The 111,859-nt window shown below is 63.0% G+C and carries 113 protein-coding genes, 1 other RNA gene and 1 riboswitch (1 of these 115 cut by a window edge); of the genes, 66 read left to right on the top strand and 48 right to left on the bottom strand.

From position 1 onward, the window contains the following. The 4 genes from IGS61_RS21730 to IGS61_RS21715 form a co-directional block, all read right to left on the bottom strand. A protein-coding gene (locus IGS61_RS21730; protein ID WP_230541533.1) for a phage holin family protein crosses the window boundary here: on the bottom strand, nt 1–251 show its 5' portion. 127 nt of this gene lie to the left of the window's left edge; only the first 251 of its 378 coding nucleotides appear in the window; the start codon lies at nt 249–251; its stop codon lies beyond the left edge, outside the window. Nucleotides 252–470: 219 nt separating this feature from the next. After that, a complete protein-coding gene (locus IGS61_RS21725) occupies nt 471–827 on the bottom strand; it encodes a glycine zipper domain-containing protein (RefSeq protein WP_230541532.1) in 357 nt (118 codons plus the stop codon). Nucleotides 828–935: 108 nt separating this feature from the next. Then, nucleotides 936–1,790: a 4-hydroxybenzoate octaprenyltransferase gene (ubiA, locus tag IGS61_RS21720; protein ID WP_230541531.1), complete on the bottom strand. Its 855-nt coding sequence runs from the start codon at nt 1,788–1,790 to the stop codon at nt 936–938. Between the two features lie 58 nt (nt 1,791–1,848). Then, a complete protein-coding gene (locus tag IGS61_RS21715) occupies nt 1,849–2,787 on the bottom strand; it encodes a hydrogen peroxide-inducible genes activator (protein WP_230541530.1) in 939 nt (312 codons plus the stop codon). A 134-nt stretch (nt 2,788–2,921) separates the two neighbouring features. Here IGS61_RS21715 and IGS61_RS21710 point away from each other — a divergent pair, with 134 nt between their 5' ends. The 8 genes from IGS61_RS21710 to IGS61_RS21675 all read left to right on the top strand — a co-directional run bounded on the left by IGS61_RS21710 (nt 2,922) and on the right by IGS61_RS21675 (nt 12,996). Then, entirely contained in the window at nt 2,922–3,161 is a 240-nt protein-coding gene (locus IGS61_RS21710; RefSeq protein WP_230541529.1) for a DUF3717 domain-containing protein, read from the top strand. Nucleotides 3,162–3,205: 44 nt separating this feature from the next. Next, nucleotides 3,206–3,688, top strand: coding sequence for a D-glycero-beta-D-manno-heptose 1-phosphate adenylyltransferase (gene rfaE2 / locus IGS61_RS21705; RefSeq protein ID WP_230541528.1), 483 nt, complete (start codon nt 3,206–3,208; stop codon nt 3,686–3,688). A gap of 137 nt (nt 3,689–3,825) precedes the next feature. Then, nucleotides 3,826–5,310, top strand: a complete 1,485-nt coding sequence (locus IGS61_RS21700) for a hypothetical protein (RefSeq protein WP_230541527.1) — start codon at nt 3,826–3,828, stop codon at nt 5,308–5,310. Then, nucleotides 5,307–6,776, top strand: a complete 1,470-nt coding sequence (locus tag IGS61_RS21695; RefSeq protein ID WP_230541526.1) for a hypothetical protein — start codon at nt 5,307–5,309, stop codon at nt 6,774–6,776. The genes IGS61_RS21700 and IGS61_RS21695 overlap by 4 nt, the downstream gene beginning before the upstream one ends. 43 nt (nt 6,777–6,819) lie before the next feature. Beyond that, nucleotides 6,820–7,257 carry a hypothetical protein gene (locus IGS61_RS21690; RefSeq protein ID WP_077399709.1) on the top strand — a complete coding sequence of 146 codons (438 nt, stop codon included), beginning with the start codon at nt 6,820–6,822 and terminating at the stop codon, nt 7,255–7,257. A 30-nt stretch (nt 7,258–7,287) separates the two neighbouring features. After that, nucleotides 7,288–10,983, top strand: a complete 3,696-nt coding sequence (locus tag IGS61_RS21685; protein WP_230541525.1) for a tubulin-like doman-containing protein — start codon at nt 7,288–7,290, stop codon at nt 10,981–10,983. A 303-nt stretch (nt 10,984–11,286) separates the two neighbouring features. After that, the gene (locus IGS61_RS21680; RefSeq protein WP_230541524.1) at nt 11,287–12,231 is read left to right on the top strand and encodes a hypothetical protein; all 945 of its coding nucleotides are present in this window, start codon (nt 11,287–11,289) and stop codon (nt 12,229–12,231) included. Nucleotides 12,232–12,246: 15 nt separating this feature from the next. Then, nucleotides 12,247–12,996: a hypothetical protein gene (locus tag IGS61_RS21675; protein ID WP_230541523.1), complete on the top strand. Its 750-nt coding sequence runs from the start codon at nt 12,247–12,249 to the stop codon at nt 12,994–12,996. Between the two features lie 142 nt (nt 12,997–13,138). Here IGS61_RS21675 and trmL read toward each other — a convergent pair whose 3' ends face one another. Then, on the bottom strand, nt 13,139–13,609 hold the full coding sequence (trmL, locus tag IGS61_RS21670) for a tRNA (uridine(34)/cytosine(34)/5-carboxymethylaminomethyluridine(34)-2'-O)-methyltransferase TrmL (RefSeq protein WP_070222564.1): 471 nt from the start codon (nt 13,607–13,609) through the stop codon (nt 13,139–13,141). Between the two features lie 39 nt (nt 13,610–13,648). Beyond that, nucleotides 13,649–14,416, bottom strand: coding sequence for a ComF family protein (locus IGS61_RS21665; RefSeq protein WP_230541522.1), 768 nt, complete (start codon nt 14,414–14,416; stop codon nt 13,649–13,651). Nucleotides 14,417–14,500: 84 nt separating this feature from the next. Here IGS61_RS21665 and IGS61_RS21660 point away from each other — a divergent pair, with 84 nt between their 5' ends. Further along, nucleotides 14,501–15,397 carry a methyltransferase domain-containing protein gene (locus IGS61_RS21660; protein ID WP_230541521.1) on the top strand — a complete coding sequence of 299 codons (897 nt, stop codon included), beginning with the start codon at nt 14,501–14,503 and terminating at the stop codon, nt 15,395–15,397. Between the two features lie 159 nt (nt 15,398–15,556). Here IGS61_RS21660 and IGS61_RS21655 read toward each other — a convergent pair whose 3' ends face one another. Continuing rightward, nucleotides 15,557–15,784: a hypothetical protein gene (locus IGS61_RS21655; RefSeq protein WP_230541520.1), complete on the bottom strand. Its 228-nt coding sequence runs from the start codon at nt 15,782–15,784 to the stop codon at nt 15,557–15,559. Between the two features lie 78 nt (nt 15,785–15,862). Here IGS61_RS21655 and coxB point away from each other — a divergent pair, with 78 nt between their 5' ends. The 6 genes from coxB to IGS61_RS21625 are packed head-to-tail and all read left to right on the top strand — an operon-like array spanning nt 15,863 to nt 20,546. Further along, nucleotides 15,863–17,071, top strand: coding sequence for a cytochrome c oxidase subunit II (coxB, locus tag IGS61_RS21650; RefSeq protein ID WP_230541519.1), 1,209 nt, complete (start codon nt 15,863–15,865; stop codon nt 17,069–17,071). Nucleotides 17,072–17,084: 13 nt separating this feature from the next. Beyond that, a complete protein-coding gene (ctaD, locus tag IGS61_RS21645; RefSeq protein WP_034749009.1) occupies nt 17,085–18,683 on the top strand; it encodes a cytochrome c oxidase subunit I in 1,599 nt (532 codons plus the stop codon). Between the two features lie 55 nt (nt 18,684–18,738). Beyond that, nucleotides 18,739–18,855 carry a cytochrome oxidase small assembly protein gene (locus IGS61_RS21640; protein ID WP_217494223.1) on the top strand — a complete coding sequence of 39 codons (117 nt, stop codon included), beginning with the start codon at nt 18,739–18,741 and terminating at the stop codon, nt 18,853–18,855. A 1-nt stretch (nt 18,856) separates the two neighbouring features. Further along, entirely contained in the window at nt 18,857–19,429 is a 573-nt protein-coding gene (locus IGS61_RS21635) for a cytochrome c oxidase assembly protein (protein WP_099409817.1), read from the top strand. A gap of 9 nt (nt 19,430–19,438) precedes the next feature. Continuing rightward, entirely contained in the window at nt 19,439–19,645 is a 207-nt protein-coding gene (locus IGS61_RS21630; protein WP_077399736.1) for a DUF2970 domain-containing protein, read from the top strand. A gap of 40 nt (nt 19,646–19,685) precedes the next feature. Then, nucleotides 19,686–20,546, top strand: a complete 861-nt coding sequence (locus IGS61_RS21625; RefSeq protein ID WP_230541518.1) for a cytochrome c oxidase subunit 3 — start codon at nt 19,686–19,688, stop codon at nt 20,544–20,546. Nucleotides 20,547–20,667: 121 nt separating this feature from the next. On the opposite strand, the gene IGS61_RS21620 is transcribed toward IGS61_RS21625, so the two are convergent. Then, entirely contained in the window at nt 20,668–20,868 is a 201-nt protein-coding gene (locus IGS61_RS21620) for a twin transmembrane helix small protein (RefSeq protein ID WP_046683386.1), read from the bottom strand. 36 nt (nt 20,869–20,904) lie between these two features. Here IGS61_RS21620 and IGS61_RS21615 point away from each other — a divergent pair, with 36 nt between their 5' ends. Genes IGS61_RS21615 through IGS61_RS21590 form a run of 6 tightly spaced genes read left to right on the top strand, consistent with a single transcriptional unit; the run spans nt 20,905 to nt 26,058 of the window. Then, complete coding sequence (locus tag IGS61_RS21615) at nt 20,905–21,651, top strand: SURF1 family protein (protein ID WP_230541517.1); 747 nt, start codon at nt 20,905–20,907, stop codon at nt 21,649–21,651. Then, nucleotides 21,632–22,261 (top strand): SCO family protein, encoded by a 630-nt coding sequence (locus tag IGS61_RS21610; protein ID WP_230541516.1) that lies wholly within the window; start codon nt 21,632–21,634, stop codon nt 22,259–22,261. The genes IGS61_RS21615 and IGS61_RS21610 overlap by 20 nt, the downstream gene beginning before the upstream one ends. 18 nt (nt 22,262–22,279) lie before the next feature. Continuing rightward, nucleotides 22,280–23,449, top strand: a complete 1,170-nt coding sequence (locus tag IGS61_RS21605; protein WP_230541644.1) for a COX15/CtaA family protein — start codon at nt 22,280–22,282, stop codon at nt 23,447–23,449. Continuing rightward, nucleotides 23,450–24,349, top strand: coding sequence for a heme o synthase (gene cyoE, locus IGS61_RS21600; RefSeq protein ID WP_230541515.1), 900 nt, complete (start codon nt 23,450–23,452; stop codon nt 24,347–24,349). It begins immediately after the preceding gene. Continuing rightward, entirely contained in the window at nt 24,346–24,939 is a 594-nt protein-coding gene (locus IGS61_RS21595; RefSeq protein ID WP_230541514.1) for an SCO family protein, read from the top strand. Before cyoE ends, IGS61_RS21595 begins: the two co-directional genes overlap by 4 nt. A gap of 42 nt (nt 24,940–24,981) precedes the next feature. Beyond that, nucleotides 24,982–26,058 (top strand): AI-2E family transporter, encoded by a 1,077-nt coding sequence (locus IGS61_RS21590; RefSeq protein ID WP_230541513.1) that lies wholly within the window; start codon nt 24,982–24,984, stop codon nt 26,056–26,058. On the opposite strand, the gene IGS61_RS21585 is transcribed toward IGS61_RS21590, so the two are convergent. From IGS61_RS21585 to nhaR, 3 genes are all read right to left on the bottom strand, one after another. Next, a complete protein-coding gene (locus IGS61_RS21585; protein WP_230541512.1) occupies nt 26,059–27,399 on the bottom strand; it encodes a hemolysin family protein in 1,341 nt (446 codons plus the stop codon). It lies immediately after the preceding gene. A gap of 120 nt (nt 27,400–27,519) precedes the next feature. Beyond that, entirely contained in the window at nt 27,520–28,854 is a 1,335-nt protein-coding gene (locus IGS61_RS21580) for an MFS transporter (protein WP_230541511.1), read from the bottom strand. A gap of 123 nt (nt 28,855–28,977) precedes the next feature. After that, on the bottom strand, nt 28,978–29,892 hold the full coding sequence (gene nhaR, locus IGS61_RS21575) for a transcriptional activator NhaR (RefSeq protein ID WP_230541510.1): 915 nt from the start codon (nt 29,890–29,892) through the stop codon (nt 28,978–28,980). Between the two features lie 115 nt (nt 29,893–30,007). Here nhaR and IGS61_RS21570 point away from each other — a divergent pair, with 115 nt between their 5' ends. The 5 genes from IGS61_RS21570 to IGS61_RS21550 all read left to right on the top strand — a co-directional run bounded on the left by IGS61_RS21570 (nt 30,008) and on the right by IGS61_RS21550 (nt 33,471). Further along, complete coding sequence (locus IGS61_RS21570) at nt 30,008–31,081, top strand: DUF475 domain-containing protein (RefSeq protein ID WP_230541509.1); 1,074 nt, start codon at nt 30,008–30,010, stop codon at nt 31,079–31,081. A gap of 131 nt (nt 31,082–31,212) precedes the next feature. Further along, nucleotides 31,213–31,788 carry a TerD family protein gene (locus IGS61_RS21565; RefSeq protein ID WP_077399765.1) on the top strand — a complete coding sequence of 192 codons (576 nt, stop codon included), beginning with the start codon at nt 31,213–31,215 and terminating at the stop codon, nt 31,786–31,788. Nucleotides 31,789–31,861: 73 nt separating this feature from the next. Continuing rightward, nucleotides 31,862–32,557, top strand: a complete 696-nt coding sequence (locus tag IGS61_RS21560; RefSeq protein WP_230541508.1) for a TIGR00266 family protein — start codon at nt 31,862–31,864, stop codon at nt 32,555–32,557. 34 nt (nt 32,558–32,591) lie between these two features. Further along, nucleotides 32,592–33,173 (top strand): TerD family protein, encoded by a 582-nt coding sequence (locus tag IGS61_RS21555; protein ID WP_099665451.1) that lies wholly within the window; start codon nt 32,592–32,594, stop codon nt 33,171–33,173. Between the two features lie 79 nt (nt 33,174–33,252). Next, nucleotides 33,253–33,471 carry a hypothetical protein gene (locus IGS61_RS21550; RefSeq protein ID WP_034784905.1) on the top strand — a complete coding sequence of 73 codons (219 nt, stop codon included), beginning with the start codon at nt 33,253–33,255 and terminating at the stop codon, nt 33,469–33,471. 85 nt (nt 33,472–33,556) lie between these two features. On the opposite strand, the gene IGS61_RS21545 is transcribed toward IGS61_RS21550, so the two are convergent. From IGS61_RS21545 to IGS61_RS21525, 5 genes are all read right to left on the bottom strand, one after another. After that, nucleotides 33,557–35,209, bottom strand: coding sequence for a patatin-like phospholipase family protein (locus IGS61_RS21545; protein WP_230541507.1), 1,653 nt, complete (start codon nt 35,207–35,209; stop codon nt 33,557–33,559). Between the two features lie 72 nt (nt 35,210–35,281). Next, a complete protein-coding gene (locus tag IGS61_RS21540) occupies nt 35,282–37,564 on the bottom strand; it encodes a CPBP family intramembrane glutamic endopeptidase (protein ID WP_230541506.1) in 2,283 nt (760 codons plus the stop codon). Beyond that, a complete protein-coding gene (locus IGS61_RS21535) occupies nt 37,561–38,289 on the bottom strand; it encodes an ABC transporter ATP-binding protein (RefSeq protein WP_230541505.1) in 729 nt (242 codons plus the stop codon). Before IGS61_RS21535 ends, IGS61_RS21540 begins: the two co-directional genes overlap by 4 nt. Nucleotides 38,290–38,362: 73 nt before the next feature. After that, nucleotides 38,363–39,217, bottom strand: a complete 855-nt coding sequence (locus IGS61_RS21530; protein ID WP_230541643.1) for a DUF3667 domain-containing protein — start codon at nt 39,215–39,217, stop codon at nt 38,363–38,365. A 139-nt stretch (nt 39,218–39,356) separates the two neighbouring features. Next, nucleotides 39,357–40,049 carry an ArsR/SmtB family transcription factor gene (locus IGS61_RS21525; RefSeq protein WP_230541504.1) on the bottom strand — a complete coding sequence of 231 codons (693 nt, stop codon included), beginning with the start codon at nt 40,047–40,049 and terminating at the stop codon, nt 39,357–39,359. Between the two features lie 76 nt (nt 40,050–40,125). Here IGS61_RS21525 and IGS61_RS21520 point away from each other — a divergent pair, with 76 nt between their 5' ends. Together IGS61_RS21520 and IGS61_RS21515 are read left to right on the top strand one after the other, a co-directional pair. Beyond that, nucleotides 40,126–41,241, top strand: coding sequence for a cytochrome P450 (locus tag IGS61_RS21520; RefSeq protein WP_230541503.1), 1,116 nt, complete (start codon nt 40,126–40,128; stop codon nt 41,239–41,241). Then, nucleotides 41,238–41,585: an antibiotic biosynthesis monooxygenase family protein gene (locus IGS61_RS21515; RefSeq protein WP_230541502.1), complete on the top strand. Its 348-nt coding sequence runs from the start codon at nt 41,238–41,240 to the stop codon at nt 41,583–41,585. Before IGS61_RS21520 ends, IGS61_RS21515 begins: the two co-directional genes overlap by 4 nt. A 3-nt stretch (nt 41,586–41,588) precedes the next feature. On the opposite strand, the gene IGS61_RS21510 is transcribed toward IGS61_RS21515, so the two are convergent. Then, nucleotides 41,589–42,041: a hypothetical protein gene (locus IGS61_RS21510; protein ID WP_230541501.1), complete on the bottom strand. Its 453-nt coding sequence runs from the start codon at nt 42,039–42,041 to the stop codon at nt 41,589–41,591. Nucleotides 42,042–42,219: 178 nt separating this feature from the next. Between IGS61_RS21510 and IGS61_RS21505 the strand changes: the two genes are divergently transcribed. Next, nucleotides 42,220–42,483 (top strand): hypothetical protein, encoded by a 264-nt coding sequence (locus IGS61_RS21505; protein ID WP_230541500.1) that lies wholly within the window; start codon nt 42,220–42,222, stop codon nt 42,481–42,483. A gap of 27 nt (nt 42,484–42,510) precedes the next feature. Here the strand turns inward: IGS61_RS21505 and IGS61_RS21500 are convergent, their stop codons facing one another. The 7 genes from IGS61_RS21500 to IGS61_RS21470 form a co-directional block, all read right to left on the bottom strand. Then, complete coding sequence (locus IGS61_RS21500) at nt 42,511–42,813, bottom strand: hypothetical protein (RefSeq protein WP_230541499.1); 303 nt, start codon at nt 42,811–42,813, stop codon at nt 42,511–42,513. Next, nucleotides 42,810–43,472, bottom strand: a complete 663-nt coding sequence (locus tag IGS61_RS21495; RefSeq protein ID WP_230541498.1) for a hypothetical protein — start codon at nt 43,470–43,472, stop codon at nt 42,810–42,812. The genes IGS61_RS21500 and IGS61_RS21495 overlap by 4 nt, the downstream gene beginning before the upstream one ends. Before the next feature lie 89 nt (nt 43,473–43,561). Then, complete coding sequence (gene rpoH / locus IGS61_RS21490; protein ID WP_070222520.1) at nt 43,562–44,455, bottom strand: RNA polymerase sigma factor RpoH; 894 nt, start codon at nt 44,453–44,455, stop codon at nt 43,562–43,564. Nucleotides 44,456–44,865: 410 nt separating this feature from the next. Next, a complete protein-coding gene (gene ftsX / locus IGS61_RS21485; RefSeq protein WP_070222518.1) occupies nt 44,866–45,786 on the bottom strand; it encodes a permease-like cell division protein FtsX in 921 nt (306 codons plus the stop codon). Continuing rightward, a complete protein-coding gene (locus tag IGS61_RS21480) occupies nt 45,783–46,526 on the bottom strand; it encodes a cell division ATP-binding protein FtsE (protein ID WP_070312921.1) in 744 nt (247 codons plus the stop codon). Before IGS61_RS21480 ends, ftsX begins: the two co-directional genes overlap by 4 nt. Before the next feature lie 8 nt (nt 46,527–46,534). After that, nucleotides 46,535–47,590: a signal recognition particle-docking protein FtsY gene (ftsY, locus tag IGS61_RS21475; protein WP_230541497.1), complete on the bottom strand. Its 1,056-nt coding sequence runs from the start codon at nt 47,588–47,590 to the stop codon at nt 46,535–46,537. A gap of 165 nt (nt 47,591–47,755) precedes the next feature. Further along, entirely contained in the window at nt 47,756–48,706 is a 951-nt protein-coding gene (locus tag IGS61_RS21470) for a MerR family transcriptional regulator (protein ID WP_230541496.1), read from the bottom strand. A gap of 193 nt (nt 48,707–48,899) precedes the next feature. Between IGS61_RS21470 and IGS61_RS21465 the strand changes: the two genes are divergently transcribed. From IGS61_RS21465 to IGS61_RS21420, 10 genes are all read left to right on the top strand, one after another. Continuing rightward, nucleotides 48,900–50,213: an NAD(P)/FAD-dependent oxidoreductase gene (locus IGS61_RS21465; protein WP_230541495.1), complete on the top strand. Its 1,314-nt coding sequence runs from the start codon at nt 48,900–48,902 to the stop codon at nt 50,211–50,213. After that, on the top strand, nt 50,203–51,000 hold the full coding sequence (locus tag IGS61_RS21460; RefSeq protein WP_230541494.1) for a DUF1365 domain-containing protein: 798 nt from the start codon (nt 50,203–50,205) through the stop codon (nt 50,998–51,000). The genes IGS61_RS21465 and IGS61_RS21460 overlap by 11 nt, the downstream gene beginning before the upstream one ends. Next, entirely contained in the window at nt 50,997–52,226 is a 1,230-nt protein-coding gene (locus IGS61_RS21455) for a class I SAM-dependent methyltransferase (RefSeq protein ID WP_442908086.1), read from the top strand. The genes IGS61_RS21460 and IGS61_RS21455 overlap by 4 nt, the downstream gene beginning before the upstream one ends. Nucleotides 52,227–52,228: 2 nt before the next feature. Further along, entirely contained in the window at nt 52,229–52,777 is a 549-nt protein-coding gene (locus tag IGS61_RS21450; protein WP_230541493.1) for a chalcone isomerase family protein, read from the top strand. Next, complete coding sequence (locus IGS61_RS21445; protein WP_230541492.1) at nt 52,774–54,063, top strand: MFS transporter; 1,290 nt, start codon at nt 52,774–52,776, stop codon at nt 54,061–54,063. Before IGS61_RS21450 ends, IGS61_RS21445 begins: the two co-directional genes overlap by 4 nt. After that, nucleotides 54,051–54,611, top strand: a complete 561-nt coding sequence (locus IGS61_RS21440; RefSeq protein ID WP_230541491.1) for a DUF3833 domain-containing protein — start codon at nt 54,051–54,053, stop codon at nt 54,609–54,611. The genes IGS61_RS21445 and IGS61_RS21440 overlap by 13 nt, the downstream gene beginning before the upstream one ends. After that, nucleotides 54,608–55,375, top strand: coding sequence for an SDR family NAD(P)-dependent oxidoreductase (locus IGS61_RS21435; protein WP_230541490.1), 768 nt, complete (start codon nt 54,608–54,610; stop codon nt 55,373–55,375). Before IGS61_RS21440 ends, IGS61_RS21435 begins: the two co-directional genes overlap by 4 nt. Then, nucleotides 55,372–55,809 (top strand): nuclear transport factor 2 family protein, encoded by a 438-nt coding sequence (locus IGS61_RS21430; RefSeq protein WP_230541489.1) that lies wholly within the window; start codon nt 55,372–55,374, stop codon nt 55,807–55,809. The genes IGS61_RS21435 and IGS61_RS21430 overlap by 4 nt, the downstream gene beginning before the upstream one ends. A gap of 975 nt (nt 55,810–56,784) precedes the next feature. Beyond that, nucleotides 56,785–57,882: a porin gene (locus IGS61_RS21425; protein ID WP_230541488.1), complete on the top strand. Its 1,098-nt coding sequence runs from the start codon at nt 56,785–56,787 to the stop codon at nt 57,880–57,882. A gap of 150 nt (nt 57,883–58,032) precedes the next feature. Continuing rightward, nucleotides 58,033–58,572, top strand: a complete 540-nt coding sequence (locus IGS61_RS21420) for a hypothetical protein (protein WP_230541487.1) — start codon at nt 58,033–58,035, stop codon at nt 58,570–58,572. 72 nt (nt 58,573–58,644) lie between these two features. Here the strand turns inward: IGS61_RS21420 and IGS61_RS21415 are convergent, their stop codons facing one another. Beyond that, nucleotides 58,645–60,348 (bottom strand): thiamine pyrophosphate-binding protein, encoded by a 1,704-nt coding sequence (locus tag IGS61_RS21415; protein ID WP_230541486.1) that lies wholly within the window; start codon nt 60,346–60,348, stop codon nt 58,645–58,647. Between the two features lie 235 nt (nt 60,349–60,583). Between IGS61_RS21415 and rnpB the strand changes: the two genes are divergently transcribed. The 17 genes from rnpB (at nt 60,584) to IGS61_RS21330 (ending at nt 79,590) form a co-directional block, all read left to right on the top strand. Continuing rightward, an RNA gene (gene rnpB, locus IGS61_RS21410) (RNase P RNA component class A) lies at nt 60,584–60,923 on the top strand. A gap of 664 nt (nt 60,924–61,587) precedes the next feature. Beyond that, nucleotides 61,588–62,016 (top strand): division/cell wall cluster transcriptional repressor MraZ, encoded by a 429-nt coding sequence (mraZ, locus tag IGS61_RS21405; RefSeq protein WP_230541485.1) that lies wholly within the window; start codon nt 61,588–61,590, stop codon nt 62,014–62,016. A gap of 9 nt (nt 62,017–62,025) precedes the next feature. Then, nucleotides 62,026–62,997 carry a 16S rRNA (cytosine(1402)-N(4))-methyltransferase RsmH gene (gene rsmH / locus IGS61_RS21400; protein ID WP_230541484.1) on the top strand — a complete coding sequence of 324 codons (972 nt, stop codon included), beginning with the start codon at nt 62,026–62,028 and terminating at the stop codon, nt 62,995–62,997. Next, complete coding sequence (ftsL, locus tag IGS61_RS21395) at nt 62,994–63,263, top strand: cell division protein FtsL (RefSeq protein WP_010394930.1); 270 nt, start codon at nt 62,994–62,996, stop codon at nt 63,261–63,263. Before rsmH ends, ftsL begins: the two co-directional genes overlap by 4 nt. Further along, a complete protein-coding gene (locus tag IGS61_RS21390) occupies nt 63,263–65,041 on the top strand; it encodes a peptidoglycan D,D-transpeptidase FtsI family protein (protein WP_152254313.1) in 1,779 nt (592 codons plus the stop codon). Before ftsL ends, IGS61_RS21390 begins: the two co-directional genes overlap by 1 nt. Before the next feature lie 8 nt (nt 65,042–65,049). Beyond that, a complete protein-coding gene (locus IGS61_RS21385; protein WP_230541483.1) occupies nt 65,050–66,558 on the top strand; it encodes a UDP-N-acetylmuramoyl-L-alanyl-D-glutamate--2,6-diaminopimelate ligase in 1,509 nt (502 codons plus the stop codon). Then, the gene (locus tag IGS61_RS21380) at nt 66,558–67,988 is read left to right on the top strand and encodes a UDP-N-acetylmuramoyl-tripeptide--D-alanyl-D-alanine ligase (protein ID WP_230541482.1); all 1,431 of its coding nucleotides are present in this window, start codon (nt 66,558–66,560) and stop codon (nt 67,986–67,988) included. Before IGS61_RS21385 ends, IGS61_RS21380 begins: the two co-directional genes overlap by 1 nt. Before the next feature lie 2 nt (nt 67,989–67,990). Then, nucleotides 67,991–69,166, top strand: coding sequence for a phospho-N-acetylmuramoyl-pentapeptide-transferase (gene mraY, locus IGS61_RS21375; RefSeq protein ID WP_034748886.1), 1,176 nt, complete (start codon nt 67,991–67,993; stop codon nt 69,164–69,166). Further along, nucleotides 69,166–70,722, top strand: coding sequence for a UDP-N-acetylmuramoyl-L-alanine--D-glutamate ligase (gene murD / locus IGS61_RS21370; protein WP_230541481.1), 1,557 nt, complete (start codon nt 69,166–69,168; stop codon nt 70,720–70,722). Before mraY ends, murD begins: the two co-directional genes overlap by 1 nt. Beyond that, a complete protein-coding gene (gene ftsW / locus IGS61_RS21365) occupies nt 70,722–71,933 on the top strand; it encodes a putative lipid II flippase FtsW (RefSeq protein WP_230541480.1) in 1,212 nt (403 codons plus the stop codon). Before murD ends, ftsW begins: the two co-directional genes overlap by 1 nt. Continuing rightward, the gene (gene murG, locus IGS61_RS21360) at nt 71,930–73,024 is read left to right on the top strand and encodes an undecaprenyldiphospho-muramoylpentapeptide beta-N-acetylglucosaminyltransferase (RefSeq protein WP_230541479.1); all 1,095 of its coding nucleotides are present in this window, start codon (nt 71,930–71,932) and stop codon (nt 73,022–73,024) included. The genes ftsW and murG overlap by 4 nt, the downstream gene beginning before the upstream one ends. A gap of 10 nt (nt 73,025–73,034) precedes the next feature. Next, nucleotides 73,035–74,438 carry a UDP-N-acetylmuramate--L-alanine ligase gene (gene murC / locus IGS61_RS21355; RefSeq protein WP_230541478.1) on the top strand — a complete coding sequence of 468 codons (1,404 nt, stop codon included), beginning with the start codon at nt 73,035–73,037 and terminating at the stop codon, nt 74,436–74,438. Nucleotide 74,439: 1 nt separating this feature from the next. Then, nucleotides 74,440–75,408: a D-alanine--D-alanine ligase gene (locus tag IGS61_RS21350; protein ID WP_230541477.1), complete on the top strand. Its 969-nt coding sequence runs from the start codon at nt 74,440–74,442 to the stop codon at nt 75,406–75,408. A gap of 1 nt (nt 75,409) precedes the next feature. Continuing rightward, complete coding sequence (locus IGS61_RS21345; RefSeq protein ID WP_230541476.1) at nt 75,410–76,222, top strand: cell division protein FtsQ/DivIB; 813 nt, start codon at nt 75,410–75,412, stop codon at nt 76,220–76,222. Nucleotides 76,223–76,264: 42 nt separating this feature from the next. Continuing rightward, nucleotides 76,265–77,497 carry a cell division protein FtsA gene (gene ftsA / locus IGS61_RS21340; protein WP_010394955.1) on the top strand — a complete coding sequence of 411 codons (1,233 nt, stop codon included), beginning with the start codon at nt 76,265–76,267 and terminating at the stop codon, nt 77,495–77,497. Nucleotides 77,498–77,651: 154 nt separating this feature from the next. Continuing rightward, the gene (gene ftsZ / locus IGS61_RS21335) at nt 77,652–78,860 is read left to right on the top strand and encodes a cell division protein FtsZ (RefSeq protein WP_034748865.1); all 1,209 of its coding nucleotides are present in this window, start codon (nt 77,652–77,654) and stop codon (nt 78,858–78,860) included. Nucleotides 78,861–79,083: 223 nt separating this feature from the next. After that, nucleotides 79,084–79,590 (top strand): peroxiredoxin, encoded by a 507-nt coding sequence (locus tag IGS61_RS21330; protein WP_230541475.1) that lies wholly within the window; start codon nt 79,084–79,086, stop codon nt 79,588–79,590. Between the two features lie 40 nt (nt 79,591–79,630). On the opposite strand, the gene IGS61_RS21325 is transcribed toward IGS61_RS21330, so the two are convergent. Then, a complete protein-coding gene (locus tag IGS61_RS21325) occupies nt 79,631–80,398 on the bottom strand; it encodes a class I SAM-dependent methyltransferase (protein WP_230541474.1) in 768 nt (255 codons plus the stop codon). A gap of 104 nt (nt 80,399–80,502) precedes the next feature. Between IGS61_RS21325 and IGS61_RS21320 the strand changes: the two genes are divergently transcribed. The 3 genes from IGS61_RS21320 to lpxC all read left to right on the top strand — a co-directional run bounded on the left by IGS61_RS21320 (nt 80,503) and on the right by lpxC (nt 83,290). Then, on the top strand, nt 80,503–81,276 hold the full coding sequence (locus tag IGS61_RS21320) for a helix-turn-helix transcriptional regulator (RefSeq protein WP_230541473.1): 774 nt from the start codon (nt 80,503–80,505) through the stop codon (nt 81,274–81,276). Nucleotides 81,277–81,436: 160 nt separating this feature from the next. After that, complete coding sequence (locus tag IGS61_RS21315; RefSeq protein ID WP_230541641.1) at nt 81,437–82,279, top strand: DMT family transporter; 843 nt, start codon at nt 81,437–81,439, stop codon at nt 82,277–82,279. Between the two features lie 75 nt (nt 82,280–82,354). Then, entirely contained in the window at nt 82,355–83,290 is a 936-nt protein-coding gene (lpxC, locus tag IGS61_RS21310; RefSeq protein ID WP_230541472.1) for a UDP-3-O-acyl-N-acetylglucosamine deacetylase, read from the top strand. A gap of 140 nt (nt 83,291–83,430) precedes the next feature. On the opposite strand, the gene IGS61_RS21305 is transcribed toward lpxC, so the two are convergent. Next, nucleotides 83,431–83,940 carry a DciA family protein gene (locus IGS61_RS21305; protein ID WP_230541471.1) on the bottom strand — a complete coding sequence of 170 codons (510 nt, stop codon included), beginning with the start codon at nt 83,938–83,940 and terminating at the stop codon, nt 83,431–83,433. Between the two features lie 279 nt (nt 83,941–84,219). On the opposite strand from IGS61_RS21305, the gene secA reads away from it, so the two are divergent. Further along, nucleotides 84,220–86,988, top strand: a complete 2,769-nt coding sequence (gene secA, locus IGS61_RS21300; RefSeq protein WP_329958081.1) for a preprotein translocase subunit SecA — start codon at nt 84,220–84,222, stop codon at nt 86,986–86,988. Between the two features lie 73 nt (nt 86,989–87,061). On the opposite strand, the gene IGS61_RS21290 is transcribed toward secA, so the two are convergent. After that, complete coding sequence (locus IGS61_RS21290) at nt 87,062–88,279, bottom strand: alpha/beta hydrolase (RefSeq protein ID WP_230541470.1); 1,218 nt, start codon at nt 88,277–88,279, stop codon at nt 87,062–87,064. Between the two features lie 330 nt (nt 88,280–88,609). Between IGS61_RS21290 and argJ the strand changes: the two genes are divergently transcribed. From argJ to IGS61_RS21265, 5 genes are all read left to right on the top strand, one after another. Further along, the gene (argJ, locus tag IGS61_RS21285) at nt 88,610–89,848 is read left to right on the top strand and encodes a bifunctional glutamate N-acetyltransferase/amino-acid acetyltransferase ArgJ (RefSeq protein ID WP_230541469.1); all 1,239 of its coding nucleotides are present in this window, start codon (nt 88,610–88,612) and stop codon (nt 89,846–89,848) included. Continuing rightward, on the top strand, nt 89,845–90,726 hold the full coding sequence (locus IGS61_RS21280; RefSeq protein ID WP_230541468.1) for an ATP-binding protein: 882 nt from the start codon (nt 89,845–89,847) through the stop codon (nt 90,724–90,726). The genes argJ and IGS61_RS21280 overlap by 4 nt, the downstream gene beginning before the upstream one ends. Further along, complete coding sequence (locus IGS61_RS21275) at nt 90,723–91,142, top strand: NUDIX domain-containing protein (RefSeq protein WP_230541467.1); 420 nt, start codon at nt 90,723–90,725, stop codon at nt 91,140–91,142. The genes IGS61_RS21280 and IGS61_RS21275 overlap by 4 nt, the downstream gene beginning before the upstream one ends. A 119-nt stretch (nt 91,143–91,261) precedes the next feature. Beyond that, complete coding sequence (locus IGS61_RS21270; RefSeq protein WP_230541466.1) at nt 91,262–91,471, top strand: FitA-like ribbon-helix-helix domain-containing protein; 210 nt, start codon at nt 91,262–91,264, stop codon at nt 91,469–91,471. Nucleotides 91,472–91,477: 6 nt separating this feature from the next. Next, the gene (locus tag IGS61_RS21265) at nt 91,478–91,897 is read left to right on the top strand and encodes a PIN domain-containing protein (protein WP_230541465.1); all 420 of its coding nucleotides are present in this window, start codon (nt 91,478–91,480) and stop codon (nt 91,895–91,897) included. A gap of 13 nt (nt 91,898–91,910) precedes the next feature. Here IGS61_RS21265 and yacG read toward each other — a convergent pair whose 3' ends face one another. From yacG to IGS61_RS21235, 6 genes are all read right to left on the bottom strand, one after another. Beyond that, on the bottom strand, nt 91,911–92,099 hold the full coding sequence (gene yacG / locus IGS61_RS21260; protein WP_101483945.1) for a DNA gyrase inhibitor YacG: 189 nt from the start codon (nt 92,097–92,099) through the stop codon (nt 91,911–91,913). A gap of 11 nt (nt 92,100–92,110) precedes the next feature. Next, nucleotides 92,111–92,866: a cell division protein ZapD gene (zapD, locus tag IGS61_RS21255; RefSeq protein ID WP_230541464.1), complete on the bottom strand. Its 756-nt coding sequence runs from the start codon at nt 92,864–92,866 to the stop codon at nt 92,111–92,113. 62 nt (nt 92,867–92,928) lie between these two features. Then, complete coding sequence (coaE, locus tag IGS61_RS21250) at nt 92,929–93,576, bottom strand: dephospho-CoA kinase (protein ID WP_230541463.1); 648 nt, start codon at nt 93,574–93,576, stop codon at nt 92,929–92,931. 22 nt (nt 93,577–93,598) lie between these two features. After that, nucleotides 93,599–94,468, bottom strand: a complete 870-nt coding sequence (locus tag IGS61_RS21245) for a prepilin peptidase (RefSeq protein ID WP_230541462.1) — start codon at nt 94,466–94,468, stop codon at nt 93,599–93,601. A 105-nt stretch (nt 94,469–94,573) separates the two neighbouring features. After that, complete coding sequence (locus tag IGS61_RS21240) at nt 94,574–95,770, bottom strand: type II secretion system F family protein (protein WP_230541461.1); 1,197 nt, start codon at nt 95,768–95,770, stop codon at nt 94,574–94,576. Between the two features lie 73 nt (nt 95,771–95,843). Beyond that, nucleotides 95,844–97,316 (bottom strand): DHA2 family efflux MFS transporter permease subunit, encoded by a 1,473-nt coding sequence (locus IGS61_RS21235; protein WP_230541460.1) that lies wholly within the window; start codon nt 97,314–97,316, stop codon nt 95,844–95,846. A 206-nt stretch (nt 97,317–97,522) separates the two neighbouring features. On the opposite strand from IGS61_RS21235, the gene IGS61_RS21230 reads away from it, so the two are divergent. Continuing rightward, a complete protein-coding gene (locus IGS61_RS21230; protein ID WP_230541459.1) occupies nt 97,523–98,668 on the top strand; it encodes a hypothetical protein in 1,146 nt (381 codons plus the stop codon). A gap of 3 nt (nt 98,669–98,671) precedes the next feature. Here the strand turns inward: IGS61_RS21230 and IGS61_RS21225 are convergent, their stop codons facing one another. The 14 genes from IGS61_RS21225 to IGS61_RS21160 form a co-directional block, all read right to left on the bottom strand. Next, on the bottom strand, nt 98,672–100,126 hold the full coding sequence (locus IGS61_RS21225) for a cobyric acid synthase (RefSeq protein WP_230541458.1): 1,455 nt from the start codon (nt 100,124–100,126) through the stop codon (nt 98,672–98,674). After that, entirely contained in the window at nt 100,123–100,920 is a 798-nt protein-coding gene (locus IGS61_RS21220; protein WP_230541457.1) for an ABC transporter substrate-binding protein, read from the bottom strand. The genes IGS61_RS21225 and IGS61_RS21220 overlap by 4 nt, the downstream gene beginning before the upstream one ends. Continuing rightward, a complete protein-coding gene (locus IGS61_RS21215) occupies nt 100,917–101,819 on the bottom strand; it encodes a cobalamin-binding protein (protein WP_230541456.1) in 903 nt (300 codons plus the stop codon). Before IGS61_RS21215 ends, IGS61_RS21220 begins: the two co-directional genes overlap by 4 nt. Then, nucleotides 101,816–102,802: a threonine-phosphate decarboxylase CobD gene (gene cobD / locus IGS61_RS21210; protein WP_230541455.1), complete on the bottom strand. Its 987-nt coding sequence runs from the start codon at nt 102,800–102,802 to the stop codon at nt 101,816–101,818. The genes IGS61_RS21215 and cobD overlap by 4 nt, the downstream gene beginning before the upstream one ends. Further along, on the bottom strand, nt 102,795–103,748 hold the full coding sequence (cbiB, locus tag IGS61_RS21205; RefSeq protein WP_230541454.1) for an adenosylcobinamide-phosphate synthase CbiB: 954 nt from the start codon (nt 103,746–103,748) through the stop codon (nt 102,795–102,797). Before cbiB ends, cobD begins: the two co-directional genes overlap by 8 nt. Next, the gene (gene cobU, locus IGS61_RS21200) at nt 103,742–104,308 is read right to left on the bottom strand and encodes a bifunctional adenosylcobinamide kinase/adenosylcobinamide-phosphate guanylyltransferase (RefSeq protein ID WP_230541453.1); all 567 of its coding nucleotides are present in this window, start codon (nt 104,306–104,308) and stop codon (nt 103,742–103,744) included. The genes cbiB and cobU overlap by 7 nt, the downstream gene beginning before the upstream one ends. Before the next feature lie 7 nt (nt 104,309–104,315). After that, nucleotides 104,316–104,954: a cob(I)yrinic acid a,c-diamide adenosyltransferase gene (gene cobO / locus IGS61_RS21195; RefSeq protein ID WP_230541452.1), complete on the bottom strand. Its 639-nt coding sequence runs from the start codon at nt 104,952–104,954 to the stop codon at nt 104,316–104,318. A gap of 1 nt (nt 104,955) precedes the next feature. After that, a complete protein-coding gene (locus tag IGS61_RS21190) occupies nt 104,956–105,723 on the bottom strand; it encodes an ABC transporter ATP-binding protein (RefSeq protein WP_230541451.1) in 768 nt (255 codons plus the stop codon). Between the two features lie 7 nt (nt 105,724–105,730). Continuing rightward, on the bottom strand, nt 105,731–106,756 hold the full coding sequence (locus IGS61_RS21185; RefSeq protein ID WP_230541450.1) for a FecCD family ABC transporter permease: 1,026 nt from the start codon (nt 106,754–106,756) through the stop codon (nt 105,731–105,733). A gap of 88 nt (nt 106,757–106,844) precedes the next feature. Then, nucleotides 106,845–108,824, bottom strand: a complete 1,980-nt coding sequence (locus IGS61_RS21180) for a TonB-dependent receptor domain-containing protein (RefSeq protein ID WP_230541449.1) — start codon at nt 108,822–108,824, stop codon at nt 106,845–106,847. A 10-nt stretch (nt 108,825–108,834) separates the two neighbouring features. Beyond that, nucleotides 108,835–109,076: riboswitch (cobalamin riboswitch) on the bottom strand. A 44-nt stretch (nt 109,077–109,120) separates the two neighbouring features. After that, nucleotides 109,121–109,675 (bottom strand): histidine phosphatase family protein, encoded by a 555-nt coding sequence (locus tag IGS61_RS21175; protein ID WP_230541448.1) that lies wholly within the window; start codon nt 109,673–109,675, stop codon nt 109,121–109,123. A 4-nt stretch (nt 109,676–109,679) separates the two neighbouring features. Then, the gene (locus IGS61_RS21170; protein WP_230541447.1) at nt 109,680–110,489 is read right to left on the bottom strand and encodes an adenosylcobinamide-GDP ribazoletransferase; all 810 of its coding nucleotides are present in this window, start codon (nt 110,487–110,489) and stop codon (nt 109,680–109,682) included. A 4-nt stretch (nt 110,490–110,493) separates the two neighbouring features. Continuing rightward, a complete protein-coding gene (gene cobT, locus IGS61_RS21165; protein WP_230541446.1) occupies nt 110,494–111,534 on the bottom strand; it encodes a nicotinate-nucleotide--dimethylbenzimidazole phosphoribosyltransferase in 1,041 nt (346 codons plus the stop codon). A gap of 44 nt (nt 111,535–111,578) precedes the next feature. Further along, nucleotides 111,579–111,859, bottom strand: a 281-nt coding sequence (locus IGS61_RS21160; protein WP_230541445.1) for a hypothetical protein, incomplete at its 5' end; no start/stop codon positions are given.

Raw genomic sequence — 111,859 nt, 5'->3', positions numbered from 1 at the left:
GCGACGGCGGCAGCGATGAAAACGGCGGCCGTGACGGCGATGGCGGCGATGCGGTGCGTATCCCAGAACAGCACGATGACGAGGAATACGATCAATACCAGGCCGACGAACAGGCATAGCAGCGCCAGCATGGCCAGCGCCAGATAGGACAGGAAGCGCAGCGACTCTTCTTCCATTTCCACGGCCGCCAGGGCCAGACGGGTCTGGACGATGGCGGCGAGGGTCGCTGCGACTTGGGCGACATGGTGCATGATAGCCATATGCTGCCTTTCGCGTCAGGAGACGGCGAACGCCGTCAATACTGCTACTACTAAGTAACCCCCAATAAATTATTGTGATTTCTGACTTCCATAACCGGCGCTCTGCGGCGTTGCTCACTGCTAGCAGTGCTCGCACTGCGTCGCAGCGAGCGCCTTGCATAGCATCCGGTTCTGTTTGTCATAAATTCACACTAATTTCCCGAGGATTACTTAGCGGCGTGACGAGGAAAGCAGCAGGCCGAACAGCACGCCCACGACGGCGCCCGCGCCTACGGCTTTCCATGGATTGTCCTGCACGTATTCATCGGTGGCCTTGGCCGCCTTCTTGGTGCGTTCGAGCAAGTCTTCTTCCAGCTTGATCAAGTCTTTCTTGGCCGTTTCCAGGGTGGCGATGAACTTGTCCTTGACGGCTTTGACATTCTCGCCCGTCTGATCCTTGGCGCCATCGAGCCAGCCTTCCGCTTCATTGATGACGTTTTTCAGGTCGCCGACCAGTTTGTCGCGGGCCTTGTCGGCGTCCGCGAGAACGCTGTCGTTGCTGGATTTGCCGGTATGTATCGAGCTCATGTATTACCTCATGGAAGTGAAACTGCACAGTGAAATACCAGTGTAGGCAGCTGCGGCCAGGCTTGTCTTGCGCCGCCTCAAGGGCTGCAGCGGCGCAAGGATCATTACTTAACGGAAAGCAAAGTCCAGCACCACGCCCGCAAACACCGCCGCTCCTAGCCAGTTATTATGCCGGAATGCCGCAAAACACGGCATACGCTCGCGTGCGCGGATCAGGGTGTAGTGATAAACGGCGCAACCGGCCGCCACCAGCAAGCCCGCGACGAACCAGTAGCGCAAGCCCAGATACCAGCCGCATGCCAGCCACAGCAGCAGAAAAACCGCATAGCAGAACATGACGATGGCCACGTCGTAGCGGCCAAAGGTGATGGCCGAGGTCTTGATGCCGATCTTTAAATCGTCGTCGCGGTCGACCATCGCGTATTCCGTATCGTAGGCCACGGCCCAGAAGACATTGCCCAGCAGCAGCAGCCAGGCCACGACGGGCACGGAATCCGTGATGGCGGCAAAGCCCATGGGTATGCCGAAGCCGAAGGCGATGCCGAGATAGGCTTGCGGAATCGCAAAGAAACGCTTGAAGTACGGGTAGGTGCCGGCGATGATGACGGCGGCTACCGACAGTTGCTTGGTCAGCGCATTCAGGGGCAGGATCAGGCAGAAGGCCAGCACGGTGAGCACGCCGGCCACGGCCAGCGCTTCCTTGCCGCTGATGCGTCCGCTGGTGATGGGACGCTCGGCCGTGCGCTTGACGAATTTGTCGATATCCTGGTCCGCGTAATCGTTGATGGCGCAGCCGGCCGAGCGCATCAGGAAAGTACCGAGGGTAAAAATGAGCAGCAGCCGCCAGTCCGGCACGCCCTGCTGCGCCAGCCACAGCGCGCACAGGGTAGGCCACAGCAGCAATACGGTGCCGATAGGCTTGTCCAGCCGTATCAGGCGGAAATACAGCGCCAGCTTGTTCATGGAAGACTCGATCTTGTTGAAGAGAAAGGTCGATTATCGCAAATAGTATGTAAATGTACTATTCGTCGTCTTCGCACAAGGGGGTGATGCCAGGCAAGTTGCAGCTGGCGATGGCCGCGCACAGGGCATCGATGGCCGCCTTGCGCGTAAAACTCTTGCGCCACAGCATCACCACCCGGCGCGACGGCACCGGGGCGGCGAAGGGCCGGTATTCGAGCATGCCGTCGGTGGCGTGCATATTGGCGACCGAGGCGCGCGGCAAGACCGTCAGGCCGATGCCGCTGGCCACCATGTGGCGAATGGTTTCCAGCGAGGAACCTTCAAACGTGCGCTGCATGCCGTTGCCGGGCGAAGAAAAACGCGCCATTTCGGGGCACACTTCCAGTACCTGGTCGCGGAAGCAGTGGCCATTGCCCAGCAGCAGCATGGTTTCCGATTTCAGGTCCTGGGCGGCGATTTTTTCGCGCGCCGTCCACGGATGCTGGCGCGGCATGGCCACGACGAACGGTTCGTCATACAGTTCCTGCATGGCCATGCCGTGGTCGGGCAGGGGCAGGGCCATGATGGCCACGTCCAGTTCGCCCTGGCGCAGCAATTCGAGCAGGCGAACCGTGAAGTTTTCCTGCAAGATCAAAGGCATCTGCGGCACCTGGTCTATCATGGCCTTGACCAGCGGCGGCAGCAGGTAGGGGCCGATCGTGTAGATCACGCCCAGGCGCAGGGGGCCGGCCAGCGGGTCCTTGTTTTGCTTGGCGAGTTCCTTGATGGCGGCCGTCTGTTCCAGCACGCGCTCGGCTTGCGCAATGATCTGCGCGCCCAGGGGCGTGACGGAGATTTCCGCGCCGCCCCGTTCGAACAGGACCACGCCCAATTCGTCTTCGAGTTTCTTGATGGCCACTGACAGGGTGGGCTGGGCAACGAAACAGGCTTCGGCGGCATGGCCGAAGTGCTTCGCTCGCGCGACTGCAACGATATATTTCAGTTCAGTCAGTGTCATAGGTTGATTGAAACACAGGAAGTACTTACTTGCAATGAATGAAAGGTGGCGCAAACGTGAAACTGTGGCGCCGATGGCGTATTGTAGCGGATCGCCCCCTATAATGCGGGAGCGGGCGGCGGAGGGAGAGGGCGATGGATGTGCACATACAGTCGCTGGAAGCGGCGATCAATTACTGGCGTGCCCGGCAACCGGCGCGCGGCAATGAATATGCGCTGTCGGCTCCCGTCAGCCGCCTGGCCGGCGTGTATGCGCTGATGATTTACTACCGGCAAGATTGCATCGCTGAACAGGGCCTGGAACCGGCCGTTCTGGCCCTGATCGATGCCTGGCGCCGGGATGCCGGCGGCATCCAAGGCGATAGCCACGCCTGAGCGTGACCGTATCGTGACCCTATTTAACCCAACAAGAGATATCCATGCCTGATTTTGAAAACAAACTGTGCGGCCGTGACGAATTGCGCGCCCGCGCCGCGGCCCTGCCGAAACCGGTGGTGGTGACGAACGGCGTGTTCGACATCCTGCACCGCGGCCACGTGACGTATCTGGCGCAGGCGCGCGCGCTCGGCGCCTCGCTGATCGTTGCCGTGAATACTGATGCTTCGGTGAAACGCCTGGGCAAGGGCGACGACCGTCCCCTGAACAGCTGCGAAGACCGCATGGCCGTGCTGGCCGCGCTGGAAGCGGTGAGCCTGGTCGTGCCGTTCTCGGAAGACAGCGCCCTGGAAGTGGTGCAGGAGATCGAGCCGGAAATCTACGCCAAGGGCGGCGACTACGACATGGCGGCCATTCCCGAAGGGCGCGCCGTGCTGGCGTATGGCGGCCAGGCCGTGGCCATCGATTTCGAGCACGACCGCTCGACCACCAAGCTGTTGACGAAAGTGCGCACGCAGCAGGGCTGAGGAGCGCCGTCAATCGCCGTCAATGTTTCCATACAGATAAAAAGACGTTACTATGAGAACTGCCAGGGCTGCGACTTCGTTTCGACAGACCCAGCACGTTACACCGTCTGATATGCATTGCTTGTCATAGAAAATACATGGATCATAAAACTTCTGGGGATTGGCCGCTGCCCTCCGGCACCTGGTACGTCGATGACGCGGGCGCGTGGAGCATGCAGCGCAGCGCGGACGGCCAGAACGTCTCGCCCTTGGTGAGCCAGGCCGATATCGGCAAGCTGATGCTCGCGCGGCGCCTGCCCGCGGCCGCTGGCGAACCCGTGCGGCAGTTTCCGCCCGAATTTGCGTTCGACCCCGCCTCGGGCGTGGCCTTGCAAGTACCGCCCGAGGCGGCCGCCACGCCGCCCTGGGTGGCTCCCTACGGCGCGCATCCCGTCAGCGACGTGCCGCCAGCCGGCCCGGCCGGCTTGCGCCAGGCCAGCGTACCGCTGAAGCTGGCCGACCAGCGCGCGCGCGAAGAGCATGCGCAGGCCGACGCCTCGCTGCCCATGCCGCCACCGGGCGAATACGAATTCTTTTCCGCCCAGTTTGGCACCAGCGCTGCCGCGCTGCTGGCGCTCGACCCGCGCAAGGCCGTCTTGCACGCCTGGCTGCCCGCCTCGAAACGCTGGCTGGCGCTGGACCCCGACTATGGCGGCTTGCTGGCCGAATCGGACCTGGCCCACGGCGCCTGGCGCGCCGAACTGGTGCCTGACTTCAATAGCGTGCTGGTCTTGCCGACCAGCCATGGCCTGGCCTGCATCCGTCCCGACGTGCCCTCGCTGAGCTACGTGGTCGAGCACGTGGGCGGCGCGCCGTGCGTGGCCGCGCCCGTCTGGTTCCAGAACCGCCTGTGGGCACCGCTGCGCGACGACGATGGCCGCATCCGCTTCGTCAACCTTGATGCGGCGCAAAAGCCGGGCAGCGACGTGCTGCTCGACGGCCTGTTTGACCTGGGCACCGTCGGCGCGCCCGTCGCCTACAACCGCATGGCCGTGTGGCCCTGCGCCAACGGCCAGCTCCGGCTGCAGCTGCAGCCGGACGGCAACGTGGCCGCTTCATTTACGCCCTGGCCCGAAGGACTGGTGCCGCATTTCGAATTCGGCAGCCCGTACGTGTCGCGCGACGGCGGCCTGTGGCAGCTGTGCTTCGAGCGTAGCCGCGGCACCTATGTCTACGTGAAACTGGGCGCGCAGTCCGAACGGGCCGATGCGCTGGCGCCGCGCCTGTGCTCGGGCAGCTTCAATTACCGCTTCGCCACCAAGCTGAAAACGGCGCCGTGGGAAGAGCCGGAACACGGCGACGATGGCGGCAAGAACCAGGCTGTCATGCCGCTGCTGGAATCCGCTGCGGGCAACAGCGTGTTCGGCGTCAAGTTCGCCACCAGCGCCGGCCTGTCGAGCGTGCTGCGCTCGAGCGAGCGCCTGGCGGCCCAGCTGGTGCAGGACGATGAATTGCGCGAAAACGTGTTTCATACGTTCGCCGTCAGCGAGCCGTGGCGCGTGCGCCTGTTTGTGCATGAAGGCATGCTGTGGGCTTATCACCCGCTGCTGTCGCGTATCGATGGCTGGGCTTTGCAGGCATGAAGGCGCGCTTACTGACCGTGGCTTGCGCCGCGTTTTTCAGCGCTGCCGCCGCGCACGCGGCCGGCATCCAGCAAGCGTTTCTCGTGCAAAACTCGGGCTGGATGGAGCCGTTCTACACGGATGAACATTCGCAATTGAAAGCCCTCGTGGGCGCCGTGGCGCAGGCCGCCACAAACCCGTCCGACAAGGTCTACACGCTGGCTTTCAGCCAGAGCAGCGGCAGCAATGTGTCGCCGTCGCTGATCGGGCAAGGGCAGGGCGGCGCCGGCGTGGCGGGCCAGCTGGCCAGCCTGGGCCTGGCGCGCAAGGGCGCCGGCGGCGCGCTGGCCGACACGGATTTCCAGGAAGCCGTCACCAAGACCATCACGGGGCCGTTCCAGTCCGCGTCCGGCATCGTGTGGATTTTTACGAATAACAAGAACAGTCCGAACAACGATAGCCAGACGGCCGAGCGCAACCGCGACTTTTACCGCTTGCTGCATCTGGAACCGTCGATCACCAAGACGGTGGTGTTTCCGCTGCGCATGCCCGTGCAGGGCAAGCTGTACAGCGCCAAGGGCTTGATGGTGTATGCGCTCGCCTACGGCCAGCCGGCGTCCGAGGCGTTGACCCGCATCCTGGCCGAAGGCCGGCTGTCGCAAGTGCTGACGCGCCCGCCCGCGCGATTGAAACCGGTGGACCAGGATGCCGTGCGCATCGTGCCCCAGTCCGTCAAGAACAGTGCCAATGTGCACGCCAGCCTGGGCCGCGACGGGCGCACCATCGTGCTCGACGTCGATGCGGCAAACCTGGTGCCGCAAGTGGTGCTGCAGGCGTCGCTGCAAAACATGTTTTTCCCGTACGTGATCGACAGCGCCAGGGTGCACGCCAGCCTGGCCGGCCAGAACGCGCCGCTGCACGTTGCGCCAGATCAAATCCGCCAGCTGCAGCCGGGCGCCAGCCAGTCCGTGCAGGTACAGTTTGCGTTGCCGATGGCGCAGATTCCATCGCCGTGGTCGGCGCAGGCGATTGCCGCCATGGGCAAGCAAGTGATGCTGCCCATGCAGGCGCAGGTGGGCCTGTCGCAACAGCGGCTGGCGCTGGCGTCCAGCTTCGGCAAGGATTTGCAGGAACTGTTCCCCGGCGACCCGATTTCCGGCATGTTCACGCCGCCCGACAGCGTGCGCGCCTCGCAGGCAACGATCCCGCTGCTGGTGCGCATCCAGTATCCGCTCCTGCCCGTGCTGGTGATACTCGGCGGCGTGCTGGCGCTCGTGCTGGGCTTGCTGGCGCTGGGTTTTGCCGGCACGCGCGCCACGCGCTACAAGGTGATGGCCGATGGCGTGCAGCGGCAAGTGTTATTAAAACCGTTCAAAAGCGTGCAGATCCGCGATGATGACGGCCGCGATATTGGCGAACTCAAGCGCGGCCTGGGCAAGCCGGCCGTCGTGCGCGTGGCCGAAGGCCATACCCTGAGCCTGGCCTGAGCAACCATTCTTTAAAAAACCTTCTATTCAACTGAGGCATACCATGGCGCAAGAGACTCCCAAAGACAACAGCGGTTTTACCCTGCCGGCCCCCGCATCCGCGCCGCCGGCCGCAGACGCACCGGCGGCCAGTGCAGCCACCACGGCCACGACCGAAGCCGCGCCCGCGCTCGATCCTGTCAGCACGACCGATACCTCGTCGCGCGACACCCTGGTCGGCGGCGTCGTGCTGTTGCTGCTGTTCATCGCCTTTTTCTTTGCCAAGAATGCCTATGCGAATGGCCTGGTAGCCAAGCGCGTGCCGCCGAACAAGGCCAATGCCTCGGGCTGGTGGCTGTTCATCTTCCTGGCCAGCCTGGCGACCGGTGTCGTGCTGGCCGCCGTGAACGCGCATAAATTCCTCGCGCCACTGTTCATGGGACCGCTGGTGCTGGTGGGCCTCGTAGCGTTGCTGTTGACGTTCACCTCCAGCCGCCGCTAAGCGGCAACACGTTTCATCCAAGGAATCACCATGGCAGAGAACCTGAACCAAACCATCACCGGCGGCGCCAGCGAGCGCAAGCAGGACAAGATCATCGAACTGCGCCCGACCCTGTTCATCGGCATCGGCGGCACGGGCATGCAGGTGCTGATGCGCGTGCGCCGGCGCATCCTCAACACCCTGTGGGGCGGCGCGGGCAACCGCACGCGCATCGAGGGGCTGGCCGATTTTCCCATCGCGCAATTCATCCATTTCGACCTCGACAATGGCGCCGTGATCGAAAGCGGCGAGTCGCAGGCGAAGGACTTGCAGTTCGACCAGGTGAAGTTCACGGACGATGACAAGGTGGTCGAATCGTTCGACATGGACAAGTACAGCCGTGATGAAGATTCCTTGGAGAAATATCCGCACATCAAGGAATGGTTGCCGCTGACGCCGCAGCGCATCCGCGAGCTGCGTTTCGACATGAGCAGCGGCGCCGGGCAGATCCGCGCCGTGTCGCGCCTGTATTTCTTCGACAAATACGCGAAGATCCGCGACAAGATCCGTTTGAAGCTGAAAGCGCTGAAGGCGGGCCTGTCGCACGAGCGCCAGCTGGCCGAACTGGGTTTGCGCATGGAAACGAACCGTTTCCGCATCGTCATCGTCGGTTCCGTGGCGGGCGGCACGGGTTCCGGTTCCTTCCTCGACATGGGCTTGCTGGCGCGCTGGCTGGCGCGCAGCGAAGTGGGCGCGGCCGACGTCGAGCTGATGCTGTTCTTGCCGACCGGCTACACCAAGGCCAACAAGGACAGGGTCGAGGCCAACGGCTATGCGGCGCTGATGGAGCTGGAATCGGCCATGATGGGCAACAAGGGCTATGTGGGCCGCTGGGATGCCTACGACCGTCCGGAGCTGACGCGCGAGCCGTACAGCGAGGTGTACCTGATTGATTCGGGCAATCTTGCCCAGCAGCACACCAAGGATGTCAGCGACGTCTACCACATGGTGGCCGACTCGCTGTTCGAGGATTTTGCCTCGGCCGACTTTGCCCGCGCCAAGCGCTCGATCGCCGTCAACCAGGCGCAGCACAAGAATTCGCTGTACAACGCGCCCGTGCCGCAAGACCGCTTCGGCGACATGCGTTTGTATTTCTCGAAGCGCTTTTCCTCGTTCGGCATGGCCGTGCTCGATACGCGCCAGGAAGCGGCGCGCGACGAGCGGGCCCACCGCTGGGCCGGCGCCATGCTGCAAGCATTCTTCGGCGTGGGCGGCACGGATGCGGGCGCCAACCGCGCCACGGATACGCAGCGCGATAATTTCCTCGCCGCCAATATGTTCCTGAAGGGCACGCCGTTCAGCGATTTCCCCGAATTTTCCGACAAAAGCATCGAACTGAAGCGCTCCAGCGGCGACTTCATCGATTTCCGCGTCGTCGACGAATTGCTGGAAGACCGCCACGGCCACTTGCTGGCCGGCGTGGAAAACCGGGTCAATACGCGCATCAACGATATCCGCACGGGTTTCGACCGCAGCGAATGGCCGGCGCAGGTGCGCGACGCCATGAAACACCTGGAACGCGACGCTGTGCGCGACCAGGATTCCACGGCCGACACGACGGAAGACCGCATCAGCAAGCGCCGCCGCGAAGTGCTCGACGACGTCAAGAAAGTCGTGCGCGACCAGCTGTATGGCTATCTTGACAATAAAGAATTCGGCGGCCTGGAATACGTGCTGTCGCTGGTGGAACAGATCAAGGACCGCATCGAGGCGCCGGGCAGCGGCTTGACGGCGCAGATCGGCAACAATGCCGAGCGCTACCGCGAAATCAAGGAAGCCGTGCGCTCGCGCGAATACGAGCGCCTGTTGAACAACCTGGAGCAGACGCGCAGCACCTTTGGTTTCCTCAGCAATGGCGAAAAGCAGGCGGGCGTGGTGATGGATCATCTGCGCACGGAAATGGCGAATGCCCTGAAATTCCATCTGCGGGCCAAGGCGGCGGACGAGTCCGTGCTGCTGCTGGGCGAACTGTCGCGCTGGCTGGGCAACCGGGTCGGCGTCGACGCGCAGGGCCGCGCGCAATGGAATGGCCTGGTGGGCGAACTGCAAACGGGCCGCGAAGGCGTGCTGGCCATGCTGGCGGAACTCAAAACGGCCAATACCATCCTGCAAAAAGACCTGGACAAGGAACACGCGACCCTGATCGTCATTCCCGTCACGGAAAAAGACATTGCGCTGCCCTCGGCGGCCACCTTGCGCCAGTGGGCCGATGAAGCGTTCAAGGACATGGGCGGCTCGAAAGCCCTGTTCCCCATGTTGGGCGAACCGGCGCAGCGCGGTTTGATCCTGGCCAAAGTCACGCGCATGGCCGAAAACATGATCGCCACGGCGGGCCTGGCGGAAGGGGCGACGAGCACGCCCGACCCCCTGTTCGAAGCGCTGGAGCAGATGGACGTGTCCGAACGCCTGGACCGCTTCCGCAAGCTGCTGGCCTGTTCCATGCCGTGGATCGACGCCAACATGGCGGGCGACTTCACGGTCGTGTCGGACCAGTTCAAGTGCGTGATCGGCGTGGCCAACGCGGCCGCCTTCAAGGCGAAATTCGGAGCCGAACTCGAATCGTGTGTGCCGACCCAGGTGGGCATCACGGTGAGCCAGCTGGAAATCGTCGAGACGGGCATCCGCGGGCGCGCCGTCTGCTATTGCGAGCTGGCCGGCGTGCCGATGACGGTGCTGCGCGGCCTGGAAGGCTGGCGCACCAGCTACCGCAAGGAAGGCGACAACGACAAGGCGCCGACGCATACGCATATTGATCCAACGCAATTTACGCACCCGATCGCGCCGAACACGGACGAGATGAAGCGCCTGGCGGAAGACTTCGGCGAATTCCTGCAAGCCATCATGCTGGGCGTGCTGACGCGCCACACGGGCAGAGTCGTGCCGCCGGGCCAGTACCAGTTTGCCGTCGAACCGGGCGACTTGCGCCGCATCGGCAACGAGCGGGCCATCCGCCAGAACGGCATGCCGGCCTCGTACGAGAAAAATATCGCTCTGCGCATCGAAGAAAAATTGACGGCGCTTGACGCCGTGCAGACGGCGGCCCTGGCCGCGCTGGCAAAATACTATGAACGCACGGTGTATGCGCCCAAGCTGGTGGCGCAGGCCGACGGCTCGCAGCTGCCCTACGTCGGCTTTGGCAGCGCCATTTCCGCCGAGGTGGGCGCGCGCCTGCGCGAGTCGGCGCGCCGCAAGGGCATGGCCAGCGATGAGCTCGACCGCACGGTGCAAGCCCTGCTGGGCCGCCTGAAGGAATGGGCGAACGTGATCGGCGACTCCGACGGCGACGCCTACGACTGGGAAGTGCGCGAGCCGGAAGCGGACGGCCAGCCGCGCCTGAAATACGCGATCAAGGGGGAAATGCTGGAAGCGGGCCGCCTGGAGCAATTGCTGCGCCCGGCCGGAACGGCCGCCGCTGCGGCTCCCGCCTTCGGCGTGGCGCCGCCACCGCTGGGGGGCATGCCGCCGCCCCTGGTGGAGTACCAGTATTTCTTGGGCATAAATGGCCAGCAGCAGGGGCCGTTCACGGCCCAGCAGATCGTGCAATACGTGCAGGCGGGGCAGGTTGTGCCGGCCACCACCAAGGTGTGGCGCGCCGGCTTGCCGGCCTGGGCCGACCTGGCCCAGTTCCCCGAGCTGGCGCCTTTGTTCCTCAGCGCGCCGCCACCGTTGATGCCGCCGCCTCTGTGAACGCTGGAATGACGTTGGAATGAAGGATTAGTTTTGGATATCTGCAACAAATGCAAGACGGGCCTGTGGACCGTTGTCAGCCATTGCCCGTACTGCGGGCAGGCGCAGGCTGGCGCGCGGCCGGCCGCGGCCGTGCCGCCGCCGCTGCCCGTGCCAGCGCCTGTGCCTGTGCCAGTATCACCGCCAGTGGCGCCCAAGCCGCCGCCCCAGCCTGTAACACCGGCGCCCGCGCCGAAAGCGCCACCTAAGCCGGCACCGGCACCGGCACCGGTTCCGGTGCCGCCGCAAGCTGCGCCGAAGCCCGTGCCGGTGCCTCCACCGGCGCCCGCACCGACAGTTCCGCCGCCGCCAGCGCGCAAGTGGCTGCGCTGGCTGGGCGCCGCCGCCGTGCTGGCGGCCGTCATCGTCTACATGAATGGCAAGCCGGGCGGCAAGAATGAATCGGCGTGCAATGACGCCATCGACAGCGGCTTGAAACTGGTGGCGAATGGCAGCCTGGACGGCGCCCGGCAGAAGCTGGCGACGGCGAAAAATGTGTGTACGGGCAAGTCGAGCGCCAAGGCCGACGATCTGCAGGCGGCGATCGGCAAGGCCGGTGCCGCATCCAGCGGCTGTCAGCGCGGCGTGCGCGCCATCGAGCGCAATATTGACGGCCATCAATTGCAAAGCGCCGCCAGGGGCATTGCCGGGCTCGACATCGATTGCGCGGGCGCTGCCAGCGTGGATTCCTTGCGCAAGCAGCTGGCGCGCCAGCAGGCGGCAGCCGCGTCCGTGCTGGTGGGCGTGCGCCAGGCGCTGGACGGCAAGGATGCGACGGCGGCAAGGAATGGCATCGCCAGGCTGGAAGCGATCGACCGCGAAGCGGTGGAATTGCCGCAGTTGAAGGCCGACGTGCAGGCGCTGTCGGCGGCCGCTATGGCTGCCCCCGCTCCTGTCTCTGCACCGGCCCCCGCACCTGCGGCACTGGAACCGGCGCCTGCGCGCGCGGTCGAACGTTCAGCGGTGGCCGAACGCCGTCCGCTGGAAACGGCGCCCGTCGATAGCGGCGCGGCCATGCGCAACGAGATGGCGCAATCGTTCTTGCGCGATGCCGAGCGTTCTTTGCTGGAGGGCAAGTTCGATGCGGCCAAGACGTATCTGGAAAGCGCGCGCCGCGTCGATCCGGGCAATGCGCGCATCGACAATCTGTCGCGCCGCATCCGCGAGCGCGAACGGCAAGTGCTGCAGACGGAAACAACGATCAATTAGTTATCAGGGGGCACCATGCTGAATCACACCACCTTGCGCGCCACCGCCGCGCTGACCATCGCGGCCCTGCTGGCCGGCTGCGCCACGGCGCCGATGAACCCGAACGGCGTGCGCCAGGACAGTTCCTATCCGCAAGGCGGAACCCAGGCGGGCACGGATGAGGATCCGTGCAGCGTGGGCACGTCGGCGGCGGCCGGCGCGGCCGTGGGTGCGCTGCTGGGGGCGCTGGCGGGCGGCAAGAATGGCGCGCTGAAGGGCGCGGCCATCGGCGGCGGCCTGGCGGCGGCCGGTTGCCTGGCCATCAATGTCAATTCGCGCCAGACCAAGACGGCGGCGCAGGCGGACCGCGACTACATCCGCGCCCGTGGAGCGCTGCCGCGCGAACCGCAAGTGGTGTCGTACACGCCGCAGCTGAGCGCATCGACCGTCAAGCGCGGCCAGCCGTTCAAGGTCAACTCCGTGGTGGAACTGGTCAACGGCAGCGCGCAAAGCGTCAACGACGTGCGCGAAGAGCTGGTGGTGCTCGATCCGCAAGGCCAGCCGTTCAAGTCCGGCTCGAAAGCCCTGGCCAGCAACAACAAATCGGGCGGGCGCTTCGAAAACTCGTTCGAGCTGACCTTGCCGCCCGGCGTGTCGCAAGGCGTATACGGCGTCAAGACGAATCTGTACGTGAATGGCAAGCTGGCCGCCACGCGCGACTTGCATACGCAGCTGGTGATGCTGGACGACAATAGCGGCGCGGCGCGGCAATTGGCGCAGCGGTAAAGGGAGATTGCAGGAGTATCAACATCTCATCCAGTCGTAGCGAGCGGCGATGATTTGTGGCCGAGAAGCGCAGCGCTACTTTAGTAGCGTGAGCATCGCCGGCCGCAAAGCGCGCCGCGCAGTAGACTGGGTGAGGTGTCAGCTACGCGCCGCCGGCGTAGCCATGCTGGCGCCAGGCTTCATACACGACGACGGCCACCGTATTCGATAAATTCAGGCTGCGGTTGTCCGGGCGCATGGGCAGGCGGATGCGTTGCTCTGCCGGAAAACCGTCGCGCAGGGCCGGATCGAGGCCTTTCGTCTCGGAACCGAACACGAACACGTCGCCCGGCAGGAAGGCCACGTCGCCGAACGGGCGCGAGCCGCGCGTGGTCATGGCGAACATGCGGGCCGGGTCGGGCTGGGTGTCGGCCAGGAAGGCTGCCCAATTCTTGTGCACCTTCATCTTGGCGTAATCGTGGTAATCGAGGCCGGCGCGTTTCATCTTGGCATCGTCGAGGGGAAAGCCCAGCGGTTCGACCAGGTGCAGCTGCGCGCCCGTGTTTGCGCACAGGCGGATGACGTTGCCCGTATTGGGCGGGATTTCAGGTTCTACCAAAACAACGTGAAACAAAATGCTCTCCTTGGTCTATCTCTAATATATACAGCGAATTTAATGCGGCGGCGTGCGCGCCACCACGAATATGCTGACTTTCGCCGCCCCTGCGCGCTTGCAGGCGGCCGCCAGCGCGTTGACGGTGTGGCCGCTGCTCATCACGTCGTCGACGATGCCGACATGGCATCCTGGCAATAACGGCGCATGGTCCGGCGCGATGGCGAACGCGTGCGCCAGGTTGGCTCGCCGCTCCTGCGGCGCCACGCCGCTTTGCGCCCGCGTTTCGCGCACGCGCAGCGCCAGGCGGGGCTGCAAAGGCACGTCCAGCAGGCGCGCCAGAGGCCGGGCAATTTCCAGCGCCTGATTAAAACCCCGTTCGGCCAGCCGGGCCGGGCCCAGCGGCACGGGGCACAGCAGTTCTGGCGCCTCCCACCCTTGTTGTTGCTGAATGGCAACATGCAGCAATTCTGCCAGCAGGGGCGCCAGCGCCAGGCGCGCGCCGAATTTCAGCTGCAGCAGCAACTGGTCGACGGGTGCCGCATAGTCGAACGCCGTGATCGTGGCGTCATACGCGGGCCGCTGGCGCAAACAGCGCCCGCACAGTTGAGCCACCTCAATGTCAGCGAGCGGATTGGCGCATTGGCGGCAGCGGTGGCGCAGTTGCCCGCGTCCTTGCCCCAGATACTGCGCGCGGCAAGGCGGGCACAGCATTTCCGGGCAGCCGATGCCGCACAGCGCGCACTGGGCCGGCAGCAGCGTGGCGCCCAGCCACAGCCGCAGCGCCTGCCAGGCGGCCTCAAGGCGGTGCCGGGTGGCCGTCCGCATCGCGATGGCGTTGTTCCATGTACACTGCCGACATTATCTCACCTCACCGGTTTCAACATGCCAGTTCCCGCCAATCCACCCAAAATGAGTGCGCCCATCGATGCGGTGCAAGTACGCGATTTCTTTTCCCGTCCCGCGCGCGTCGCGCCGTCGGATTTCCTGCGCCGCGAAGTGTCGGCACGCATGCACGAGCGCCTGGAGCTGGTGAAGATCGCTCCCCTGCGGGTGCTCGACGCCGGCTGCGGTCCGGGCGCGGACCTGGCGCAGTTGCACAAGGATTATCCCGCAGCGCAGATTATCGGTCTCGATGCAGCGCAAGCAATGATGCAGGCGGCGCGCGCGCCCGCGTCGAAACTGGCCAGCCTGAACCAGTTCCTCAGCAAGTTGCTGCCGGCCAAGGCGGGCGTGGATTTATTATGCGGCGACCTGGGCGACCTGCCGCTGGCGCAGGGCAGCATCGACCTCGTGTGGTCGAATCTGGCGCTGCACTGGCATGCCCAGCCCGACCGCGTATTTGCCGAATGGCGGCGCACGCTGCGCCTCGATGGCTTGCTGATGTTTTCCTGCTTCGGCCCCGATACCTTCCGCGAAGTGCGCGACGCGTTTGCCGAGGCCGATTTATATCCGCACGCCTTGCCTTTTGTTGACATGCACGACTTTGGCGACATGCTGGTCGAGACGGGCTTTTCCACGCCCGTGCTGGACATGGAGATCATCACCGTCACCTACGATACGGCGGAAAAACTGCTGGCGGACGTGCGCGCCTTCGGCGGCAACCCGCTCACCACGCGCCGGCGCGGCCTGATGGGCAAGGCGGCCTGGCGGCGCATGCTGGCCGCGCTGGAAAAGATGCGCCGTCCCGACGGCAAGCTGGGCCTGAGTTTCGAGATCATTTACGGCCACGCCTTCCGCCCCGCGCCGCGCGTGACGCGCAATGGCGAAGCGATCATCCGCTTTGACCTGCCGCGCAAGCCTAAATAAAAGGGCAAAGAAACCGACACTCGGTCGCCATCCGCGCATGGATGTTGCCGCAAGCGTTGCAAAGCGCGCGGCGGCCGGGAGCAGGGCGCGCACAAAGCCGATTATTGCTTGATGGATTCAAGTTTACTTGATTATAATCGTTGATTGTTTGTCAGCTTGTTAAGTAGAAAAAACAAGGGCTGCATACAAAATAAAAAAAACAAAGCGAGACTTATTCGAAGTTACTGCATTAGTATAGTAACCATCTTCCACACGAGGCCATTTCAAGGTGGGGAAGAAAAACAGGGTTCCAGCATGGTTGCGCGCCGCCGTTTTTGCTGCGGCATCCAGCATGGAATTCGCTGGTGCTTGACGCACATGGCCGCATTCCGGCCGTGTTGCTTTCATGGAGGAGCGGCAGCGGTCCAGTACGGAGAAATCCGCAGCCGTTTAAAATATCATTATTTTTGGGTGGTTGGGGAAAACATGACACATGCAAAGCGACTTCAATCGTTGCTGCTCGGGCTGTCTTTGACAGCGTTTGGCATCGGGCGATGGGCCACGGCGGCACCGGCTGCCAGCACCTATCCCGGCACCGGCGGTCCCGTGCCGTTCGAAATGAATCTGCAACCGCCGGCGACACAGATCGCCCATGAAATCTACGATTTGCACACCCTGATGATGATCATCTGCCTGGTGATCTTCGTGGCCGTGTTCGGCGTCATGTTCTATTCCATCTTCAAGCACCGCAAGTCCCTGGGCCACAAGCCGGCCACTTTCCACGAAAGCACCACCGTCGAGATCGCCTGGACCGTCGTGCCTTTCCTGATCGTCATCGGCATGGCCCTGCCTGCCACGCGCACCGTGGTCGGCATGAAAGACACCTCGAACGCCGACATCACCATCAAGGCCACCGGCATGCAGTGGAAATGGGGCTATGACTACCTGAAAGGCGAGGGCGAAGGCATTTCCTTCCTCTCCAACCTGGCCACGCCGCGTTCGCAAGTGGGTGCGCCAGGCGCGCCGCCGACGGAAAAACGGGGCGAAAACTACCTGATCGAAGTCGACAACGAAGTCGTCGTGCCGGTCAACAAGAAGATCCGCGTGGTGCTGACGGCCAACGACGTCATCCACGCCTGGTCCGTGCCCGCCTTCGGCGTCAAGCAGGATGCGATTCCCGGTTTCGTGCGCGACACCTGGTTCAAGGCCGACCATATCGGCACCTTCCGCGGCAATTGCGCCGAGCTGTGCGGCAAGGAACATGCGTTCATGCCCATCGTCGTCAAGGTCGTCTCTGCTGACGACTACAAGGCCTGGGTTGATGTAAAACAAAAGGAAATGGCGGCATTGGCTGATGATCCAAGCAAGGTGTGGACCATCGACGAATTGAAGGTCAAGGGCGAGAAAGTGTATGCGGCCAACTGCGTGGTCTGCCACCAGGCGACGGGCAAGGGCGTACCGGGGGCGTTTGCGCCGCTGGACGGCTCGGCCGTGGTGAACGGCCCGAAAGCGGATCAGATCCACGTCTTGCTGAACGGGCAAAAGAGCGGCAAGTATCCCGCTGAAATGCCAGCATGGAAACAGCTGTCCGACACGGAAATTGCCGCAGTGATCACTTACACGCGCAATTCCTGGTCGAACAAGGCCGCAGAGAACATCGTTCAACCAGCCGAAGTCGTGGCTGCACGCAAGTAATTAGGAGCCGCATATGAGTACTAGCACGAGCACCTTGGACCACGCCGGTCACGATCACGACCATGCCCACGACCACCCGACCGGCTACCGCCGCTGGCTGTTTGCCACCAACCACAAGGATATCGGCACCCTGTACCTGTGGTTCTCGTTCATCATGCTGCTGTCGGGCGGCGTGCTGGCCCTGATGATCCGCACGGAACTGTTTCATCCAGGCTTGCAATTCTTTCACCCTGAATTTTTTAATCAACTGACCACCATGCACGGCCTGGTGATGGTGTTTGGCGCCATCATGCCGGCCTTCGTCGGCTATGCCAACTGGATGATCCCGCTGCAAGTGGGCGCGTCCGACATGGCGTTTGCCCGCATGAACAACTTCTCGTTCTGGCTGCTGCCGCCGGCCGCGCTGCTGCTGGCCACGTCCTTCCTCGTGCCCGGTGGCGCCACGGCTGCCGGCTGGACCCTGTATGCGCCGCTGTCGACGCAGATGGGCCCCGGCATGGACATGGCCATTTTTGCCATGCACCTGATGGGCGCCTCGTCCATCATGGGCTCGATTAACATCATCGTCACCATCCTGAACATGCGCGCCCCTGGCATGACCCTGATGAAGATGCCGATGTTCTGCTGGACCTGGCTGATTACCGCCTATTTGTTGATCGCCGTCATGCCGGTGCTGGCTGGCGCGATTACCATGACCCTGACGGATCGCCATTTCGGCACGTCCTTCTTTAACGCGGCAGGCGGCGGCGACCCCGTCATGTACCAGCACATCTTCTGGTTCTTCGGCCACCCCGAGGTCTACATCATGATCTTGCCGGCTTTCGGCATCGTCTCGCAGATCCTGCCAGCTTTTGCCCGCAAGCCATTGTTCGGCTATGCCTCGATGGTCTACGCCACGGCGTCGATCGCGATTCTGTCCTTCATCGTCTGGGCGCATCACATGTTTACTACCGGCATGCCGGTGACGAGCCAGCTGTTCTTCATGTACGCGACCATGCTGATCGCCGTGCCGACGGGCGTGAAAGTGTTCAACTGGATCGCCACCATGTGGAAGGGCTCGATGACGTTCGAGACGCCGATGCTGTTCTCGGTGGGCTTCATCTTCGTGTTTACCATGGGCGGCTTCACGGGCCTGATCCTGGCCGTCACGCCGATCGACATCCAGCTGCAGGATACCTATTATGTGGTGGCGCACTTCCACTACGTGCTGGTGGCCGGTTCGCTGTTCGCCCTGTTCGCCGGTTTCTACTACTGGTCGCCGAAATGGACTGGCCATATGTACAACGAGACGCGCGGCAAGATCCACTTCTGGCTGTCGCTGATCACGTTCAACGTGACCTTCTTCCCGATGCACTTCCTGGGCCTGGCCGGCATGCCGCGCCGCTACGCCGACTATCCGGCGCAGTTCACGGACTTCAATATGATCGCCTCGATCGGCGGTTTCGGTTTCGGCCTGATGCAGGTGTACTTCCTGTTCTTCGTCGTCTTGCCGACCATCCGCGGCGGCAAGGCCGCGCCAGCGAAACCATGGGAAGGCGCGGAAGGCCTGGAATGGACCGTGCCGAGCCCGGCGCCGTTCCACACGTTTGAAACGCCGCCTACCGTCAAGTAATGTCAGTGTCACGGGCCGGCGTGTTGCGCGGCCCGCCTTGAATAAAGTTGCTGCCATGACCGAAGTGAAAACTGAGCGTAAAAAACCGAACAACCTGCGTACCGGGCTGATCTTGGCCGCCCTGGCGGCCTTCTTCTTCCTGTCCGTGTTCGTCAAGCGCATGTGGCTCTGACGTGACGACGCCCCACCAACAGGAAACACGCGGCCTGAACCGCAAGATGCTGGGCAAGCTGCTCGTCATTGCCGTGCTGATGTTTGGCTTTGGCTATGCCCTGATTCCCGTCTACAAGCAGATTTGCGAAGTGATGGGCATTAACGTGCTGACGCAAAAAGATGGCACGGTGGCCTACGACAACAATACGCAAGTCGATACGACGCGCAGCATCACCGTCGAGTTCGACGGCAATGCGCAGGGACCTTGGCGCTTCCGCCCGACCGTCTCGAGCATGCAGGTGCACCCGGGCGAACTGGTGACCGTCATGTATGAGGTGGTCAATACGCAAAACCGCGTCGTCAACGCGCAAGCCATCCCCAGCTACGCGCCGCAGAGCGCCACGCCGCACTTCAAGAAGGTCGAGTGCTTCTGCTTCAAGCAGCAAACCTTGAAACCGAAGGAAGCGCGGCAGATGCCGGTGGTGTTTTTCCTCGATCCGGCCCTGCCGAAAGAGGTGAAGACCATCACCCTGTCATACACGTTTTTCGAGATTGCCGGTCTGAGCCAGGCTCAGACCCCGGCCGTCCAATAGGAGAGTGCCATGGGCGAATCCGCCAAGCCGGAAAAAGCGTCGTTCCTGTATTCCTTGCGCGCCGTCGTCTGGTCATTCACGGGCTTGCGCCGCAAGAGCGATTTCGACACGGATTCGGCCAAGCTCAATCCCGTGCACATCGTCATCGCCGGTTTCCTGGTGGTGGCTTGCCTGATCGGCATCCTGATTTCAATTGTTAAATTCGTCGTTTTATAAATTATAAAAAACCACCCTATAAGTTTTTGAGGAGATGATGATGAGTTCCAACCACGCCGCCGTACCTTATTATTTCGTGCCCGGCCCGTCGCGCTGGCCCATGCTGGGCGGCGCCAGCCTGCTGCTGACCATGATCGGCGCCTCGGCCTGGGTCAACGACGTCTCCTGGGGCCCGTACGTGAATTACCTGGGCCTGGCCGGCATCCTGCTGGTCCTGTACTTCTGGTTTGGCGACGCGATCAGCGAATCGGAGCAGGGTCTGTACAGCGAGCGCATCGACCACTCCTTCCGCTGGAGCATGAGCTGGTTCATCTTTTCGGAAGTCATGTTCTTCGCCGCCTTCTTCGGCGCCCTGTTCTATGCGCGCAGCATCTCGATGCCCTGGCTGGCCGACCTCGACCACAAGGTGATCTGGCCCGATTTTGCCGCCCACTGGGGCAATACGGGCCCGGCCGGCACGGTGCAGGAATTTACCACCATGACGCCGTTCTGGATTCCGACCATCAACACGGCCTTGCTGCTGACGTCGGGTGTCACCCTGACGATTTCCCACCACGCGCTGCGCGCCGGCCACCGCGCCATGACGGCCCTGTTCCTGTTCGCCACCATCGTGCTGGGCGCCATCTTCATGGGCTTCCAGGTCTACGAATACATGCACGCCTACAGCGAACTGAACTTGAAATTGACGTCCGGCATCTACGGCGCCACTTTCTTCATGCTGACGGGCTTCCACGGCTTCCACGTGACCCTGGGCGCCATCATGCTATCCGTCATCCTGTACCGCGTGCTGAAAGGCCACTTCACGCCCGACCACCACTTCGGCTTCGAAGGCGCCGCCTGGTACTGGCACTTTGTCGACGTCGTCTGGCTGGGCCTGTACGTGGTCGTGTATTGGTTATAATGGCGGGGCAGGGCGCGCGCCGTTGTTAGGCGGCCTGCAGCATGAAAAAAGCCGTACCGGGAGATCCTGGGTACGGCTTTTTTCTTAGCGTGAAGAATTTGCCAATCAGGCAAGAAGAAGCTTAATGTATGCCCGTCGGCTGGATGTAACCCAGATGATGCGCCAGCAGGATCAGCAAAAACAGGGTGATCGACAAGCCCACGCGCAAGGCCAGCGCCTGCACGGTGCGGTTGCTCTTGCCCTTGTCGCGCATGAGGAAGAACAGGGCCGAGCCCAGGCTGCCCAGGATCAGGATGAAGGCGATGGCAACGAGGATTTTCATGGATGGTAGCGCCAGGCTTGAGGAGGTTTCATTGTAATGCGTATCCGCTTCCATTTTAGATGGATTCCATTTGTTGTAATGCTGCTACTGGTGGCGCTGGGGATCTCTCTGGCGCAGTGGCAGCAGCGCCGTGCCGACGAGAAAGTCGCGCGTGCCGCCCGGCTGGAAGCGGGCAACCAGGCCGCGCCGCTGGCCTTGACGGCCGCGCCCTTGCTGCCGGCCGATGCGCAAGCGATCGAGTTTCGCCGCGTTACCGTCACGGGCCGTTTCGTGCCCGCCTGGACGGTTTACCTGGACAACCGCCCCTACAAGGGCCAGGCCGGTTTTCACGTGCTCACGCCATTTCAAATAGACGGCTCCCCCATGCACGTGCTGGTGGCGCAGGGCTGGTTGCCGCGCAACAATGCCGAGCGCACGCGCATTCCCGACTACGCCACGCCGGCCGGCACCGTCACCATTAGCGGCATCGCGCGCCTGAACGCGGGCCATGTGATGGAACTGGGCACGGCGCCGGCCCTGGCGCCGCACGCCATCGTGCAAAATGCCGATATCGGCCAGCTGGCCCGGGCCAGCGGCCTGGCCTTGCAGCCATTTATTCTCGAACAAACAGTCGATGCAGTTGATCCGCCAGCGTCCAGCCAGCTTCCCGTGCGCGACTGGCCGGCGCCTGACCTGGGTGCCGACAAGCACCGCGGCTATGCCTTCCAGTGGTATGCACTGGCACTGATGGCTTTTTTATTTTTTGTCTTTACAGGATTTCGACGTGCAAACAAACAGCCCTGAAGCAACGCAAGACAACAGCAACAAGCAGGCACAGAATACGGGACGGTGGAAACTATTGGCCGTGGTGGCCGTGTGCGCCTTTCCCATCATCGCCTCGTATTTCACGTATTACATCATCAAGCCCACGGGCCGCAACAATTACGGCGCCCTGATCGACCCGCGTCTGTACCCGATACCGGAAGCCCAGCTGCAGGTGACGGAACTGGACGGCAAGCCGTCGCCGCTGGCGCAATTCAAGGGCAAGTGGGTGCTGCTGCAGACGGGACCGTCCGATTGCCAGGAAGCATGCAAGAAGCAATTGTTTGACATGCAACAACTGCGTTTGATGCAAGGCAAGGAACGCGAACGCCTGGAACGGGTCTGGCTGGTGACGGATGGCCAGCCGCTCGACACGCTCGTGATGCGCGAATTCGACGGCACCAGCATGCTGCGCGTCAATAACGACGCCCTGAAGGCCTGGCTGCCCGTGGAGCCGGGCGGCAAGACGAGCGACCACCTGTATTTGATCGATCCGCTGGGCAATCTGATGATGCGCTTCCCGAAAGACGCGGACCCGAACAAGATCAAGAAAGACATCGCCAAGCTGCTCAAAGCTTCGGCGATCGGTTGAGGAGTCTGCATGCCGATGATGCATCTCTCCGCGCTGGCCCAGCTGGGCTTGACGGGTCTGCTGGTGGCGCTGCTGCCTTTGACCATGGTCTGGGTGTCCGCGGACGCCAATAAATACCGCAAGCTCGTGTGGATCGCCGTCTTTTTGACGGTCGACCTGATCATGTTCGGCGGCTTTACGCGGCTGTCCGATTCCGGCCTCGGCTGCCCGGACTGGCCAGGCTGCTATGGTTCCGCCAACCCATTCCTTGCGCACGAGCACATCGTGGCGGCGGAAACCCTGATGCCGACGGGCCCCGTGACGGTGGTCAAGGCGTGGATCGAAATGACGCACCGCTACCTGGCCATGGCCATCGGCGTGCTGATCGTGGCGATGATGGTGCAGGCATGGCGCCAGTGGAGAAAGAGCAAGCGGCAGGAATTCGCCCCCGCGCTGCCGACGGCGCTGTTTTTGTTCGTCTGCCTGCAGGGCGCGTTCGGCGCCTGGACGGTGACATTAAAACTGCAACCGGTGATCGTCACCATCCACTTGCTGCTGGGCATGGGCTTGCTGGCCATGCTGACGTGGCTGGGCGGGCGCCAGGATTATGCCGTCAAACCCTTGCTGCGCGCCGACGCGGAAGAGTCCGTGCTGCGCCCCGTGCGCGCGCTGGCCGTTTTCTCGCTCGTGCTGCTGACGGTGCAGATCGCGCTGGGCGGCTGGGTGAGCACCAACTACGCCACCCTGGCCTGCACGGATTTCCCCCTGTGCGGCGGCAAGGTCATTCCGGAGATGGATTTCGAGCATGGTTTCCATCTGTGGCGCGAGCTGGGCAAGACGGCCGCCGGCCACTATTTGCCGTTTTCGGCGCTGACGGCCATCCACTGGGTGCACCGCAATTTCGCCTTCATCGTGCTGGCCGGCATCGGCTATACGGTGTTTCGCGCGTGGAAGCTGCCGTCCTTGCGCGGCACGGCACGCTGGGTGGCGCTGGTGCTGGCACTGCAGGCGGCCACGGGGCTGGCGACGATTTACCTGAGCTGGCCATTGTCGATTGCCGTCCTGCATAACGGCGGGGCGGCGCTGCTCGTGTTATTGCTGACCATGTTAAACTACAAGGCTAAATTCCAACTCGATGTAGCGCGGAAATCTGCTCCCGCCGCCGCGCCAGTGCCCTCGGCACCAGCCAGTCCTTCCCGTACCGCATAAATGACTACTCAGACCATCAGCCGTAAACCTTCCCCCCGCATCGCCCAGTACTGGGCGCTGACCAAGCCCCGCGTGACGCAACTGGCCGTGTTTTGCGCCGTCATCGGCATGTTCCTGGCCAGCGAAGAGTTGCCTGACTGGCGCGCGGTGGTGTTCGGCACCATCGGCATCTGGCTGCTGGCCGGCGCCGCGTTTGCCGTCAATTGCCTGGCCGAGCGCGAAATCGATGCGCGCATGGCCCGCACGGCGCGCCGCCCCATGGCCATGGGCGACATCACGGTAAAACAGACGGTGGTGTTCGCGCTCGTGATCGGCGGCCTGGGCATGGCGATTCTGTATCACCTCGTCAATCCGCTGACCATGTGGCTGACTTTTGTCACGTTTGTCGGCTATGCCTTGATCTACACCATGGTGCTCAAGCCTGCCACGCCGCAAAATATCGTCATCGGCGGCCTGTCCGGCGCCATGCCGCCCGCGCTGGGCTGGGCGGCCGTCGCCAACGACGTGCCGATGCAGGCGTGGCTGCTGGTCCTGATCATTTTCGTGTGGACGCCGCCGCACTTCTGGGCGCTGGCCATGTACCGCCGCGACGATTACGCGCGCTCGGGCCTGCCCATGCTGCCCGTCACGCATGGCATGCAATTTACGCAATTCCACGTGTGGCTGTATTCGATCGCGCTGGCCGCCACCACCTTGCTGCCGTACGCCGTGCGCATGAGCGGCCTGATCTACCTGGCCTCGGCCGTGCTGCTCAATGCGGGCTTCCTGTATTACGCGTGGAAGATGTACCGCCACTACACGGACTTGATCGCGCGCAAAGCTTTTACGTTTTCCATCATCTACCTGGCATTGCTGTTCGCGGCCTTGCTGGTCGATCACTACATTCCCCTCGGAACATGAAAAAATACCTGACCTTGTTGTTGGCGGCCGCGCTGGCCGTCGTCCTGGCCGGCTGCGGCAAGCCTGCCGCACCGAAGCTGGCCTTCAAGAACACGGACGTGACGGGCCTGGGCTACGCGCGCGAGTTCGCGCTGACGGACCACACGGGCCAGCCGCGCACCCTGGCCGACTACAAGGGCAAGCTGGTGCTGATGTTCTTCGGCTACACGCAATGTCCGGACGTCTGTCCCACCACCATGGCCGACATGGCCCAGGTGATGCGGGAAATGGGCCCGCAGGCGGACCAGGTGCAAGTGCTGTTCGTCACGGTCGACCCCGAGCGCGACACGCAGGCCTTGCTGGCGCAATATGTGCCCGCTTTCGACAAGCGTTTCGTGGGCCTGTATGGCGACGCGGCTGCCACGGCCAGGGTGGCCAAGGAATTCAAGGTGTATTACGCCAAGGTCGAGGGCGAGACGGACAACGGCTACACGGTCGACCACACGGCCGGCACCTATGTGTTCGACCGCGAAGGCAAGATCCGCCTGTTTGTGCGCCACGGCGAAAAGCCTGCCGCCATCGCGCACGATCTTAAACTTCTGCTATCCTGACCCGGTCGCGCCCCCGGGCGCCATCTTCAGGATACGCAGTACATGGATAAACGTTTCGAGCCGCACGCCCGCCTGGCAGCCGTCATCTTCTTGCTGATCGGCTGCTTTTTCGTCTTGCGGCCCTTCCTCGCCGCCATGCTGTTTGCCGCCTGCGTGGGCATTTCCAGCTGGCCCCTGTACCTGCTGCTGCTCGAACGCCTGAAAGGCCGGCGCAACTGGGCGGCCGCCATCATGACCGTGTCCCTGATCCTGGTCATCGTGCTGCCGCTGGCCCTCGTCACCTATAACCTGGCCGACAATGTCTCGCGCATCTATGAACAGCTGCGCACGGCGCTGGAATCGGGCGGCCTGCATCCACCGGCCTGGCTGGCCAACATTCCCGTGGTGGGCGAAACCATCGCCGGCTACGTGGAGCGCCTGCTTGCCGACCGCGAGGAATTATTGAATTTGGGTAAGACCATGCTGGAGCCGGCGCGCCACTTCCTCGCTTCCGGCGGCATCCTGCTGGGCACGGGCCTGGCGCAGACCAGCCTGGCCGTGTTCGTCAGCTTCTTCCTCTACCGCGACGGCCAGCAACTGAGCCGTGCCCTGATGACGGGCGCCGGCCGCATCATCGGCGACAGCGCGCCGGGCGTGGGCCTGACCATCAGCCGCACCGTGCGCGGCGTCATGTACGGCTTGCTGGGCACAGCGCTGGCGCAGGCCCTGGTGGCCGTGGTCGGCTTCCTGATCGCCGGCGTGCCGGCCGTCGCGCTGCTGGGCGTGGCCACCTTCATCTTTTCGCTGATTCCCGTCGGCCCGCCATTGATCTGGGGCGGCGCCGCCATCTGGCTGTTTTCAGACGGCCAGACGGGCTGGGGCATTTTCATGCTGGTGTGGGGCGCGCTGCTGATCAGCGGCGTGGACAACGTGGTCAAACCCATGCTGATCAGCCGCGGCAGCAGCCTGCCGTTCTTGCTGGTGCTGCTGGGCGTGCTGGGCGGCGTGCTGGCCTTCGGCTTCGTCGGCATCTTTATCGGCCCGACCCTGCTGGCGGTGCTGTACAGCCTGCTGCAAACGTGGACGGTGGGCGAAACCACCGTGCCGCAGGGCAAGGATACGATTACGTTGAAGAAGTAATCAGTCGCGCAAGTCCGCATCGAGATCGCGTTCCTGCTTCGGAATCACCTTGATCAGCACGATGCGGGGCCCGTTCATCTTCTTGACGACGATGTCGAAGTCGACGAAGGTGATGCGCTGGCCCTGCTTCGGGATGTCACCGAGCTTGACCATGATCAAGCCGCCCACCGATTCCACGTCGTCCAGCCCCAGCTCCTCGTTTTCGATATCGATGCCGAGGATGCGTTCGAGCGAGAAGATGGGCAGGCTGGCCTTGCCGATCAGGGTGCCGTCGCTTTGCTTGAGCCAGTCGTTTTCATTGCGGCGGAATTCATCGCGGATTTCGCCCACCATGGCGCCGAGCAAGTTATCGAGCGTAATAAAACCCAGCGGACGCTTGCCCTTCTCGCCGATCAGGGCGAAGTGGGGCGCGCCGTCGCGAAAGCGCCGGAACAGTTCCAGGGCCGGCGTGCGCGCGGAAATGATGTCGACGGGACGCAGGAACGGCGTGAGCGAGGTGATCGGTTTGCCCGCCTGCTGGGCAAAGAACAGATCCTTGAGGTGCACCACGCCCAGCACGTCGTCTTCATTCGTGTCGAAATACGGGTAGCGGCTGAAGCGGTTGCGCAGCACCGTGTTGAGGTTTTCTTCCAGCGTGTTCGAGGCGTGCAGGGCGATCACTTCATTGATCGGGCGCATCAGGTCCGACACGGTCATTTGTTCGAAATCAAGCGACTGCGCCAGGATGTTGCGCTCGTCGCGCGTAAACTTCTCGCCGGGCTGGCTGGTGCGCAGGATCAGTTTCAATTCTTCGGACGAGTAATGGGCATCGTGGCCGCCCTTGCCGGACAGGCCCGCCAGGCGCAGCACCCAGTTGGCGCTGGCGTTGAGCAGGTAGATGGCCGGGTACATGGTCCAGTAAAAGCCGTACAGGGGAATCGCGCTCCACAGGCCGACGGCTTCCGGGTTGCGGATGGCCATCGATTTGGGGGCCAGTTCGCCCACGACGATGTGCAGGAAGGAAATCACGCTGAAGGCGACGACGAAGGATACGCCGTGGATCAGCTCTTGCGAGGTGACGCCGATGGCGCCGAACAGCGGCTCGAGCAAGCCGGCGAACGCCGGTTCGCCGACCCAGCCCAGGCCCAGCGACGCCAGCGTGATGCCCAGCTGGCAGGCGGACAGGTAGGCGTCCAGCTGGCCATGCACCTTGGCCAGGATGCGGCCCCGTAGTCCCTGCGTCTTGGCGATGGCGCGGATGCGCGTGCGGCGCAAGGTGACAATGCCAAACTCGGCGGCAACAAAAAAACCGTTCAGCGCGACCAGGAAGAGGGCGAGCAGGACTAGCAAGACATTGTGCATGGGGGCGCGGAAGATGGGCTGTAAAAACGACATCTTAAACGACGAAGGCCGGCATAGCCTAATTTAGCCGCGTGCCCCGCCCGTGCAGGCGGGCGCGCGCGCCCGGTTTTCCATGCTTTTTCAGCCTTTGGCGGCCGTTTGCGGCCCGCCGCGCATGGCGAAGACCATGACGGCCGAGACGATGGCGGGAATGGCGACGACGAGGAAAATTGTGCTGTTGGGCCAGTTCAGGCGGATCAGCTCGCCACCGAGCACGGGACCGATGATGGAACCGATGCGGCCCACGCCCAGGCTCCAGCCGATGCCCGTCGAGCGCAGGGTGGTCGGGTAGTAGCTGGCCGCCAGGGCGTTGACGGCCGGCTGGCCGCCCACCACGCAGAAACCGGCGATGAAGATGGTAATGAACAGGAAGGCCAGCGACACGTCCGGACGGCCGATCAGGGCAATGGCGACTGCCGCGACCAGGAAGCATGGCAGCAGGATGCGGCGGAAGCTGGAGCGGTCGATCAGCTGGCCCATGACGAGGGTGCCGATGGTGCCGCCCACTTGCAGGGCCGTGCCCGCCAGCACGGCGTTGGCCGTCGACAAGCCCGCTTCCTTGGCGATGGTCGGCAGCCAGTTGGACAGGAAATATAAATTGAGCAAGTTCATGAAGTTGATGACCCACAACAAAATCGTCATCTTCGCGCGGCCGCCCGTAAACAATTGCAGCACGGGCGCGCCCTTGTGTTCCTTTTCATGCACGACGTATTGCGTGTCGGCCGTGATGTTGACGGTGGGATCGATGCGTTTCAGCCACTGCGCCACCTTGTCGAGCTTGCGTTTCTTCAATACCAGAAATTGCATCGATTCCGGCAGCAGGAAGAACATCAGCACGCCGATCACCAGCGGCACCACGCCGCCCACGTAAAACACGGATTGCCAGCCGAAGGCGGGAATCAGCGCGGCGGACAATAATCCGCCCAGCACGGCGCCCAGGGTAAAGCCGCACGAGACGAGCATCATCAAGGTAACTTTCTTGCGCAGGGGGCTGTATTCGCCGGCCAGCGCCATGGCGTTCGGCATCACGGCGCCCAGGCCCAGTCCGGTAATGAAGCGTATCAGCTGCAATTGCTCGATGGTCGTTGCCAGCGGCGTGACCAGCATGCACAGGGAAAAGAAGATGGTCGAGCCGATCAGCACGGGACGGCGGCCGAACTTGTCGGCCGTGATGCTGAAAACGAGCGAACCGACCAGCATGCCCAGCAAGCCCGCGCCGAAGACGGGGCCAAGGTTGGCCTTGCTCACATGCCAGTCGGCAATGATGGCGGGCGCCACATAGCCCATCGCCTGCACGTCGAAGCCATCCATGATGACGCATAGCCCGCACAGGATCAGCATGCCGATCTGAAAGGAGCCGATCTTGTTGTTATTGATGAGATCGGGAATATCGATCGTCTTGCCTGCCGTGGACATGGTGCCGCTCCTGTTTTTTATGGTAATCGCGCCCTTCCGGCGAGGGACAGGCGCGTGTTTGTCTCAGGCTTCATTACAATCGCTTTTGATTGATTATTCAAACGTTATTTTCGAATGGATTTATCAGGTTTCCTTGTGAATCTTCGGGCGGCCCTGGATGGCGGCCAGGATCACGTCGAGGGCCGGGTGCATGATCTTGCGCTCGTTCGAGATCACATAAAACTGTTCGCGCAGGGACGAGGCGTCGCCCACCAGTACGGCGCCGAATTGCTCCTCGATCTCGCCGGCCAGGCTGGCCGAGGCGAAGAACAGGCCCAGGCCCTTGCGGCCAAACGCGTTGAGCATGGCGTTATCCTCGAATTCGCCGACCACGTCGGGGCGCACGCCTTGCTGCACCATCCATTCATCGATGCGCCCGCGCAAGGCGTTGTTGCGCGCCGGCAGCAGAAATGGCGCGCCGTGCAGGCTGTGGGGGAAATTGCCGCGGTACTGTTCCGCCAGCGCGGGGATGGCGAACAGCTTCATGGCGCTCTCGCCCCACAGGTGGCTGGACACGCGCAGGCTGGCGCCGGCCGGCACGGCCCGGTCCGTCAACACCAGGTCCAGCTTGTGCAGGGCCAGGTCGGCCAGCAAGGATTCGAATTCGTCTTCCAGGCACACGAGCTTGACGGGCTTGTCCAGGCTGCGCGTGGCGTCGAGCATGCGGTAAGCCATCAGTTTCGGCAGGGAATCGGAAATGCCCACCGTCAAACGCATCTTTTCCGCGTCGGTGTCGGCCAGCGCATCCTGCATCTGTTCACCGAGCAAAAAGATCTGGTCCGCATAGCCGAGCGCGAGGCGGCCCGCCTCCGTCGGCACCAGGCGCCGTCCCTGCGGCTGCAGCAGCGATTTGCCCAGTTCCTTTTCCAGCAGGGCCAGCTGGGTGCTGATGGTTTGCACGGCCAGTCCCAGCCGTTCGGCCGCGCGCGTCACGCCGCCTTCCTTGGCGACGACCCAAAAGAAGTACAAATGGCGGTAATTGAAACCCGTGGTTTTCATCGCGATATCCTATCTTCTGTTTTTACGAAGTAATACTTCCATTATCTTCCATTTTTAAATGTGTGACATGTCCCTATACTATGTTTCATTAAATCTAGATAACGGGGAACTATCGATGAAGCATTTCAGAGTGTCATTTCTAGTGACATTTATCTGCCTGGGCATTTCCGCCTGGTGGGGTTATACGCACGGTGGCGTGCAGACGATGCTGGCGGCGCTCGGTATCGCGGTGATCCTGGGCGTGATGGAAGTCTCGCTGTCGTTCGACAACGCGGTGGTCAACGCCTCGGTGCTGAAGAACTGGGACAAGTTCTGGCAGAACCTGTTCCTCGGCGTGGGCATCATCATCGCCGTGTTCGGCATGCGTCTGCTGTTTCCGCTGGTCATCGTGGCGCAAGCGGCGGACCTGGGTTTGATGGAAGTATGGAATCTGGCACTGAGCAATCCGGAACAGTATTCGATGCACCTGACGAATCACCACGCGGAAGTGGCGGCCTTCGGCGGCATTTTCCTGCTGCTGGTTTTCCTGAACTTCCTGCTGGACTCGGAAAAAGAAACGCACTGGCTGGGCCGTATTGAAGAAAAACTGGGCGCGCTGGGCAAGATCTCGTCGATTTCCGTGATGATCGCGCTCGGTACCCTGATGGTCAGCCTGTCGATGATCGAAGAAGGCCAGAAGCTGGTGGTTCTGACGGCCGGCCTGTGGGGCATCCTGACCTACGTGGGCGTCGATGTGATCAGCGGCTTGCTGGAAGGCGATAACGGCGACGGCAACATGGGCGACATCATCAAGCGCGGCGGTATTGGCGGCTTCCTGTACCTGGAAGTGCTCGACGCCTCGTTCAGCTTTGACGGCGTGATCGGTGCGTTTGCCATCACCAAGGATGTCGTGATCATCATGCTGGGCCTGGCAATCGGCGCGATGTTCGTGCGTTCGATGACGGTGTTCCTGGTGCGCAAGGGCACGCTCGACGAGTTCGTTTATCTGGAGCACGGCGCGCACTATGCGATCGGTATCCTGGCCGTGATCATGTTGGTCAGCATGAAGTTCCACATTCCCGAGATCTTCACGGGTCTGATCGGCGTGGCCTTCATTCTCGCCTCGCTGTGGTCGTCGATCCGCTACAAGCGCAGGATGGCGCTTGAAGAAGGCCAGACGGAAGCGCTGGAAGCGGTCAAGGCAGTGTAAAGAATGCGCGGCAAACGACTACACCCGTTTGTCGGCAAGTTGCAGCAAGCGTCGCCGCCGGCCTGGGGAGTCAGGCCGGTGGAGGGCGCCAGGTGTTTGGTCATACACAACCCACATAGGAGAAATACATCATGGCAATCAGTCTGCAAAAAGGCGGCAACGTCAACCTGAGCAAGGAAGCCCCCGGCATTTCGAAGATGATCATCGGCCTGGGCTGGGATGCCCGCGCCACCGACGGCGCCGCGTTCGACATCGACGGTTCCGTGTTCCTGCTGAAGGCCGACGGCAAGGTTCGCGCCGACGTCGACATGATTTTCTACAACAACCTGAAGTCGAGCGACGGTTCCGTCACCCACTCGGGCGACAACACCACCGGCGCCGGCGATGGCGATGATGAAACCGTCATCGTCGACCTGGCCACGGTGCCAGCCGAGATCGACAAGATCGCCGTCTGCGTCACGATTCACGATGCCGAGGCGCGCAAGCAAAACTTTGGTATGGTATCGAAGGCCTACGTGCGTTGCGTGAATGCCAACGGCAACACGGAAATCGCCCGTTTCGACCTGTCGGAAGACGGTTCGGCGGAAACGGCCATGGTCTTCGGCGAAATCTACCGCAACGGCGGCGATTGGAAATTCAAGGCCATCGGCCAGGGCTACAAGGGTGGCCTGGGTCCACTCGCAGCATCGTTCGGCGTCGGCGTGTAAGTTGTAAATAATCAAGGCGGTCCGCAGCGCGGGCCGCCGCCATCACCATCATCGTTGAGGAAGGAATAGTCAGATGCCAGTTTTCAATATTACCGGGGACGTCGACCCGTTCCTGCATGTGTCGCTGGCCAAGGGCGAGAAGATCTATTGCGAATCCAATGCGATGGTGATGATGGAAACCAATCTTGAGCTGAAAGGCAAGATGACGGGCGGCATAGGCGCTGCGCTGATGCGCACCTTTGCCAACGGTGAATCGTTCTTTCAGCAGCATATCGAGGCCATGCGGGGCGACGGCGATTGTCTGTTGTCGCCCACCTTGCCCGGCGCGATGCGGGTGCTCGATATTGGAGCCCAACAATACATGATCAGCGACGGCGCCTTCGTGGCGGCCAGCTCTGGCGTGGAATTGAAGGTGCGCACGCAAAGCCTTGGCAATGCGCTGTTTGCCCAGAGCGGTGGTTTTTTCATCACCGAGACGGCAGGCAGCGGCCAGCTGGCGGTGTCCGGTTTTGGCGCGATGTCGATACTGGAAGTGACGCCTGGCAAGGACGTGGTGATCGATAACTCGCACGTCGTATGCTGGGACAACCGCCTGCAATACGAAATTTCCATGACGACCGGCAGCAGCGGCGGCTTTCTGGGCAATTTGATCAATAGCCAGACCAGCGGCGAGGGCGTAGTACTGAAATTTTCAGGCACGGGAAAAATCCTCGTGTGCTCGCGCAACCGCGCGGCCTTCCTCGCCTGGACCCAAAGCAAGCCGGCGTAATCAAGCAGTAACTAACTAAACAGGAGCAATGCGTATGTCTGTCAATTTGAGCAAAGGCCAGAAGATTTCTCTGGACAAAGAAGCTGGCACCACCCTGACCCGCATCACCATGGGCCTGGGCTGGGATGCGGCCAAGACCAAGGGTTTCCTCGGTTTCGGTTCGAAGACGGAAGCCGTCGACCTGGACGCCTCGTGCGTCATGTTCGATGACAACAAGAGCACGTCCGATATCGTCTGGTTCCGCCAGCTGAAAAGCAAGGACGGCAGCATTGTCCACACGGGCGACAACCGCACGGGCGCGGGCGATGGCGACGACGAACAGATCAATGTCGATCTGTCGAAAGTGCCGGCGCACGTGAAAAGCCTCGTCTTCACCGTCAACAGCTTTACTGGCCAGAACTTCTCGCAGGTGGAAAACGCCTATTGCCGCATCTTGAATGCCAGCAATAACCAGGAAGTCGCGCGTTTCAACCTGTCTGTGCAAGGTTCCCACACGGCACAGATCATGGCCAAGCTGTACCGCCATAACGGCGAATGGAAGATGCACGCCATCGGAGAAAACGGCAACGGTCGCACCTTTGACGACCTGATGCCCCAGATATCCGTGCATCTATAAGGAGCAGTACGCAGCGGGCGGGGGACGGACCGGATACCGGCCCTTGTCCGCTGCTCTATATTTAGGAGAGTATGTCGTGATGCGATTGCTGATAGCCTTGCTACTTCCGTGTCTCACGTTTTTCATGCTGGGGCGCCCGCTGGCCGGTGCCGCCGCCTTGATTTTGCAGTGCACTGTGATCGGCTGGGCGCCGGCGGCCCTGTGGGCCCTGTACACGGTGAACCAGCATAAAACGGAGCAGGAACTGGAAGGTGCGTTAAGCCGCAGCTACATGCGCAGGCGTAGTCGCTTGATTTAAGGTCGATTGATCTAAATCAACCGGGCGCCAGGAATCCTTGCGCTAAAGCCCGCACGAGCGATCGTGCGGGCTTTTTTGTGCGCGCTCACTTCTTGCAGCGTATCGGCACGTTCACGGAATTGCCGTCCGAACTCAGGTTGCGGTACTGCAAATCTTCGCTTTCGATGGCGAAGCGGGGCAGGGCGTGCACGTAGCGCTGCTTGCAGACGGTGTCGTCATTGATCAGCTGGCCCGCCAGCATGTAATCGCACAGGGCGAAGCGCGATTCCTCGTCGTCGAGGATCAGCACGCGCGCGGCGCTGTACAGGGCCGATTGCAGGACGTCCGGGCTGCAGTTTTCCGGACCCGTCAGTTTCAGATGGGTCTTCGTTTGCGTGGCCAGGCGCTGCAGCTTGACGAGGGCGGCGCGCTCTTCCTTGCGCGCACTGTCGACTTGCGCATCGCCGCTGGACAGGCGCAGCGCCAGCGAGGCGATCTGGTCGATGGAAATATGCCAGGCAAAGCCTTCCAGCCGCGTGCGGATCTGGCCCGGCAAGGGATCGGCCGCATCGACTTCGCAGCGGTACTGGCCCAGGTGGGGGCGGCACAGCACGGGGATGGCAAAGGCCGAGGTGCGCTTGCCCTTGACGAATTTCTGGCTCAGGTCGCCGAAGTTTTCATGCGTGATGGTATCGAAGCGGGCTTGCCCAAAGCCCATCTTGACGAGGTTTTCCTTGCGCTGGCGTGAAAACAGGGCGTCGACGGCATCGTAGATATTCTTGTTGAAGATGCGGTCCAGCGGCTGGCGCTCGTCCGACATCTTTTCGAAGACGGCGCTGGAATTGGGTGCGTTCGCATCGATGGAAAGGAGGATGAAGGGCTTGCTGTTCAGGCGCGGCGGCACGACGGCCATGTCGTTGCCGTACAGCTGAGTCAAGGCCACGTCCCACAGGGTTTCCACGCCCAGGTTGTCGGCCGCGCCGCCGTCGAACAGGTGCACGTAGGACGGCGATTCGCGCGACTCGGAACCGAGTTCCGGCACGAAACTGTTTTTCGGACGGAAACGCTCGAAGGTGACGGAATCGAACACGCCGGGAAAGGCGGCCGAGGTGGCCACGGCCGTGGCCAGGCGGATATCCTGGATCGGCGAATGCAGGGTGCCGTAGAAATACTCGTAGGAAAACACCACGCGCTTGCCGCCATCGGTGGCGTCCGTTGCGTTGGCCAGGAAGATGGGGCCGTCGTGCGGCAAGTCCTGGTAGGTTTTCTTGTCGTACAGCACATCGTCGAACACGTCGGACAGGAACGAGGTGCGCGTCTTGTTCGTGAGCAACATCGTCGTCAGGTTGGCGGGTTTTAATATGGTCTGGCCGAAGAAATCCGTTTTCAGTTTGCTGCGCAGCAATGGCCAATCCGTCTGCTTGCCATGCAGCGCATAGTAGCCGCCCGCGATGGCGCCGCCCGAGACGCCGGAGATGGCCGAGGCGCCGCTGACGAGGCCGAACTCTTCCAGCTGCTCCAGCGAGGCGGCCGAGAAATTGGCCGCGCGGCTGCCGCCACCGGACAGGGCGATGCCGATGAAGTGGTCGTTGGGCATCGGGTTCTGGATGCGGGCCTTGGGCGCGTCGATGCGCAGGCGCGGTGCTTCCTGCACGGCAAACGTGCGGTTTTCGACGCCGCTGTTGGGGCGCAGGGCGAGTACCGTGCAACCGCTCAGCAGCGCAACGAGGATAAATGGGACAAACAAACGTGGATGCATGCGCGATCTGTGCGTAGTCAGGGGTTGGGATACGGACGGAAACGTGTGCGATTCTAGCAAACTTGCCGGTGATTAAGCATGCAGTCCATACGCGAGGAGGGCGGCGCTGTAGCCGGCGTGTACCAGCATGGGCGCCAGCAGCGCGCCGCTGCGTTCGTACGCGAGGCCCGCGCACAGGCCCAGTACGAAGGCAGGCAGCATGGCGGCCGGTGGATGCACGAGGGCAAACAGTGCGGCGGTGATGCCGACCGCCTGCCAGGACGGCAGCGCGCGGCGCAAGCCGCCCTGCAGCAAGCCGCGGAAAATGAATTCCTCGCACAGGGGCGCGGCCAGCAGCGTCAGTCCCGCCAGCCACAGTCCGTTGCTATTGATATGCATCAATGGCGAAGCGGCCTGCGGCAACAGGGCTGCGTAGCCGATGCCGGACAGCGCAGCGATACAGGCGCCCGCGCCTCCCCAGCGCCACGGCTGGCGGCCCTGTCCGATGCGCGGCACGCCCGTCGTCCCGGCGCGCCAATATACGAGACGCAGCAGCACATACGTGAGCACGCCGGCCACCTGGTCCTTGAGCAGGATCAACAGCAGGGTTTGCAGAATAAAAAACAGCATGGCGGCGATCAGGCCGTCGGCCGCCGAGACCGTGGCCGGCGGCGAGGCGGCCGGATCGAGCAGGTAGGGCAGCGCATCGCGCGCCTTTTGCCACAGGGCCACGGCCAGCGCGCCCGTGAGCGCGACAAACACCAGCTGTTGCACGGCGCTGCCGGCGGCCAGCGCCGCGATGTACAGGCCGGTGAGCAGCAGATACAGGTACATATACGCGGGGCGCACCTTTGCCGTTGCCTCGGTGGCCAGCGGGTCGCTGGCAAACACGCCCAGCGCCACGGCGATCGCCGCGTACAGGGGAATGCCGGCCAGAGCCAGCAGCATCAGGCCCGCCGTCTGCCACGACCAGGCGGGCAGCCAGGCCAGCGCCGCGCCGAACAGGATGACTGGATACAGCAGGGCCAGCACGGCCCACAGCTGCGCCTTTTGCCGCAGCGCCTGCTCGATGGAGACGGGAAACGTGTATAGCAGCCACAGCGCGCCGCCTTCCTTGTTCAGGGTCTGGAAGGCCGACATCATGAGCACATAGCTGCCGAGGAAAAAGCCGGTGCAGGCCAGCAGGACGGGGCTGGCCAGCAGCGCGTGCAGGTCGCGCGCCTGGCCTGTGAACAGGGCTTGGCCGCCGAGGATGAGCAGCGGCAGCAACAGGGTTTGCACGAGAAAATTGCGGTCGCGCAAGAGTAATGTCAATTCGCGCCGCTGGATCGGCGTGCCGGGGCGCGGGCGCCACCGGCGTGGGGGCGATGGCGTCGCTGCCGGCTTGCGCGCCGCTTCGCGCTGGCCCGCGCCCACGACGCCGTGGCGCAACTGGCGGCGCAGCACGGCCATGCCCAGCAGCATCAAGCACACGCATTGCGCCAGCAGCAGGATAGCGGGCAGCAAGGCGGCCACGCCATCGGCATTGAGCAGCCGTACCAGCAGGCCCGGCGGCGTCCAGCCGCTCCAGGCGGGCATGGCGGCCGCCCAGTCATAGGCGAAGCCGCCCATGCCCATGCCGAAGGACATGCCCATATACATGGGCAACAGGCCCGCCAGCGAAATCACGGCCTGCAGGTTGCCCAGTTGGGCAGGATTGAGCGACAGGCGCAAGCCCGTGTCGACGAGGGTGCGCAGCATGGCGGCCAGGGCCAGCAGGACGAGGCTGGTGAGCAGGCCGGACAGCGGTGAAAGCCAGCCCTGGCCCGCATACCAGGCGATCATGGTCGTGCCGGGCCACAGGGCCAGCAAGCCGGCCGGATTGACGAGCGTGCGTTCGAGCACGCGCGCCCATAGCAAGGTGCTTTTTTCGACGGGCAAGGTGACCAGCCATTCCAGGTCCCAGTCCGGCTTCGACAACTCTCCCATGCCCAGCGGCAATAATACGCTGACCAGCCACAGCAGCGCCAGTTGCAGCGTCAGGCCGCCGATCAGCGCCGTGCTGAACGGCGCGCCCATCAGCTGGGCGATGACGGGGTCGAGCAGGTGGTTGTCCGTGTACAGGCTGCCGCGCACCTGGCAGGCGGCGACCTGGTCGAGCAAACAATGCATGTTCAGGACGCCATGGCGGGCGATGCTGCCGAAGGAAAACAGCATGGGCAGCAAGAGCAGCGCGCCCGGCAGCCAGCGCCTGCTGCGCTTGCCCGGCGTGGCGGGGCGGCTCTTATTGTTTTTCGTGAAGGACAAGCCCCGGCCGCTGACGTTGAGCAGGCGCTGCAGGCGCAAGCGGGTCAGCAGCCAGACGGCGCGCCAGGCGGTGGGCGGCGCCGGTGTCATGCGGTTTCGTCGGTGAGTTGCAAAAAGAGGTCTTCCAGGCTGCCATCGCTGGACAGTTGCTGGCGGATATCGTCCAGGCTGCCCGTGGCCACCAGGGCGCCCCGGTGGATGATGGCGACGCGGCTGCACAGCTTTTGCGCCATGTCCAGCAAATGCGTGGACACGAAGATGGTGGTGCCGGCGGCGGCGCGGCGCAACAGGCGTTCCTGCACCTCGCGCGACGCGCGCGGGTCGAGGCCGTTGATCGGCTCGTCGAGAATCAGCACGGCCGGATCGTGGATCAGCGCGCACGCCAGGCCCAGCTTTTTCTTCATGCCCAGCGAGTAGTTGACGGCAAAGTCTTCGGCCGCCTCGTCCAGGCCGAATTCCGTCAGCAGGCGCGCGGCGCGGTCGGCCGCTTCCGCGCGCGTAAAACCATGCATTTCGGCCACGAATTGCAGGATTTCACGGCCCCGCAAATAATCGTAAAAGATGGGGGTGTCGGGCAGGTAGCCGACCTTGCGCTTGACGGCGGCGCCATCGCGGTGGCAATCGAGGCCATCGACCAGCACGCGGCCGCTGCTGGGCACGAGGATGCCCATCAGCATGCGGATGGTGGTGGTCTTGCCGGCCCCGTTCGGACCCAGGAAACCGAAGAGCTCCCCCTTGCTAACCTGTAAGGTCAGCGGCTTGACGGCTTCGAACGTGCCGTAGTGTTTGGACAAGCCTTCGAAGGCGATCATCATGCTTCCCAAAAAAGATGGCGTGCAGGATGATAGCCCGAGACGGCGCCGCCGGAGCGCCCCTTAGTGGCCTAACTTAATGTCGCAACATCACTCCGATGGCGATGCAGGCCACGATCGCCAGGCCCATGGCGAGGACGTAGGCTGCCATCAACAGCAGCCAGCGGCAGACGGTAGCGAGCTTGCCGCTTGGATACACGCGCCACATGGCCCACGGCAGATAGGCCAGCAGCCAGGCGCCGAGCGCAAGGCGGACAAGGTCGACGGGGATGAGGATCATCAGCGCCATCGTGATGAAGGCGAAGGCGTTCGTATGCAGAGCGAACAGGAAATGCTCGCCATAGCGCCGTCCGCTGCCCAGGTAGAGGATTTTCAGGAACAGGGCGAACAGCGGCATCAGGCCAAACATGGCGTACGGCGCGTAATGGAAAAAGCTTTCCACCACGAGTTTTTGTTTCTCGGCCGTGGGCAGTTGCTCAAAGTCTTGCCATTGGCGCGGCAGGGTGGGCGTCTGGCCCAGAATGCTGACCTGCATAGGCGATGTCTTGCTTTCCGGAATTTCACGTGGGCCGTGGGCGCTTGCCTGGGCTTGCTGTTCGTGGACGGTGAGGAATACGTCGGGGCTGCTGAACTTGAGGATGGCAAAGAACAGGATGCTGAAGCTCAGGTAGACGCGCAGCGGTTCGACGTAGCGCACGCGGCGTCCCGCGATGTATTCATTGCTCAGTGCGCCAGGGCGGAACAGCAGCAGGGCCAGCGTACGCCACAGCTTGCCTTCGAGCGCCACATAATGCGCGACAAATTCATGCAGGAATTCGCGCGCGCTGGGTACGTGCAGGGTGGTGGACTGGCCGCAGGCGCTGCAGAAGTTGCCTGGCGCGTCGGTGTGGCAGTTATGGCAGGTACTGGCGGGACTGGTGCTGGACGACACTGTTTTCAAGATGGACTCTTTCCATGGCCGAAAGGGAAAAATGCACGCTCAAGGGCGCAGCCTATGATGAATGAAAACAATGATAAAAGGGCATTTTTCTCTCGATAGTTGCTTATGAGATACAAAATGCCTGTACCGTTCAGCGACAGGCAAATGCGGCCAGCAGGCGCCGCTCCCCGCTTGGCGTGAGGCGCAGGGCGCGGCTGTCGAATTCGCGCTCGGCCCAGCCCTGGCGCAGGGCCAGTTGCAGGACGGCGGCACCCAGCGCGCCGCCCAGGTGGGCGCGCCGTTCGCTCCAGTCCAGGCAGGCACAGGCGAAGCGGCGGCGCTGGCGCTGCAGTTGCGGCACGTCGATGCCCAGGGCCGCCATGCCGGCCGTGCCCGCTTCCGACAGGCGATATTCTGCGCCATCGTCGAGCAGCCAGCCTTGCGCATGCAACTGGTCGTGCAGGGCGACGGCCACGGTGCCGGCCATGTGGTCGTAGCAGGTGCGCGCATGGCGCAAGCGGTCCGGCGTGGTGGGCGTAAAGGGCGTTGCGGCCACGCCGGCCACCACCAGCAGCGCTTCGAGGGCGTGGCCCACCTCCATGCTGGCCAGGCGGTAATAGCGGTGCTTGCCTTGCGCCAGCATGGACAGCAAGCCATCCTCGCGCAAGCGGCTCAGATGGGCGCTGGCCGTCGAGGCGCCCACCTCGGCCAAGGTGGCCAGTTCCGTGGCCGTGCGCGCATGGCCATCGAGCAGGCTGCACAGCATGCGCGCGCGCGCCGGTTCGGCGATGGCGCCGGCCAGTTGCGCCAGGCCCATGTCGGCCGAGGGAAGCTTGTCATCCATGATTCGTCCGTGGGCGAAGTGTTGTGGTGGAAGGGCCAGCATACTCGTGTCCCCACTTCACTGCAATGGAATGCGCATGCCGCTCGCCGACTTTGTTATCGATCCCGCCGACCCTTTTTCTGCCGTCACCCACGCGGCGCCGTACGGCTACTATCGCCGCCTGGCGGACGGCCCGCCCCTGCGCTTCGACGCGCAGCTCGATTGCTGGCTGGCGACGGGCACGGCCGGCGTGCAGGCCGTGCTGGCGCATCCCGCTTGCCGCGTGCGCCCGCCGGGCCAGGCCGTGCCGCAGAATCTGGCAGGCACGCCGTGCGGCGCGATTTTTGCCGAACTGGTGCGCATGAACGATGGCGAGCGGCATGCCGTGCCGAAACAGGTGTTGGCGCGGGCGCTGGGCCAGGCGGATTTGGCGCGCCTGCATGGACGGGTGGTGGATCTTGCCGGCGACCGCGTTCCCGGCAGCGCCGCGCAGCTGAATGACGCGATGTTTGAACTGCCCCTGTTCGCCATGGCGGACTTGCTGGGCTTTGCGCCAGCGCAATGGCCGGCGCTGGGCGCCTGGACGCGCGCCTTTGTCGCCTGTTTGTCGCCGCTGAGCAATGGAGAACAATTGGCAGGCGCGCAGGAAGCGGCTGATGCCTTGCTGCAAGGTTTTGCCGCCTTGCTGTGTGAGGGCGACGCGCGGCCCGGCAGCGTGCTGCACGACATCGTGGCCGGGGCGGATGCCATGGGCGGCGGCATGCTGGCCAACCTCGTGGGCTTGCTGTCGCAGACCTGCGACGCCACGGCCGGTTTGCTGGGCAATGCCATCGTGGCCTTGCGTGCGCAACCGCAGTTGTTCGCGCAACTGCGCGCGGCGCCCGAGCGCTGGCCGGCCATGCTGCGCGAGGCCAGCCGGCATGATCCCGCCATCCACAACACGCGCCGCTACACGGCCGATGCCGTGGCATTGCACGGCGTGCGCATACCGGCCGGGCAGATGATCGTCGTCGTGCTGGCCAGCGCCGGCTATGCGGAGTTGGGTTTTGGCCATGGCCGCCACGCCTGTCCGGGCCAGTCCATCGCGCACACCATCGCCACGGCTTGCCTGCTGGCATGGGCCGGTGCATTGGAAGGCATGCCGCTGGCGTGGGCCTATCTGCCGTCGCTGAACGCCCGCATTCCCGTGTTTGCGCAAGGAGACAACGCATGATTGCCGTGATTTTTGAAGTCTGGCCCAGCGCCGATGGCCGCCAGCAATATCTTGACCTGGCGGCCGCGCTGCGGCCCTTGCTCGATGAAGTGGACGGTTTCATTTCCATCGAACGTTTCAGCAGCCTGAGCGAGCCAGGCAAATTGCTGTCGCTGTCCTTCTTTCGCGACGAGGCGGCGCTGGCCCGGTGGCGGCAGCTCGAAGCGCACCGCGCGGCGCAGTCGGCCGGTCGGCACGGCGTGTTCGACGATTACCGGCTGCGCATCGCCGGCGTGGTGCGCGATTACGGCATGCTGGAGCGGCAGCAGGCGCCCGCCGACAGCCGCCAGCGCCACGATGCCTAGCGTTTAGCGGGGCAGCGCGCCCTGCGTAATTTTCACTTTGACCCGGTAGGTGGGCTCGGCCGCGTTGAGGGCCGGCGGCGTGGCCGGGTCGACGTCGAGCAGGGTGAACGTCAGGTGGTTGACGGTGACGGAACTGGCGGCGCCGGGCATGGATTCGGACAGCACGATGTCGGTAGCGCCAGCGCTGTTGAGCAAACTGAAACTGTAGCTGACGTAGCCTTTCCACACGCATACGGCGCCCTTGCGGCAGCGGCTGTCGTTGACGCGCTCGAGTTTCAGGGTATCGGTGGCCGTGATGGCCACCTGTTCGCCCGGCGACAGCACGTGGGTGACGCTGCGCGGCGTGTTTTCCGCGTCGCCGGCGCTGCCGGCCGCGCCGCAGCCCGCCAGCACGGCCAGGCAGGCGAGGAACAGGGGGAGCAACCACGTTCGGTACGATTGATGTAGGTAATCCATGTTTTTCCTTTCAGTTGGAGCGTCCCCCGCGTGGCGTGCACGCATGGGATGAAAATGATAATAACAAAATGATATTTTTCCGGCGCACCATTGGCGCGCTGCGGATGAATTGATGCGCCGGCCACGCGGCGCGCCGATTACTGCGTAGAATGGCTGTTTTGAAAATCAGGAAACAACCATGAAAAAAACCGACCTGGCCAAAAGCGATGCCAAGAAACTGATGGGAAAGATGAATGTTCCCGGCGCCGGTGCATTCGGTAAGGAAGCGGTGGTCGTCGACCGCCGCGAGCAGCGCAAGCGCGATCAGGCCCTGGGCCTGGTGCCATTCGCCGTCAAGCTGAACAGCGATCTGGTGTTGCAATTGCAGACCCTGGCCAAGGAACGCGGCGCGGATCTGAATGAATTGGTCGCCGAAGTCCTCGCCAAGGGCTTGGCTGCCTGAGCGACGGGCGTCCGTCACCCCCGTACATCAAACGGTTTTTGCCCGTTTCGTACGGGGTTTGGCCGTTGCCGCGTCAAGACCGCTGGGCCTCACCGTCGCGTGCGGCGGCAACTTTTTAATGGCGTCGAGCAAACGCTTTTTTAGTGCATCCTTGGGCAGTCCGGGCACGGCCACGTTGAACTGCTCCGGTGACGTGCGCTTGAGCGCGGCGATGCGCGGTGCTCCTGCCGGCCGGCGGGTTTGCATCTCTGCGAGCCGAGCTTGTATCTCTTCCTCGGTTTTTGCCTGAAGAATCTCATTGAGATTGATGATTTTCTTGGTGGTATTCATATGATCACACCTTTTTCAGCCAGATACAGATGCAGTATATCCCAATGGGCACTCGCAGGCGCGAGGTCAAACTCGACCTGGCGTCCCCGTCCATGTCTGCGCCACCAGTCGACGCCTTCCGGCGTGCGCATCAAGTCGTGCAAGGTACGGGCCGAGCGCAGCGCAGGCGCGGTTTCACCGGCAAGCTGCGCGCGTTCGGCGGCGTCCAGGTCCGCCTGGAAGCCGGCCCTGGCCCACAGATACCAGCCGCTGAATTCATCGCCGACTTTCCCTGCCGCCAGAGCCTTGATTTTAGCGATACCCAGGCGTTGCGCTTCCCTTGCTTCGATCGCAAAACTTCGGATGGCGATGCCCAAGCCTCTGAACTCTTTCTTGATGACTAAAATATCGTTACTGACAAGCTGAAAGCCGTCCGCGCTTTGCTGTACCGTACGTTGCATCGTTTCAATAATATCGTCATGGGCAACTTCGATTTCAAGATCGCCGCCTGACGTGATGACGGGCAGCATGTAGCTGCCGTCGGGCGCTCCGGTCAGTTTTGCAAACGCGGCAGTATCGAGCACATGTCCATTTAACAAGAATTGACTTGCCGTGGTCTCGTGCAGGACACGTACTTGGCAATTAAATAATGCCGCGGTGAGTGCATCTCGCTTGCTCATCGTCACGCCCTTGAAGCCTAGCGTTCATAAAAAAAAATGCCGCTTCGTGTGACGCAGCGGCATTTTGAGCTTCAGGCGGCAGGCGCCGCTCAGACATACGCCGCCAGGGCGCCCTTCATTTTTTTCAGCGCCGCCACTTCGATCTGTCGAATGCGCTCGGCCGATACGCCGAACTCTTCCGCCAGGGCGTGCAGGGTGGCGCCGGAACCGTCGTCGTTGGCCAGCCAGCGCGCTTCGATGATGCGGCGCGAACGGGCGTCCAGCTTGGACAAGGCCGTTTCCAGGCCTTCCGATTGCAGGCGCGTCACTTGTTCCGCTTCCAGCACCTTGGTCGGCTCGCTTTGCTCCGACGACAGGTAGGCGATCGGCGAAAACTTGTCGTCTTCATCGTCGGTCGGCGATTCCAGCGCAATGTCGCGGCCGCTCAAGCGCGTTTCCATTTCGATCACTTCTTCGCGCTTCACGTCGAGCAGCTTGGCCAGCGCATCGATCTGCTTCGGCGTCATCGCATCGAGGCCGGTCTTGTGGCTGCGCAGGTTGAAGAACAGCTTGCGCTGTGCCTTCGTCGTTGCAACCTTGACCAGGCGCCAGTTTTTCAGGATGTACTCATGCATCTCGGCCTTCACCCAGTGCATGGCGTACGACACCAGGCGCACGCCCTGGTCCGGATCGAAGCGTTTCACGGCTTTCATCAAGCCGATATTGCCTTCCTGAATCAGGTCGGCGTGCGGCAAGCCATAGCCCAGATAGCCGCGGGCAATCGAGACCACCAGGCGCAGGTGCGACAGCACCAGCTCTTGCGCGGCGGCCAGGTCATTTTTTTCGCGCAGGCGTTTCGCCAGCGAAATTTCTTCGTCGTGGGTCAACATGGGCAGACGGTTCACGGCCGAAATATAGGCGTCAATATTGCCCAGATTGCCAGTGAACCCGAGGCCCAGCGCATTACTTTTGGTCGGAACCAATGCGGATGTTGCGGACATCATAGTCATGTTTTCTCCCTCGTAGTCTTGCTTTGTTCCAGTTGGCCGCGTCACACGACGTGGCCCGATTGTCTGTTCTGTTTTGCGTATTCGGTCTTGCACTTTGCAGACCGCGGCACCATCTTCATCTGGCGTCCATGGCGGTTCTGCTGTTGGTATGTCCCTATATTAGCACTCTCTGCCTGAGAGTGCCAATCAGCACATTTAATCGTCCTGATAGCCTAAATGCTATGGTGATTTAATGCTTGATATATATCTCTGAACGGCGCGAGATAGCGCTTTACGACAACGTAGTTAGTCTACGGCCTCTGGCTGAAGCGAACCTTAAGAATACTTGCTAAATATCAAGATAACAGCAGATGGGGATGGCGAGGCGCATGGCGGCACCGCAGGCGCCGCCATGGAAGGGAAGGTCAGTTCAGGCGCGCCAGGTGGCGCTGCACGCAGAGGAAGGCGCCGATCAGGCCCAGGCCGGCGCTGACGGCCAGCAAGCCGGCCATCGGCAGCGGCGCCAGCGGCACCAGCTGGAATTCGGATGCATACAGGCGGGCAAACTCGGCAATCGCGGTATTGAGCGGCTGCAAGGCCAGCGCCACGGCGCCCAGCGCCAGCGCCCCCGCGCACAGGCCCAGCAGGGCGCCCGTGTAATAGAAGGGTCGGTGGATGAAGGTGTCGGTCGCGCCAATCAATTTCGAGATGCTGATTTCATCGCGCTGCTGCATCACCTGCAGGCGGATGGTATTGAAGACCACGGCGATGACGGCCACGCCCAGGGTGATGGCCAGCAGCAGCAGCACCAGGCGCAGCACGCCCAGCAGGGCCGCCAGGCGCTTGACCCAGGCCGAATCGACTTGCGCCGATTCCACGCCGGGCAGATGGCGCAGCTGTTCCGCCACCGCATCGACATCCTGCGCCTCGCTGGCGCTGCTGAAGGCGTCGAGTTTCAGCACATAGCTGTCGGGCAAGGGATTGTCGCCCAGGGTGCTCAGCACGTCGGCCAGGCCGTTCTTGTTTTTCAGCGTGTCGAGCGCCTGTTCGCGCGGGATGAAGACGATCTTCGCCTTTTGTTCGCCGACGATCTTGCGCATGGCGCTGGCCAGGGCGACGGCCTGTTCGCGCGGCGTGTCGATCTTCAGGAAAACGCTGATTTCCGGGTCGACGGACATCTGTTCCGACATGGGGCGCACGTTGTCGAGCATGGTCAAGCCGGCGAACGGCAGCGACAGGGCGATGGCGACGACGAGCACGTTCAACAGGAAGCCGCCGGGCGACTTGCGCAAGTGAATCAGCGCCGAACCGAGCGCGAAGCGGTGTTGGCGGAACCAGCCTCTCATGCCTGCTCTCCCTGCGCGTCGTCCGCATCGGGGGAGGGGGCGAAATCAGGATCGGGCGGGGCGAACACGGGGGCCTGCGTGGCCTTGTCGATGGCGACCAGCTGGCCGTTCTTCAGGTGGATCACGCGGGCGGCGGCGTCGAGCATCTGTTCGTCATGGCTGGAAATGAGGCAGGTCACGCCCACCGAGTGGAATGCTTTCAGGGCGTCGAGCACCTTGTTGGCGCTGGCGCGGTCCAGGTTGGCCGTCGGTTCGTCGGCCAGGATGATCTGCGGCCGGTTGACGATGGCGCGCGCAATCGACACGCGCTGCTGCTCGCCGCCCGACAGCGACAGCGGACGCGCCATGGCGCGGTCGAGCAGCCCGACTTTGTCCAGTGCGGCGCGTGCGCGCTGCTCGGCAGCAACTTTATGCGCACCGACGACGAGCAGCGGCAGCATGACGTTGGCCAGGATGGAGCGGTCGTTGAGTAATTTTTGCTGCTGGAAGATCAGGCCCATGTTGCGGCGCAGGAAGGGCACGCCGGCTGGCTTGATCTTCGCCATGTCCTGGCCGTTGACGATCAGCTTGCCCGACGTGGGGCGTTCCATGGCGGCAATCATTTTCAGCAGGGTGGACTTGCCGGCGCCGGACGGGCCGGCCAGGAAGACCAGCTCGCCTTTGGCAATACTGAGCGAAATGTCGCTGAGCGCCACGGCGTCGGGGGAGTATTGCTTGGAGACGTGCTGAAATTCAATCATGTATGGGCTTATCCGAGCAGCGCTTCGACAAATTCGGCAGCCACGAAGGGCTGCAAGTCTTCAATTTTCTCACCGATGCCGATGAAATACACGGGCACGGGGCGCACGCGGGCAATCGCCGCCAGCACGCCGCCCTTGGCGGTACCGTCCAGCTTGGTGATCACCAGGCCGCTCAGCTGCAGGGCATCGTCGAAGGCCTTCACTTGCGTGAGGGCGTTCTGGCCCGTGTTGCCGTCGATGACGAGCAGGGTTTCATGCGGCGCGCCCTCCATGCCTTTGCCGATCACGCGCTTGATTTTCTTCAATTCTTCCATCAGGTGCAACTGCGTCGGCAGGCGGCCGGCCGTGTCGACCATGACCACGTCGATGCCGCGCGCCTTCGCCGATTGCACGGAATCGTAGGCCACGGCGGCCGGGTCGCCCGATTCCTGCGAAATCACGGTGACGTTGTTGCGCTCGCCCCAGACCATCAATTGTTCGCGCGCGGCGGCGCGGAAGGTGTCGCCCGCGGCCAGCAGCACGGACTGGTTATTCGACTGCATGTGCTTGGCCAGCTTGCCGATGGTGGTGGTCTTGCCGGCGCCATTCACGCCGGAAATCATCATCACCAGCGGCTTGTGGCGGCCCAGCTCGAAGCGTTTTTCCAGCGGGCTCAGCAGCTCGATCAGCAGCACTTTCAGCGCGGCCTTGACGGCGGCGGCGTCGAGCAGCTTGTCTTCCTTGACCTTTTTCTTCAATTCCGTGAGCAGGAATTCCGTGGCGTCGATGCCCGCGTCGGACATCAGCAGCGCCGCTTCCAGTTCTTCGTACAGGGCGTCGTCGATCTTCGCGCCGACGAACAGCACGGACAGGGTGTTCGAGGTTTTCGACAGGCCCGCCTTCAGGCGCGTCATCCACGATTTTTTCTCGGGTTCGGCGGCCACGATCACGGGCACGAGCTCGGCCGGCGCGCCGCTCAGGGGCGTAGCGGCAGGCTGCGGGGCAAGCGGCGTGGCGGGAAGGGCGAGGGGCTCGGCTGGCGCAGCCTCGGGAGCGATGGGTTTTTTCTTGAAGAAACTAAACATGGATGTGTGGTGGCGGGTGCTGACCTAAGGCCCGGCGGCGCCGGACACTGTTGTTACGGGCTATTCTACCAGAGCGCGCCCGGCCCTTCATGCTTTACTGTTCGATTGGCAACATTGCGCGGCTATCCACGGAGATCGCCGCAGTTGCCGCGCTTTCCAGCCGGATCAATGGGTTTGCAGGGCCAGCGCCTGATGGCGGCGGCGCCAGTCGGCGATGCTTTCGTCGACTTGCCGCAAGTCCAGCACATGCAGGAACGAGGGCGGCTGCTTGTACAGCACGGGACTGCGTCCTCCAGCCCACAATTCCATGCTTGGTGGCAAGCTTGCATGCAGCTGCTGCAGGCTGTCGCGCGTTTGCCGCTGCTTGCTGGCGCTGGAAAACGACAGCGCCACGATGTCGGCCCGCTGCGCGCGGGCAGCCGCGACGATGTCCGTCAGCGGCGTTTCCACTCCCAGCGACATGCAATGGGCGCCGGCCGCCGCGCATAGCGCCTCGGCCATCAGCAGTCCCAGGCCATGGCGCTCCTGCGGCAAGGTACTGAGGACGATGCGCGGCGTGCGCGTGGACGGGCTGCTTGCTTGCGGCAGGGAAAAAATGGCGTGGCGCATTACTGTCTGCAAGGTTTCGCTATACAGATGCTCTTCATACACGGCCAGGTCGCCGCAAGCCCACGCTTCGCCCACCATGCCCGTCAGGGGCGCGATGACGTCGATGGTGAAGCTTTTCAAGCCCAGCACGGCCAGCGCCTGGCGCAGGGCCTCGCCCAGTTCCGCCATCTGGTGGCCGCGGCACAGGGCCAGGTAATGTGCCAGCTGCGGTTGCGGCGCGGGCGGCGCCGCGCTGCCGGCGCTGGCCAGTTGCTGCAGTTGTACAGTGCTGTGCTGCATGATTTTGCCCGGACGAAATCCGAGATCCAGCAGGCGCTTGACCATGCGCAATTTTTGCACTTGCTCGGCCGGGTAGCTGCGTTCGCCGAAGGCGTCGCGCTGGGGCTGGGGAAAGGCGTAGCGGCGCTCCCAGACACGCAAGGTTTCCTTGGCCAGCCCCGTATCGCGCTCGACGTCGCTGATGCTGAAGGCGGTAGGGAGGGGCAGTGCTTGCAGGTCAGTATCCATACCAGGTTTTTTGCTCGCTTGCGGAAGAACGTGGCATGCATTTTACGCCTTCCGCCGCCCCGGGGCCAAATAGCTGAATCCGATTGGAAATGGTCCGCGTATAAGTTTCTGAGCGGCTCGCGCTCTCATTGACATAAATCAATATTTGATTGAATATTGATTTGTCCTGGACAAACTTGATACGGATACTGTTATGAAAATCGCTGTCGTCGGAGCGGGAATTGCCGGTTTGTCGTGTGCCTATCGTCTGGCGCAGGCGGGCCAGGATGTCACCTTGTACGAGGCGGGCGACTACTTTGGCGGCCACAGCCATACTGTCGACGTCACGCTCGATGGGGTCACGCATGGCGTCGACACGGGTTTTCTCGTGTTTAACCACGCCACCTATCCGAACCTGGTGCAACTATTTGACGAACTCGGTGTCGAGGCGGCCGACAGCGACATGTCGTTTTCCGTGAAGATGCCCTTGGGCGCCTCGTCCGATGCCCGCGTGCTGGAATGGGCGGGCGCCAATCTGGATACCGTGTTTGCCCAGCGCAGCAACCTGCTGCGCCCCGCCTTCCTGCGCATGCTGCGCGATATCGTGCGTTTCAACCGCCAGGCCAGCGCCCTGGCCACGGCCAGCTTGCCGGCGCCGGCCCTGTCGCTCGGCGAGTTTCTCGATCTGCACGGTTATGGCGAGGCGTTCCGCCACTGGTATCTGCTGCCGATGGCCGCCTGCATCTGGTCGTGCCCGGCGCGCCAGATGCTGGCCTTTCCGCTGGCCACCTTCATCCGTTTCTGCCACAACCACGGCTTGCTGCAAGTGAGCGACCGGCCCCAGTGGCGCACAGTGCGGGGCGGCGCGCGCGTGTACGTGGAAAAACTGCTGGCGGGCATCCCGCAGCAGCGCCTGGCGTGCCCCGTGCTGGCCGTGCGCCGCCAAGCCCACGGCGGCGCGCGCATGATCGAACTGCACACGGCCGCCGGCGTCGAGCATGCCGATCACGTGGTGCTCGCTTGCCATAGCGACCAGTCGCTGGCCCTGCTGGCGGACATCCGCGACGACGAGCGCTGCGTGCTCGAAGCCGTGCGCTACCAGCCCAACCGGGCTGTACTGCATACGGATGCGTCCTGCCTGCCGCGGCGCCGCCGCGCTTGGTCGGCCTGGAATTACCAGGGCAGGCCGGCCGCGCAGGAGGGTGAATCGCCGCAGGTATGCGTGCACTATTTGCTGAACCAGTTGCAGCCCTTGCCCTTCAATACGCCCGTCCTCGTTTCGCTCAATCCGCTCGACGAACCCGATCCGGCCAAGGTGATCGACGAGTTTTCCTACGCGCATCCCGTGTTCGATGGCGCGGCCATTGCGGCCCAGGCGCGCCTGGCCGCTTTCCAGGGCGCGCAGCACACGTGGTTTGCGGGCGCCTGGACGGGCTATGGTTTCCATGAAGACGGCTTGAAGTCCGGCCTGGCCGTGGCGCAAGCGCTGAACGGCATGGCGGCGGCGGAGCTTGGCCATGCCGCGTGATCGCACGCAGCCGCCGCAGCCGCAGCCCCAGCTGTGCCTGGGGCGGGTGCGCCATGCGCGCCTGCGCCCGCGCGTGCATGCCTTTGCTTACGGCATGTTTTATCTGCGCCTGCCCTTGCGCAGCATGGGGATGCAGGATTTCCCGGCACGCTTGATCTCGCGCAATGGCGCCAATCTGCTGTCCTTCCGCGACGGCGACCATGGTGACGGAACCACGCCGCTGCTGGACTGGATCGACGGCTTGCTGCGCCAGCAGGGCGTGAGGGACGCGGGCGGCGAAATCTGGCTGCAAACCATGCCGCGCATGTTCGGCTACGTCTTCAATCCCGTCAGCTTCTGGTTTTGCCACCGCCCGGATGGCTCCTTGCGGGCCGTGGTCTGCGACGTGCGCAATACCTTCGGCGAGCGCCACCTGTACCTGCTCGAGCAGGGCGGGCCCATCGCCTATGGCAGCGAATTGCAAGCCAGCAAAATTTTCCATGTGTCGCCATTTTGCAAGGTGGAAGGCCATTACCGCTTCCGTTTCCTGCGCAACAGCGAGCAGGGCGGCGAGCGCCACCTGGCCCGGGTCGATTACGACGACCTCGACGGCCCATTGCTCCAGACGAGCTTGTCCGGCACGGCGCAGCCCTTGCGCGATGGCGCCATCGCCTGGGCCTTGCTGCGCTACCCCCTGATGACGTTCGGCGTGATGGCGCGCATCCATTGGCAAGCCTTGCGCCTGTGGCTGCGCCGCGTGCCGTTTTTCAGCAAACCCCTTCCCCCACAAGAAAAGGTGTCCCGATGAGTTCCGATTCCCTGCCGACCGGCTTGCATGCGCGCAGCAGCGTATGCCCCGTGCATCTGGACATGCCCGCCAGCGCGCGCATGATCGTGCGCCTGCTGCAAAAACTGCAATATGGCGCCCTGCGTCTGCGCACGCCGGACGGCAGCGTCTTGCTGTACGGCGACGGCAGCCAGCCCGTCACCCTGGACTTGCACAACTGGCGCCTGTGTTCCGCCGTGCTGCGCTCGGGCGACATCGGCTTCGCGGAAACGTTTATCGCCGGCGACTGGCGCACGGACAATTTGCCGGGCCTGATCGAATTGATGATACGCAACCGCGCACAGATCGAATCCTTGATCTACGGCAACTGGTGGGGCAACCTCTTATATAGAGTGCGCCATCTGCTGCACCGCAATTCGCGCGCCGGCAGCAAGAAGAATATCCACGCCCATTACGACATCGGCAACGCCTTCTATCAGCTGTGGCTGGACCCGTCGATGACGTATTCGAGCGCCCTGTTTACCGAAGGCGCCAGCCTGGAGCAGGCGCAAGTAGCCAAATACCGGCGCATCGCGGACCAGCTGCAGCTGCAGCCAGGCGCCAAGGTGCTGGAAATCGGCTGCGGCTGGGGCGGTTTCGCGGAAACGGCGGCGCGCAGCTATGGCGCCCATGTGACGGGCTTGACCTTGTCGACGGAACAGCTGGCGTATGCGCGCCAGCGCCTGCGGGATGCGGGGCTGGCAGGGCAGGCCGACTTGCAGCTGTGCGATTACCGCGACAGCCATGGCCAGTACGACGCCATCGCCTCGATCGAAATGTTCGAAGCCGTGGGGCAAAGCTACTGGCCCGGCTATTTCGCCTGCGTGGCGCGCAACCTGAAGCGGGGCGGACGCGCCTGCATCCAGACCATCGTCATCGCCGATGACTTGTTCGAGCGCTACAGCAAGAGCACGGATTTCATCCAGCAATACATCTTCCCGGGCGGCATGCTGCCGTCACCGATGGAATTTCGCCGCGCCGCCGAGGCGCAGGGCTTGCGCGTGGTGGACGCCTTCCGCTTTGGCCTCGATTACGCGGAAACCTTGCGCCAGTGGCGCGCCAGCTTCCTGGCCCGGCGCACGGCGCTGGAAAAACAGGGTTTCGATGGCCGTTTCCTGCTGACCTGGGAGTTTTACCTCGCATACTGCGAGGCCGCCTTCCAGGCGCACAACACGGATGTGATGCAATTTACCCTGATCAAGGACTGACCATGCGCCGCTGGCTTGCCATTATCGTGTTGTCGTTGAGTATATCCAGTGCCGCGGCCGCGCCGCCGGCCTTTGTCGCCGCCGACGTGCCCGAGGCCCGGCTGGCGGGGGAGGGCGAATACACGTGGTTCGGCATGCGTATTTATCGGGCACAACTGTGGGTAGGACCGCAGGGCTACCAGGGCGCGGCGTCGGCAACGGCGCCGTTTGCGCTGGAATTGCGCTACGCGCGTTCGCTCGATGGCAAGAAGATCGCCGAGGCCAGTTATGAACAGATGCAGAAAATCGGCGCCGGCACGCCGGAGCAGCGCCTGGCCTGGCTGTCCACCATGCAGCGTATCTTTCCTGACGTCAAGGAGGACCAGCGCATCGCGGGCGTCTACCGGGCCGGCATCGCGCCCGGCGTGCGCTTTTATCTCGATGGCAAGGTGCTGGCCGATGTGAGCGATGGCGATTTCGCGCGCGCGTTTTTTGCGATCTGGCTGTCGCCCGAGTCGACGGCGCCCAAGCTGCGCGCGGCCTTGCTGCAGAGTGCGGCGCCGCTGCCATGAACGCCGGGGCCAGCGCATTGACCTTGCCCGCCCTGTTCAGCTATGGCTTGTTCGGCTTGCCGCTGGCCATGCTGGCGCTGCCCATCTATATCTATGTGGCGCCGTTTTATGCGCAGCGCAGCAGTCTTGACCTGGCGCAGATCGGCGCCGTGCTGCTGGCGGCCCGCATCGCCGCCGCTTTCATCGATCCGGCCCTGGGTGCCTGGATGGCGCGTGGCGGGCGCAGCTATGCCGTGTATGTCGGCGCCGCGCTGCCTTTGCTGCTGCTGGGTTTTGGCGCCCTGTTTCATCCGCCCGCCATGCAGGAAGCGGCTACCCTGGTCTGGTTTTTGGCCGCCTTGCTGCTCGTCTACGCCGCCTATGGCCTGGCCGGCATCGCGCACCAGAGCTGGGGCGCGGCCCTGAGCCAGGCGCCCACGCAGCGGGCGCGCGTGGCGGCCGTGCGCGAAGGCTGCGGCTTGCTTGGCGTGATCCTGGCGGCCGGGCTGACTTCCGTGCTTGGCTATGACGGTTTGTCGCTGGCCTTTGCCGCCTGCCTGCTGGCGGCGGGCGCGCTGCTGCTGGCGCGCGCGCCGCGTCCGGCCTTGTCCGCCGTCACGGCGGCAGCGTCCCGTGGCGGCTGGCGGCTGCCATTGCGCCAGCGCGCGTTCCGCTGGCTGTTCGCCGTTTTGCTTGTCAATGGCGTGGCCGCCGCCATCCCCGCCACCCTGTTCCTGTTCTTTGCCGGCGATTATCTGCGCCTGGGCCACTACGCTGGCCCCTTCCTGATCGTCTACTTTTGCGCGGCGGCCGCCTCGATGCCCGTGTGGGTAGCCCTGGCGCGCCGCTTTGGCGAGGCGCGCGCCTGGGGCGGCGCCATGCTGCTGGCCGCCAGTGTGTTTGTCTGGGCGTATGGCCTGGGCGCGGGCGCCGCCTGGGGTTTTGCCGCCATCTGCCTGCTGTCGGGCCTGGCGCTGGGTGCGGACCTGGCCTTGCCGCCGGCCTTGCTGGCGGGGCTGATCAGCGCGGCTGGCCATGCCGGACGGCATGAAGCGGCGTATTTCGGCTGGTGGAACTGGGGCGTGCAAATGAGCCTGGCGCTGGCGGCCGGCATCGCCTTGCCCCTGCTGGCCTGGCTTGGCTATGTGCCCGGGAGGAGCGGCGGCTTGCCGGCCCTGTCCGCCGCGTACGCCTTGCTGCCCTGCATATTGAAACTGCTGGCGGCGCTGCTGCTGTGGCGCGCGCCCCTGCAACATATATATAGCGAACATAGCGAACATCGGGAGAATCACGCATGCGCCTCATGACATTGTATACACGCGGCATGACGGCCGCCGCCTTGCTGATGGCGCTGGCCGCCTGCTCCACGCCGCCCCTGCCAGCCTCGTACGCGCAGGAAACACCCAAGCTGGACTTGCAGCAGTACTTCAACGGTACGCTGGATGCCCACGGCATCTTCCAGGACCGCTCCGGCAAGGTCGTGAAACGCTTCACGGTGGTGATGCGCGCCAGCTGGGCGGGCGAGACGGGCACCCTGGACGAAGATTTCACGTATGCCGACGGCAGCAGGCAGCGCCGCGTGTGGACCCTGCGCAAGACGGCGCCCGGACGCTTCATCGGCACGGCGCCCGACGTCATCGGGGAAGCTGTCGGCGAAGTGGCCGGCAATGCGCTGCGCTGGCAATACGTGCTGGCCTTGCCCGTCGATGGCACGGTGTATCACGTCGACTTCGAGGATTGGATGTTCCTGATGGATGACAAGGTCATGCTCAACCGCGCCGCCATGAGCAAGTTCGGTTTCAGCCTGGGCGCCGTCACTTTATCGTTCAGCAAACGCCCGCAGGCGGCCCCATGAATCGCAAGATCACCAGCTGGGCCGGCAAGCGCGTGTGGATCATCGGTGCGTCCAGCGGCATCGGCGCCGCCTGCGCCACCTTGCTGCTGCAGCAGGGCGCCTGCGTGGCCTTGTCGGCCCGCCATCGCGCCAGCCTGGAGCAGCTGTGCGAGGGACAGCCGCTGGCGCAGGCCTTGCCGCTCGATATCACCCAGCCCGCGCAAGTGCGGGCCGCGTGCGCCGAACTCATGCAGCAGTGGCCGCACGTCGACCTGATCCTGGTGGTGGCTGGCGGCTATCAAGCCATGCGCGCCGATAGTTTTGACCTGGAGGCGGCCCAGGGCTTGCTGGCCCTGAATGTGGGCGGCGTCTTCCATTGCCTGGAACAAGCCTTGCCGTGGCTGTTGCGCCAGGGCAGTGGCGGCATCGGCATCGTCGCTTCGGTGGCCGGCTATGGCGGCTTGCCCAAGGCGCTCGCGTATGGCGCCAGCAAGGCGGCGCTGATCAACCTGACGGAGTCGCTGTACCTGGATTTGCATCCGCGCGGCATCGGCGTGTATCAGATCAACCCGGGTTTTGTCGCCACGCCCTTGACGGCAGGCAACGATTTCACCATGCCGGCCCTGGTGACGGCGCAGGATGCGGCCGCCGCCATGCTCGACGGCATTGAGCGGGGCCAGTTCCACATCCATTTCCCCAAACGCTTCACGAATACCATGCGCCTGGCACGGCTGTTGCCGTACCGCGCCTATTTTTGGCTGATCCGCAAGGTGACGGGACTATGAGCGCAAGCATGGATGGCCCGCTGGCGCGCCTGGTGGCGTTTTACGAACACCTGAGCATCGAAAACCTGGCGCAGCTGGGCGCCGTGTATGCGCCGGACGCCCTTTTCAAGGACCCGTTCAACGAGGTGCAGGGCCATGCCGCCATCCTCGCCATCTTCGAGCATATGTTCGTGCAAGTCGATGCGCCCCGGTTTGTCGTGCTGGAAAGTATGGGGCAGGGGCAGCAAGCCTTCCTGACGTGGGAGTTTCGCTTTCGCATGAAACGCCTGGTATCTGGCGAACAATGTATTCGTGGCGCAACACATGTGCGTTTCGATGCGCAGGGACGGGTGGTTTTGCACCGCGATTATTGGGATGTCGCGGAAGAATTGTATGAAAAGCTGCCTTTGCTGGGCCCTTTCATGCGCATGCTGCGGCGCGCAGGCCAGCGTTAAGCTTGTTTCTTGATGCTTTTAAGCAAAAAATGCGAAAAAGAAAAAGTAAATTGTGTGGAATGGGGCTGCGGAAAACTTGATTTCGGTCAATGTGTCGTTTTTTTGACACAAATATGTCAAAATATTGAGAAGGCAACATTGTAAGAAATTGTTTCAACTGATGTGCAATTTGCAAGCAAGAGTCGTCCTCATCCGTTCAAATCGGCGCGCTGCGGCGTTGACTGGAAAACATGGAAAACATTTCTATGTGAGCAATTTAAATTACCGGAAAGTCAGTAATTGTGTTGATACTCTGCCTATTTTTCTGATTCTTGCGCCGACGTCGGAATTGGCGCCTACGCCCCTGAATAATGCGGCAACGCACCAAAACAGGGCGCAAAATTTCCCGTTTTTGTGCGTCCGGCAGCAAACATTGGCGATGCCGTGTATGCTTCGTCCCGTTTATCCATTATCACCTTACAAATTGCACGCTTTGTCGTGTAAGTCGTGGACGGTAAATGATGGGTGAAGCATGTTGACGTTTTCATCATGCGCCTGATACTGTTGCACTAATACAACGGGTGTCGACTAGGCATGCGCTATGATGGAATGGTCAATCAGGCCAATGCATTGGTTGGCAAGGGGCACTGGCTCTGTCGCGTAGTACGGTTGGCGATGGTCGGGATGCCTGAAAAAGCCCTCGGCCTGGTACCGGAAGTAACATGTTGGAACTTGATGGAATGTGAAACGGTCGTTATAGTGCCGCTTCCGGTGCCCTTTGAGCACCGAACCGGCGCACGAAAATACGGTCGCTCTGCAGCCTTCAAGCTTATCGGTGCAATAGCGTGCCGATACCGATATGAATTGTTCCCCTGACCGGAACAGCAATGTGGCAGGTGGAGACCTTGCCCTCACTCATAAAAAGCGCTCTGCTAGAGCGCAGCTCGAGATGCATAGGCTGTATTACTTTTTGCTTCAAAATTAAAGGAAATCGCAATGAAAAAAACTCTGATCACCCTGGCAGTTCTGGCAGCAGCCACTGGCGTAGCCCAAGCTCAATCGAGCGTTGTTATCTACGGTACCGTTGACGCTGGTTTCGTCAGCGAGCGCGGCGGTGTTAACGGCAACGTTAACAAAATCGACAGCGGCGTAGCTTCGGCTTCCCGTCTGGGCTTCAAAGGCACCGAAGATCTGGGCAGCGGCCTGTCGGCACTGTTCGTTCTGGAATCGGGTTTCAACGTTGATTCCGGCGCGCAAAACGCTAACGAAGGCCTGTTCGGCCGTCAAGCCTACGTAGGCCTGAGCAGCAAAACCACCGGTACCCTGACCCTGGGTCGTCAATACACCCCTTGGTACAACACCCTGTCGAAAGTTGCTGATCCATTCGCAGTTGGCTACGCTGGTTCCGCTAAGAACTTGTTCCCAGCGAACACGACCCGTACCAGCAACACCGTAATGTACTCGTCGCCTAACTTCAGCGGCTTCGATGCTGACGTTTCGTACAGCGCTGCCAACAAAGGCAACGAAGATGCACTGTCGAGCAAAATCGGTCGTCAAATCGGCGCGTCGGTTGGCTACTCGAACGGTCCTTTGAATGCACGCCTGGCATACAACACCACGTCGAACGACGTAGCGAACAATGCTCACACCGCTGTTGTCGAAAGCGGTAGCGCACGCAACTGGCTGGTAGCCGCAAACTACGACTTCGCAGTAGCGAAAGCGTACGCTGCCTACGGCATCAACAAAGGTGCAAACAGCTCGCTGCGTAACAACGGCGACCTGAATGCATTCAACTACACCTCGGCTAAGACCAGCGATGACAGCACCACCGCCCTGATCGGCGCAACGGTACCAGTTGGTCCAGCTGGCACCGTGATGGCTTCGGTTATCCACGTGAACGACAAATCGGGCCTGAACGCCGATGCGAACCAGTTCGCACTGGGCTACTCGTACGCTCTGTCGAAGCGCACCAGCACCTACGCTTCGTACGCCAAGATCTCGAACAAAAACAACGCTGGCTACACCGTTGGTAACAACAGCAATGTTGGTACGGGCGACAAAGCCTTCAACGTTGGTGTTCGTCACTCGTTCTAATATTCGCGCAAGCGAAGCTTAGTACCGCTACGGCATCCCTTCGGGGATGCTGCAAGCAAGGAAACGCGCTGTCTGGCTTCGGCCTGGCGGCGCGTTTTTGCATGTGCGGCGCCAGTTATAATGACGCCGTTATTTAAGTAAAGGAATGCCATGTCTTCATACCCATCGCCGCGCCTGGCCGCCATGCTGGCCGCGCTGCTGTTCGCTGGCGCCACGGGCGCCGTTGCCGCCGCCGTCAAGGGCAAGAAGCCGGCCGGACTGGAACGCTACGGCGTGGCCGTCTACTCGGACCTGTGCCTGCAAAAGGATAGCGGCGAAATCGGCGGCCAGCGCGTGACCCTGCACCGCTTTGCCGAGGCCGATTCCGTCATCTATGAATTTACGGCCGGCGCCCTGAGCTGGCCTATCGTGGCCAACGACGTCAACCTCGATGCCGCCACAGGCGCCTTCGACTTCACCATCGCCAGCGCCGACAGCGAGGAACGCACCATCGTCGGCAAGTTTTCCAAAGATGGTCAAACCCTGACCCTGGAAGGCGATTACTGCGGCGGCAATGTGCGCATGCCCATGAAGCTGAGCCGCGTGCGCGATTTCGGCCGTCCGCTGAAAAACTGCACGCCATGTCCGCCAATGCCGGAAGCGCCAGCGCAGGTGCCGGCGCAAGACGGCGCCGAGGCGCCTGCCGCCTGAGTTATTGTGACTTGCGCATGAAAAAGGCCCAGTATTGACCGGGCCTTTGCCATTTTCAGCCTTGCAAGTGGCTTATTTTGCCGCTTGCGCCTTTTCCGCATTCGCGCGGATGGTGGCCAGGGTTGCGTTCGGCGTGATCAGGTTGCCGTCGTAGCGCAGCTCGATCAGGGCCGGCAAGCTGTTGGTCCTGGCGTGCGCCAGCGCCCGCCGCAGGGCTGGAGCGAACTCTTCCGTCGTATTCACCACTTCGCCATGCGCGCCATACGCCTGCGCCAGCGCCGCAAAATCCGGGTTGTGCAGGGTCGTGCCCGACACGCGGCCCGGGTAGTCGCGTTCCTGGTGCATGCGGATGGTGCCAAACATCTGGTTGTTGAAAACGATGATGACGACGCCCGCCTGGTATTGGACTGCCGTTGCCAGTTCCTGGCCATTCATCATGTACTCGCCATCACCGGCGAAGGTGATGACGGTGCGCTCCGGGTGCACGATCTTCGCCGCCACGCCCGACGGCACGCCGTAGCCCATGGCGCCATTCGTCGGCGCCAGTTGCGTGCGCATGCCGCCGTAGCGATAAAAACGGTGCGCCCACGAGGCGTAGTTGCCGGCGCCGTTCGTCAGGATGGTATCCAGGGGCGCCTGCGCCATGATGTCCTGCGTTACCTGCCAAAGATCCAGCGGCGCCTGGCCATCCTGGAAGATGGGCGGCTGCTCCTGGTAGGCGGCCAGCTCGGCTTTGGCTTCGGCCGGCGTATGTTTCCATGCGGAAGCATCGACGGGAGCCATGGCGGCCAGCATGGCGCAGACCTGCGGCATGCCGCTGTTGATCATCAGCTCAGCCTGGTAGACGCTGCCCAGCTCTTCGGCATCCGTATGGATGTGCACGAGGCGCTGGCGCGGCACGGGCGAGTCGAACAGGGTGTAGCCGCCCGTCGTCATTTCGCCCAGGCGCGGCCCGATGGCGATGACCAGGTCGGCATTTTTCACGCGCGCGGCCAGTTTCGGGTTGATGCCGATGCCGACGTCGCCGATGTAGTTCGGGTGTGCATTGTCGAGCAAGTCCTGGAAGCGGAAGGCGCAGGCGACGGGCAAGTGATTCGCTTCGGCAAACTGTTGCAGGTCGGCGCAGGCCTGCGGCGTCCAGGTGGTGCCGCCGAGCAACACCAGCGGCTGCTTGGCCGTCGCCAGCATGGCGCGCAGCTGCTGCAGTTGCGCATCCGACGGCGCCGCCTGCACGGCTTGGTAGGCGCGCGTGTCGGCGACAGTCGCCATGGAAATGAGCATGTCTTCCGGCAAGGCCAGCACGACGGGGCCGGGCCGGCCGCTGGTGGCGACCTGGAAGGCGCGCGCCAGGTATTCGGGGATGCGCTCGGCGCGGTCGATCTGCGCCACCCACTTGGCCATCTGGCCGTACATGCGGCGGTAGTCGATTTCCTGGAACGCTTCGCGGTCGATGAAATCGTTGCCCACCTGGCCGATGAACAGGATCATAGGGGTCGAATCCTGGTAGGCCGTGTGCACGCCGATCGAGGCGTTGGTGGCGCCCGGTCCGCGCGTGACGAAGCAGATGCCCGGCTTGCCCGTCAGCTTGCCGTAGGCTTCGGCCATGAAGGCGGCGCCGCCTTCCTGGCGGTTGATGATGAAGCGGATGCCCGAATCGTGCAGGGCGTCGAGCACGTCGAGGTAGCTTTCGCCAGGCACGCCAAAGGCGGTGTCGACACCGTGGATCTGCAGGGCATCGACCAGGATCTGGCCGCCGGTACGGGGTTGTTGCGTCATGTTCGGCTCTTTATATTCTAGTGGGTGGCAAAGAAGTGGGGCAAGCGGTGCGCATGCGCCTGCATGCAAGCAGCTTGCCCCATTCTATGTGAGCCGATTTGGCCCGGCTTTTGAAATGGCGACACCGAATTACACAATCTCCCGGGCCGTGGCCCGATGAGGGGCCCGGCGAGCGGTGTCGTTCCTGCACAGGCCTTTTTGCAGAAACATGCTGCGGCGCGGTACAATGGCGGGTGAAGCAGGCCAGACAGTCGCTGGCCGGCGCAGCAATGCGCTGGCGGGAGGAAGGTCCGGACTCCATAGAGCGGGGTGACGGTTAACGGCCGTCCGCTGAAAGCCGCAAGGTATAAGGCGAGGAATAGGGCCACAGAGACGAGCGTATTAAGTTACGGTGAAACGCGGTAACCTCCACCTGGTGCAATTTCAAATAGGCACGCGATGATGCTGCTCGCGGAGCGTGCGGGTAGAAAGCTTGAGCGCCCGAGTAATCTGGCGCCTAGAGGAATGACTGTCATAGCGCCGACCTGCAAGGGAAAGCGCCGTAACAAAATCCGGCCTACCGGCCTGCTTCACTTGAATTCCTGTTTCCTGGCTTGCCAGGGAGTATCTCCTCCGCAGCGTTTTGCCAGCTGCGCGCCGCCCAAAAAAGCCCCCGCAATGGGGCTTTTTTTGTTTCTAAAAATAGTGCAATCAAGATAAAGTTGTATATACAACTAAAGTGGACAATTGGTTAAAGTTTCTTGCTTCCAATTAATTGCTGCATTGCAAAAATGGTTTTCCCGCAGCAGGCCAGCCCCCGGAAAACAGGGCCGATGCGCGCCATGGGCGAATTTCTTTTGCTTTAAACCAAGTCTTTCGCTGGGACTGATTGCTGTTGTGCCTGGATGACGAAAGTATTGTCATGTGTCAACTAACTGTAAAAAATTCAATTTTCCGATTTCGTTTTTTTCGATGTTTACGGTAGGAAAACACATGTGTGCAGATGAGGTAGCACATTCACTATCTTTCATAAGTATCTAATTTATCGATATATTTTTATTTGAGACTCCTTCAACGATATGCGCTAAGTCCTTAATTTCATTAATAAAATTCCTGTTTTGCCAATCGGAAACCGCTTGACCACTATCTTTGCTTCCTCTAAAGTGGGCAACTGTGTGAAAAAGTGTGTTTTTGTGGGAAATTTTCCCTTTTCATCGTGATGCGCAAGCGTCGCAAGCCAAGCTCAAAAAAAGGTCTTCCGTGTTTCAAGGCGCGTCCGCAATCAATCTCGATGCCAAAGGCAGGATGTCTATCCCTGCCAAGCACCGTGACGCGCTGTCGATTCAATGCGAAGGCCGCTTGACCCTGACCAAACACCCCGATGGCTGCCTGCTGTTTTTCCCCCGTCCCGTGTGGGAAAGCCACCGCCAGCAAATCGCCGCCTGGCCCATGTCGGCGCGCGCCTGGCAGCGCATCTTCCTCGGCAACGCCGTCGACGTCGAGCTGGACTCGGCGGGCCGCGTGCTGATCTCGCCCGAATTGCGCAACGCCGTCGGACTGGCGCGCGAAGTCATGATGATCGGCATGGGCAGCCACTTTGAAATATGGGATGCCGCCAAGTTGGCCGACAAAGAACAGCAGGCAATCGATGCCGGCACCCCCGATGTACTTTCCAATTTTTCTTTCTAAGGCTCCGTAATGACACAACTCACGGTGCCGGAATTTCAGCATCGCACGGTGCTGCTCGATGAAGCGGTCAATGCGCTCGACCTGTCGGGCGACCGCGCGCACGGCATTTACGTCGATGGCACGTTTGGCCGCGGCGGCCATAGCCGCTTGATCCTGTCGCGCCTGGCCGCTGACGCGCGCCTGATCGGCTTCGACAAGGATTTGCAGGCCATCGCCACGGCCGAACAGATCGGCGACCCTCGCTTTGACATCGTCCATGACAGCTTTGCCACCATGACGGCCAGCCTGGCCGAACGCGGCGTGCAGCAAGTGGACGGCATCCTGCTCGACCTGGGCATCTCGTCGCCGCAGGTCGACGACGCGGCGCGCGGTTTCAGCTTCCGCAACGACGGGCCGCTGGACATGCGCATGGATACTACGCGCGGCATCTCCGCGGCCGAATGGCTGGCGGTGGAAACCGAGCAGAATTTAGAGAAAGTGATACGCGATTATGGGGAAGAACGGTTTGCTTTTCAGATTGCAAAGGCGATTGTTGCTGGCCGGGCAGTCCAGCCAATTTCAAGCACACGACAGCTTGCCGGCATCGTGGCAGGCGCCGTCAAGACCCGCGAGAAGGGTAAGGACCCCGCTACCCGCACCTTTCAGGCCATACGCATTTTCATTAACAAAGAGCTCGAGGATCTCGAGATCGGCTTGAACCAGGCATATGCCTGCCTGGCGCCCGGTGCGCGCATGGCGGTGATCAGTTTTCATTCGCTGGAAGACCGCATGGTCAAGCGCTTCTTCGCCTCGAAGGCGAACGTGGAGCAGCCTGACCGCCGCCTGCCGATCCGCGCGGTCGACTTGCCGCAGCCGGAAATGAAGCTGATTTCGAAGATGAAGCCGTCCGACGCCGAGATCGAGGGCAATCCCCGTTCGCGTTCGGCCGTGATGCGCGTGGCGCAGCGTTTGCCCATCCCAGTCAGTGGCGGCGCCCGATGACTGGCAAGCTGTGTGTCGTGCTGTCGGCCCTGCTGGTGTGCTGCGGCCTGTCGCTGGTGAACGCGCAGTACCAGTCGCGCCACCTGCTGATCGACCTGGAGCGCGCGCAAGCGCTGTCGCGCCAGCTCGACATCGACTGGGCGCAGCTGCAGCTGGACCAGTCCACCCTGGGCAAGCATGAACGCATCGAAGCGATTGCACGGCGTGACCTGAGCATGACGCCGCTGACGGCGGCGCGTACGCAATACCTGACGGAGGGCGAATAATGAAGTTGGGCGGTAACAGCAACGGCCGGGTGGCGGCATCGAAAGGCGTGCCATTCTCGAAGAACCCCGTACTGGCGGTGCGTCTGCCCGTCTGGCGTTCGCGCGTCGTGCTGTTCCTGCTGTTCTTCGCTTTCGCCGGCCTGGGCGCGCGCGCCCTGTGGCTGCAGGGCGTGTCGACGCAGTTCCTGCAAAAACAGGGCAAGGCGCGCTACGAGCGTACGCTCGAACTGCCGGCCACGCGCGGCAAGATCACCGACCGCAACGGCCAGGTGCTGGCGTCGTCCGTCCCCGTGAAAGCCATCTGGGCCATTCCCGACGACGTGCTGCAGGCGTCCCCTGAAAAAATCAATGCGCTGGCCGGCCTGCTGGAAATGAACGTCAACGAATTGCGCAAGAAGCTCGATTCGGACCGCAGCTTCGTTTACCTGAAACGCCAGGTCGAGATGGATGTGGCCGACAAGATTTCCAAGCTGGGCATCGACGGCATCGACGAGCGCAAGGAATACAAGCGCTTTTATCCGCAGGGCGAAGTGATGACCCACGTGGTGGGCTTTACCAACGTGGAAGACGTGGGCCAGGAAAGCATGGAACTGGCGCAGCAGAAAACCCTCGTCGGCACCACCGGCAGCCGCCGCGTGATCAAGGACCGCCTGGGCCACATCGTCGAAGACATCGGCTTCATCCACGAACCGCATGACGGCAAGGACCTGACCCTGTCCGTCGACAGCAAGATCCAGTACATCGCCTTCACGCAGCTGAAGGAAGCGGTGGAAAAATTCAATGCCAAGGCGGGCGGCGCCGTGGTGCTCGACGTGCACACGGGCGAAGTGCTGGCCCTGGCCAATTACCCGAGCTACGACCCGAACGACCGCCGCAAGCTCACGGGCCAGCAGTTGCGCAACCGCGTCATGACCGATACTTTTGAGCCCGGTTCGACCCTGAAACCGATCACGGTGTCGCTGGCGCTCGACACGGGCCGGGTCAAGCCGACCACCCTGATCGACACGGGCCCGGGCCGCTACACCATCGCCGACCGCACGATCACCGACACCAAGCCGCACGGCGTGATCAACGTCTCCGAAATCATCGAGATGTCGTCGAACATCGGCACCTCGAAGATCGCGCTGGGCATGCCGTCGCAGGAAATGTGGGAAATGTTTACCAAGGTGGGCTTCGGCCAGCAGCCGAAATGGGGCTTCCCCGGCGCCGTGGCCGGCCGCGTGCGTCCGTATAAATCGTGGCGCCCGGTGGAACAGGCGACCATGAGCTACGGTAACGGCATTTCCGTGTCGCTGATCCAGTTGGCGCGCTCTTATATGATGTTCGCGCGCGACGGCGACACGATTCCCCTGTCATTCCAGAAGGTCAATGAACTGCCCGTGGGCCAGCAAGTGATCAAGCCGAAGACGGCCGCCGAAATGCGCGCCATGCTGGAACTGGTGGTCTCCGGCGCGCACGGCTCGGCCAAGCGCGCCCAGGTTGCCGGCTACCGCGTGGGCGGCAAGACAGGCACCGCCTATAAAGTGGAAAACGGCCGCTACGCGATGCCGCGCAAATACATCGGCTCTTTCGTGGGCATGGTGCCGATGTCGGCGCCGCGCTTCATCATTGCCGTGATGATCGATGAACCGACCGGCCCCGCCCACTATGGCGGCCAGGTCGCCGCTCCCGCTTTCGCGGCGATTGCGACCAACGCGCTGCGCGCGATGAACGTACCGCCCGATTCCTCCGTTACCGAAATCGTGGTCCCGGCCAATGCCGGCCCGGAGGCCATGTGAAGTCACTCATGACCATACAAGACATCAGTTTGTGGATCAAAACGGCTGCCCCGTCGGGGCAGCTGACGTCCGATTCGCGCCGCGTGCAGCGCGGCGACGTATTTTTCGCCTACGCGGGCGCCACACATTTCATCGACGCCGCCATCGCGCAGGGCGCCGCCGCCATCGTGCATGACGCCGTGGAATGGAACGCCGCATGGACCGTGCCGCATCTGCTGGTCAGCGACCTGAAGCGCCTGGCCGGCCCCGTGGCGCATGCTTTTTACGATATGCCCGACAGCGCCATGTTCAGCGCCGGCGTGACTGGCACGAATGGCAAGACCTCGTGCGCGCTCTGGCTGGCGCAAGCCCTGGCGCGCCTGGGCGAAACATCGTCCGTCATCGGGACCTTGGGCGTGGGCCTGTGCAAGCCGCGCGGCGCCATCGAATTCGACGTCACCGGCTACACCACGCCCGACGCCGTGCTGCTGGCACGCAAACTGGCCGTCATGCGCGACGCTGGCGCCAAGGCCGTTGCCATCGAAGTGTCGTCGATTGGCCTGGACCAGGAACGCGCTGCCGGCATGCATTTCGACGTCGCCATGTTTACCAATCTGACGCGCGACCACCTCGACTACCATGGCGACATGGCGGCTTACGAGGCGGCCAAAGTAAAACTGTTCGACTGGCCCGGCCTGAAAACGGCCGTCATCAACCTGGACGACCCCATGGGCCTGCGCCTGGCGGCGCACGTGGACGGCAAGCTGGCCGGCGCGTATCCCGTCATCGGCTATACCTTGCAGGATGCGGCGGCCTTGCCCGATCTGCCTGGCGTGCTGATGCTGCGCGCCAGCCAGTTCCGCAGCCGCAATGCCGGCACCGACTTCCACCTGGAGTGCGCGCTGGGCGTGGCGCTCGTCAAGACGCAGCTGGTGGGCCATTTCAATATCAGCAACGCGCTGGCCGTGCTGGGCGCCTTGCTGGCGCACGGCACCGGCCTGCGCGCCGCCATCGACGGCATCGAATCGCTGCAGCCGGCCCCGGGCCGCATGCAGCAGGTGGGTGGACAGGACGCGCCGATGGTCGTCATCGATTACGCGCATACGCCGGACGCGCTGGAAAAAACCCTGGCCGCCTTGCGCCAGGTGGCGCAGGAGCGGGGCGGCCAGCTGTGGTGCGTGTTCGGCTGCGGCGGCGACCGCGATCCGGGCAAGCGTCCGCAGATGGGCGCCATCGCGCAGCTGGCCGATCACGTGCTGGTCACCAGCGACAATCCGCGCAGCGAAGACCCGCACGCCATCATCGCGCAGATCGTCGCAGGCATGCGTGCCGACGGCCCGCAGCCGCAAGCCATCGAAGACCGCGCCGCCGCCATCCTGTCGGCCATCAAGCACGCGGCCAAGCCGGACGTGATCCTGTTGGCGGGCAAGGGCCATGAGCCGTACCAGGAAATCAAGGGCAAGAAGCTGCCGTTCTCCGACGCCGACCATGCGCAGCTGGCCCTGTCCGCGCGCCTGACCATGATGAGGACGAACTGATGCGCGGCACCCTGACAGAACTGATGCCGTCGCTGCAAGGGGCGCAGCTCACGGGCGATGCCGTTTTTGACGGCGTTTCCACCGACAGCCGCAGCGCCCAGGCCGGTTCGCTGTTCGTCGCCCTGCGCGGCGAGAGTTTCGACGCCCACGATTTTCTTGAACAAGTGGCCGCCAGCGGCGTCGCCGCCGTGGTGGTCGAGCGCCTGCCCGCAGGCTGGGACAGCGGCAAGGTAGCGGCCATCGTGGTGCCCGATACCCTGGCCGCGCTGGGCCGCATCGCCAACCACTGGCGCGGCCGTTTCAATGTGCCCGTCATCGGCGTCACCGGCAGCAACGGCAAGACCACCGTCAAGGAAATGATTTCATCGATCCTGGCGGCGGCCTTTGGCGAAGAAGCGCGCCTGGCCACGCGCGGCAACCTGAATAATGAAATCGGCGTGCCATTGACCCTGTTCCGCCTGAATGAAGAACACAAGGCGGCCGTCATCGAGATGGGCATGAACCATCCGGGCGAAATCGCGCGTCTGGCCGCGATTGCCGCGCCGACCCTGGCGATGGTCAACAACGCGCAGCGCGAACACCAGGAATTCATGCACACGGTGGAAGCGGTGGCGCGCGAGAACGGCGCCGCGCTGGCAGCCCTGGCGCATGACGGCGTGGCCGTCTTCCCGCACGGCGATGAATTTACGCCCTTGTGGCGCGAACTGGCCGGCGCGCGTGCCGTCATCACCTTCGGCCTGTCGAAAGACGCCGACGTGAGCTGTACGCACCGCGCGGCCGAGGATTTTGGCAGCGACTTGTTCGTCAGCGTGCGCGCACAGGATGGCAGCTTGCGCCAGTTTTTTGTCGGCCTGCAGGCGGCGGGCGACCACAATGTGCGCAATGCGCTGGCCGCGGTGGCATGCGCCGTCGGCGCCGGCATCGCGCCAGAACATATCAAGCAGGGCCTGGAGGCGTTCGCGCCCGTGAATGGCCGCCTGCAGAAAAAACGTGCCGCCAACGGCGCCACCATCATCGACGACACGTATAACGCCAATCCGGATTCGGCGCGCGCGGCCATCGACGTGCTGGCGCAGGCAGCAAAACCGCGCATCCTGGTGCTGGGCGAGATGGGCGAAGTCGGCACGCAGGGGCAGCAGTTCCACGAAGAGATCGGCGCCTACGCCGCCGCCAAAGGCATCGAATACGTGCTGGCGACGGGCGGCCTGGCGCGCCATCTGGTGAATCCGGCGCAGGCTGCCGCAAGCCAGGAATCAGGCACGGTCGTGGAGTATTTCGAACAGTTCGACGGCTTGCTGGCGGCGCTCGATGCGCGTCTGTCCGGCCGTTCGGATGCAACAGTATTAATCAAGGGCTCCCGCTTCATGAAGATGGAACGGGCCGTGCAGCATTTGATTGGTTCAAACAACAAAAACAAGGAAGCTCACTAATCATGCTGCTCTGGCTCGCTCATTATTTCCAGGACGACATTGGCCCATTGCGGGTCTTTAACTTCATCACTTTCCGCGCCGTCTTCGCCACCCTGACGGCGATTTTGATCGGCCTGTGCGCCGGCCCCGCCGTGATCCGCATGCTCACGCGCATGAAGGTCGGCCAGGCCGTGCGCACGGACGGCCCGCAAACGCATCTGAAAAAGCACGGCACGCCCACCATGGGCGGTGTGCTGATCCTCATCGCCATCGGCATTTCCACCTTGCTGTGGGCCGACCTGTCGAACCGCTTCATCTGGCCCGTGCTGATCGTCACCCTGGGCTTTGGCGCCGTCGGCTGGGCCGACGACTACCGCAAGGTGGTGCACCAGGATCCGGAGGGCATGCGCTCGCGTGAAAAATACTTCTGGCAGTCGCTGATCGGCATCGTCGCCGCGTTTTACCTGGCGTTTTCCGTCTCCGTGTCGGAACCTGACGCGGGCCACGTGTGGAATCTGATCTACGCCTGGGTGCAGTCGGGCTTCGCCATGGACCTGCCGCCGAAGGCCGATTTGATCGTGCCGTTCTTCAAGACCATCAGCTATCCGCTGGGCGTGTGGGGCTTTATCGCGCTGACCTATTGCGTCATCGTCGGCACCAGCAACGCCGTCAACTTCACGGACGGCCTCGATGGCCTGGCCATCATGCCGACCGTGATGGTGGGCACGGCCCTGGGCCTGTTCGCCTACCTGACGGGCAACGCCACGTATGCGCGCTACCTGTTCATCCCGCACATTCCGGGCGCCGGCGAACTGGTGATCTTCTGCGGCGCGCTGGCCGGTTCCGGCCTGGCCTTCCTCTGGTATAACACCCACCCCGCCAAAGTGTTCATGGGCGACGTGGGCGCGCTGGCGCTGGGCGGCGCACTGGGCACCATCGCCGTCATCGTGCGCCAGGAAATCGTCCTGTTCATTATGGGCGGCATCTTCGTCGTCGAAACGCTGTCCGTGATCATCCAGGTCGTCTGGTTCAAGTACACCAAGAAGCGCTATGGCGCCGGCCGCCGCGTCTTCCTGATGGCGCCGTTGCACCACCATTTTGAACAAAAAGGCTGGAAGGAGACGCAGGTGGTCGTGCGTTTCTGGATCATCACCATGATGCTGGTGCTGCTCGGCCTGACCACTTTGAAGCTGCGCTGATGATGTACCAAGATAAAACCGCACTGGTACTGGGCCTCGGCGAATCGGGGCTGGCCATGGCCCTGTGGCTGGCCCGCAGCGGTGCGCTAGTCCGCGTGGCCGATACAAGGCAAACCCCTGAGCGCCTGTCCGCGCTGCAGACCGCCGTGCCGCAGGCGCAGTTCATCGCCGGCGCCTTCACGGCCGAACTGCTCGATGGCGTCGACTTCGTCGCCGTCAGCCCTGGCCTGGCGCCGGGCCGCGAACTGGCTGGAATCGCCCCGGCGGCGCAGGAAAAGAACATCCCCGTGTGGGGCGAGATCGAACTGTTCGCGCAGGCCCTGGCGGCGCTCAAGGCGGAACGCGGCTATGCGCCGAAAGTCATCGCCATCACGGGCACCAACGGCAAGACGACCGTCACCAGCCTGGTGGGCCTGTTGTGCGAACGCGCGGGCCTGGCCACGCGCGTGGCCGGCAATATCAGCCCGGCCGCGCTGGACGTGCTGCGCGAGGTGCTCGATGCCGAGCCCGCGCCGCAGCCGGTGGAGGCGGACGCTGAAGCGGCCGAACCCGTCGCCAGTACCTTGCCGCAGGCATGGATACTCGAGTTGTCCAGCTTCCAGCTGCACACGACGTTCAGCCTGCAGGCCGATGCGGCCACGGTCCTGAATCTGTCGCAGGATCACCTGGACTGGCATGGCGACATGGCGGCCTACGCTGCCGACAAGGCGCGCATCTTCGGCGAGCAGACCGTGCGCATATTGAACCGCGACGATGCGGCTGTCATGCACATGGCCGATCCGCTGACCGAGACGATCACCTTCGGCACGGGCGAACCGGCGGAAGTGGACAGCTTTGGCCTCGTCAATGAACGCGGCATCTTCTGGCTGGCGCAAGCCGTGCCCAGCGAAGAAGTGATCGAGAAAAAACGCAGGAAGAACGATCCGGCGCCGGAACCGGTGCCGACGATGGCCAAGAAACTGATGCCGGCCGACGCGCTGAAAATCCGCGGCCAGCATAACGCCTCGAATGCGCTGGCGGCGCTGGCCCTGTGCCGCGCCATCGGCCTGCCATTTGCGCCGCTGCTGCACGGCTTGCGCGAATACCAGGGCGAGCCGCACCGGGTGGAGCTGATCACGGCCGTGGCTGAAGTTGAATACTACGATGACAGCAAGGGCACCAACGTGGGCGCGACAGTGGCTGCGTTGTCCGGCCTGGGCAAGGCGTTTGGCGGCGCGGAACAGCGCCTGGTGCTGATTGCCGGCGGCGACGGCAAGGGGCAGGATTTCTCGCCGCTGGCCGAACCCGTGTCGCGCTATGCGCGCGCCGTGGTGCTGATCGGCCGCGATGCGCCAGCCTTGCGCGCGGCGCTGGAGCCGGCCGGCGTGGACATCGTCGATTGCAGCACCTTGCCCGAGGCCGTCAAGCGCGCCAGCAGTCTGGCGCTGGCCGGCGATGCCGTGCTGCTGTCGCCCGCGTGCGCGAGCCTGGACATGTTCAAGAACTATGCGCACCGCGCGCAGGTGTTTGTCGACGCCGTGCGCGACATCGCCCTGGAAAACGGACAGGATATCTGATGGCCTTCCAACTGCCCTTCAGCTTTGGTTCCGGCTCGGCTGCCAAGCCGCTGGATGGCCGCGCGCGGCAGTCGAAGATGATGGACTATGACAAGCCGCTGGTGTGGGTTGTCCTGCTGCTCATGTTGCTGGGCATGGTGATGGTGTATTCGGCGTCGATCTCGCTGTCGGATGCGCGCAAGTTCGCCGCTTATACGAACAATTATTTCGTCGTGCGCCAGGCGCTGTTCATCGGCGTGTCGGTGATCGCCGGCGCGCTGGTGTTCCGCATCCCCGTCGCCACCTGGCAAAAGATGGCGCCGTGGCTGTTCATCGGCACCCTGGTGCTGCTGGTGATGGTGCTGATACCGGGCCTGGGCGTGTCCGTCAACGGCGGCCGCCGTTGGCTGAACCTGCCGGGCCTGCGGCCGCAGCCGTCCGAACTGATGAAGGTGGTGATGGTGCTGTACGCGGCCGACTACACCGTGCGCAAGCAGGAATACATGCACAAGCTGACCAAGGGCTTCATGCCGATGGCGCTGGCTGTCAGCTTCGTCGGCTTGCTGCTGCTGATGGAGCCCGACCTGGGCGCCTTCGGCGTGATCGTCTGCATCGCCATGGGCATCCTGTTTTTGGGTGGCGTCAACGCCATCTGGTTCGGCGGTATCGGCGCCATGCTGACGGCGATCTTCGTCACTATCATCGCCTTGTCGAAATTCCGCCGCGAGCGGTTTTTTGCGTATCTCGATCCGTGGCAGGAAGACAATGCGCTGAACAAGGCTTACCAGCTGACGCACTCGCTGATCGCCTTCGGACGCGGTGAACTGTTTGGCGTGGGACTGGGCGGCAGCGTGGAAAAACTGCATTATCTGCCCGAAGCGCATACGGACTTTTTGCTGGCCGTGATCGGCGAGGAGCTGGGCCTGGTGGGCGTGCTGGTCGTGATCGGCATGTTCTACTGGATTATCAAGCGGGCATTTGACATCGGCCGCCAGGCGATCGCCATCGACCAGACCTTTGCCGGCCTGACGGCGAAAGGCATCGCCATCTGGATCGGCGTGCAAACCTTCATCAACATGGGCGTGAACCTGGGCCTGCTGCCGACCAAGGGCCTGACCTTGCCCTTGATGAGTTATGGCGGCACGGGCGTACTGATTAACTGTATCGGCCTGGCGATTTTGCTGCGCATCGATTATGAAAACCGGATCCTGATGCGGGGAGGCCGGCTATGAACAGCGTGACGAAATTGAAAACGACGAAAAGACTGATGATCATGGCGGCCGGCACCGGCGGCCATATTTTCCCTGGCCTGGCGATTGCGCAGACGATGCGCGCGCGCGGCTGGGAAGTGAGCTGGCTGGGCACGACCCACGGCATGGAGCAGGAACTGGTGCCGAAAAGCGGCATTCCCATGGATGCCATCGCGTTCTCCGGCATGCGCGGCAAGGGCCTGGCGCACACCATCCAGGGCGGCTTCAGGATGCTGGCCAGCTTCTTTGCCATCCGCCGTTTCATCGCCAGCCGCAAGCCGGACGTGGTGATGGGCATGGGCGGCTACGTCACCGTGCCGGGCGGCCTGATGGCGCGCCTGAAGGGCGTGCCGCTGGTGCTGGTCAATGCCGACGCGGCGCTGCTGCTGTCGAACAAGACCCTGGTGCCGCTGGCGCAGCAGGTGTGCTTCGGCTTTCCCGCCGATTTCGGCAGCGCTGCCGGCAAGGCCATCGTCACGGGCAATCCCGTGCGCGCCGAGATACTCGCCATGGTGCCGCCAGCCACGCGTTTCGCGGGCCGCAGCGGACCGTTGCGCATCCTCGTGGTGGGCGGCAGCCTGGGCGCGAAAGCGCTGAACGACAACCTGCCTGCCGCGCTGGCGCTGGTGCCGGAAGCCGAGCGTCCGCTGGTGACGCACCAGTCGGGCAAGAAGAATATCGACACCCTGCATGCCGCATATGCGCAGGCGGGCGTGCAAGCCAAAGTGGTCGACTTCATCGACGACATGGCCAGGGCGTATACCGAGGCCGACCTGGTGATCTGCCGTGCGGGTGCCATCACCCTGTCGGAATTGACGGCGGCCGGCGTGGCCAGCGTGCTCGTGCCGCTGGTGGCGTCGACCACCAGCCACCAGCGCGACAACGCGCAATGGATGGCAAAACAAGGCGCGGCGATTCATCTGCCGCAGACGGAAATGAGTGCGGCGTCGCTGAGCACCCTGCTGGCATCGCTGAGCCGCGATACCTGCCAGCATATGGCGCAGGCGGCACTGGCAGCAGGCAAGCGCGACGCCAATGAGGCGATCGCACACGTATTGGAAAAACTGGCATGAGGTTAGCTCTGTGAAGCATAAAGTAAACAATATCCACTTTGTCGGCATTGGCGGCAGCGGCATGAGCGGCATCGCCGAAGTGCTGGTCAACCTCGGCTACAAGGTGTCGGGCTCCGACCTGGGCAGCAATGCGGCGACGCAGCGCCTGGCGGGCCTGGGCGCGACCGTCATGCTGGGCCACGCGGCCGAGAACATCGGCGACGCCGATGCGGTAGTGACGTCGGGCGCCGTCCCGCAAGACAATCCGGAAGTGGCGGCAGCGCGCGCGCGCAAGATTCCGCTGGTGCCGCGCGCCGTGATGCTGGGCGAGTTGATGCGCCTGAAGCGCGGCATCGCCATCGCCGGCACGCACGGCAAAACCACCACCACCAGCCTGGTCGCTTCCGTGCTGGCGCAGGGCGGTCTCGACCCGACTTTCGTCATTGGTGGCCGCTTGACCAGCGCCGGCGCGAACGCCAAGCTGGGCTCGGGCGACTACCTGGTGGCCGAAGCCGATGAATCGGACGCCTCGTTCCTGAACCTCACGCCGATGATCGAAGTGATCACGAATATCGACGCCGATCACATGGATACCTACGAGCACGATTTCGAAAAGCTCAAGCAGGCTTTCGTGCAGTTCACGCACCGCTTGCCGTTCTATGGCCGCGCAATGCTGTGCATCGACGATCCGCACGTGCGCGCCATCATCCCGTCCGTCACCAAGCCCGTCACCACTTACGGTTTCGCGGAAGACGCGCAAGTGCGCGCCATCAACGCGCGCGCCGTGGGCCTGGAAATGCATTTCACCGTGCTGCAGGAAGGTTATCCTGACCTCGACGTGGTGCTGAACCAGCCCGGCATGCACAACGTGCAGAATGCCTGCTCGGCGATCGCCATCGCGCGCGAAATCGGCATCGCCGACAGCGCCACGCAGCAGGGCCTGGCCGAGTTTTCTGGCGTGGGCCGCCGCTTCACGCGCTATGGCGACGTGGCGCTGCCGAATGGCGGCAGCTTCGCGCTGGTCGACGATTTCGGCCACCATCCGGTGGAAACGGAAGTCACCCTGGCCGCCGCGCGCGCCGCCTATCCTGGCCGCCGCCTGGTGCTGGCGTTCCAGCCGCACCGCTACAGCCGCACGCGCGACCTGTTCGAGGATTTCGTCAAGGTATTGGGTGCGCCCGACGTCTTGCTCTTGTCCGAAGTGTATGCGGCGGGCGAGGCGCCTATCGTCGCCGCCGACGGCCGCGCACTGGCGCATGCGCTGCGCGCGCGCGGCAAGATCGAACCGATTTTCGTCGAGTCCATGACGGACATGGCCGACACCATCATGAGCGTGGCGCGCGACGGCGACGTCGTGCTGACCATGGGAGCCGGCTCCATCAGCGGCATCCCGAATCAACTGACAACGTATCAATCCAACACTGTAAAGGCCTGATGTGAACCAAGCTTCAGCTATCGACGTAAAACAATTGGGCAAGGTCGGCGTCCTGTTCGGCGGCCGTTCGGCCGAGCGCGAAGTGTCGCTGATGTCCGGCGCGGGCGTGCTGGCCGCTTTGAAAAGCCATGGCGTGGATGCGCATGGCTTCGACACGGGCGAACGCAGCCTGGCCGAACTGGCCGCTGAGAAGTTTGACCGCGTCTTCATCGCGCTGCACGGCCGCTTCGGCGAAGACGGCAGCCTGCAGGGCGCGCTGGAACAGCTGGGCATCCCGTACACGGGCAGCGGCGTGATGGCCTGTTCGGTGGGCATGGACAAGGTTTACACCAAGATGATCTGGCTGATGCACGAGCTGCCGACGCCGAAGTACGCGGTGCTGGACGACAGCTCCGACCTGGCCAAGGTCGCCGCGGAATTGGGCTTGCCGCTGATCGTCAAGCCGCCGCATGAAGGCTCGAGCATCGGCATCACGACGGTCAACGAAGCGTCCGCCTTCCAGGCCGCCTACGACATCGCCGCCGGCCTCGATGATTCGGTGCTGGCCGAGGAATTCATCAAGGGCCGCGAGTTCACCGTCGCGATCCTGGGCAAGGGCGCCTCGGCGCGCGCGTTGCCGCCGATCGAAATCGTCGCGCCGCAAGGCAATTACGATTACCAGAACAAGTATTTTACCGACGACACGCAGTACTTCTGCCCGCCGCAGCTGGACCCGGCCATCATCGCCGAGATGGAACGCATCGCCCTGGCGGCGTACCGCGCCCTCGGCTGCGAAGGCTGGGGACGGGTCGATGTGCTGATGCGCGCGGCCGACAGCAAGCTGTTTTTGCTGGAGGTCAATACCTCGCCCGGCATGACGGGTCATTCGCTCGTGCCGATGGCGGCGCGCGCGGAAGGCACCAGCTATGAAGACCTGTGCCTGGAAATCGTTGCCGGCGCAAGCCTGAAAATGCACAAGGGACGGCGCTGATATGTGGCATGACGCTAAAAGCCTCAATACGACTGCCAACGGCCTGCTGGCCGCGGTGCTGGTCGTGTGCGTGGCCGCCGGCGTCTGGTGGGTGTCGCAGCGTCCCATGTTCGACCTGCGCACGATCAAGGTGGAAAGCGCGGACGACAAGGGCCTGCGCCACGTGAATTATCTGACCCTGCGCAGCGGCACACTGGGCCGCATCAAGGGCAATTTTTTCACGACCAACCTGGAAAGCGTGCGCGGCGTGTTCGAATCGGTGCCCTGGGTGCGCCGCGCCAGCGTGCGGCGCGAGTGGCCGAACCAGCTGATCGTGGCGCTGGAAGAACACGAAGCGCTGGGCACCTGGGGCGAGGATGGACGCCTGCTGTCGGTCAAGGGCGACGTGTTTACGGCCAATGTGGCCGAGGCCGAGGATGACCATGAACTGCCCGCGTTTTCGGGACCGGATGGCAGCGAAAAGGAAGTGCTGGCCACCTACGTGCAGCTGGCAAAGTGGTTTGCGCCGCTGAAGATGGTGCCGGAAACCCTGTCGCTGTCGAGCCGCTATGCGTGGACGGTGAAACTGGATAACGGCATGAGCGTTGCGCTGGGACGCGAGCAGAATCATACGACCCTGAAGGCGCGGGTGGACCGGCTGGTGGGCATCTACCCGCAACTGGCGAGCCGGCTGGAGAATATCGATACGATCGATATGCGCTACCAGAATGGCCTGGCGCTCAGTTCCGCCGGCCTGGTGATACCGGCCGAAGGCAAGGATGGCAAGCCGGTGATGAAGAAGAAAAACAGTAGTCCGATTAAAAAACCGACTTAATCCAATAATCTTAATTTATAGCCCATACAGTAGGCGACAGAAATGACAAAAGACGCGAAAAACCTGATCGTCGGCCTCGACATCGGCACCTCGAAAGTGGTGGCGGTGGTAGCCGAAGTGATGTCCGACGGGCGCCACGAAGTGATCGGGCTGGGCCAGCACGAATCGAAGGGCCTGAAAAAAGGCGTGGTGGTCAATATCGAAGCGACGGTGGAGTCCATCCAGCGCGCGCTGGAAGAGGCCGAGCTGATGGCCGACTGCAAGATCCGCAATGTCTATGCGGGCATTGCGGGCAGCCATATCCGCAGCTTCAATTCCAGCGGCATGGTGGCCATCAAGGACAAGGAAGTGACGGCGACCGACGTGGCGCGCGTCATCGAGACGGCAAAAGCGGTTAACATTCCGACCGATCAGCAATTGCTGCACACGGTGCCGCAAGAGTTCATCGTCGACAGCCAGGAAGATGTGCGCGAGCCTATCGGCATGAGCGGCATCCGCCTGGAGGTAAAGGTGCATATCGTCACCGGCGCCGTGTCGGCGGTGCAGAATATCGTCAAGTGCGTGCGCCGCTGCGGCCTGGAAGTGTCGGACCTGATCCTGCAGCCGATGGCGTCCGCCGATGCGGTGCTCACGCCGGACGAGAAGGAACTGGGCGTGGTGCTGATCGACATCGGCGGCGGCACGACCGATGTGGCGGTATTCTCCGATGGCGCGATCCGCCATACGGCCGTCATTCCCATCGCCGGCGACCAGATCACCAACGACATCGCCATGGCCTTGCGTACCCCGACCGCGGAAGCGGAAGAAATCAAGATCCGCTATGGCGTGGCCAAGCAGGTCCTGGCCGACCCCGGCGAATCGCTGGAAGTGCCGGGCCTGGGCGACCGCGGCCCGCGCAACCTGTCGCGCCAGGCGCTGGCGGCAGTGATCGAACCGCGCGTCGAGGAGCTGTTCGCGATGGTGCACCAGGTGGTGCGCGAATCCGGCTATGAAGGCGTGCTGTCGTCGGGCATCGTGCTCACGGGCGGCACCTCCATCATGCCCGGCATGGTGGAAATGGCGGAAGACATCTTCCTGAAACCGGCGCGCCTGGGCACGCCCGAGTATCGGGGCCAGCTGGCCGACGTGGTGCGCAGTCCGCGCTATGCCACGGTATTGGGCCTGCTGCTGGAAGCGAAGAAGCAATACCTGCGCGGCCACATCGTGACGCGTCAGGACGGTTCGGTGAAGGCGGTCTGGCAGCGCATGAAGGAATGGTTTTTGGGGAATTTTTAAGGGCGTGCTTCAGGCCCGGCAGGTCAGGTTTTTTGGCAGCATCGCAGGTACACACACATAATTTTATTTTATATTTAACCGCAGTTTTCAATCTCCAGTTCTCCTACCAATATGAGGCCTGGCGCTTGGAAACCGCATCTGATAGGAGCACATCATGGAGTTCGATATGGTCGATAACACAGCTTTAGGTACCGTCATCAAGGTCGTCGGCGTCGGCGGTGCGGGTGGCAATGCAGTCCAACACATGATCAACAAAGGCATGTCGGGTGTGGAGTTCATTGCCGCCAACACCGACGCACAGGCCCTGTCGACATCGAAGGCCCATAACATCATCCAGATCGGCGATACCGGTCTGGGTGCCGGCATGAAGCCTGCCGTCGGCCGCCAGCTGGCGGAAGAGTCGCGCACGCGCATCGCCGATTCGCTGCGTGGCGCGCACATGGTCTTCATCGCTGCCGGCATGGGCGGCGGCACGGGCACGGGCGCCGCTCCTATCGTGGCCGAAGTGGCCAAGGAACTGGGCGCGCTGACGGTGGCCGTGGTATCGAAACCGTTCTCGTACGAAGGCCAGAAGTGCATGGACATCGCCGACGAAGGTCTGGAGCAGCTGTCCCTGCACGTCGATTCGCTGATCATCATCCTCAACGAGAAGCTGGAAGAGATCTACGAAGACGAAAGCATGCTGGAATGGATGCAGCACGCCGATGATGTGCTCAACAACGCGGTGGCCGGCATCGCCGAGATCATCAACGTGCCGGGCCATATCAACGTCGACTTCAACGACGTGAAAACCATCATGGGCGAGCAGGGCAAGGCCATGATGGGCACAGCGACCGCTTCCGGCGTCGACCGCGCGCGCATCGCCGCCGAACAGGCTGTCGCTTCGCCGCTGCTGGACGGCATCGACCTGTCGGGCGCGCGCGGCGTGCTGGTCAACGTCACGGCCAGCCGTGGCTTGAAGGGTAAGGAGATCAAGGAAGTCATGGCTGCCGTGCGCGCGTTTGCCGCGCCGGACGCGTCGATCGCGCAAGGTATCGCCTACGACGACGCCATGGGCGACGACATCCGCGTCACCGTGGTGGCCACGGGCCTGGGCCGCGCGAAGAAAAACATCCAGCTGGTACCGCAGCAAGTGTTGCGTACCGGCACCCACAACAGCCCGCTGACCCCATCGGCTGCCATGGGTAGCGCGCAAGCGGCGACGACGACGGTCGGCGTAGCCACGCCGGCAGCCGGTTTCGACGGCATGAAGGCACCAGCCGTATGGCGCCGCGAATCGGCTTCCGAGCAAGTGCGCGCGATGGAAAAGAATGGCATGGAAACCTACGACATTCCTGCCTTCCTGCGCAAGCAAGCCGACTAAGGTGATCTGATGTTTGCAAGCATGACGGCGGCCTGAGGGCCGCCGTTTTTTTTGCCGTTTTTTGACTTTTGACTTTGCCTTTCCGGCCGTTTTCTGCACAAATACGGCAAGTCAGGCATACTATCGCGCAGTGTCGGCATCATGCCGGCAGAACCAGATCATGGGCGCCGCCCGCTCCATGGAGCGGGCGGCGCCCTTAACCGACAGTACACAAGGAGTCAACATGACCATCAAGATCGGCGACACCCTGCCAGAAGGCACCCTGGCCGAATTCATCGAAAGCGAAACCGAAGGTTGCGCACTGGGCCCGAACACGTTCAACGTGCAAGACCTGGTCAAGGGCAAGAAGATCGCCATTTTCGGCCTGCCAGGCGCGTATACCCCGACCTGCTCCGCACAGCACGTGCCAGGCTACGTCCAGCACGCCGCCGACCTGAAAGCGGCGGGCGTCGATGAAATCTGGTGCATCTCCGTCAACGACGCGTTCGTGATGGGCGCCTGGGGCCGCGACCAGAAAGCCACCGGCATCGTACGCATGATGGCTGACGGCAATGCCGCCTACAGCAAGGCCCTGGGCCTGGACGCCGATTTCTCCAAGTTCGGCATGGGCACGCGCTCGCAGCGCTACTCGATGCTGGTCGACAATGGCGTCGTGACGCAATTGAACATCGAGCAGGGCGGCAAGTTTGAAGTGTCGAATGCGGAGACGCTGCTGAGCCAGCTGGCCTAAGCAGATACGCAATAAAAACGGCGCCATCGGCGCCGTTTTTTTATTGCACCGACGGTTTCGTCGCCTCGAACATGGCCGCATCGATGCTGAACGAATAGTCGTCCTGCAGCGCGAAGTAGCGGCGCGCTTCCTCGGGCGCGCCATCGAACAGGTTGCGGATGGCCGCCACTCTTTCGTGCGGCGTGCGCATGCGCGCCACCCACTCGTCGAACTGCATCGTCAGCTTCCACACGCTGCGCAAGCTGTGCGTAAAGCCCGCGTTGTCGAACTTGGCACCCCATTCGCAGGTACGGTAGTCGCGCACGTGGGATGCGTCGCGCAGCATTTCCACCGCCTGCAAGGTGCTGTCGTACAGGGCCGTTTTCGGCGCGACGATATCGACCACTAATAACGTGCCGTTCGGGCGCAGCACGCGCCAGGCTTCCGCCAGGGCAGCGGCCACGTCGTTCCAGTGGTGGGCGGAAAAGCGCGTGACGACCATGTCGAAGCTGGCATCGGCAAACGGCAGGCGCGCCACGTCGCCCTGCTGCGTGCGGATATTGTGCAAGCCGCGCTGCACCCTGGCGCAGTCGACGACGTCGAGCATGGGCTGCGCCAGGTCGTAGGCGACGACCGATTGCGCCACAGGAGCGACGGCGAAGCTGGCGTGGCCGGCGCCGCAGCCCAGATCCAGTACCACCGGCTTGCCGTGGCGGCGCGCGCATTCCTGCATCAGCACCAGGTCGGCCCCTTGCGCGTGCACCGCGCTGCTCAGGTAGGCATTCGCCGTCTTGCCAAACTGTTCGGTAACGACATCGTGCTGCTGCATGGTTTTCTCCTGTTGATGGGTGAGTTCCTGCAGAATAAGGATAAAATTATCCTGTAACAAGACCATAACTTATACTGGTATATCTACTACCATGCAGGCATCTTATGTCGAATAAGCTCGCTGAATTCATCCGCGCGCGGCGCGAAGCCGTTACCCCCGCCATGGCTGGCTTGCCCGGTGGCGGACGCCGGCGCACGCCGGGTTTGCGGCGCGAGGAACTGGCGCAGCTGTGCGATGTCAGTCCCACGTGGCTGACGTGGCTGGAGCAGGGGCGGCCCGTGTCGGCGTCGGCCAAGATGCTGGCGCGTCTGGCGCAGGTGCTGCAACTGAGCACGGCCGAGCGCGCCTATCTGTTCGAGGTGGCCGACAAGCATGACCCCAGCCATGGCACAGGCGAGGGTGGCGGGCCTGCCAGCGCCGAGCTGGCCGCCATCGTCGCCGCCATCGACGCGCCCGCATACATCCTCGACCGCGAATGGAACGCCGTGGCGTGGAATGGTGCCGCGTCCAGCTTGTTCATGGGCTGGCTGCATGGCGACGGGGACGCGCCGAACCAGCTGCGCTTCATGTTCCTGGAACCTGGCGCGCGCGAGCTGATCGTCGGCTGGCCGGAGCGGGCGCAGCGATTGGTGGCGGAGTTTCGTGCCGATATCGGCCGCCAGGCGGACCAGGCGCCGCTGGCTGGCCTGATCGCGGAACTGGCCGAGGCCAGCCCTGAATTTCGCCTGTGGTGGGGCGCGCAGCAGGTGCAGGGCCGCGACGGGGGCTTGCGCCGCTTCCAGCATGCGCAACAGGGCGCGCTAGGCTTCAACCAGGTCACCCTGCACCTGGCACGCCAGCATGAGCTGAAGCTGGTGATGCTGTTGCCTGTGTCATAAGGAAAAACAGCCGCGCTTGCTATAATCGGGCGGACAGCATGGCCCTGCCTTTCCAGACCGTGCTGTCCTGGCTCCGGCCGTCGCCATGATGACGGTCCCGTTTTTTCGCCAGGAGTCTGTCCTGTTACCCCGCAATCCCAACCTGCGCAGCATCTATGTGATGCTGGTCGCCGTCGCCATGTTTTCTTTGATGGACACGGCCATGAAGCTGTTGTCTGCCCATTATCCGCCCATGCAGGTGACGGCCTTGCGCGCCCTGTCGTCCTTGCCGCTCGTCTGCCTGTACCTGCTGTACCGCGGCGCGTTTAACAATGTGATGAAGGTGCGCTGGCCGCTGCATTTGCTGCGCGGCGCGCTGGGCGTGCTGATGATTACCCTGTTCGCCTACGGCTTGAAGCGCATGTCGCTGGCCGAGACGTATGCGCTGTTCTTCGTTGCCCCCCTGATCATCACGGTCCTGTCTGTTTTTATCCTGAAGGAAAAAGTTGACTTTGCGCGCTGGTGCGCCATCGCCGTGGGCCTGCTGGGCGTGCTGGTGGCGCTGCGTCCCGACGGATCGGGCTTCTTTTCGCTGGCTGGCCTGGCCGTGCTGGGTTCGGCCGCCTGTTACGCCATTTCCGCCGTCACGGGGCGCATCCTGAGTCGCACGGATGCCAGCGAAAGCATGGTCTTCTGGCTGATGGTGATGATGGCCGGCGGCGGCGTGGCCCTGTCGGCGCATGAATGGGTGGGCATCCGCCACGAAGACTGGTGGCTGCTGGCGGGCTTGTCGCTGAGCGGCTTCCTGGGCCAGCTGGCCATTACCGAGGCGTTTCGTCATGGCAAGGCGTCCAGCGTAGCGCCGTTCGAGTACTCGGCCCTGGCCTGGGGCATGGCCCTGGACTGGGTGCTGTGGCGCGCCTTGCCCGATGAATACACCCTGGTCGGCGCGGCCATCATCATCGGCAGCGGCATTTACCTGGTGCGGCGCGAAGCCGTGCATGCGGAAAGCGAGCATCCATGATGGCGCGGTGTGGTTTTTCTGACGCGCAGACTGCCGCGTCACAACGAAAATCCGGCAACTGGATATAATCGACAGATGTTAAAACAACGCACCATCAAACAACAGGTCCGCACCATCGGTGTCGGTTTGCATTCTGGCACCAAGGTGGAGCTGATTCTGCGTCCTGCCGCGATCGACACGGGTATCGTGTTTCGCCGCATCGATCTCGATCCCATCGTGGAATTTCCCGCCAGCGCCATGGCGGTGGGCGATACGCGCATGGCTTCCGTGCTGATCAAGGATGGCGCCAGGGTTTCGACCGTGGAACATCTGATGTCGGCCGCGGCCGGCTTGGGTGTTGATAATATGTACATCGACGTGAATGCGGAAGAAATTCCCATCATGGACGGTTCCGCCTCGTCCTTCGTCTACCTGCTGCAGCAAGCCGGCGTGGAAGAGCAGGAAGCGCCGAAGAAATTCATCAAGGTCATCAAGCCGGTGGAAGTGCGTCACGGCAAGGGCGACGCGGAGAAATGGGCGAGATTGTCGCCATACGACGGTTTCAAGCTCGATTTCTTCATCGAATTCAATCACCCGGCCGTCGATGGCACGATGCAGCGCGCTTCCGTCGATTTCGGCGACGTCTCGTACGTGCACGACGTGGCGCGCGCGCGCACCTTCGGTTTCATGCAGGACGTGGAAAGCTTGCGCGGCATGGGCCTGGCGCGTGGCGGTTCGCTGGAAAACGCCATCGTCATGGACGAATACCGCATCCTGAATGCCGATGGCTTGCGCTACGAGGACGAGTTCGTGCGTCATAAAATCCTCGACGCCATCGGCGACCTGTACCTGGTGGGCCATCCCTTGCTGGCCTACTACACGGCGCATAAATCGGGCCACGCACTGAACAACCAGCTGCTGCTGGCGCTGCTGGAGCAGCCGGATGCGTATGAAATCGTCTCGTTCGCCACGAACGAGGCGGCGCCGCAGTCGTATTTACGGCAAATGGAGCGCGAGTGGTCGCTTACCTGAGGGACGCCTCATTAAACCTACTGCGCGTGCCGATTTCCGGCCTGCGATGCTCACCGTACCTTCGTACGGTTGCGCTTCTTGACCAGAACTAGGCCCGCTCGCTACGGTTTTCTGAGGTGTCAAGACGCCGCATGGTGTTCTTAGTCTTTTGGTTCGCGGTGGTGGCGCACCATGTTGCGCAGCGCCGCGATCAACTGTTCGTTCTGCTTCGATGGCGGCAGGGCCGTGCTCAGCTCTTCCAGGGCCGACATGGCTTTTTCCGGCAAGACCAGCGCCCGCGTATGCACGATGGGCGCGATGCTCTTGATGACTTGCACTTTCAGCTTGATGCCTGAAATCTGCCAGCCCTTTCTTTCCAGCTCCCCTTGCAGTTTCGGCAATTGCTGTTTGAGCTTGGCCGCCAGCGCCGCGTTCGGCGTGGCCAGCACCAGTTGGCCGCCCTCGAATTGCAGGATGTCGCAATGCTCGAACATCGCCGGCAAGGCCTTGGCGCAATCTTTTTGCAGGGCGGCCAGGCGCGTGACGGTGGGCATCAGGGAGGCCATCGTCGCGTTGCCGCGCAGAAAATCGGTTGCGCCCGTCACGGCCGGGCCTGAACGGGCAAAGCCGTAGCCGCGGCGCGGAGCCGGAGAGTAAGTGGGAGTTCGCATGGCCGAAACATAGCACACTCGCCCGCGCATGACGAGTGCGGCGGCGAGTGTGGCGCAGGCGGGCCGACCGTATTGCCTTACAGCATGGAAAATGTCCGCAATTTCTGCCATTTGTTTGTCATTAAGCTATTGTTATATGGTGCATTACCCCAACCTTGGCGGGAACGCATGATAAAATCATCGTCTTTTGCCATAGTCGAACTCCGTGCGGTCACGCGATTGTTATCTCGCTGTCAGCTACCGAGCTTTTTTTAACGGCGTTTTTTCAAGAATTCAAGCATGTCATTACTGACCCAGATTTTCGGTAGCCGCAACCAGCGGCTGCTCAAGCAATACCAAAAAACGGTACGCGAGATCAATGCGCTCGAGCCGGCCATCGAAAAGCTGTCGGATGCCGAGCTGCAAGCGAAAACGCCTGCCTTCAAGGAACGCATCGCCGCCGGCGAATCGCTCGATGCCTTGTTGCCGGAAGCGTTTGCCGTTTGCCGCGAGGCCAGCAAGCGCGTCCTGCGCATGCGCCATTTCGATGTGCAGATGATCGGCGGCATGGTTTTGCATTTCGGCAAGATCGCGGAGATGGGCACGGGCGAAGGCAAGACCCTGATGGCAACCTTGCCAGCCTACCTGAACGCCTTGTCGGGCAAGGGCGTGCATATCGTCACCGTCAATGATTACCTGGCGCAGCGCGATGCCGAGACTATGGGCCGCCTGTATGCGTGGCTGGGCCTGTCGACGGGCGTGAACATGTCGCAGATGGAGCACAGCGCCAAGCAGCAGGCGTACAACTCCGACATCACATATGGCACGAACAATGAATTCGGTTTCGACTTCTTGCGCGATAACATGGTCTACGAAGCGCGCGAGCGCGTGCAGCGCAGCCTGAACTTCGGTATCGTCGATGAAGTCGACTCGATCCTGATCGATGAAGCGCGTACGCCGCTGATCATTTCGGGCCAGGCCGAGAACCATACGGACCTGTATCACAAGATCAATGCAGTGCCTGCGCGCCTGACCCTGCAGATCGGCGAAGAAACGCCGGACGGCAAGGGCAAGGTCGAAGTGCCGGGCGACTACACCAAGGATGAAAAAGCGCACCAGGTGCTGCTGACGGAAGCGGGCCACGAAAAGGCCGAAGGCATCCTGATGGAAATGGGCCTGCTGCCGGAAGGCGCGTCGTTATACGATTCGGCCAACATCACCCTCGTGCACCACCTGTATGCGGCCCTGCGCGCGCATGCGCTGTACTTCAAGGATCAGCACTATGTGGTGCAGAACAATGAAGTGGTGATTGTCGATGAATTCACGGGCCGTCTGATGACGGGCCGCCGCTGGTCCGATGGCTTGCACCAGGCCGTCGAAGCGAAAGAAGGCGTCAAGATCCAGAACGAGAACCAGACCCTGGCCTCGATCACCTTCCAGAACTACTTCCGCATGTACGCCAAGCTGGCCGGCATGACCGGTACGGCCGATACCGAAGCGTACGAATTCCAGGAAATCTACGGCCTGGAAACGGTCGTGATCCCGCAAAACCGTCCGCTGCAGCGCAAGGACCGCCAGGATCAGGTCTACAAGTCGTCGGCGGAAAAATACAACGCGATGTTGAACGACATCCGCGACTGCTACGAGCGCGGCCAGCCCGTACTGGTCGGCACGACCTCGATCGAGAACTCGGAACTGCTGTCGGGCATCCTGACCAAGGCAGGTTTGCCGCATAACGTGCTGAACGCGAAGCAGCATGCGCGCGAAGCGGAAATCATCGCCCAGGCAGGCCGTCCGAAAGCCATCACCATCGCCACCAACATGGCCGGTCGCGGTACGGACATCGTGCTGGGCGGCAACGTCGAAAACCAGATCAAGTTCATCGAAGCCAATCCTGAACTGAGCGATGCCGACAAGGCCGCCCAGTCTCAGACCTTGCGCGATGAATGGCAGTCGCTGCACGACCACGTGGTCAATGCGGGCGGCTTGCACATCATCGGCACCGAACGCCACGAATCGCGCCGCGTCGACAATCAGCTGCGTGGCCGTGCCGGCCGCCAGGGCGATCCCGGTTCGTCGCGCTTCTACCTGTCGCTCGACGACGCGCTGCTGCGCATCTTCGCCGGCGACCGCGTGCGCGCCGTGATGGACCGCCTGAAAATGCCGGAAGGCGAACCGATCGAGGCAGGCATCGTCTCGCGTTCGATCGAATCGGCCCAGCGCAAGGTGGAAGCGCGCAACTTCGATATCCGCAAGCAATTGCTGGAATACGATGACGTCGCCAACGACCAGCGCAAGGTCATCTACCAGCAGCGCAATGAGCTGCTGGAAACGACCGACATCTCGGACATGATCGCTTCCTTGCGCCACGGCGTGTTCACCGACCTGGTGCACGAGTACGTGCCGCACGAATCGGTGGAAGAGCAGTGGGATATCAAGGGCCTGGAAAATACCCTGGCCAGCGAATGGCAACTCGATTTGCCGCTGCATGAAATGCTGGAAGCCGATTCGACCTTGACGGACGAAGAGATCCTGGAAAAAGTGCTGGCCGCGGCCGATGCCGTGTACCAGTCGAAGATCGACATCGTCGGCAAGGAATCGTTCAACGGCTTCGAGCGCAATGTCATGCTGCAAAGCGTGGACAGCCACTGGCGCGAACACCTGGCGGCGCTCGACCACCTGCGCCAGGGTATTCACCTGCGCGGTTATGCGCAGAAGAACCCGAAACAGGAATACAAGCGCGAAGCGTTTGAACTGTTTGGCCAGATGCTCGACATGATCAAGAACGACGTCACGAAACACGTGATGACGGTACGCATCCAGTCGCGCGAAGAAGTCGATGCGGCCGAACAGGCGATGCAGCAGTCGCACGTGGAAAACGTGCACTACCAGCACGCCGAATTCGACCCGAACGCGGCGCCGGAAGAGCTGCTGGCGCCTGTCGCCGGCGGCAACATGGACAACGTCGACGACATGAGCGTGAGCATGGGCGTCAAAGTGGGCCGCAACGACCCATGCCCTTGCGGCAGCGGCAAGAAGTACAAGGCTTGCCACGGCAAGCTGGCGTAAAGCCTGTTTGACCGCCTGAACAAGAACGGAGACTGCGGTCTCCGTTTTTTTTCGGCTGTACGTGGCCGGCGGCTCAGGGAAAGGCCCAGTATTGCGGCGCCTGCGAGGGAATGCCTTTCAAGCCGCCGCGGTTTTTTGCCCGCTGGCCCGTCTTGATCATGGTGGCGATGTCGGTCAGCAGGACGCGGTTGCTGGCGAAGTAATCGTGGCCCATGAAATTCATGATGACGGCCGAGGCATCGATGATTTCCATGCCGGGGATGCTGACGACGGGACCGCGGATGTCGCCTATCCTGTCCCAGTCGGCAAAATTGTAGGAAGCCCGCATGGCCTTGTCGTTCGCGGACGCGTACAGGGTGGCGGGAAGCTTGAGGCTGGCAAAACGGGGAGCGATCTGCTCGCGGAAGATATCGGCATTGATGTCCGGCGCCGCCAGCACCACCTGCTTGAACAGGGGCCGCAGCTCGGGACGCTTTTCCAGCAGGTTGGCCATGGCCACGGACATCGGGCGGTTGCCCATGCTGTGGGCGATGATGTAGATATCCGTGGCGGAAGAGTGCTCCGCGAAGTCGGCCAGGAAGGCTTGCAGGTGTGCCTGCGTCCATTCGGCGGCATTTTCATCGAACTCATAGCCGGCCAAGGTGCCTTTCGACGGCCAGCTGTAGAACACGGGCAGGGCGCCGATATCGAGGTCGACCGCCATCTGCGCCGTGCGCCGGGCGGCGTCGTCAAATGAGTTGCTGTAGCCATGGATGTAGATGAGGGCGGCGTGCCGTTCCGGGGCGGCCTGTATCCTGGCCTTGACGGTGGCGAGAAAATCCGTGCGCGACAGGCGCGTGCTTCCCTTGATCAGCACATATTTTTGCGCATTGTCGCCGGACAGGATGGCGTACCAGGGCGGCAACGGCAACTCGCCCGGCGCTCTTTTCTCCGGGATGCTCACGACGACGCTGCCGTAACTCAGGTAGGGCGCCACACGGTTGGGCTGCCAGCCATAATTGTGGCTGCCGGGCTGGTATTGCCGGTCGGTGGCGTAATACACGGTGACGTGCACGGCGCCGGGCGGTGGCGCATCGTTGCCGTACCTCGGCGTGCCGCCGCTGCCCGTGCTGCCGACCAGATTGCCGAGGTTGCCGAGCAGGCCGCCCGTGCCCGACCATGCGCTGCTCCACGGACTGGTGGGTGCTGGCCGCGGTACCTTGGGAGGCGGCGGAACTGCAGCCGCTGGGTGCGCTTCAGAGGCCTGTCCGATCGAGTCGTCGCCTATGTGCTGCGTCGCGCCATCTGGCACCGTACAAGCCGTCAACCACGCTAGCAGACAAAACAGGCATAACAGGTGCAACAGGCATGACCGACCCGCATCGCTGCGCTGCATCCGGTTTGACTGGCCCTGCACCATGACACCCTCCCTGGACGGCGCGATTGCAAGTCTCGCCATCGTCCATTCCCATACCTTAGCCCCGCCAGGCAGGCAGCGTTTTGATAAATCGCAAGCCTGGCCACGCTGGCGGCCCCTCTCGCCGCAGCCGGGGCCGTCGCGACTATTCCCTTGCCGCATGTTCACCCGCGCCGCGAAGGCGCTACAATAGCGCTTCCCTTTTCCCTCGCAGAAGAAATCACCATGGCCGTCAATTCCCCCAAGCCCGTCGCCGCCGACTTGAAAGCCGTCGCCGGCATTGAAATCGGTGTTGCCGAAGCCGGCATCAAGAAACCCAACCGCAAGGATTTGCTGGTATTGAAACTGGCGCCGACGGCCACCGTGGCCGGCGTGTTCACCCTGAACCGCTTCTGCGCCGCGCCCGTGCAAATCTCGAAAGCCAACCTGGCGGCAGTGACGGCCGGGGCCGCGCCGATCCGCGCGTTGCTGGTCAACACGGGCAACGCGAATGCGGGCACGGGCGAATCGGGCCTGGCCGATGCGCAGGCCAGCTGCGCCGCGCTGGCCGAGCTGCTGGGCTGCACGCCGCAGCAAATCCTGCCGTTTTCCACCGGCGTGATCCTGGAACCCTTGCCCGTGCAGCGCCTGGTGGCCGGCTTGCCGCAAGCCGTGGCCGCGTTGACGCCTGATAACTGGTTTTCGGCCGCGGAAGCCATCATGACCACCGACACGCAGCCGAAAGCGGGCTCGCGCACCGTCACCATCGGCGGCCATGCGGTCACCCTGACGGGCATCAGCAAGGGCGCCGGCATGATCAAGCCGAACATGGCCACCATGCTGGGTTTCCTCGCATTCGACGCCACCGTAGCCCAGCCCGTGCTGGACCAGTTGGTGAAACAGGCGGCCGACAAGTCGTTCAACTGCATCACCATCGACGGCGATACGTCCACGAATGACTCGTTCATGCTGGTGGCCACGGGTGCCGGCAGCCTGGTCATCGATTCCATCGATTCGCCGCACTACGCTGAACTGGCCGCTGCCGTCACCGAACTGTCTACTTTTCTCGCGCAAGCCATCGTGCGCGACGGCGAAGGCGCCACCAAGTTCATGACCGTGACCGTGGAAGACGGCCGCAACGTGGAAGAATGCCGCAAGATCGCCTATTCCATCGCCCATTCGCCGCTGGTGAAAACGGCCTTCTTCGCCTCCGACCCGAACCTGGGCCGCATCCTGGCCGCCATCGGCTATGCGGGCGTGGACGACCTTGACGTGGGTCAATTGAATTTGTACCTGGACGACGTGTGGGTGGCCAAGAACGGCGGCCGCAACCCCGATTACCAGGAACAGGATGGCCAGCGCGTGATGCAGCAAAGCGAAATCACCATCCGCGTGAAACTGGCGCGCGGCGATGCTACGGCCACATTGTGGACGTGCGACTTGTCGCATGACTACGTGTCGATCAACGCCGACTACCGCTCATGACCGCCCTCGATCAATTCCTGATCCGCGCCGAGCGGGTACTGGCGCGCCTGGAGTCGATCTTGCCGCCGGCCTTGCCGGCGACCGACTGGAACAGCTTTGCCTTCCGCTGGCGCCGGCGCCAGGGCGCCGCCAGCCATCTGCAGGCGGTGGCGCACGTGTCAAACATCGCGTTGGATGACTTGCACAACATCGGCACGCAAAAGGCGCAGATCGAGCAGAACACGCGCCAGTTCGTCGCCAGCCGTCCCGCCAACAACGTGCTGCTGACGGGCGCGCGCGGCACGGGCAAGTCGTCGCTGATCAAGGCCTGCCTGAACCAGTTTGCCGGCCAGGGCTTGCGCCTGATCGAAGTGGATAAAGCAGATCTTGCCGACTTGCCCGACATCGTCGACCTTGTGGCGGCGCGCCCCGAGCGCTTCATCATCTTTTGCGACGATCTGTCGTTCGAAGAGGGCGAAAGCGGCTACAAGGCGCTGAAAGTGGCGCTCGACGGCAGCATCGCCGCGCAATCGGACAATGTGCTGATCTACGCCACCTCGAACCGCCGTCACCTGATGCCGGAACGCATGTCGGACAACACCAGCTACAAGACGGACGACGATGGCGATTTGCATCCGGGCGAGACGGTGGAAGAGAAAATCTCGCTGTCCGAGCGCTTCGGCCTGTGGCTGTCGTTCTATCCGTTCAAGCAGGATGACTACCTCGATATCGCGGCCCACTGGCTGGCCTCGTTCGGCTGCACGCCGGAGCAGATCGGGCAAGCGCGCGGCGATGCCCTGCGCTGGGCCTTGCAGCGCGGTTCCCGTTCGGGCCGTGTCGCCTGGCAATTTGCGCGCGATTATGCTGGGAAACTACCTGCGGGAAAGTTGCCGCAATGAGCGAAGTGAAAGTGACACCGGTGGACGTCGCCGTCGGCATCCTCATGAAGCCGAACGGCGACGTCCTGCTGGGCCAGCGCCCGGCCGGCAAGCCGTATGATGGCTATTGGGAATTTCCTGGCGGTAAAGTCGAACCGGGTGAAGCCATTTTGGATGCCTTGAAACGCGAGTTTGTCGAGGAGCTGGGTTTATACATCGACAGCGCCGAAGCCTGGTGCGGCGTCGAATATGTGTATCCGCACGCCCATGTGCGCCTGCATTTCTATATCAGCCGCGAATGGCGGGGCGAGCCGCAAAGCCTGGAAGGGCAGGCGTTCGCCTGGCAGGGCACGGTGGGCGTGGAACCTTTGCTGCCCGCCACCATTCCTCTGCTGGAATGGCTCGACGAGGTACGCCGGGAATCGCTGGCTGCCTGAGCATGACTTGCGCCGGTATGCCGCCCCTGTGCTGCGCTGGCGCAAGCCTGTTTCGTCCTTCCCTTGCATCGCCGGTGTTTTGCGCTACAGTGCTCTCATGACGCACTGGGGGAACTCGCATGGCGCTGACCCTGACCTTCACCGATATCGATGAATTGCTGCTCGCGGCGCTGCATAAGCGTGCGCGCGCCCATGGGCGCAGCATCGAGGAAGAGCACCGCGACATCCTGCGCAGCGCCCTGCGGCCGTTGCCGAAGCGGCCGCTCGACGACATCTTGCGCGCCATGCCGGACGTGGGATTCGACACGGATTTCGAACGCCGCTCCTGACGCGCCATGCCCGGCTACCTGCTTGATACGGATGTGATCGTTGCTGCGCGGAAAGGCAGCGCTGCGCCGGCGGGCGTGGCCGCCATTTTCGAGCGGATCGCCCCGGAAGAGCGTTACGTGCCGGTGCAAGTGATCGCCGAGTTGCGCGCAGGCATACAGTGCAGCTGGCGGCGCGAAGCGGCGCTGGAAGCACTGGCCCTGGAAGGCTGGCTGGAGGCTGTGCTGGCAGAGTATGCGCCCCGCCTGCTGGAATTCGATCTCGATTGCGCGCTCGTGTGCGCCCGCCTGCATGCTGGCCGTAGCCAAGTGCCGGGCGTGGACAGGCAGATTGCGGCGATGGGCATCGCCTATGGCTTGACGGTGGTCAGTGGACGGCTTGCTAGCTTCTTGATGCAGGGGCTGCGCCTGGAAAATCCGTTTAATTGAAGCTAATTGCGGCTTACTGCGGCTTGTTGTCTTCGTCTGCCAATGGATCTTCGAACGGATCGGCGGCGGGGATCGTGTATTTCTCTTCGGCCCAGGCACCCAGGTCGATCTGCTTGCAGCGTTCCGAGCAGAAGGGGCGGAATTTGTTGGCTTCAGTCCATTCGACTTTGGCGGCACAGGTAGGGCAGTTAACGACGGTCATGGCGATTACAGTTAAAAATTACAGAGCGTGAGCTCGAATGGTACATCGTCTTCCAGCGGCTTGGGTTTCAAGTCGCCGCCCTGGGTGGTGAAGCGCACCCACAGCATATATTTATTGGCGGAAATTTCCGGGATGGCGCCGCTGTTTTCATCCAGACTCAGGCGCAGCATCTGGTACACCTTGCCTTGCAGCATTTGCTGGTAGCTGCCGCCATTGGCGATCAGTTTCACGGGGCCGCCGGAATCGCGCAGCAGGCGCAAGACGAGGGCCAGCGCATCGAACAGCGGTGCCAGCGGGGCGAACCAGGCGTGGATATCGGCCAGGCGCTGCTCGCAGCTGCGTTTTTGCCAGGCAAAGTAGGACGGCAAGTCGAATTCGCAGGCGCCGCCCGGGATGATGGTGCGGCCGCGGATGCTCATCAGCCATTCATTGTCGCGGATATTCTGGCCCGTCTTGCCTTGCGCCGCCACCAGGGCGCCGCTGACGCTGTCGAGTTCACCGAGGATGGCATCGAGGGTTTCCGGTTCTACATTCGGATTGCTGCGGTAGCCCAGCAGGCTCTGGCGCTGGCGCTCGAGTTCCTGCAGCAGGTCGGACTTCAGGTCGGCGCGGCCCGCCACTTCGAGCATGTCGAAAATGGTTGCCAAGGCAACATGGTGCTGCATTGCATGCTCTTGCTGGATGAAGAACTTGAATTTGTCGTACAGGTCTTCCAGCCGCAACAAGGTACGTATGCGTTCGTTGAAAGGGTATTCGTAGACAATCAAAATAATTCCCTTAAGTAAGGACCTGCAAACAATCCCGTGATTTTGAACCAAGCGTCGACAAATTACAAACGTTGCGACCCGATTCCAGCCATTCTTTTTGAAAATGCCAGATATAAATCGTGCAACTGGGCAATCTGCGGCGCCAGGGCAGCCAAATCGCCATTATTGTCGATCACATCGTCCGCTGCCGCGAGGCGCATGGCGCGCGTGGCCTGCGTGGCCATGATGGCCTTGACTTGTTCTTCCGATAAGCCATTGCGCGCCATCACACGCGATATTTGCAAACTTTCCTCGCAATCGATGACCAGCACGCGGTTGACCCGTTCCACCCAACCGCCGGACTCGACCAGCAGGGGCACGGCAAAGATCACATAGCTGCCCGTTGCTGCGGCGGCCGCCTCCAGGGTGGCCTGGCGGATGCGCGGGTGCAGGATGGCTTCCAGTCTGGCCTTGGCGGCGGCGTCGGAAAACACGAGGTTGCGCATTTTGGTGCGGTCGAGGGCGCCGCGCGCATCCGCGTAGTCGGGGCCGAATTCCGCCACCAGGGCTGGCATGGCCGCGCCATGCGGCGCCGTCAGGCTGTGGGCGATCTGGTCGGTATCGACGATGGAGGCGCCGCGCGCGGCAAACAGGTCGGCCACCGTGCTCTTGCCGCAGCCGATGCCGCCGGTGAGTCCGATGCTGAAATAGGGGGCGTTGTGTAATTGCATGTGTGTATCCATAAGGGGCCGGTCAGCCGGTCAGGCCCAGCGTGAGCCGCGACAGGGGCGTGCCGTACAGCAGCGCGATCAGGCCCGCCGCCGCCAGGTAGGGACCGAAGGGAATCGGTTTGTCGCGCCCCCGCTTGGCAAACACGATCAGGCCAATGCCGACCACGGCGCCCACCAGCGACGACAATAATATGATCGTCGGCAACATGGTCCAGCCCAGCCACGCACCTAGCGCCGCCAGCAATTTGAAGTCACCATAGCCCATTCCCTCCTTGCCTGTCGCCAGCTTGAAGGCCCAGTACACGGCCCACAGGGCCAGGTAGCCGGCGGCCGCGCCGATGACGGCGTCCTGCAGCGGCACGAAGGTGCCGTTGATATTGACCAGCAAACCCGCCCACAGCAGGGGGAAGGTGAGGTCGTCCGGCAGCATTTGCGTATCGGCATCGATGAAGGTCATGGCGATCAGCAGCCAGGCAAACACCAGCGTCGCCAGGCCCGTCCAGCCGCTGCCGAAGTGCCAGATCAACAGGGCCGACAGCGCGCCCGTCAATAATTCCACCAGCGGGTAACGCGCGGAGATCGGCGCCTTGCAGGCGCTGCATTTGCCACGCAGCAGCAGGTAGCTGAGGACGGGGATGTTTTCCATGGCCGTGATGCGGTGGCCGCAGGCGGTGCAGTTCGAGTGCGGCAGCATCAGGTTGTAGCGGTCCGTGTGCGGCAGGGGCAAGCCGCTTTCCTCCGCCACGTAGTTATCGGAGTCGCGCTGCATCATTTTTGGCACGCGGTGGATCACCACATTCAGAAAACTGCCGACGATCAGGCCGAACAGGGCGGCGACGAGGGCGACGGGAAGATTGCCGGGCGCGGCGAACAGCAGGGTATCTTGCAGCATGGTGAACTTGTCTGAGGGGATGAATGTGCCGCGCAAACATTGCTTGGCACTGCAGCAGTGTAAAACATCCGCCGGCGCATGGGGACGTTTTGCGTCGACATGTCTTCAAATCACGGCGCCCAGCTTGAAAATCGGCAAATACAAGGCGATCACGAGGGAGCCGACCAGCACGCCCAGCACCACCATCAGCGCCGGCTCCAGCAGCGTGGCAAGGGTGGCCACGGTGGCATCGATATCGGCCTCGATGATATCTGCCGCGCGCGACAGCATGGCGTCGAGCGCGCCCGATTCCTCGCCGATCAGGGCCAGTTGCGTCAGCAGCGGGGGAAATACGCCGCTGTGCTCCATGGCCAGCGCCAGGCTGCCGCCGGCGCGGATTTCCCGTTCGATGCTTGTCGTCGCTTCCTGGTACAGCGCGTGGCCGGCGGCGGCGCCCACCAGGCCGAGCGAATCGAGCAGCGGCACGCCGGCGGCGAACATGGCAGCCAGGGTGCGCGTCCAGCGGGCGATCGCCGCTTTGCGCTGGAGCGGGCCGAACACGGGCAGGCGCAGTGCCCGCAGTTGCGTGTTGCGCCGCCAGGCGGGCCAGCGGCGCCAGGCCAGGTGCAGCAGCACGCAAGCGAGCACGAGCGCCGCCAACAGAGCCAGCCAGTAATGGACCAGGAAGGCGGACGCGCCCATGACGAGCAGGGTAGGCAGCGGCAACGGTGCGCCGAAGCTGTCGAAGACCTGGCGAAAGGCGGGCACGACCACGCTCATGATGATGGCCGTGACGACGATGGCGACGAGCACGATGACCAGCGGATACATCAGCGCGCCGCGCACCTTCCGCCGCAGAGCGATGGCCTTTTCCTGGTGCGTGGCCAGGCGCGCCAGCAAGTCCTGCACGATGCCGGCCTGTTCGCCTGCCGCCAGCAGCTTGCAATACAGCTCGTCAAACAGCAGCGGGAACTGGCGGAACGCCTGCTGCAGGCTGCTGCCCGCTTCGATGTCGTGGCGCAAGTCGCGCATCAGCTCGGTGACGGCCGGTTTGGCGTGGCCCTTGCCGGCGATGTCGAAGGCGTGCAGCAGCGGCACGCCGGCCGCCATCATGGTCGACAGCTGGCGTGTGAACAGGGCGATATCCTTGCGCGTGATGGCCTTGCCCGGCGCGCTGCGCGCAGCCCGCACACGGGTGGCCAGGATGCCCTGGCGGCGTAGCGCGAGCGTCGCCGCGCCGGCATCGGCGGCGCGCAAGACGCCTTCGGCCGCCTTGCCATGGCGATCCGTGCCCTTCCATGCAAAGCGCCGCTCGGCCGCCATGTGCACCTCCTGCCGTCACGGTAGCAGCGTCAGGCAAGAGTACCAGCCGTACTGGCGGCAAGCTTGATGTGGCTCAGCCTTTTGTGGTTTGCACTTCCGTCTGTACAACGGCCTGGGCTTTCACGTCGGCCGCATCGTCCTCGTCGCTGTCCGTGCCCTTGCTGATGCTTTCGCCATCGTCGCGGCGCAGGGTCCAGAAGGTCAGCGAGGACAGCACCGTCAGGGCGGCCAGGGTGAGGAAGGCGTGGTGCAGTGCCGTGCTGAGCATGGCGCGGTCCGACTGCGGCATGTCGCCCAGGTACCAGCCCGTGATCAGCGAACCGAAGGCGAGGCCAAAGCTCATCGACAGTTGCTGCATCGAGCTGGCGATGGTGCTGGCCATGCTGGAATCGGCCTTGTCGACGTCGGCATACGCGATGGTATTCATGCTGGAAAATTGCAGCGAATTGAAAAAGCCCAGGCACAGGCTGATGGCGACGATCACATACAGGGGCGTGCCCGCGCCCACCTGCGAAAACATGGCGATGGTAATGCCGATCAGCACGGTGTTGACGATCAGCACCTGGCGGTAGCCGAAGCGGGCCAGCACGCGCGCGGAAATGAATTTCATGCCCATGGCGGCGGCGGCCGACGGCATCATCAGCAATCCCGATTGCCAGGCGGGCAAGCCCAGGCCCAGCTGGTACAGCAGCGGCAACAGGAAGGGCAGGCCGCCCACGCCCAGGCGCGTGACGAAGCCGCCCACCACCGAGACGCGGAAAGTGCGGATCTTGAAAAGGGCCAGGCGCAGCAGCGGGTGCAGCACTTCGCTCGAATGCCAGGCATACGCAGCCAGCAGGCTGATGGAAATGAACAGCAGCACGGCAAACGAAGTACCGTCGATGCGGTGTTCGCCGAAGATTTCCAGCAGCCACGACAGCAGCGCGATGCCCGTGCCGAACAGCACCAGGCCGATCAGGTCCAGCGGACGGGGCTTGTCGCCGTAATAGTCGGGCATGTAGCGGTGCGCCAGGTACAGCGCCGCCAGGCCGACAGGCACGTTGACGAAGAAAATCTCACGCCACGACAGCCAGTGGACGATCAGCCCGCCCACGGTAGGCCCCAGCAGGGGCCCGATCAGGGCGGGGATGATGACGAAATTCATGGCCGCCAGCAATTGTGACTTGGGAAAGGTGCGGATGATGGTGAGCCTGCCCACCGGCATCATCATGGCCGCGCCTACGCCCTGCAGCAGGCGCGCGGCCACCAGCATGGGCGCATTTACGGACAGGCCGCACAGGATGGAGGCGATGGTGAAGATGGCAACGGCGGCGGAAAACACGCGCCGCGTGCCGAAGCGGTCGGCCATCCAGCCGCTGATGGGGATACACACGGCCAGGCTCAGGATATAGCTGGTGACGACGGCCTTCAGGCTCAGCGGCGTCACGTTGAGGCTGGCGGCCATGGCGGGAATGGCGGTGTTGACGATGGTGGAGTCGAGTTGCTCCATGAACAGGGCGGTGGCGACCACCCAGGGAAGATAGCTTTTAATCGGGGAACTGGTCATGGATGCGAGCCTGAGGAGGTAAGACGGAGCCGACAGTACGATGAATTGTCACATAAATGGCGCAGGCTTGCCGCCCGCGCCGTTCATTCTGGCATCGACTCGGGGGCAGAGTCCATGGAACATTTGTTCCATGGCAATAGATTACTGGCAAGGCTAGCATGTGTTTTCCGGCAGCTCCCGCCTCTCCTTCCCGAAAGTCATGCCATATGAAAAATGCACTTACCTTCCTTGCCCTGAGCGCCGCCCTGTCCGCCTGCGGCGGCGGCGGCGATCACGCTGCGCCGGAAGCGCCAGTCACGCCGCCCGTCGTGGTCACCCCCGTCGCCGATCCCGTGACGGTCGCCTCGCAAGCGGTCGCGGCCCAGGCTGGCCTGGCCGTGATCGCCGGCGCCAATGCGGACGAGACGGTATATGACGTAGCGGCCGATATCGGGGACACGTGGCGCATCGCGTTCGACAGCGCAAAGAAAACCTACGTCATCCGCGTGCTGTCGACGCAGTTCGGCTTGAGCGACCGCAGCGGCAGTTTCAGCGCTGTCACCGTCGGCAATCTCACCACCTATACGGCAACGGATTTCAGCGTCACCGTCGATGCGCGCACGCGCCTGCTGACAGGGACGGTGAAGCTGGGCAGCATGAATTCCAACGTCAGCGGCAGTGGCTATACCGCCACCGACGTGGCCAAGCTGGCCGGCAGCTATATCTTCCTGGGCGCCATGCGCAATGCCTCGAATGGTGGCGACCGCTTCAATCCGAAGGGCAGCCTCACGGTGGCGGCCGATGGCAGCGCGCAACTGTGCAATGGCGGCGTGTTCAATGCGCAAGGCGTGTGCTCTGCGGTATCGCCGCAGCTGGAAGCGGAAAACGCCAGCCTGACCCTGGTCAAGGATGCAAAGAACGGTTTGCTCGTCGCCCGCCAGGGCCAGCAGGATTTCGGCATTGTCCACGTGCATGCCGGCGACCGGGGGCTGGCGCTGTTCATCGACCGCTACAGCCGCAACCAGCAGAACGTGCTGCGCGTGGGCACCATCGTCGCCGCCAAACAACAGAAGATCGGCACTGAAATCGCCGGCAGCTACGCCTGCTCGGCACCGGGCATCAGCGCGAAAATCGAGATTGCCGGCAGCACCGCCACCCTGACGAATAACACGAGCGGTAAGACGCATGCGGAAACCATCACCGTCAACAAGCTGGGCCTGGGCGCGCAGGCCGTCGATTTCGATGGCATCGCCGTGTTCAAGGACCCGGCCGACGTGCCGGCAGATTACTCGATGTTCATGCCGGTGTCGTCGAGCATGGCGGTCGAGTTCTCGACCGACCGCACGTACATGGGCACGTGCCTGAAAAAGTAATCGCTAGCGTTTGAGGTGATCCAGGGCGGCCAGCAGCGGAATGGCCGCATCGGCGATGCGCTCCAGGCTGGCCTCGCGCAGGGCGGCGGTGTCCACCGTGTGGCCGGAGTCCAGCCCCGCCCAGCGCAGCAGCGCCGAACACGCGGCGGGCGTGTCGAACATGCCGTGCAAGTAGCTGCCGAGGATTTGCCCGTCGTCCGACACGGCCCCTTCCGGGCGGCCGTCGATGACGAAGGCCGGCTGCGCCAGCGCCGCGCCATGCGAGACGCCCATGTGGATTTCATAGCCTGCCACCGGCGCATCGGCCGCGCCGGCAAACGCGCATTGGCCGCGCACTTGTTCCAGCCGCTTGTCGCTTGTTAATTCCGTCACCAGGTCGAGCAGGCCCAGTGCCTTTGATTCTCCCGCCGCGCCTTCCACGCCCAGCGGATCGCGCACGCTCTGCCCCAGCATCTGGAAGCCGCCGCAGATGCCGAGCACCTTGCCGCCATAGCGCAGGTGTCTGGTCAGGTAGGCGGGCCAGCCTTGCTGCTGCAGCCAGGCCAGGTCGCCCCGCGTGTTCTTGCTGCCTGGCAGGATCACCAGGTCGGCCGGCGGAATCGGCTGGTCCTGTTTGATGAATTGCAGGTCGATGCCGGGGTGGGCGCGCAGCGCGTCGACATCCGTGTGGTTGCTGATGCGCGGCAGTTGCGGTACCACCACCTTGAAGGCGCCGCGTTCGGCTTGCGTCGCTTCGACGGCGTCTTCCGCGTCGAGGAACAGGCCTTGCAGATAGGGCAGCACGGCCAGCACGGGCTTGCCCGTCTGCTGTTCCAGCCAGTCGATGCCGGGCGTGAGCAGCGAGATGTCGCCGCGGAAGCGGTTGATGACGAAGCCGAGGATGCGCGCCCGCTCGCTGTCGGACAAACACGCCAGGGTGCCGATGATGTGCGCGAAGACGCCGCCCCGGTCGATGTCGGCCACCAGGATCACGGGGCAGTCGACGGCTTCGGCAAAGCCCATGTTGGCGATGTCGCGCGCGCGCAGGTTGACTTCGGCGGGGCTGCCCGCGCCTTCGACGATGACGGCGCCGTATTGCTGGCGCAAGCGCGTAAAGGACTCCAGCACGGCGCCCATCGCGATGGTTTTATATTGCTGGTAGTCGCGCGCATCCATCTCGGCGCGCACCTTGCCGTGGATGATCACCTGCGCGCCCGTGTTCGACGATGGTTTCAAGAGCACCGGATTCATGTCCGTATGCGGCGCGATGCCGCAGGCCAGCGCCTGCAGGGCTTGCGCGCGGCCGATCTCGCCGCCGTCGCTCGTCACCGCGCTGTTCAAGGCCATGTTTTGCGGCTTGAACGGCGCCACCGTCACGCCACGGCGTTTCAACAACCGGCACAGCGCCGCGACGACGGTGCTCTTGCCCGCGTCGGACGTCGTGCCCTGCACCATCAGGACGGGAAAGGGAAGCTTCATGCCTGCTGCTCCTGCCAGGCTGAGATGATGTCGCTGATCTGGCGCAGCCCTTCGGTAATCGCCGCCGGGCCGGGCGACAGGATGTCGGGCGACTTGATCTCGAACAGCATCTGGTTTTTCACGGCGGGAATCGCATCCCAGCCCGGGCGCGCCGCCAGCTGCGCCGGCTGGAACTTCTTGCCGCACCAGCTGGCGAGGATGATGTCGGGCGCGCGTACGAGCACGTCGTGGGAATCGGCGATGATGCGCTCCTTCGCGCCGGGCTGTACGGACAATTCAGGGAAGGCGTCCGTGCCGCCGGCGATCTCGATCAGTTCCGCCGCCCAGCCGATGCCGCTCATCAGGGGATCGTTCCACTCTTCAAAATACATCACGGGCTTGCGCGTCCAGGCGGCGGCCCGGGCCCGGGCGGCGGCGATGTCCGCGCGCAGGCTGGCGATCAGCAATTTGCCCGCTTCCTCGCGCCGCACCAGCGCGGCCAGCACGCCGATCATGCGCAGGATGCCGTCCACCGTGCGCTGGTTGAACTGGTGTACTTCGATGCCGGCCTTGACCAGGTCGCGGCAGATATCGGCCTGCATGTCGCAAAAGCCGATCACGAGGTCGGGTTCCACTGCCAGGATGCGTTCCAGGTTCGTGGACGAAAAGCCGCTGATCCTGGTTTTTTCCTCGCGCGCCCGTGGCGGGCGCACGGTAAAGCCGGAGATGCCCGCGATGACGTCCTCGGCACCCAGCGCGTACAGCGTTTCCACGGCTTCCGTCGACAAACAGGCGATGCGCTGGTAGTGACTCATTGAGCCGCCTTGCCGCTACGGCGCTGGCGAGCCACTTCCAGCTGTTCGCACATGGCGGCCGTGCCTTCGATCATGCGCGGGCCGGCGCGGTTCAGCAGGTCGCCATTCAGGCGGAACAGGTTATTCTTGCGCACGGCCGTCATCGACGGGAAGGCGCGCCACATGGCCAGGCCGCCTTCGCTGCGCGGGTCGCTCTTTTCGCTGGTGCCGAAGATGACTTCCGGGTCTTCCTGCAGCACGCCTTCCGGCGTGACGACGGGCGCCACCACCTTCATCGCGGCGAACACATTCTGGCCGCCGCATACGCGCATCGAATCGCTGATGATGCTCGCGCCGCTCAAGGTATATAGAGGTTTGTCCCACACCTGGTAAAACACGCGCACGGGCGGGCGCTGCGCGTATTGCGCCGTCAAGCTGGCCAGCTTGGCGCGCAGCTGGGCGGCGGCCGGCTTAGCGGTTTTTTCCGTGCCCATCAGCTGGCCCAGGCGTTCCATGCTGTCGGGGATATCGGCCAGCTTGCGCGGCTCGCTGTGATAGATGGGCACCTTCAGCTGGCGCAGCATGGCGATCTGGCGCTCGGCGCTGCCATGCATCCACACGACGATCAGGTCCGGCTTCAGGGCAATGATGCGTTCCATGTCGTACTGGCGGTTGTCGCCCACTTGCGTGATTTTCTTGGCCGCTTCTGGGAAGTCGCTGTAGCTGACGACGCCGGCGATCTTGTCGCCGCCGCCAGCCGCGAAAAGCAGTTCCGTGACGTGCGGCGCCAGCGCCAGGATGCGCTGCGCCGGTTTTGCCACGGTGACGGTATTGCCGTCGTCGTCGCGCACGCTGATGGCGGCATGCGCCTGCAGCGAGATAAGTCCGGCCAGCAGCAGTGCGGTTTTCAAGTAGTTCATAAGGGCTTCCATGCGGTGAGGGCCTGCTGCAGGCGCAGCCAGGCATGTTCGTCGGGGGGCAGGCCCAGGCGGATGCCGTGGGCAGCGTGGCGGAACAGGCGCACCCAGATGCCCGATTCTGCCATATGGCGCCAGAGCGCCTCGGCGCGTGCTTCCGGCCACCATTGAAACAGCGCCGTGCCGCTGCTGGCGATGCCGTGTGCGGCCAGCAGCTGGTGCAGGCGGGTGCCTTCACCGCGCAGGCGCTCGCGCATCGTGTGCTGCCAATGCGTGTCGGTGAGGGCGGCCAGCGCCACTTGCTGTGCCGGGCCGCTGACGGTCCACGGACCCAGCATGTCGGCCAGCTGCGTCAGCAGCGCGGGATGGGCGGCGACAAAGCCCAGGCGCAGGCCCGCCAGGCCAAAGAATTTGCCCACCGAGCGCAGCACGATCAAGCCTGGCCGATGCGTATGGGCACCCAGGCTGGCCTGCGCTTCCGTGTCGCCAAACGCTTCGTCGACCACCAGCCAGCCGCCGCGCGCGGCCAGCTTGCCGGCCCACTCCAGCAGCTGTTCCGGTGCGATGCGATCGCCCGTGGGATTGTTCGGATTGCAGACGACCAGCACGTCGCAGCCGTCCACCGCAGCGGCCAGCTGCGCATACGGCACTTGCCGCAATTGGTGGCCGTGCTGGCCCCAGTGGTGTGCGTGTTCCGCATACGAGGGCGCGGCCACCACCACGCGTGACGGTGGCCGCAGCCGGGGCAGGGCCTGGATGGCGGCTTGCGTGCCCGCCACGGGCAGCATGGCCGGTGCGTCGTAATAAGCGCAGGCGGTGGCCGCCAGCGCGGGATCGGCCTCCGGCAGCCGGTGCCAGGCGTTGGCGTCGGGTGCTGGCGCTGGATACCAGTGCGGGTTGATGCCGGTCGACAGGTCGATCCAGTCGGCGATCGGCCGCCCATACTCGCGCGCGGCGTCGTGCAGATTGCCGCCATGTTCAAGCAAGATAGGCCTCCCGCATGCAGGAGAGGCCCGCCAGCAGCGCCACCCAGATCAGCCACAGCACGGCCGTTTCGGCCACCAGGCGCCAGGCGCGGTCGATGTCGCGCGCTTCGGCGGGACGGCCGCGGCCCAGCGGCGGGCGGCGCTCCAGCGCGCCGTCGTAGATGGCGTCGCCACCCAAGGCCAGGCCGAGGGCGCCGGCGCCGCTGGCCATCACGGGGCCCGCGTTCGGACTGCCCCAGTTGGGCGCCTGCGTGCGCCAGCATTGCCAGGCGCGCTGTTTGTCCGCCATGCTCTTGCCCAGCATGACATAGGAGAGGGCCGTCAGGCGCGCCGGCAGGTAATTCAATATGTCGTCGATGCGCGCGGCGCAGCAGCCGAACCAGTCGTAGCGCGCATTGCGGTAGCCCCACATGGCGTCGAGGGTATTCGCCAGCCGGAATAGTACGGCGCCGGGGCCGCCCGCCACGGCAAACCAGAACAGGGTGCCGAAGACGGCGTCGTTGCCGTTTTCCAGCAAGGACTCCGTGCTGGCCTTGGCCAGGCTGGCCGCGTCGGCGTTGGCCGTGTCGCGGCTGACGATGCGCGCCGTCAGCAGGCGCGCGTTGTCCAGGTCATCGATGGCCAGGGCGTCGGCAATCGGCTGATTGTGGTCGCGCAGGCTGCGCAATCCCAGGCACAGATACAGCAGGAAGACGTGCAGCGCCGCGCCGGCCAGGCCGCACAGCCACCAGGCGGCATAGCTGATGGGCAGCACGGCCAGCGACCAGGCCAGCGCGCCGCGCAGGAAACGCCCACGGCTCCGGTTCAGCAGGCGCTCCAGCGCGCTGGCGAGGCGTCCAAAGCCCACCAGCGGATGCCAGCGGCGCGTTTCTCCCAGCAGCATGTCGAGCAGCACGCCCGCCGCCATCAAGGCGGCCAGCATAGGCAGCGACAGGCCGCTCAGCATGGGCCGCCTTTCAGGTACAGCGGCAGGCCGGCGGCGACAAAGACAGCCTTGTCGCACACGGCGGCCACGGCCTGGTTCAAGCGGCCCGCTTCATCGGTGAAGCAGCGCGAGATGGCGCCATACGGCACGATGCCCATGCCCACTTCGTTCGAGACGAGAACGAGGTCGCAATCGGTATCGCCGATTTCGGCCAGCGCGTACAGCAGGCGCGCGCGCTCGCTGTGGAACAGTTCGGGCAAGGCTATGTCTCCCACGTCCGGATACGTCTCGCCGCTGGAAAACATCAAATTCGTCAGCCACAGGGTCAGGCAGTCGATCAGCAGCAGCCGGCCGGGCCGTGCTTCCCGCAGGATGGCGTCGCCCAGGCGCAGCGGTTCTTCCAGTGTCGCCCACCCGGCTGGACGCTGCGCGCGGTGATGCGTGATGCGCGTGGCCATCTCGTCATCGCCCGCCCGTGCGGTGGCGATGTAGACCACTTCCTTGCCCGACTCGCGGGCCAGCTTTTCCGCATGGGCGCTCTTGCCGGAACGGGCGCCACCGAAGACCAGGGTGCGCGTCATGGCGCTGTTACCACTCGGTGCCGATTTGTGCGCCGATGCCGGCCGCATAGGCATGCTTGACGACGGCCATTTCGGTGACGGTGTCGGCGATGGCGATCAATTCATCCGGCGCGCCGCGGCCCGTGATGACCACGTGCTGCATGGCCGGGCGATCGAGCAGATCGGCGATGACCTTGTGCACGTCGAGGTAGTTGTACTTGAGGGCGATATTGAGTTCGTCGAACAGCACCAGGCCATAGCTTGGGTCGGCCAGGAAGGTCTTCGCCTGCTCCCATGCCAGTTCGGCTTTTTCGATGTCGCGTTCGCGGTTTTGCGTTTCCCAGGTATAGCCTTCGCCCATCGCATGAAAACTGATTTCGTCGGGGAAGCGGCGCAGGAATTTTTCTTCGCCCGTCGACATGGCGCCCTTGATGAACTGCACCACGCCTACCTTCATGCCGTGGCCCATGGCGCGGATGGCCATGCCGAAGCCGCTCGAACTCTTGCCCTTGCCGTTGCCCGTGTTGACGATGATGATGCCGATTTCCTTGTCGGCCTTGGCGATGGCCGCGTCGATGATGGCCTTCTTTCTCTCCATGCGCACGCGGTGGCGTTCGTTGATGGCAGCGGTATTGGCAGCGGTGTCCGCGTTGATGTTGTCGTTCATGTCAGTCCTCTTTCGGTATGAATATCTTGCGTTTGCCGTGATCGATGATCTCGATAGGGTGGCCCAGGTAGTCGCCCAGGATGGATGCCTGCATCACCTCGACCACGGGGCCGGCCAGCCAGCCGCCATCGCCCATCAGCAGCAGCGCATGGGTCGAGACGCTGTGCGCCAGGTTCAGGTCATGCCCCACCATCACTACGGTTTTATTCTGTTCGCGGCACAGCCTGGCCAGCAGGCCCATGACGCTGACCTGGTGCGCCAGGTCCAGCGCGTTGGCCGGTTCATCCAGCAGCAGCAGGGGCGTGTCCTGTGCCAGCATGGCGGCGATCGCCACGCGCTGGCGTTCGCCGCCGGACAGGCTGCGCACGTCGCGCTCGGCCAGGTGTTCCACTTCCATCGATGCCAGCGCCGCCAGGGCGATGCGCTGGTCGTCGCTGCCTTCCCAGTAATGGTTGTCGTGATACGGATGGCGCGCCGACAGCACCGTTTCGATGACGCGGTACGAGAACGCGTCGTGGCGCGCCTGCGCGAGAAAGGCCCGTTCGCGCGCCAGTGCTTCCAGTGGCCAGTCGACCAGGGCGCGGCCCTGTATCGTCACGTGGCCGGCATCCGGTTCGCGCAAGCCGGCCAGGGTGCGCAGCAAGGTGCTCTTGCCTGCGCCGTTGCGGCCGATGATGCTCCAGCATTCCCCATCCCTGATTTGCCAGGTGAGGTTTTCCACGAGGGAGCGCGTGCCTGCCTTCAGGCCCAGTTGGTAGGTGCGTATCATATTGGCATCATCCGCGGCGCAATCGGTGTAACTGGTACAGGAAGACGGGCGCGCCTATCATGGCCGTGACCACGCCGACGGGCAGCTGCAAGGGCGCCAGCACGGTGCGCGCAAGCGTGTCGGCCAGGACGAGAAAGGTGCCGCCGGCCAGCGCGGCGGCCGGTATCAGCAGGCGGTGGTCGGGGCCGCAGGCAAAGCGCAGCGCGTGCGGCACGATCAGGCCGACGAAGCCCACGCTGCCGGCGCTGGTGACGGCGCTGGCCGTGAGCAGGCCGGAACAGAAGAACAGTCCCTTGCGCAGGGCGCCCACGCGCACGCCCAGGGTGCTGGCAGCTTCCGCGTGCAGGGCCATGACGTTCAGCGAGCGCGCGCAGCGCAAGGCGAAGGCCATGGCGCCGGCCAACACCAGCCAGGGCATCAGCCGCGCGGGCGCGCCGGACAGGTCGCCGATCATCCAGAACACCATGCTGCGCAAGCGGCTTTCCGGGGCGATGGACAGCATCAGGGTGACGATGGCCATGCAGGCCGAGGCCAGGATCACGCCCGTCAGCAGCAACAGCGAGGCGCCGCCTTCGGCCGCCGTGCCGCCGCGCAGGTCGCGGCGCGCAAAAAAGTACAGCAGCATGGACACGCCGACGGCGCCGCCAAAGGCAGCCGCGTCGACCACCCACAGCGCGCACATGAACAGCAGCGCGGCCAGCGCGCCGACGGAAGCGCCGGCGGAAATGCCCAGCACGTAAGGATCGGCCAGGGGATTGCGCAGCAGCGCCTGCATCATCAGGCCGGCCAGCGACAGCGCCGCGCCGGTGACAAAGGCGGTCAGCGCACGGCCCAGGCGCAGGTCAAGCAGGGTGGCGGCGAGGGTGTCGGTCTTGCCCTGCACGACGTGGAACAGGGCGGAAGGCAGGTCGGCGAGCGGAATCGCGATCGAGCCGATCATGCCGGAGAAAATCAGGCTGGCAACGGCGCACGCGACCAGCACCGTGAGGATGACGGTGGCGCGGTGGCGCATATTGCGGAAAAATGGGTGCATGTACTGCCTTAAAAACGGGGACTGCAGAACTGCATCTGCGGGCGAGGGCGGCATGCCATCGCCCGCAGCTTACATCATTACATCATGCTTATTTCATGCCGTAGCGTACGCCAACGAAGAGGTTCGAGCCTGGCGTTGCATAGAAACGGCTCAGTTCATAGTCCTTGTTGGTGATGTTGTTCCAGCGTGCCAGCACCGACCAGTCACGTGCGAACTGGTAGGTGGTGTACAGGTTCAGCAAGCCATAGCCACCGAGGGTGGTCGTGTTGGCGGAATCTGCAAAACGTTTGCCCGACAACTGCCATTCCGTACCGGCGGTCAAAGGACCGGTTGTGTAATCGACGGCGAAATTGGCGTGCTTTTTCGCGCGGAGCGCCAGTTGCTTGTCGAGCGATTCATTGCGAGGATCTTGCAGGTCGATATTGCCACTGACGTTGAAGGCGCCGAATTTATGCGCGCCAGCCAGTGTCATGCCTTCGAGCAGACCTTTGTCGACATTCATGCTGCAGCCATAGCCTGGTTTCCAGCCAATCACCGGGCAAGCGTATACATAGTTGATCATATCGGTAATCTTGTTATGGTAGTAGATCGCGCTCAGTTGCGTCTGGCCGTCGTTGTAATGCAATCCAACTTCAGCATTGCGACCTTTTTCCGGCTTGTTCGTGGGGATGCCGGAGCCAGGGTAGTACAGATCGTTGAAGGTCGGTGCGCGGAAACTGGTGCCATAGCTGGCGTTGGCGCGCAAGGCGTTGCTGAAACGGTAGCCATAGGCGACGCTGCCCGTGTTGTGGATGCCGTAGACCGAGCTGTCGTCGCGACGGCCGCTGATGCTGGCCAGGTGGGCGCCTCGCACCAGGTTGTACGACGCTGCGAACGATTTGGTATTGCGTCCGCCGGACAGGCCTTCGAGCGAGCTCACGACGTCTTCGTCACGGTATTCACCCAGCAGTTGCAGTGTGTCGCGGCCGAGGAGAATATCGTTTTGCCAGCTGATGTCGCTTTGCTTGGTGTCGAACTGGCTTCTGCCGAAGGCGCCGTTGGCGGATACCGCGGTCAGTTTGTCCTTCGATTCTGCGTAGCGCAGCTCGCTGGTCCAGTTCGGCAAGAACTGGTTCTTCGTGAAGACCGAAATGCTTTCCTGCTTCTTGTCGTTGCGCGCGTCGAAGTTCAAGCCCGCATCGTATTGTGCATCCAGTTTGCTGTTCAGGAAAACCAGGCCGACTTCATGTCCCTTGGCCATCTGGTAGCCCAACTGGCCGCTGACGCTTTCCTTGTCGTAGCCGTCTTTATCGCCGTTATAGGAAAAATTACCAGGTTTGGTGGCGGAATATCCATCCGATTTTTCCTTGCCGGCGGTCAGCGCGTAGCTGAAACTGTTGTTGCCACCGGTAGAGCCTGCAACGCTGGCTTCCACCTGGCGGGTGTTGTCGCGGCCGTAGCCGGCGAAGGCGGAAAAGCGCGTCGCGCCGTCGCCTTTCTTGGTAAAGATCTGGATCACGCCGCCGACGGCATCGGCTCCATACATGGTGCTCAGTGGGCCGTAGACGATCTCAACGTGGTCGATGCTTGACAGCGGCAGGGCGCTCCAGCTGGCAGTGCCAGATGTGGCGGAGCCGATACGCACGCCATCGACCAGCACGATATTCTGGTTGCCGTTCGCGCCGCGGATGAATACGCTCGAATCGGTGCCTGGGCCGCCATAGCGATTGACTTCAATGCCGCGCTGCTTTTGCAGCAGGTCAATCAGCGTACCGGCGCCCGAGCGCGCGATGTCTTCCGAGCTGATGGTCTGCGTATCGCTCAAGACCTCGCTCAGGTGCTGCGGGTAGCGGTTGGCGGTGACGACGATGGGGTCGAAGGTATCTGGCGTGGCTTGGGCGAAAGCGGCAGGCGCGGCAATGGCTAGCGCGAGCGACGTGAGGGCCGCGTGGCGGGAAACAGCATGGGTCATGATAATTTTCAGTAAGTAATATGCAACCAGCCGACGTCCCCGTAGGCCAGATTGAACAGAAGTGGGAACTGAAGATGACGATCGAAGATGGCCATGGGCCATTCGGATCGCGAACATCCCCGTTCGCACACTTCCACCTGTCCTGGCCGGTATCCGGGCTGGCAAGTACGGCCATCCCACCTTCCCATGCTCGATGATTGCAAGCACAGTGGTTGTCAGAGATAGCTTGTCGCCCGCTTCTTGTCGGAGGGGGCGACACTTGCTTACCGTTGCGGGGGCAGCACACGTTCGCCGCGAGCGCGGCATCGTGTTTCCCGTTTAACTGCGCTCATGGATATGAGCGCGGGCACCAAAACCCCGCCATTATACGTGCAGCAGGCGTGGACTGAAATGGCCGGCTGGACGATTCGATATCAGAAATCGACGACGACCGTCGCACCGTAGGCGATTTTATGGACGGAACGGGCGGCCAGCAGGGCCGTTTCCTCCAATGGCAGCCGGGCCTGCAATACCGACAGCAGGCGGATGGTACCCGCATGGCAGATGATGACGGCAGTTTCGTGTTGTTCGCGCAACAGATCGCCTAAAAACGCATCGACGCGGACGGCCATCGCCAGCACATTCTCGCCGCCGCCGGGGTGGTACCAGGCCAGGTCGACTGCCCAGGCATCGATGTCCGCGCGCGCAATCGCGTGCCAGGGCTGCATTTCCCATGTGCCGAAATCCATTTCGGCCAGCCGGGCATCAAAGTGTAATTCGCTCGCGGGCAGATCCTGCGCCAGGGCAGTCGCCAGGCTGGCGCAGCGGCGCAACGGGCTGGCATACAGCGGCACGCCGGCCGGCAAAGTCGCTTGCAGGCTGGCGCGCGCTGCGGCCATTTCGTGCGGCGCCACCGCCACATCGCTGCGGCCATAGCATGTGCCGCTGGTGACTTGCGGCGCGGGGTGGCGGACGAGGATCAGGCGCATGGTGTTAGTAGAAGAAGCGTGTTTGCGGCTGAAAGCTGGACAGGATGGCCAGGTAAATCGCCACTTCCGCCACCTGCTGCACGGCGCCCAGGCAGTCGCCCGTGTAGCCTTGCAGGCGGCGCTGGCATTTGCGGCCCAGCCAGAGTGCGGCAGCTGCCGCCGCCACGATGGCAAAGGCCAGCGCGCCCCAGTCGACTATCCCCAGCAGGCCGCAGGCGATGGCTGGCAGCAGGGCGCAAAGGGAGGCGATGAGGAATTCACCCGTGCGCATTTCCTGTGCCATGGGCTTGGACTTGCCTTCGTCGCGCGCATAGTCCATGACCCAGATCAGCGAGACGGCGGCCAGGCGAGACAAAGGATGGGCGATGAATAATGTCGCCACCACCGTGGCAGGTGGCAGCGAAGCGAGCGTTGTGCATTTGATGGCCAGCAGGCAGACGATGCCGATGGCGCCATACGCGCCGATGCGCGAATCCTTCATGATCTCCAGCACCCGCTCGCGCGTCAATCCGCCGCCAAAGCCGTCGCACATGTCGGCGAAACCGTCTTCATGGAAAGCGCCCGTCAGGTAGATGCCGGCGGCGGCGGCCAGCAGCACGGCCACTGTCGAAGGCAGGAGCCAGCTGGCCAGCAGATACACGGCGCCGGAAATGGCTGCCACCACCACGCCGACCAGCGGAAAGTAGCGCGAAGCGTGCTGCAGCCAGGCCGGCTCGAAACCCACCCAGCGCGGGATCGGCAGGCGCGTGAAGAACTGCAGCGCGATGAAGAAGAGGCGGCACTGGTGGACTGCGGCGGAAACGGGGTTGGCCATGGTCTTAGTCTGGCGTGGACTTTTCGCTGACCTGGGCCGAGGCGAAGGTCGCCATCTCGCGCATGAAGTTGACGGCTGCGTGCAGCAGCGGCAAGGCCAGGGCCGAACCCGTGCCTTCGCCGAGGCGCAAATCGAGCTGCAGCAGCGGACGCGCACCCAGACAGGCCAGCAACTGGCGGTGGCCGTTTTCATCGGAGCAGTGCGAAAACACGCAGTAGTCGAGGATGGCGGGCTGCAAGCGGGCCGCCACCAGCAAGGCGCTGCTGACGATGAAACCGTCGATCAGCAAGATCATGCGCCTTTCGGCGGCTTTCAGCATGGCGCCGGCCATCATGGCGATTTCGAAGCCGCCGAAGGTGGCCAGCACGTCGAGCGGCTCATGGACTGCCGCATGATGGGCGACAGCCGCTTCGATCACCCGCTGCTTGTGCAATATGCCTTCCTTGGACAGGCCGGTGCCGGCGCCCACGCAGTCGGCGACCGGCTTTTGGGTCAGCTTGTGCATCAGTGCAGCGGCGGCCGTGGTATTGCCGATACCCATTTCGCCAAAGCCCAGTACATTGCCATCCAAGGTGGCGGCCAGGTCCATGCCCGCTTGCATGGCGACCAGGCATTGTTCCTGGCTCATGGCGGGTTCTTTGGCAAAGTTGCGTGTGCCGGGACCCTGCTTGCGGTCGAGCAAGCCGTCGCGCGGGCCGAAATCGTGGTTCACGCCGGCGTCTACTATATATAAGGCGCAATCGTTCTGGCGGGCAAAGACATTGATGGCGGCGCCGTTACCGAGGAAATTTTCCACCATTTGCCAGGTCACGCTTTGCGGATAAGCAGAAATGCCTTCCGCGACGACGCCATGGTCGGCCGCGAAAACGATGATAGCCGGTTGATATAGTGCCAGTTGCGTGCTTTGCTGGATCAGGCCGATCTGGCGTGCCAGGGTTTCCAGCAGCCCCAGGCTGCCCAGCGGCTTGGTCTTGCTATTGATGGCATGTTCGAGGGCGTTGGCCAGTGCGGGATTGGCGGTGGGGGCGATGTGTGGGATAGGCATGGGAGTCAAGGTAGATGCGGCAGGATATTGTCTGTACTACGATATCACACAGCAATATTTGCCCAGCTGCAAATTAGCCCTTGCGGCGCACACAGGGCAGGGCTATAATTCGCCCCCTCGCTGAACGACGCATGCAAATGCAGCGTGAAGCGAGAAAAAAGAAGGAGTTGACGGATGTAGTGAAATGCTTCATACTCTTCCTTCTTCGCAGCTGACAAACACAACGCTTTGTCGATAGCGCGAGAGTGGCAAATAAGCAGTACCGAATACAGTTCTTTAACAATTAACAGTCGATAAGTGTGGACATTTGATGTAGTGCAGCGCC

It is taken from the genome of Janthinobacterium sp. FW305-129, assembly GCF_020858115.1.
In the GTDB taxonomy this organism is placed as follows: Bacteria; Pseudomonadota; Gammaproteobacteria; order Burkholderiales; family Burkholderiaceae_D; genus Janthinobacterium.
Note: the sequence above shows the minus strand (reverse complement) of the source record. Positions and strands in the feature narration are given on the sequence as shown.

Excerpts from the sequence above, each read along its gene's own strand:
- ftsY (WP_230541497.1), bottom strand. The coding sequence starts at position 47,590 with ATGTTTAGTTTCTTCAAGAAAAAACCCATCGCTCCCGAGGCTGCGCCA.
- IGS61_RS21555 (WP_099665451.1), top strand. The coding sequence starts at position 32,592 with ATGTCTGTCAATTTGAGCAAAGGCCAGAAGATTTCTCTGGACAAAGAA.
- IGS61_RS21715 (WP_230541530.1), bottom strand. The coding sequence starts at position 2,787 with ATGACACTGACTGAACTGAAATATATCGTTGCAGTCGCGCGAGCGAAG.
- IGS61_RS21445 (WP_230541492.1), top strand. The coding sequence starts at position 52,774 with ATGAACGCCGGGGCCAGCGCATTGACCTTGCCCGCCCTGTTCAGCTAT.
- IGS61_RS21315 (WP_230541641.1), top strand. The coding sequence starts at position 81,437 with ATGCTGGTCGCCGTCGCCATGTTTTCTTTGATGGACACGGCCATGAAG.
- IGS61_RS21690 (WP_077399709.1), top strand. The coding sequence starts at position 6,820 with ATGGCGCAAGAGACTCCCAAAGACAACAGCGGTTTTACCCTGCCGGCC.
- cobO (WP_230541452.1), bottom strand. The coding sequence starts at position 104,954 with ATGAACGACAACATCAACGCGGACACCGCTGCCAATACCGCTGCCATC.
- IGS61_RS21725 (WP_230541532.1), bottom strand. The coding sequence starts at position 827 with ATGAGCTCGATACATACCGGCAAATCCAGCAACGACAGCGTTCTCGCG.
- IGS61_RS21570 (WP_230541509.1), top strand. The coding sequence starts at position 30,008 with ATGAAGCATTTCAGAGTGTCATTTCTAGTGACATTTATCTGCCTGGGC.
- IGS61_RS21660 (WP_230541521.1), top strand. The coding sequence starts at position 14,501 with ATGAGTGCGCCCATCGATGCGGTGCAAGTACGCGATTTCTTTTCCCGT.
- IGS61_RS21275 (WP_230541467.1), top strand. The coding sequence starts at position 90,723 with ATGAGCGAAGTGAAAGTGACACCGGTGGACGTCGCCGTCGGCATCCTC.
- IGS61_RS21665 (WP_230541522.1), bottom strand. The coding sequence starts at position 14,416 with ATGCGGACGGCCACCCGGCACCGCCTTGAGGCCGCCTGGCAGGCGCTG.
- IGS61_RS21320 (WP_230541473.1), top strand. The coding sequence starts at position 80,503 with ATGTCGAATAAGCTCGCTGAATTCATCCGCGCGCGGCGCGAAGCCGTT.
- IGS61_RS21225 (WP_230541458.1), bottom strand. The coding sequence starts at position 100,126 with ATGAAGCTTCCCTTTCCCGTCCTGATGGTGCAGGGCACGACGTCCGAC.
- IGS61_RS21605 (WP_230541644.1), top strand. The coding sequence starts at position 22,280 with ATGCATCTCTCCGCGCTGGCCCAGCTGGGCTTGACGGGTCTGCTGGTG.
- IGS61_RS21345 (WP_230541476.1), top strand. The coding sequence starts at position 75,410 with ATGTGGCATGACGCTAAAAGCCTCAATACGACTGCCAACGGCCTGCTG.
- IGS61_RS21215 (WP_230541456.1), bottom strand. The coding sequence starts at position 101,819 with ATGAACTACTTGAAAACCGCACTGCTGCTGGCCGGACTTATCTCGCTG.
- IGS61_RS21580 (WP_230541511.1), bottom strand. The coding sequence starts at position 28,854 with ATGTCCACGGCAGGCAAGACGATCGATATTCCCGATCTCATCAATAAC.
- cobT (WP_230541446.1), bottom strand. The coding sequence starts at position 111,534 with ATGCCTATCCCACACATCGCCCCCACCGCCAATCCCGCACTGGCCAAC.
- IGS61_RS21535 (WP_230541505.1), bottom strand. The coding sequence starts at position 38,289 with ATGATGATCGCCTTCGAAGGCTTGTCCAAACACTACGGCACGTTCGAA.
- IGS61_RS21620 (WP_046683386.1), bottom strand. The coding sequence starts at position 20,868 with ATGAAAATCCTCGTTGCCATCGCCTTCATCCTGATCCTGGGCAGCCTG.
- mraY (WP_034748886.1), top strand. The coding sequence starts at position 67,991 with ATGCTGCTCTGGCTCGCTCATTATTTCCAGGACGACATTGGCCCATTG.
- IGS61_RS21685 (WP_230541525.1), top strand. The coding sequence starts at position 7,288 with ATGGCAGAGAACCTGAACCAAACCATCACCGGCGGCGCCAGCGAGCGC.
- cbiB (WP_230541454.1), bottom strand. The coding sequence starts at position 103,748 with ATGCTGAGCGGCCTGTCGCTGCCTATGCTGGCCGCCTTGATGGCGGCG.
- IGS61_RS21470 (WP_230541496.1), bottom strand. The coding sequence starts at position 48,706 with ATGGATACTGACCTGCAAGCACTGCCCCTCCCTACCGCCTTCAGCATC.
- IGS61_RS21540 (WP_230541506.1), bottom strand. The coding sequence starts at position 37,564 with ATGACACCGGCGCCGCCCACCGCCTGGCGCGCCGTCTGGCTGCTGACC.
- coaE (WP_230541463.1), bottom strand. The coding sequence starts at position 93,576 with ATGCAATTACACAACGCCCCCTATTTCAGCATCGGACTCACCGGCGGC.
- IGS61_RS21425 (WP_230541488.1), top strand. The coding sequence starts at position 56,785 with ATGAAAAAAACTCTGATCACCCTGGCAGTTCTGGCAGCAGCCACTGGC.
- IGS61_RS21640 (WP_217494223.1), top strand. The coding sequence starts at position 18,739 with ATGACCGAAGTGAAAACTGAGCGTAAAAAACCGAACAACCTGCGTACC.
- IGS61_RS21515 (WP_230541502.1), top strand. The coding sequence starts at position 41,238 with ATGATTGCCGTGATTTTTGAAGTCTGGCCCAGCGCCGATGGCCGCCAG.
- IGS61_RS21305 (WP_230541471.1), bottom strand. The coding sequence starts at position 83,940 with ATGCGAACTCCCACTTACTCTCCGGCTCCGCGCCGCGGCTACGGCTTT.
- IGS61_RS21700 (WP_230541527.1), top strand. The coding sequence starts at position 3,826 with ATGGATCATAAAACTTCTGGGGATTGGCCGCTGCCCTCCGGCACCTGG.
- IGS61_RS21615 (WP_230541517.1), top strand. The coding sequence starts at position 20,905 with ATGCGTATCCGCTTCCATTTTAGATGGATTCCATTTGTTGTAATGCTG.
- IGS61_RS21265 (WP_230541465.1), top strand. The coding sequence starts at position 91,478 with ATGCCCGGCTACCTGCTTGATACGGATGTGATCGTTGCTGCGCGGAAA.
- IGS61_RS21595 (WP_230541514.1), top strand. The coding sequence starts at position 24,346 with ATGAAAAAATACCTGACCTTGTTGTTGGCGGCCGCGCTGGCCGTCGTC.
- IGS61_RS21190 (WP_230541451.1), bottom strand. The coding sequence starts at position 105,723 with ATGATACGCACCTACCAACTGGGCCTGAAGGCAGGCACGCGCTCCCTC.
- yacG (WP_101483945.1), bottom strand. The coding sequence starts at position 92,099 with ATGACCGTCGTTAACTGCCCTACCTGTGCCGCCAAAGTCGAATGGACT.
- ftsW (WP_230541480.1), top strand. The coding sequence starts at position 70,722 with ATGGCCTTCCAACTGCCCTTCAGCTTTGGTTCCGGCTCGGCTGCCAAG.
- IGS61_RS21175 (WP_230541448.1), bottom strand. The coding sequence starts at position 109,675 with ATGCGCCTGATCCTCGTCCGCCACCCCGCGCCGCAAGTCACCAGCGGC.
- IGS61_RS21465 (WP_230541495.1), top strand. The coding sequence starts at position 48,900 with ATGAAAATCGCTGTCGTCGGAGCGGGAATTGCCGGTTTGTCGTGTGCC.
- IGS61_RS21710 (WP_230541529.1), top strand. The coding sequence starts at position 2,922 with ATGGATGTGCACATACAGTCGCTGGAAGCGGCGATCAATTACTGGCGT.
- IGS61_RS21455 (WP_442908086.1), top strand. The coding sequence starts at position 50,997 with ATGAGTTCCGATTCCCTGCCGACCGGCTTGCATGCGCGCAGCAGCGTA.
- IGS61_RS21625 (WP_230541518.1), top strand. The coding sequence starts at position 19,686 with ATGAGTTCCAACCACGCCGCCGTACCTTATTATTTCGTGCCCGGCCCG.
- IGS61_RS21385 (WP_230541483.1), top strand. The coding sequence starts at position 65,050 with ATGACCATACAAGACATCAGTTTGTGGATCAAAACGGCTGCCCCGTCG.
- IGS61_RS21185 (WP_230541450.1), bottom strand. The coding sequence starts at position 106,756 with ATGCACCCATTTTTCCGCAATATGCGCCACCGCGCCACCGTCATCCTC.
- IGS61_RS21280 (WP_230541468.1), top strand. The coding sequence starts at position 89,845 with ATGACCGCCCTCGATCAATTCCTGATCCGCGCCGAGCGGGTACTGGCG.
- IGS61_RS21240 (WP_230541461.1), bottom strand. The coding sequence starts at position 95,770 with ATGGCGGCCGAGCGGCGCTTTGCATGGAAGGGCACGGATCGCCATGGC.
- IGS61_RS21495 (WP_230541498.1), bottom strand. The coding sequence starts at position 43,472 with ATGAGCAAGCGAGATGCACTCACCGCGGCATTATTTAATTGCCAAGTA.
- IGS61_RS21440 (WP_230541491.1), top strand. The coding sequence starts at position 54,051 with ATGCGCCTCATGACATTGTATACACGCGGCATGACGGCCGCCGCCTTG.
- IGS61_RS21235 (WP_230541460.1), bottom strand. The coding sequence starts at position 97,316 with ATGACCAGTTCCCCGATTAAAAGCTATCTTCCCTGGGTGGTCGCCACC.
- IGS61_RS21525 (WP_230541504.1), bottom strand. The coding sequence starts at position 40,049 with ATGGATGACAAGCTTCCCTCGGCCGACATGGGCCTGGCGCAACTGGCC.
- murG (WP_230541479.1), top strand. The coding sequence starts at position 71,930 with ATGAACAGCGTGACGAAATTGAAAACGACGAAAAGACTGATGATCATG.
- IGS61_RS21655 (WP_230541520.1), bottom strand. The coding sequence starts at position 15,784 with ATGAAAGCAACACGGCCGGAATGCGGCCATGTGCGTCAAGCACCAGCG.
- IGS61_RS21675 (WP_230541523.1), top strand. The coding sequence starts at position 12,247 with ATGCTGAATCACACCACCTTGCGCGCCACCGCCGCGCTGACCATCGCG.
- IGS61_RS21545 (WP_230541507.1), bottom strand. The coding sequence starts at position 35,209 with ATGCATCCACGTTTGTTTGTCCCATTTATCCTCGTTGCGCTGCTGAGC.
- IGS61_RS21180 (WP_230541449.1), bottom strand. The coding sequence starts at position 108,824 with ATGTTCGCGATCCGAATGGCCCATGGCCATCTTCGATCGTCATCTTCA.
- IGS61_RS21270 (WP_230541466.1), top strand. The coding sequence starts at position 91,262 with ATGGCGCTGACCCTGACCTTCACCGATATCGATGAATTGCTGCTCGCG.
- IGS61_RS21505 (WP_230541500.1), top strand. The coding sequence starts at position 42,220 with ATGAAAAAAACCGACCTGGCCAAAAGCGATGCCAAGAAACTGATGGGA.
- IGS61_RS21565 (WP_077399765.1), top strand. The coding sequence starts at position 31,213 with ATGGCAATCAGTCTGCAAAAAGGCGGCAACGTCAACCTGAGCAAGGAA.
- rsmH (WP_230541484.1), top strand. The coding sequence starts at position 62,026 with ATGACACAACTCACGGTGCCGGAATTTCAGCATCGCACGGTGCTGCTC.
- cobU (WP_230541453.1), bottom strand. The coding sequence starts at position 104,308 with ATGACGCGCACCCTGGTCTTCGGTGGCGCCCGTTCCGGCAAGAGCGCC.
- nhaR (WP_230541510.1), bottom strand. The coding sequence starts at position 29,892 with ATGAAAACCACGGGTTTCAATTACCGCCATTTGTACTTCTTTTGGGTC.
- secA (WP_329958081.1), top strand. The coding sequence starts at position 84,220 with ATGTCATTACTGACCCAGATTTTCGGTAGCCGCAACCAGCGGCTGCTC.
- IGS61_RS21460 (WP_230541494.1), top strand. The coding sequence starts at position 50,203 with ATGCCGCGTGATCGCACGCAGCCGCCGCAGCCGCAGCCCCAGCTGTGC.
- ftsA (WP_010394955.1), top strand. The coding sequence starts at position 76,265 with ATGACAAAAGACGCGAAAAACCTGATCGTCGGCCTCGACATCGGCACC.
- IGS61_RS21435 (WP_230541490.1), top strand. The coding sequence starts at position 54,608 with ATGAATCGCAAGATCACCAGCTGGGCCGGCAAGCGCGTGTGGATCATC.
- IGS61_RS21420 (WP_230541487.1), top strand. The coding sequence starts at position 58,033 with ATGTCTTCATACCCATCGCCGCGCCTGGCCGCCATGCTGGCCGCGCTG.
- ftsX (WP_070222518.1), bottom strand. The coding sequence starts at position 45,786 with ATGAGAGGCTGGTTCCGCCAACACCGCTTCGCGCTCGGTTCGGCGCTG.
- IGS61_RS21520 (WP_230541503.1), top strand. The coding sequence starts at position 40,126 with ATGCCGCTCGCCGACTTTGTTATCGATCCCGCCGACCCTTTTTCTGCC.
- IGS61_RS21510 (WP_230541501.1), bottom strand. The coding sequence starts at position 42,041 with ATGGATTACCTACATCAATCGTACCGAACGTGGTTGCTCCCCCTGTTC.
- ftsL (WP_010394930.1), top strand. The coding sequence starts at position 62,994 with ATGACTGGCAAGCTGTGTGTCGTGCTGTCGGCCCTGCTGGTGTGCTGC.
- ctaD (WP_034749009.1), top strand. The coding sequence starts at position 17,085 with ATGAGTACTAGCACGAGCACCTTGGACCACGCCGGTCACGATCACGAC.
- IGS61_RS21220 (WP_230541457.1), bottom strand. The coding sequence starts at position 100,920 with ATGAGTCACTACCAGCGCATCGCCTGTTTGTCGACGGAAGCCGTGGAA.
- IGS61_RS21630 (WP_077399736.1), top strand. The coding sequence starts at position 19,439 with ATGGGCGAATCCGCCAAGCCGGAAAAAGCGTCGTTCCTGTATTCCTTG.
- coxB (WP_230541519.1), top strand. The coding sequence starts at position 15,863 with ATGACACATGCAAAGCGACTTCAATCGTTGCTGCTCGGGCTGTCTTTG.
- argJ (WP_230541469.1), top strand. The coding sequence starts at position 88,610 with ATGGCCGTCAATTCCCCCAAGCCCGTCGCCGCCGACTTGAAAGCCGTC.
- murD (WP_230541481.1), top strand. The coding sequence starts at position 69,166 with ATGATGTACCAAGATAAAACCGCACTGGTACTGGGCCTCGGCGAATCG.
- IGS61_RS21325 (WP_230541474.1), bottom strand. The coding sequence starts at position 80,398 with ATGCAGCAGCACGATGTCGTTACCGAACAGTTTGGCAAGACGGCGAAT.
- IGS61_RS21560 (WP_230541508.1), top strand. The coding sequence starts at position 31,862 with ATGCCAGTTTTCAATATTACCGGGGACGTCGACCCGTTCCTGCATGTG.
- IGS61_RS21590 (WP_230541513.1), top strand. The coding sequence starts at position 24,982 with ATGGATAAACGTTTCGAGCCGCACGCCCGCCTGGCAGCCGTCATCTTC.
- IGS61_RS21245 (WP_230541462.1), bottom strand. The coding sequence starts at position 94,468 with ATGCTGCAAGATACCCTGCTGTTCGCCGCGCCCGGCAATCTTCCCGTC.
- ftsZ (WP_034748865.1), top strand. The coding sequence starts at position 77,652 with ATGGAGTTCGATATGGTCGATAACACAGCTTTAGGTACCGTCATCAAG.
- IGS61_RS21230 (WP_230541459.1), top strand. The coding sequence starts at position 97,523 with ATGAAAAATGCACTTACCTTCCTTGCCCTGAGCGCCGCCCTGTCCGCC.
- IGS61_RS21550 (WP_034784905.1), top strand. The coding sequence starts at position 33,253 with ATGCGATTGCTGATAGCCTTGCTACTTCCGTGTCTCACGTTTTTCATG.
- IGS61_RS21480 (WP_070312921.1), bottom strand. The coding sequence starts at position 46,526 with ATGATTGAATTTCAGCACGTCTCCAAGCAATACTCCCCCGACGCCGTG.
- rfaE2 (WP_230541528.1), top strand. The coding sequence starts at position 3,206 with ATGCCTGATTTTGAAAACAAACTGTGCGGCCGTGACGAATTGCGCGCC.
- IGS61_RS21380 (WP_230541482.1), top strand. The coding sequence starts at position 66,558 with ATGCGCGGCACCCTGACAGAACTGATGCCGTCGCTGCAAGGGGCGCAG.
- IGS61_RS21450 (WP_230541493.1), top strand. The coding sequence starts at position 52,229 with ATGCGCCGCTGGCTTGCCATTATCGTGTTGTCGTTGAGTATATCCAGT.
- IGS61_RS21330 (WP_230541475.1), top strand. The coding sequence starts at position 79,084 with ATGACCATCAAGATCGGCGACACCCTGCCAGAAGGCACCCTGGCCGAA.
- rpoH (WP_070222520.1), bottom strand. The coding sequence starts at position 44,455 with ATGATGTCCGCAACATCCGCATTGGTTCCGACCAAAAGTAATGCGCTG.
- cyoE (WP_230541515.1), top strand. The coding sequence starts at position 23,450 with ATGACTACTCAGACCATCAGCCGTAAACCTTCCCCCCGCATCGCCCAG.
- IGS61_RS21170 (WP_230541447.1), bottom strand. The coding sequence starts at position 110,489 with ATGGCCAACCCCGTTTCCGCCGCAGTCCACCAGTGCCGCCTCTTCTTC.
- IGS61_RS21585 (WP_230541512.1), bottom strand. The coding sequence starts at position 27,399 with ATGCACAATGTCTTGCTAGTCCTGCTCGCCCTCTTCCTGGTCGCGCTG.
- IGS61_RS21695 (WP_230541526.1), top strand. The coding sequence starts at position 5,307 with ATGAAGGCGCGCTTACTGACCGTGGCTTGCGCCGCGTTTTTCAGCGCT.
- IGS61_RS21415 (WP_230541486.1), bottom strand. The coding sequence starts at position 60,348 with ATGACGCAACAACCCCGTACCGGCGGCCAGATCCTGGTCGATGCCCTG.
- lpxC (WP_230541472.1), top strand. The coding sequence starts at position 82,355 with ATGTTAAAACAACGCACCATCAAACAACAGGTCCGCACCATCGGTGTC.
- IGS61_RS21430 (WP_230541489.1), top strand. The coding sequence starts at position 55,372 with ATGAGCGCAAGCATGGATGGCCCGCTGGCGCGCCTGGTGGCGTTTTAC.
- IGS61_RS21500 (WP_230541499.1), bottom strand. The coding sequence starts at position 42,813 with ATGAATACCACCAAGAAAATCATCAATCTCAATGAGATTCTTCAGGCA.
- ubiA (WP_230541531.1), bottom strand. The coding sequence starts at position 1,790 with ATGAACAAGCTGGCGCTGTATTTCCGCCTGATACGGCTGGACAAGCCT.
- IGS61_RS21390 (WP_152254313.1), top strand. The coding sequence starts at position 63,263 with ATGAAGTTGGGCGGTAACAGCAACGGCCGGGTGGCGGCATCGAAAGGC.